This is a genomic window from Citrobacter sp. KH_055_1 (genome assembly GCF_057838705.1).
Map to the genome: position 1 here is coordinate 3,849,165 of NZ_CM174473.1, position 115,343 is coordinate 3,964,507.

General features: G+C 53.2%; 100 protein-coding genes and 1 pseudogene (2 of these 101 cut by a window edge). 44 read left to right on the forward strand and 57 right to left on the reverse strand.

The features are described from left to right. From ispC to rpsB, 5 genes are all read right to left on the reverse strand, one after another. On the reverse strand, nucleotides 1–792 hold the 5' portion of the coding sequence (gene ispC, locus AC3ITF_RS18170; protein WP_489175904.1) for a 1-deoxy-D-xylulose-5-phosphate reductoisomerase. 405 nt of this gene lie to the left of the window's left edge; only the first 792 of its 1,197 coding nucleotides appear in the window; the start codon lies at nucleotides 790–792; its stop codon lies beyond the left edge, outside the window. Nucleotides 793–900: 108 nt separating this feature from the next. Then, nucleotides 901–1,458 carry a ribosome recycling factor gene (frr, locus tag AC3ITF_RS18175; RefSeq protein ID WP_115259405.1) on the reverse strand — a complete coding sequence of 186 codons (558 nt, stop codon included), beginning with the start codon at nucleotides 1,456–1,458 and terminating at the stop codon, nucleotides 901–903. A 139-nt stretch (nucleotides 1,459–1,597) separates the two neighbouring features. Continuing rightward, nucleotides 1,598–2,323 carry a UMP kinase gene (gene pyrH / locus AC3ITF_RS18180; protein ID WP_096758240.1) on the reverse strand — a complete coding sequence of 242 codons (726 nt, stop codon included), beginning with the start codon at nucleotides 2,321–2,323 and terminating at the stop codon, nucleotides 1,598–1,600. Nucleotides 2,324–2,469: 146 nt separating this feature from the next. Beyond that, nucleotides 2,470–3,321, reverse strand: a complete 852-nt coding sequence (tsf, locus tag AC3ITF_RS18185; protein WP_096758241.1) for a translation elongation factor Ts — start codon at nucleotides 3,319–3,321, stop codon at nucleotides 2,470–2,472. Between the two features lie 134 nt (nucleotides 3,322–3,455). Next, the gene (rpsB, locus tag AC3ITF_RS18190) at nucleotides 3,456–4,181 is read right to left on the reverse strand and encodes a 30S ribosomal protein S2 (protein ID WP_016151758.1); all 726 of its coding nucleotides are present in this window, start codon (nucleotides 4,179–4,181) and stop codon (nucleotides 3,456–3,458) included. A gap of 324 nt (nucleotides 4,182–4,505) precedes the next feature. Here rpsB and map point away from each other — a divergent pair, with 324 nt between their 5' ends. The 4 genes from map (at nucleotide 4,506) to AC3ITF_RS18210 (ending at nucleotide 9,428) form a co-directional block, all read left to right on the forward strand. Continuing rightward, on the forward strand, nucleotides 4,506–5,300 hold the full coding sequence (gene map, locus AC3ITF_RS18195; RefSeq protein ID WP_096758242.1) for a type I methionyl aminopeptidase: 795 nt from the start codon (nucleotides 4,506–4,508) through the stop codon (nucleotides 5,298–5,300). A 103-nt stretch (nucleotides 5,301–5,403) separates the two neighbouring features. After that, nucleotides 5,404–8,076 (forward strand): bifunctional uridylyltransferase/uridylyl-removing protein GlnD, encoded by a 2,673-nt coding sequence (gene glnD, locus AC3ITF_RS18200; RefSeq protein WP_117342285.1) that lies wholly within the window; start codon nucleotides 5,404–5,406, stop codon nucleotides 8,074–8,076. A 31-nt stretch (nucleotides 8,077–8,107) separates the two neighbouring features. Then, complete coding sequence (gene dapD, locus AC3ITF_RS18205; protein WP_115259408.1) at nucleotides 8,108–8,932, forward strand: 2,3,4,5-tetrahydropyridine-2,6-dicarboxylate N-succinyltransferase; 825 nt, start codon at nucleotides 8,108–8,110, stop codon at nucleotides 8,930–8,932. A gap of 109 nt (nucleotides 8,933–9,041) precedes the next feature. Beyond that, nucleotides 9,042–9,428, forward strand: a complete 387-nt coding sequence (locus tag AC3ITF_RS18210; RefSeq protein WP_096758245.1) for a DUF3461 family protein — start codon at nucleotides 9,042–9,044, stop codon at nucleotides 9,426–9,428. A gap of 87 nt (nucleotides 9,429–9,515) precedes the next feature. Here AC3ITF_RS18210 and cdaR read toward each other — a convergent pair whose 3' ends face one another. From cdaR to dgt, 3 genes are all read right to left on the reverse strand, one after another. After that, a complete protein-coding gene (cdaR, locus tag AC3ITF_RS18215; RefSeq protein WP_115259409.1) occupies nucleotides 9,516–10,673 on the reverse strand; it encodes a DNA-binding transcriptional regulator CdaR in 1,158 nt (385 codons plus the stop codon). Nucleotides 10,674–10,823: 150 nt separating this feature from the next. After that, a complete protein-coding gene (gene degP / locus AC3ITF_RS18220) occupies nucleotides 10,824–12,257 on the reverse strand; it encodes a serine endoprotease DegP (RefSeq protein WP_115259410.1) in 1,434 nt (477 codons plus the stop codon). Nucleotides 12,258–12,386: 129 nt separating this feature from the next. After that, nucleotides 12,387–13,904: a dGTPase gene (dgt, locus tag AC3ITF_RS18225; protein WP_115259411.1), complete on the reverse strand. Its 1,518-nt coding sequence runs from the start codon at nucleotides 13,902–13,904 to the stop codon at nucleotides 12,387–12,389. A gap of 83 nt (nucleotides 13,905–13,987) precedes the next feature. Here dgt and mtnN point away from each other — a divergent pair, with 83 nt between their 5' ends. Genes mtnN through AC3ITF_RS18240 form a run of 3 tightly spaced genes read left to right on the forward strand, consistent with a single transcriptional unit; the run spans nucleotide 13,988 to nucleotide 16,141 of the window. Then, entirely contained in the window at nucleotides 13,988–14,686 is a 699-nt protein-coding gene (gene mtnN / locus AC3ITF_RS18230) for a 5'-methylthioadenosine/S-adenosylhomocysteine nucleosidase (RefSeq protein ID WP_115259412.1), read from the forward strand. Then, the gene (gene btuF / locus AC3ITF_RS18235) at nucleotides 14,679–15,479 is read left to right on the forward strand and encodes a vitamin B12 ABC transporter substrate-binding protein BtuF (protein WP_181490561.1); all 801 of its coding nucleotides are present in this window, start codon (nucleotides 14,679–14,681) and stop codon (nucleotides 15,477–15,479) included. Before mtnN ends, btuF begins: the two co-directional genes overlap by 8 nt. Nucleotides 15,480–15,517: 38 nt before the next feature. Further along, nucleotides 15,518–16,141, forward strand: coding sequence for a TRIC cation channel family protein (locus AC3ITF_RS18240; RefSeq protein WP_135912565.1), 624 nt, complete (start codon nucleotides 15,518–15,520; stop codon nucleotides 16,139–16,141). Between the two features lie 119 nt (nucleotides 16,142–16,260). Here AC3ITF_RS18240 and erpA read toward each other — a convergent pair whose 3' ends face one another. From erpA to clcA, 3 genes and pseudogenes are all read right to left on the reverse strand, one after another. After that, a complete protein-coding gene (erpA, locus tag AC3ITF_RS18245; protein WP_003018581.1) occupies nucleotides 16,261–16,605 on the reverse strand; it encodes an iron-sulfur cluster insertion protein ErpA in 345 nt (114 codons plus the stop codon). After that, nucleotides 16,598–16,663 (reverse strand): annotated as a pseudogene (yadW, locus tag AC3ITF_RS18250) (small protein YadW). Before yadW ends, erpA begins: the two are co-directional and overlap by 8 nt. A 23-nt stretch (nucleotides 16,664–16,686) precedes the next feature. After that, a complete protein-coding gene (clcA, locus tag AC3ITF_RS18255; protein ID WP_135912566.1) occupies nucleotides 16,687–18,108 on the reverse strand; it encodes a H(+)/Cl(-) exchange transporter ClcA in 1,422 nt (473 codons plus the stop codon). 168 nt (nucleotides 18,109–18,276) lie between these two features. Here clcA and hemL point away from each other — a divergent pair, with 168 nt between their 5' ends. Continuing rightward, entirely contained in the window at nucleotides 18,277–19,557 is a 1,281-nt protein-coding gene (gene hemL / locus AC3ITF_RS18260; protein ID WP_096758253.1) for a glutamate-1-semialdehyde 2,1-aminomutase, read from the forward strand. Nucleotides 19,558–19,693: 136 nt separating this feature from the next. Here the strand turns inward: hemL and fhuB are convergent, their stop codons facing one another. The 6 genes from fhuB to hrpB form a co-directional block, all read right to left on the reverse strand. Then, complete coding sequence (fhuB, locus tag AC3ITF_RS18265) at nucleotides 19,694–21,733, reverse strand: Fe(3+)-hydroxamate ABC transporter permease FhuB (protein ID WP_489176456.1); 2,040 nt, start codon at nucleotides 21,731–21,733, stop codon at nucleotides 19,694–19,696. A gap of 14 nt (nucleotides 21,734–21,747) precedes the next feature. Further along, nucleotides 21,748–22,638, reverse strand: coding sequence for a Fe(3+)-hydroxamate ABC transporter substrate-binding protein FhuD (fhuD, locus tag AC3ITF_RS18270; RefSeq protein ID WP_135912567.1), 891 nt, complete (start codon nucleotides 22,636–22,638; stop codon nucleotides 21,748–21,750). Beyond that, nucleotides 22,638–23,435, reverse strand: coding sequence for a Fe3+-hydroxamate ABC transporter ATP-binding protein FhuC (fhuC, locus tag AC3ITF_RS18275; RefSeq protein WP_096758256.1), 798 nt, complete (start codon nucleotides 23,433–23,435; stop codon nucleotides 22,638–22,640). Before fhuC ends, fhuD begins: the two co-directional genes overlap by 1 nt. Nucleotides 23,436–23,482: 47 nt before the next feature. Next, entirely contained in the window at nucleotides 23,483–25,672 is a 2,190-nt protein-coding gene (gene fhuA / locus AC3ITF_RS18280) for a ferrichrome porin FhuA (RefSeq protein ID WP_137361983.1), read from the reverse strand. A 232-nt stretch (nucleotides 25,673–25,904) separates the two neighbouring features. After that, nucleotides 25,905–28,442, reverse strand: coding sequence for a bifunctional glycosyl transferase/transpeptidase (gene mrcB, locus AC3ITF_RS18285; protein WP_115259419.1), 2,538 nt, complete (start codon nucleotides 28,440–28,442; stop codon nucleotides 25,905–25,907). 125 nt (nucleotides 28,443–28,567) lie between these two features. Then, nucleotides 28,568–30,997 (reverse strand): ATP-dependent helicase HrpB, encoded by a 2,430-nt coding sequence (hrpB, locus tag AC3ITF_RS18290; RefSeq protein ID WP_489175905.1) that lies wholly within the window; start codon nucleotides 30,995–30,997, stop codon nucleotides 28,568–28,570. A gap of 73 nt (nucleotides 30,998–31,070) precedes the next feature. On the opposite strand from hrpB, the gene thpR reads away from it, so the two are divergent. The 16 genes from thpR to AC3ITF_RS18370 all read left to right on the forward strand — a co-directional run bounded on the left by thpR (nucleotide 31,071) and on the right by AC3ITF_RS18370 (nucleotide 45,329). Next, on the forward strand, nucleotides 31,071–31,604 hold the full coding sequence (thpR, locus tag AC3ITF_RS18295) for an RNA 2',3'-cyclic phosphodiesterase (RefSeq protein ID WP_096758260.1): 534 nt from the start codon (nucleotides 31,071–31,073) through the stop codon (nucleotides 31,602–31,604). Between the two features lie 12 nt (nucleotides 31,605–31,616). Then, a complete protein-coding gene (gene sfsA, locus AC3ITF_RS18300; protein ID WP_115259421.1) occupies nucleotides 31,617–32,321 on the forward strand; it encodes a DNA/RNA nuclease SfsA in 705 nt (234 codons plus the stop codon). Between the two features lie 178 nt (nucleotides 32,322–32,499). Further along, complete coding sequence (dksA, locus tag AC3ITF_RS18305) at nucleotides 32,500–32,955, forward strand: RNA polymerase-binding protein DksA (RefSeq protein WP_003829221.1); 456 nt, start codon at nucleotides 32,500–32,502, stop codon at nucleotides 32,953–32,955. A gap of 72 nt (nucleotides 32,956–33,027) precedes the next feature. Continuing rightward, nucleotides 33,028–33,924, forward strand: a complete 897-nt coding sequence (gluQRS, locus tag AC3ITF_RS18310; RefSeq protein WP_489175906.1) for a tRNA glutamyl-Q(34) synthetase GluQRS — start codon at nucleotides 33,028–33,030, stop codon at nucleotides 33,922–33,924. A gap of 71 nt (nucleotides 33,925–33,995) precedes the next feature. After that, nucleotides 33,996–35,393: a polynucleotide adenylyltransferase PcnB gene (gene pcnB, locus AC3ITF_RS18315; RefSeq protein ID WP_207119307.1), complete on the forward strand. Its 1,398-nt coding sequence runs from the start codon at nucleotides 33,996–33,998 to the stop codon at nucleotides 35,391–35,393. 110 nt (nucleotides 35,394–35,503) lie between these two features. Further along, nucleotides 35,504–35,995 (forward strand): 2-amino-4-hydroxy-6-hydroxymethyldihydropteridine diphosphokinase, encoded by a 492-nt coding sequence (gene folK, locus AC3ITF_RS18320; RefSeq protein ID WP_137399721.1) that lies wholly within the window; start codon nucleotides 35,504–35,506, stop codon nucleotides 35,993–35,995. A gap of 120 nt (nucleotides 35,996–36,115) precedes the next feature. Continuing rightward, nucleotides 36,116–36,907: a 3-methyl-2-oxobutanoate hydroxymethyltransferase gene (panB, locus tag AC3ITF_RS18325; RefSeq protein WP_117342296.1), complete on the forward strand. Its 792-nt coding sequence runs from the start codon at nucleotides 36,116–36,118 to the stop codon at nucleotides 36,905–36,907. 11 nt (nucleotides 36,908–36,918) lie between these two features. After that, nucleotides 36,919–37,773 carry a pantoate--beta-alanine ligase gene (panC, locus tag AC3ITF_RS18330; RefSeq protein WP_115259425.1) on the forward strand — a complete coding sequence of 285 codons (855 nt, stop codon included), beginning with the start codon at nucleotides 36,919–36,921 and terminating at the stop codon, nucleotides 37,771–37,773. A gap of 95 nt (nucleotides 37,774–37,868) precedes the next feature. Beyond that, nucleotides 37,869–38,249, forward strand: coding sequence for an aspartate 1-decarboxylase (gene panD / locus AC3ITF_RS18335; RefSeq protein WP_023178331.1), 381 nt, complete (start codon nucleotides 37,869–37,871; stop codon nucleotides 38,247–38,249). A gap of 291 nt (nucleotides 38,250–38,540) precedes the next feature. Next, nucleotides 38,541–39,023: a fimbrial protein gene (locus tag AC3ITF_RS18340; protein WP_489175907.1), complete on the forward strand. Its 483-nt coding sequence runs from the start codon at nucleotides 38,541–38,543 to the stop codon at nucleotides 39,021–39,023. A 59-nt stretch (nucleotides 39,024–39,082) separates the two neighbouring features. Beyond that, on the forward strand, nucleotides 39,083–39,805 hold the full coding sequence (locus AC3ITF_RS18345) for a fimbrial chaperone (protein WP_135912571.1): 723 nt from the start codon (nucleotides 39,083–39,085) through the stop codon (nucleotides 39,803–39,805). 45 nt (nucleotides 39,806–39,850) lie between these two features. Then, nucleotides 39,851–42,406, forward strand: coding sequence for an outer membrane usher protein (locus AC3ITF_RS18350; protein WP_115259428.1), 2,556 nt, complete (start codon nucleotides 39,851–39,853; stop codon nucleotides 42,404–42,406). A gap of 22 nt (nucleotides 42,407–42,428) precedes the next feature. Further along, nucleotides 42,429–43,010: a fimbrial protein gene (locus AC3ITF_RS18355; protein WP_135912573.1), complete on the forward strand. Its 582-nt coding sequence runs from the start codon at nucleotides 42,429–42,431 to the stop codon at nucleotides 43,008–43,010. Between the two features lie 22 nt (nucleotides 43,011–43,032). Beyond that, on the forward strand, nucleotides 43,033–43,590 hold the full coding sequence (locus AC3ITF_RS18360) for a fimbrial protein (RefSeq protein WP_115259430.1): 558 nt from the start codon (nucleotides 43,033–43,035) through the stop codon (nucleotides 43,588–43,590). A gap of 72 nt (nucleotides 43,591–43,662) precedes the next feature. Continuing rightward, nucleotides 43,663–44,229, forward strand: a complete 567-nt coding sequence (locus AC3ITF_RS18365) for a fimbrial-like protein (RefSeq protein WP_115259431.1) — start codon at nucleotides 43,663–43,665, stop codon at nucleotides 44,227–44,229. A gap of 14 nt (nucleotides 44,230–44,243) precedes the next feature. After that, nucleotides 44,244–45,329 (forward strand): fimbrial protein, encoded by a 1,086-nt coding sequence (locus tag AC3ITF_RS18370; protein WP_137399700.1) that lies wholly within the window; start codon nucleotides 44,244–44,246, stop codon nucleotides 45,327–45,329. Nucleotides 45,330–45,331: 2 nt separating this feature from the next. Here the strand turns inward: AC3ITF_RS18370 and AC3ITF_RS18375 are convergent, their stop codons facing one another. The 4 genes from AC3ITF_RS18375 to AC3ITF_RS18390 form a co-directional block, all read right to left on the reverse strand. After that, nucleotides 45,332–46,561 carry a polysaccharide deacetylase family protein gene (locus AC3ITF_RS18375; protein ID WP_135912575.1) on the reverse strand — a complete coding sequence of 410 codons (1,230 nt, stop codon included), beginning with the start codon at nucleotides 46,559–46,561 and terminating at the stop codon, nucleotides 45,332–45,334. A gap of 61 nt (nucleotides 46,562–46,622) precedes the next feature. Further along, nucleotides 46,623–47,063, reverse strand: coding sequence for a PTS sugar transporter subunit IIA (locus tag AC3ITF_RS18380; RefSeq protein ID WP_117342304.1), 441 nt, complete (start codon nucleotides 47,061–47,063; stop codon nucleotides 46,623–46,625). A gap of 103 nt (nucleotides 47,064–47,166) precedes the next feature. Then, nucleotides 47,167–47,937, reverse strand: coding sequence for an ABC transporter permease (locus tag AC3ITF_RS18385; protein WP_096758268.1), 771 nt, complete (start codon nucleotides 47,935–47,937; stop codon nucleotides 47,167–47,169). Beyond that, nucleotides 47,934–48,860: an ABC transporter ATP-binding protein gene (locus AC3ITF_RS18390; protein WP_096758269.1), complete on the reverse strand. Its 927-nt coding sequence runs from the start codon at nucleotides 48,858–48,860 to the stop codon at nucleotides 47,934–47,936. The genes AC3ITF_RS18385 and AC3ITF_RS18390 overlap by 4 nt, the downstream gene beginning before the upstream one ends. 101 nt (nucleotides 48,861–48,961) lie before the next feature. On the opposite strand from AC3ITF_RS18390, the gene can reads away from it, so the two are divergent. Then, the gene (gene can / locus AC3ITF_RS18395; RefSeq protein WP_096758270.1) at nucleotides 48,962–49,624 is read left to right on the forward strand and encodes a carbonate dehydratase; all 663 of its coding nucleotides are present in this window, start codon (nucleotides 48,962–48,964) and stop codon (nucleotides 49,622–49,624) included. Between the two features lie 72 nt (nucleotides 49,625–49,696). Here the strand turns inward: can and hpt are convergent, their stop codons facing one another. From hpt to cueO, 3 genes are all read right to left on the reverse strand, one after another. Next, nucleotides 49,697–50,233: a hypoxanthine phosphoribosyltransferase gene (hpt, locus tag AC3ITF_RS18400; RefSeq protein ID WP_003018658.1), complete on the reverse strand. Its 537-nt coding sequence runs from the start codon at nucleotides 50,231–50,233 to the stop codon at nucleotides 49,697–49,699. 247 nt (nucleotides 50,234–50,480) lie between these two features. Continuing rightward, complete coding sequence (locus AC3ITF_RS18405) at nucleotides 50,481–51,005, reverse strand: hypothetical protein (RefSeq protein WP_096758271.1); 525 nt, start codon at nucleotides 51,003–51,005, stop codon at nucleotides 50,481–50,483. A 125-nt stretch (nucleotides 51,006–51,130) separates the two neighbouring features. Further along, complete coding sequence (gene cueO / locus AC3ITF_RS18410) at nucleotides 51,131–52,741, reverse strand: multicopper oxidase CueO (RefSeq protein WP_117342305.1); 1,611 nt, start codon at nucleotides 52,739–52,741, stop codon at nucleotides 51,131–51,133. A 153-nt stretch (nucleotides 52,742–52,894) separates the two neighbouring features. Between cueO and AC3ITF_RS18415 the strand changes: the two genes are divergently transcribed. Continuing rightward, nucleotides 52,895–53,242, forward strand: a complete 348-nt coding sequence (locus AC3ITF_RS18415) for a YacC family pilotin-like protein (protein WP_096758273.1) — start codon at nucleotides 52,895–52,897, stop codon at nucleotides 53,240–53,242. On the opposite strand, the gene AC3ITF_RS18420 is transcribed toward AC3ITF_RS18415, so the two are convergent. After that, a complete protein-coding gene (locus AC3ITF_RS18420; RefSeq protein WP_115259437.1) occupies nucleotides 53,235–54,248 on the reverse strand; it encodes a LacI family DNA-binding transcriptional regulator in 1,014 nt (337 codons plus the stop codon). The two genes, AC3ITF_RS18415 and AC3ITF_RS18420, sit on opposite strands and share 8 nt — an antisense overlap. A 233-nt stretch (nucleotides 54,249–54,481) precedes the next feature. Between AC3ITF_RS18420 and AC3ITF_RS18425 the strand changes: the two genes are divergently transcribed. Both AC3ITF_RS18425 and AC3ITF_RS18430 read left to right on the forward strand, forming a co-directional pair. Next, entirely contained in the window at nucleotides 54,482–55,885 is a 1,404-nt protein-coding gene (locus tag AC3ITF_RS18425) for a sugar porter family MFS transporter (RefSeq protein ID WP_115259438.1), read from the forward strand. A gap of 18 nt (nucleotides 55,886–55,903) precedes the next feature. Further along, nucleotides 55,904–57,955 (forward strand): glycoside hydrolase family 36 protein, encoded by a 2,052-nt coding sequence (locus tag AC3ITF_RS18430; protein WP_174360714.1) that lies wholly within the window; start codon nucleotides 55,904–55,906, stop codon nucleotides 57,953–57,955. 32 nt (nucleotides 57,956–57,987) lie between these two features. Here the strand turns inward: AC3ITF_RS18430 and yacL are convergent, their stop codons facing one another. Next, nucleotides 57,988–58,350: a protein YacL gene (yacL, locus tag AC3ITF_RS18435; protein WP_096758276.1), complete on the reverse strand. Its 363-nt coding sequence runs from the start codon at nucleotides 58,348–58,350 to the stop codon at nucleotides 57,988–57,990. Between the two features lie 174 nt (nucleotides 58,351–58,524). Continuing rightward, entirely contained in the window at nucleotides 58,525–61,122 is a 2,598-nt protein-coding gene (gene acnB, locus AC3ITF_RS18440) for a bifunctional aconitate hydratase 2/2-methylisocitrate dehydratase (RefSeq protein WP_096758277.1), read from the reverse strand. A 433-nt stretch (nucleotides 61,123–61,555) separates the two neighbouring features. On the opposite strand from acnB, the gene AC3ITF_RS18445 reads away from it, so the two are divergent. Both AC3ITF_RS18445 and AC3ITF_RS18450 read left to right on the forward strand, forming a co-directional pair. Next, entirely contained in the window at nucleotides 61,556–63,160 is a 1,605-nt protein-coding gene (locus AC3ITF_RS18445; RefSeq protein WP_174360716.1) for a DUF3300 domain-containing protein, read from the forward strand. 10 nt (nucleotides 63,161–63,170) lie between these two features. Beyond that, nucleotides 63,171–63,965 carry a DUF2950 family protein gene (locus tag AC3ITF_RS18450; RefSeq protein WP_096758279.1) on the forward strand — a complete coding sequence of 265 codons (795 nt, stop codon included), beginning with the start codon at nucleotides 63,171–63,173 and terminating at the stop codon, nucleotides 63,963–63,965. A 120-nt stretch (nucleotides 63,966–64,085) separates the two neighbouring features. Here AC3ITF_RS18450 and lpdA read toward each other — a convergent pair whose 3' ends face one another. The 4 genes from lpdA to pdhR all read right to left on the reverse strand — a co-directional run bounded on the left by lpdA (nucleotide 64,086) and on the right by pdhR (nucleotide 71,181). Further along, the gene (gene lpdA / locus AC3ITF_RS18455; RefSeq protein ID WP_096758280.1) at nucleotides 64,086–65,510 is read right to left on the reverse strand and encodes a dihydrolipoyl dehydrogenase; all 1,425 of its coding nucleotides are present in this window, start codon (nucleotides 65,508–65,510) and stop codon (nucleotides 64,086–64,088) included. Nucleotides 65,511–65,685: 175 nt separating this feature from the next. After that, entirely contained in the window at nucleotides 65,686–67,575 is a 1,890-nt protein-coding gene (aceF, locus tag AC3ITF_RS18460) for a pyruvate dehydrogenase complex dihydrolipoyllysine-residue acetyltransferase (protein WP_137361999.1), read from the reverse strand. A gap of 14 nt (nucleotides 67,576–67,589) precedes the next feature. Continuing rightward, the gene (gene aceE / locus AC3ITF_RS18465) at nucleotides 67,590–70,253 is read right to left on the reverse strand and encodes a pyruvate dehydrogenase (acetyl-transferring), homodimeric type (RefSeq protein ID WP_096758282.1); all 2,664 of its coding nucleotides are present in this window, start codon (nucleotides 70,251–70,253) and stop codon (nucleotides 67,590–67,592) included. A gap of 163 nt (nucleotides 70,254–70,416) precedes the next feature. Further along, nucleotides 70,417–71,181, reverse strand: coding sequence for a pyruvate dehydrogenase complex transcriptional repressor PdhR (gene pdhR, locus AC3ITF_RS18470; protein WP_096758283.1), 765 nt, complete (start codon nucleotides 71,179–71,181; stop codon nucleotides 70,417–70,419). A 564-nt stretch (nucleotides 71,182–71,745) separates the two neighbouring features. On the opposite strand from pdhR, the gene aroP reads away from it, so the two are divergent. The 3 genes from aroP (at nucleotide 71,746) to AC3ITF_RS18485 (ending at nucleotide 75,631) form a co-directional block, all read left to right on the forward strand. After that, nucleotides 71,746–73,119, forward strand: coding sequence for an aromatic amino acid transporter AroP (gene aroP, locus AC3ITF_RS18475; protein ID WP_115259442.1), 1,374 nt, complete (start codon nucleotides 71,746–71,748; stop codon nucleotides 73,117–73,119). A 155-nt stretch (nucleotides 73,120–73,274) separates the two neighbouring features. After that, entirely contained in the window at nucleotides 73,275–74,681 is a 1,407-nt protein-coding gene (locus AC3ITF_RS18480; RefSeq protein ID WP_115259443.1) for a glycoside-pentoside-hexuronide (GPH):cation symporter, read from the forward strand. Beyond that, nucleotides 74,681–75,631 (forward strand): glycoside hydrolase family 43 protein, encoded by a 951-nt coding sequence (locus AC3ITF_RS18485; protein ID WP_115259444.1) that lies wholly within the window; start codon nucleotides 74,681–74,683, stop codon nucleotides 75,629–75,631. Before AC3ITF_RS18480 ends, AC3ITF_RS18485 begins: the two co-directional genes overlap by 1 nt. Nucleotides 75,632–75,712: 81 nt before the next feature. Here the strand turns inward: AC3ITF_RS18485 and ampE are convergent, their stop codons facing one another. Together ampE and ampD are read right to left on the reverse strand one after the other, a co-directional pair. Next, on the reverse strand, nucleotides 75,713–76,567 hold the full coding sequence (ampE, locus tag AC3ITF_RS18490) for a beta-lactamase regulator AmpE (protein WP_096758287.1): 855 nt from the start codon (nucleotides 76,565–76,567) through the stop codon (nucleotides 75,713–75,715). Next, complete coding sequence (ampD, locus tag AC3ITF_RS18495) at nucleotides 76,564–77,127, reverse strand: 1,6-anhydro-N-acetylmuramyl-L-alanine amidase AmpD (RefSeq protein ID WP_096758288.1); 564 nt, start codon at nucleotides 77,125–77,127, stop codon at nucleotides 76,564–76,566. Before ampD ends, ampE begins: the two co-directional genes overlap by 4 nt. An 87-nt stretch (nucleotides 77,128–77,214) precedes the next feature. Between ampD and nadC the strand changes: the two genes are divergently transcribed. The 4 genes from nadC (at nucleotide 77,215) to hofC (ending at nucleotide 81,364) form a co-directional block, all read left to right on the forward strand. Continuing rightward, nucleotides 77,215–78,108 carry a carboxylating nicotinate-nucleotide diphosphorylase gene (nadC, locus tag AC3ITF_RS18500; RefSeq protein ID WP_489175908.1) on the forward strand — a complete coding sequence of 298 codons (894 nt, stop codon included), beginning with the start codon at nucleotides 77,215–77,217 and terminating at the stop codon, nucleotides 78,106–78,108. Between the two features lie 231 nt (nucleotides 78,109–78,339). Then, on the forward strand, nucleotides 78,340–78,777 hold the full coding sequence (ppdD, locus tag AC3ITF_RS18505; protein WP_115259446.1) for a prepilin peptidase-dependent pilin: 438 nt from the start codon (nucleotides 78,340–78,342) through the stop codon (nucleotides 78,775–78,777). Nucleotides 78,778–78,786: 9 nt separating this feature from the next. After that, complete coding sequence (gene gspE / locus AC3ITF_RS18510) at nucleotides 78,787–80,172, forward strand: type II secretion system protein GspE (protein WP_117342308.1); 1,386 nt, start codon at nucleotides 78,787–78,789, stop codon at nucleotides 80,170–80,172. Beyond that, the gene (hofC, locus tag AC3ITF_RS18515; RefSeq protein ID WP_115259448.1) at nucleotides 80,162–81,364 is read left to right on the forward strand and encodes a protein transport protein HofC; all 1,203 of its coding nucleotides are present in this window, start codon (nucleotides 80,162–80,164) and stop codon (nucleotides 81,362–81,364) included. The genes gspE and hofC overlap by 11 nt, the downstream gene beginning before the upstream one ends. Nucleotides 81,365–81,473: 109 nt before the next feature. Here the strand turns inward: hofC and AC3ITF_RS18520 are convergent, their stop codons facing one another. Continuing rightward, nucleotides 81,474–82,517 carry a GMP reductase gene (locus AC3ITF_RS18520; RefSeq protein WP_115259449.1) on the reverse strand — a complete coding sequence of 348 codons (1,044 nt, stop codon included), beginning with the start codon at nucleotides 82,515–82,517 and terminating at the stop codon, nucleotides 81,474–81,476. A gap of 225 nt (nucleotides 82,518–82,742) precedes the next feature. Between AC3ITF_RS18520 and coaE the strand changes: the two genes are divergently transcribed. Genes coaE through yacG form a run of 3 tightly spaced genes read left to right on the forward strand, consistent with a single transcriptional unit; the run spans nucleotide 82,743 to nucleotide 84,310 of the window. Beyond that, nucleotides 82,743–83,363, forward strand: coding sequence for a dephospho-CoA kinase (coaE, locus tag AC3ITF_RS18525; protein WP_153880555.1), 621 nt, complete (start codon nucleotides 82,743–82,745; stop codon nucleotides 83,361–83,363). Continuing rightward, on the forward strand, nucleotides 83,363–84,106 hold the full coding sequence (gene zapD / locus AC3ITF_RS18530; protein ID WP_115259451.1) for a cell division protein ZapD: 744 nt from the start codon (nucleotides 83,363–83,365) through the stop codon (nucleotides 84,104–84,106). The genes coaE and zapD overlap by 1 nt, the downstream gene beginning before the upstream one ends. A 9-nt stretch (nucleotides 84,107–84,115) precedes the next feature. Further along, nucleotides 84,116–84,310, forward strand: a complete 195-nt coding sequence (gene yacG / locus AC3ITF_RS18535) for a DNA gyrase inhibitor YacG (protein WP_137362004.1) — start codon at nucleotides 84,116–84,118, stop codon at nucleotides 84,308–84,310. Nucleotides 84,311–84,411: 101 nt separating this feature from the next. Here the strand turns inward: yacG and mutT are convergent, their stop codons facing one another. The 23 genes from mutT to leuO form a co-directional block, all read right to left on the reverse strand. Beyond that, nucleotides 84,412–84,801, reverse strand: a complete 390-nt coding sequence (mutT, locus tag AC3ITF_RS18540; RefSeq protein WP_115259453.1) for an 8-oxo-dGTP diphosphatase MutT — start codon at nucleotides 84,799–84,801, stop codon at nucleotides 84,412–84,414. Between the two features lie 56 nt (nucleotides 84,802–84,857). Continuing rightward, on the reverse strand, nucleotides 84,858–87,563 hold the full coding sequence (secA, locus tag AC3ITF_RS18545; RefSeq protein ID WP_489175909.1) for a preprotein translocase subunit SecA: 2,706 nt from the start codon (nucleotides 87,561–87,563) through the stop codon (nucleotides 84,858–84,860). A 60-nt stretch (nucleotides 87,564–87,623) separates the two neighbouring features. Further along, a complete protein-coding gene (gene secM / locus AC3ITF_RS18550) occupies nucleotides 87,624–88,130 on the reverse strand; it encodes a secA translation cis-regulator SecM (RefSeq protein WP_115259455.1) in 507 nt (168 codons plus the stop codon). Nucleotides 88,131–88,411: 281 nt separating this feature from the next. After that, nucleotides 88,412–89,329 (reverse strand): UDP-3-O-acyl-N-acetylglucosamine deacetylase, encoded by a 918-nt coding sequence (gene lpxC, locus AC3ITF_RS18555; RefSeq protein ID WP_045439825.1) that lies wholly within the window; start codon nucleotides 89,327–89,329, stop codon nucleotides 88,412–88,414. Between the two features lie 100 nt (nucleotides 89,330–89,429). Then, nucleotides 89,430–90,581: a cell division protein FtsZ gene (gene ftsZ, locus AC3ITF_RS18560; RefSeq protein ID WP_003018753.1), complete on the reverse strand. Its 1,152-nt coding sequence runs from the start codon at nucleotides 90,579–90,581 to the stop codon at nucleotides 89,430–89,432. 185 nt (nucleotides 90,582–90,766) lie between these two features. Beyond that, on the reverse strand, nucleotides 90,767–92,029 hold the full coding sequence (ftsA, locus tag AC3ITF_RS18565) for a cell division protein FtsA (RefSeq protein WP_003018755.1): 1,263 nt from the start codon (nucleotides 92,027–92,029) through the stop codon (nucleotides 90,767–90,769). Then, nucleotides 92,026–92,862, reverse strand: coding sequence for a cell division protein FtsQ (gene ftsQ, locus AC3ITF_RS18570; protein WP_096758299.1), 837 nt, complete (start codon nucleotides 92,860–92,862; stop codon nucleotides 92,026–92,028). Before ftsQ ends, ftsA begins: the two co-directional genes overlap by 4 nt. A 1-nt stretch (nucleotide 92,863) precedes the next feature. Continuing rightward, on the reverse strand, nucleotides 92,864–93,784 hold the full coding sequence (locus tag AC3ITF_RS18575; protein WP_117342314.1) for a D-alanine--D-alanine ligase: 921 nt from the start codon (nucleotides 93,782–93,784) through the stop codon (nucleotides 92,864–92,866). Further along, complete coding sequence (murC, locus tag AC3ITF_RS18580; protein WP_115259457.1) at nucleotides 93,777–95,252, reverse strand: UDP-N-acetylmuramate--L-alanine ligase; 1,476 nt, start codon at nucleotides 95,250–95,252, stop codon at nucleotides 93,777–93,779. The genes AC3ITF_RS18575 and murC overlap by 8 nt, the downstream gene beginning before the upstream one ends. Nucleotides 95,253–95,303: 51 nt before the next feature. Continuing rightward, the gene (gene murG, locus AC3ITF_RS18585) at nucleotides 95,304–96,371 is read right to left on the reverse strand and encodes an undecaprenyldiphospho-muramoylpentapeptide beta-N-acetylglucosaminyltransferase (RefSeq protein WP_489175910.1); all 1,068 of its coding nucleotides are present in this window, start codon (nucleotides 96,369–96,371) and stop codon (nucleotides 95,304–95,306) included. Beyond that, nucleotides 96,368–97,612 (reverse strand): cell division protein FtsW, encoded by a 1,245-nt coding sequence (gene ftsW, locus AC3ITF_RS18590; protein ID WP_489175911.1) that lies wholly within the window; start codon nucleotides 97,610–97,612, stop codon nucleotides 96,368–96,370. The genes murG and ftsW overlap by 4 nt, the downstream gene beginning before the upstream one ends. After that, nucleotides 97,612–98,928, reverse strand: a complete 1,317-nt coding sequence (gene murD / locus AC3ITF_RS18595) for a UDP-N-acetylmuramoyl-L-alanine--D-glutamate ligase (RefSeq protein WP_115259459.1) — start codon at nucleotides 98,926–98,928, stop codon at nucleotides 97,612–97,614. The genes ftsW and murD overlap by 1 nt, the downstream gene beginning before the upstream one ends. A gap of 2 nt (nucleotides 98,929–98,930) precedes the next feature. Next, nucleotides 98,931–100,013 (reverse strand): phospho-N-acetylmuramoyl-pentapeptide-transferase, encoded by a 1,083-nt coding sequence (mraY, locus tag AC3ITF_RS18600; RefSeq protein ID WP_096758305.1) that lies wholly within the window; start codon nucleotides 100,011–100,013, stop codon nucleotides 98,931–98,933. Beyond that, nucleotides 100,007–101,365: a UDP-N-acetylmuramoyl-tripeptide--D-alanyl-D-alanine ligase gene (murF, locus tag AC3ITF_RS18605; protein WP_115259460.1), complete on the reverse strand. Its 1,359-nt coding sequence runs from the start codon at nucleotides 101,363–101,365 to the stop codon at nucleotides 100,007–100,009. The genes mraY and murF overlap by 7 nt, the downstream gene beginning before the upstream one ends. After that, a complete protein-coding gene (gene murE, locus AC3ITF_RS18610; protein WP_117342316.1) occupies nucleotides 101,362–102,849 on the reverse strand; it encodes a UDP-N-acetylmuramoyl-L-alanyl-D-glutamate--2,6-diaminopimelate ligase in 1,488 nt (495 codons plus the stop codon). Before murE ends, murF begins: the two co-directional genes overlap by 4 nt. After that, entirely contained in the window at nucleotides 102,836–104,602 is a 1,767-nt protein-coding gene (gene ftsI / locus AC3ITF_RS18615; protein ID WP_096758308.1) for a peptidoglycan glycosyltransferase FtsI, read from the reverse strand. Before ftsI ends, murE begins: the two co-directional genes overlap by 14 nt. 15 nt (nucleotides 104,603–104,617) lie before the next feature. Next, nucleotides 104,618–104,983 (reverse strand): cell division protein FtsL, encoded by a 366-nt coding sequence (gene ftsL, locus AC3ITF_RS18620; protein WP_115259462.1) that lies wholly within the window; start codon nucleotides 104,981–104,983, stop codon nucleotides 104,618–104,620. Further along, on the reverse strand, nucleotides 104,980–105,921 hold the full coding sequence (gene rsmH, locus AC3ITF_RS18625) for a 16S rRNA (cytosine(1402)-N(4))-methyltransferase RsmH (protein ID WP_115259463.1): 942 nt from the start codon (nucleotides 105,919–105,921) through the stop codon (nucleotides 104,980–104,982). Before rsmH ends, ftsL begins: the two co-directional genes overlap by 4 nt. Before the next feature lies 1 nt (nucleotide 105,922). Beyond that, the gene (mraZ, locus tag AC3ITF_RS18630; protein ID WP_005124560.1) at nucleotides 105,923–106,381 is read right to left on the reverse strand and encodes a division/cell wall cluster transcriptional repressor MraZ; all 459 of its coding nucleotides are present in this window, start codon (nucleotides 106,379–106,381) and stop codon (nucleotides 105,923–105,925) included. 614 nt (nucleotides 106,382–106,995) lie between these two features. Then, nucleotides 106,996–108,000, reverse strand: coding sequence for a catabolite repressor/activator (gene cra / locus AC3ITF_RS18635; protein ID WP_096758311.1), 1,005 nt, complete (start codon nucleotides 107,998–108,000; stop codon nucleotides 106,996–106,998). 179 nt (nucleotides 108,001–108,179) lie between these two features. Further along, nucleotides 108,180–108,671, reverse strand: coding sequence for an acetolactate synthase small subunit (gene ilvN / locus AC3ITF_RS18640; RefSeq protein ID WP_096758312.1), 492 nt, complete (start codon nucleotides 108,669–108,671; stop codon nucleotides 108,180–108,182). Between the two features lie 2 nt (nucleotides 108,672–108,673). After that, the gene (gene ilvI / locus AC3ITF_RS18645) at nucleotides 108,674–110,398 is read right to left on the reverse strand and encodes an acetolactate synthase 3 large subunit (protein WP_153880552.1); all 1,725 of its coding nucleotides are present in this window, start codon (nucleotides 110,396–110,398) and stop codon (nucleotides 108,674–108,676) included. 319 nt (nucleotides 110,399–110,717) lie between these two features. After that, complete coding sequence (gene leuO, locus AC3ITF_RS18650) at nucleotides 110,718–111,665, reverse strand: transcriptional regulator LeuO (RefSeq protein WP_135912591.1); 948 nt, start codon at nucleotides 111,663–111,665, stop codon at nucleotides 110,718–110,720. 654 nt (nucleotides 111,666–112,319) lie between these two features. Here leuO and leuL point away from each other — a divergent pair. The 4 genes from leuL to leuC all read left to right on the forward strand — a co-directional run. Further along, on the forward strand, nucleotides 112,320–112,400 hold the full coding sequence (leuL, locus tag AC3ITF_RS18655) for a leu operon leader peptide (RefSeq protein WP_115259466.1): 81 nt from the start codon (nucleotides 112,320–112,322) through the stop codon (nucleotides 112,398–112,400). Nucleotides 112,401–112,496: 96 nt separating this feature from the next. Then, nucleotides 112,497–114,068: a 2-isopropylmalate synthase gene (leuA, locus tag AC3ITF_RS18660; RefSeq protein WP_117342317.1), complete on the forward strand. Its 1,572-nt coding sequence runs from the start codon at nucleotides 112,497–112,499 to the stop codon at nucleotides 114,066–114,068. Beyond that, a complete protein-coding gene (gene leuB, locus AC3ITF_RS18665) occupies nucleotides 114,068–115,159 on the forward strand; it encodes a 3-isopropylmalate dehydrogenase (RefSeq protein WP_115259468.1) in 1,092 nt (363 codons plus the stop codon). Before leuA ends, leuB begins: the two co-directional genes overlap by 1 nt. Nucleotides 115,160–115,161: 2 nt before the next feature. Next, nucleotides 115,162–115,343, forward strand: partial view of a 3-isopropylmalate dehydratase large subunit gene (leuC, locus tag AC3ITF_RS18670; RefSeq protein WP_489175912.1) — the 5' end (the start) only. Its footprint extends 1,219 nt past the window's final position; 182 of the gene's 1,401 nt are visible here — the first part of the coding sequence; it begins with the start codon at nucleotides 115,162–115,164; its stop codon lies off the right edge, out of view.

Consider the following 115,343-nt stretch of genomic DNA (forward strand, 5'->3'; position numbering starts at 1 on the left):
ATCCTGATACCGAACCATCGAATGAATCACCGACTGTGGATGAATCAGCACTTCCATCTGGCTTGCACTGGCATTAAACAACCAGCGCGCTTCAATGTATTCCAGACCTTTATTCATCATAGTGGCAGAGTCGACGGAGATTTTTCGTCCCATCGACCAGTTCGGGTGACGGCATGCTTGATCGGGGGTCATTGACACCAGATCGTGCAATGGCGTTTCACGGAAAGGGCCACCAGACCCGGTAAGCAGAATGGACATGACGCCATTTTGCTCAAGGTCAGCGTATCCCAGATTGTGCTGAATAGGTTGGGGTAAACTCTGAAAAATCGCGTTATGTTCGCTATCTACCGGCAAAAGCTGCGCTTTGTGGCGCTTCACGTCATCCATAAACAAACGACCGCAGGTCACCAGCGACTCTTTATTCGCCAGTAAAATGCTTTTGCCTGCACGGATTGCCGCCAGCGTAGGCAGCAGCCCCGCCGCGCCGACAATCGCGGCCATCACCTGATCGACATCATCCAGCGCAGCCATATCACAGGCCGCCTGTTGTCCGCTCATCACCTCGGTACGACTTCCCTGCTCCAGCAGAGCCGCTTTCACCTGCGCAGCGCTTGTTTCATCATCCATTACTGCATAGCGGGGAGAGAACTCCAGGCACTGCTCGACCATACGGGCAACATTTTTACCCGCGACCAGCGCAGTAACACGAAACGTTTCCGGGTTATGGCGTAAGACATCCAGCGTACTGCAACCAATAGAGCCGGTTGAGCCGAGAATGGTTAATTGCTTCATCAGACATCCTGAAGAATTTTACCCTTTAGGGGATAGACAGAAAAAAGCAAAACGCCGCCATCCAGCCTTTGCAGACCTTCTGAGCGGCGTTTTAAGCGTACAGGCGAATCAGAACTGCATCAGTTCCGCTTCTTTCTCTGCCAGCGCCGCATCCACTTTCTTGATAGCGGCGTCAGTCATTTTCTGCACGTCGTCCTGAGAACGGCGATCGTCATCTTCGCTGATCTCTTTATCTTTCAACAGCGCTTTCACTTTGTCGTTAGCATCACGACGAACGTTACGCACGGCAACACGCGCGCCTTCTGCTTCGCCACGCACGATCTTGGTCAGATCTTTACGACGTTCTTCGGTCAGCGGCGGCAGCGGAACGCGGATGTCAGAACCCGCAGAGCTTGGGTTCAAACCGAGGTCAGAAGCCATAATCGCTTTCTCAACGGCCGGGCCCATAGAACGGTCAAACACGTTGATTTTCAGAGTACGGGAATCTTCAACCGTTACGCTTGCCAGCTGACGCAGCGGAGTTGGCGTGCCGTAATATTCCACGATAATGCCATCCAGCAGGCTGGGAGAAGCACGACCCGTGCGAATTTTGCTGATTTGATTTTTGAATGCTTCGACGCATTTGTCCATGCGTACTTCAGCATCTTTTCTGATTTCGTTGATCACGTTACGAATCCTTGAAAGCTTGTTTCAGTCAGACCATATCCACCACGCAAGATGCGACAAGTATAGTCTTGATTAATTTTGAGGGACGTATCCCGCGACATTAAAGCAGAATATTACCTGCATTTAGCCGCAACGGGAATTATTCCGTGATTAACGTCCCTTCTTTTTCACCCATCACCACACGGCGCAGCGCACCCGGTTTGTTCATGTTGAAGACACGAATAGGCAATTTGTGGTCACGAGCCAGCGTGAACGCCGCCAGATCCATCACTTTCAGTTCTTTATCCAGAACTTCAGTATAGGTCAGTTGTTCGTACATGGTCGCGGTTGGATCTTGCGCCGGATCTGCGGTAAATACGCCGTCAACTTTGGTGGCTTTCAGCACTACATCAGCTTCAATTTCAATACCGCGCAGGCAGGCTGCAGAGTCTGTCGTGAAGAACGGGTTGCCGGTACCGGCCGCCAGGATAACAACACGGTTGTTGCGCAGCAGGCTGATAGCCTCCGCCCAGCTGTAGTTATCGCACACACCGTTCAAAGGAATTGCGGACATCAGGCGAGCGTTCACATAGGCGCGGTGAAGCGCATCGCGCATTGCCAGACCGTTCATTACGGTGGCCAACATGCCCATGTGGTCGCCCACAACGCGGTTCATTCCCGCTTTCGCCAGACCAGCACCACGGAACAGGTTACCGCCACCAATCACTACGCCAACCTGAATACCCAGCTCAACCAGTTCTTTGATTTCCTGAGCCATACGGTCAAGTATGCTTGCATCAATACCGAAGCCTTCTGAACCTTGCAGCGCTTCGCCACTTAACTTAAGCAGAATACGTTTGTAGACGGGTTTTGCATTGGTAGCCATGTTTCTTTCCTGAGACTGTCAACGAATGAGATGAGTTAATACCAGCGACATTGTATGTCGCTTTTCAACGTAGCCACTATAGCGGTTCGCTGAATTTACAAGCCAGACACAAAAAGAAGCCGCCCTCAGGCGGCTCCTTTAAAAAATTAAGACTGCTTGGACATCGCAGCAACTTCTGCTGCAAAGTCAGTCTCAACTTTCTCGATGCCTTCACCCACTTCAAAGCGGATGAAGCCTGTTACGTCAGCGTTGTGCTCTTTCAGCAGCTGAGCAACAGATTTGCTCGGATCCATAACGAAAGGCTGACCCGTCAGAGAAACTTCGCCGGTGAATTTCTTCATGCGGCCTTCAACCATTTTCTCTGCGATTTCTTTCGGCTTACCAGACTGCATCGCGATATCCAGCTGAACCTGGTATTCTTTCTCTACCACTTCAGCAGATACGTCTTCTGGCTTAACGAATTCAGGCTTGCTTGCAGCAATGTGCATTGCCAGTTGTTTAACCAGCTCTTCGTCTGCGCCTTTAGCCGCAACCAGAACACCGATACGCGCACCGTGCTGGTATGAACCCAGTACGTCGCCTTCGATGGAAGCAACACGACGGATGTTGATGTTCTCACCGATTTTAGCAACCAGCGCAACACGTTCTTCTTCGAACTGTGCTTTCAGAACGTCAACGTCAGTGATTTTGCCCGCGATTGCAGCATCCAGAACTTTGTCTGCAAATGCCTGGAAACCACCATCTTTAGCAACGAAGTCAGTCTGGCAGTTAACTTCCAGAATGATGCCGTAGTTGCCGTCGATTTTGGTTTTGATCACGCCGTCAGCAGCAACGTTGCCTGCTTTTTTCGCCGCTTTGATCGCACCAGATTTACGCATGTTTTCGATTGCCAGCTCGATGTCGCCATTAGCTTCAGTCAGTGCTTTTTTGCAATCCATCATGCCTGCGCCGGTACGCTCACGCAGCTCTTTTACCAGGGATGCGGTAATTTCAGCCATTCTAAAATCCTCGGAAGATTTGATCTGCCCGGCGTCAAACCGCACAGATTTAAAAGTGAAAAAGGGGCCTAAAGGGCCCCTAACCAAACGTGATACAACCTGGTTTATAAGGGGGCTCTAACGAGCGTGCCTTATTATTCAGCTTCTACGAAGCTTTCTTCCGCCTGGGAAGCCAGATCCTGAGAACGGCCTTCACGAACGGTAGTAGCTACAGCGCCCAGGTACAGGGTCACAGCACGGATTGCGTCGTCGTTACCCGGGATAACGAAGTCAACACCGTCCGGATCAGAGTTGGTATCAACGATTGCAAATACCGGGATACCCAGGTTGTTTGCTTCTTTGATAGCAATGTGCTCGTGGTCAGCATCGATTACGAACAGAGCGTCCGGCAGACCGCCCATGTCTTTGATACCGCCCAGGCTGTTTTCCAGTTTCTCAAGCTCACGGGTGCGCATCAGCGCTTCTTTCTTGGTCAGCTTTTCGAAAGTACCGTCCTGAGACTGAGTTTCCAGATCTTTCAGACGTTTGATGGACTGACGAACGGTTTTCCAGTTAGTCAGCATGCCGCCCAACCAGCGATGGTTCACGAAGAACTGGTCGCAGTTGTTAGCAGCTTCTTTCACCGCTTCGCTTGCAGCGCGTTTAGTACCAACGAAAAGGATTTTACCTTTACGAGCAGAGATCTTGTTCAGTTCAGCCAGAGCTTCGTTGAACATCGGTACAGTTTTCTCAAGGTTGATGATGTGAACTTTGTTACGCGCACCGAAGATGAAAGGCTTCATTTTCGGGTTCCAGTAACGGGTCTGGTGACCGAAGTGAACACCAGCCTTGAGCATGTCGCGCATGGAAACAGTTGCCATGATTAAAACCTCTATATATAAAAGTTGGGGTTAAGCCTCCACGCATCCCATATTACCGACCCAAAAGGGCACCCCGGAATATGTGTCGATACGTGTGTGTTGTTACACAAAGTGAGATTTGTCGCTCCCGTCCATCGTGTGTAGTCTTCGAATGGATCGGAAGTCCGGCGCGCTTTATACCACAAATACGCCATAGACACCAATAATAGTTGGCGGTCTGTGCTGTTAATGATTCTCAATTTGGCAGGGTACACCCCTGACTGATACCATTAGCAGCACTTACACAATTATTGTCGAAATCATCGACACTGATGGACAGAATTTATGGCTATCTCAATCAAGACCCCTGAAGAAATCGAAAAAATGCGCGTCGCTGGTCGTCTGGCCGCCGAAGTGCTGGAAATGATCGAACCGTTTATCAAACCGGGCGTCAGCACCGGCGAATTGGATCGTATCTGCAATGACTACATCGTGAACGAGCAGCAGGCGATCTCCGCGTGCCTGGGTTATCACGGTTATCCGAAATCCGTCTGCATCTCCATTAATGAAGTGGTATGCCACGGGATCCCGGACGACGCCAAGCACCTGAAAGACGGCGATATCGTCAACATCGACGTTACCGTGATTAAAGACGAGTTCCACGGTGACACCTCCAAAATGTTTATCGTCGGCAAGCCGACGATTCTGGGCGAGCGTCTGTGCCGCGTCACGCAGGAAAGCCTGTATCTGGCGCTGCGGATGATAAAACCGGGTATTCGTCTGCGCACACTAGGCGCAGCCATTCAGAAATACGCGGAAGGCGAAGGCTTCTCTGTGGTACGCGAATACTGCGGCCACGGCATCGGTCGCGGCTTCCATGAAGAACCTCAGGTTCTGCACTACGATGCAGACGATGGCGGCGTAGTGCTGCAACCGGGCATGACCTTCACCGTTGAACCGATGCTCAACGCCGGTGATTATCGTATCCGCACCATGAAAGACGGCTGGACGGTAAAAACCAAAGACCGTAGCTTGTCTGCACAGTACGAGCATACTATTGTGGTGACGGAAAACGGTTGTGAAATTCTGACGTTACGCAAGGATGACACTATCCCGGCGGTCATCACACACGGCGAATAATGTTTTGCCTGATGGCGCTGTCGCTTATCAGGCCTACAAATGGCACTCTCCCGTAGGCCGGATAAGCGTAAGCGTCATCCGGCTTTTTTATGGGTGGCGCACAATGAATACTCTTCCTGAACAACACGCAAATACTGCCCTCCCCACCCTGCCGGGCCAACCGCAAAACCCGGGAACCTGGCCTCAGCACGATCTCAACTGTAGCGGCATTAAAACGCATATCGATTCGTTTCAGAACTGGTTAGGTGAAGCCTTTGACAGTGGTATTTCCGCAGAGCAGTTGATCGAAGCGCGCACCGAGTTTATTGACCAACTGCTGCAACGCCTGTGGATTGAAGCCGGTTTCGGTCAAATTGCCGATCTGGCGCTGGTCGCCGTCGGCGGCTATGGCCGTGGCGAACTGCACCCGCTTTCCGATATCGACCTGCTGATTCTGAGTCGTAAAAAACTGCCTGATGCGCAGGCCGAGAAGGTCGGCGAACTGCTAACCCTGTTGTGGGATGTGAGACTGGAGGTGGGGCACAGCGTGCGTACGCTGGAAGAGTGTCTGCTGGAAGGCCTGTCCGATTTAACCGTCGCCACTAACCTGATTGAAACACGCCTGCTGATTGGCGACGTGGCGCTGTTTCTTGAGCTACAAAAACATATTTTTAGCGAAGGCTTCTGGCCCTCCGATAAATTTTACGCCGCCAAAGTGGAAGAGCAGAACCTGCGCCACCAGCGCTATCACGGCACCAGCTACAATCTGGAACCGGATATCAAAAGTAGCCCCGGCGGCCTGCGCGATATCCACACCCTCCAGTGGGTAGCCCGCCGCCACTTTGGCGCCACGTCGCTGGATGAGATGGTTGGATTCGGCTTCTTGACGCTGGCAGAACGTGCTGAACTGAATGAGTGTCTGCACATCCTCTGGCGCATTCGCTTCGCACTGCATCTGGAAGTCACGCGTTACGATAACCGTCTACTGTTTGACCGTCAGCTTAGCGTCGCGCAACGGCTACACTACGGCGGTGAAGGCAACGAGCCTATCGAACGGATGATGAAAGACTATTTTCGCGTCACGCGCAGGGTCAGTGAGCTGAACCACATGCTACTTCAGCTGTTTGATGAGGCCATCCTCGCTCTATCCGCAGATGAAAAGCCGCGCCCGATCGATGACGACTTTCAGCTACGCGGCACGTTGATTGATTTGCGTAACGACGATCTGTTTATCCGCGAACCGGAAGCCATTCTGCGGATGTTTTACACCATGGTGCGCAATAGCGCGATCACCGGGATTTACTCCACTACGCTGCGCCATTTGCGCCATGCCCGCCGCCATCTGACACAACCGCTGTGCTACATCCCGGAGGCGCGTTCGCTGTTTCTCAGCATGTTACGCCATCCGGGGGCGGTGAGCCGTGGCCTGCTGCCGATGCATCGTCACAGTGTGCTGTGGGCCTATATGCCGCAGTGGTCGCACATTGTCGGCCAAATGCAGTTTGACCTGTTTCATGCCTATACGGTGGATGAACACACGATTCGCGTGATGCTAAAGCTGGAAAGCTTTGCCAAAGAAGAGACCCGTCAGCGTCACCCGCTGTGTGTCGATCTCTGGCCGCGTCTGCGCCAGCCGGAGCTGATTCTGATTGCCGCGCTGTTCCACGATATCGCCAAAGGTCGCGGCGGCGACCACTCGGTTCTCGGTGCTCAGGATGTCCTCAAGTTTGCCGAACTGCACGGGCTGAATTCCCGCGAAACACAGCTGGTCGCCTGGCTGGTCCGCCAGCATCTGCTGATGTCGGTTACCGCCCAGCGCCGCGATATTCAGGACCCCGAAGTCATCAAGCAGTTCGCCGAAGAAGTGCAAACGGAACACCGCCTGCGCTTCCTGGTGTGCCTGACGGTGGCGGACATTTGCGCCACCAACGAAACGCTGTGGAACAGCTGGAAACAAAGCCTGTTGCGCGAGCTGTACTTCGCTACCGAAAAACAGCTACGTCGCGGCATGCAAAACACGCCGGATATGCGCGAACGCGTGCGTCATCACCAGCTGCAGGCGCTGGCGCTGCTGCGCATGGACAACATTGATGAAGAAGCGCTGCACCATATCTGGTCGCGCTGCCGCGCCAACTATTTCGTGCGCCACAGCCCAAACCAGCTGGCCTGGCATGCGCGCCATCTACTGCAGCACGACATGAGCAAGCCGCTGATCTTACTCAGCCCACAGGCCACACGCGGCGGAACGGAGATTTTCATCTGGAGTCCGGACCGTCCCTATCTGTTTGCCGCGGTTTGTGCTGAACTGGATCGGCGAAACCTTAGCGTCCACGATGCGCAAATTTTCACCACTCGCGATAACATGGCGATGGATACATTTATCGTGCTGGAGCCGGACGGCAGTCCGCTGTCGTCAGACCGCCACGACGCCATCCGTTCAGGGCTGGAGCAGGCGATCACCCAACGCAGTTGGCAGCCACCACAACCGCGCCGCCAACCAGCAAAACTACGTCACTTTACCGTCGAGACCGAGGTGACTTTTCTACCGACTCATACCGACCGAAAATCATTCCTCGAGCTTATCGCGCTCGACCAGCCCGGCCTGCTGGCGCGGGTCGGACAGATTTTTGCCGATCTGGGAATTTCGCTGCATGGCGCCCGAATTACAACCATTGGCGAGCGAGTAGAAGATTTATTCATAATCGCAACGGCCGACCGGCGCGCCCTTAATAATGCGCTGCAGCAGGAAGTACATCAACGGTTGACAGAGGCCCTCAATCCAAACGATAAAGGGTGATGTGTTTATTTATTATGGAAAGAGTTTAACAATGCAGCAGTTACAGAACGTTATTGAGTCCGCTTTCGAGCGCCGCGCCGAAATTACTCCGGCAAATGTAGATACCGTAACCCGTGAAGCGGTAAATCAGGTTATTTCTCTGCTGGATTCCGGTGCGCTGCGTGTTGCAGAAAAGATTGAGGGTCAGTGGGTCACACATCAGTGGCTGAAGAAAGCGGTACTGCTCTCTTTTCGTATTAACGACAACCAGGTTATCGATGGCGCAGAAAGCCGCTATTTCGATAAAGTCCCGATGAAATTCGCCAACTACGACGAAGCGCGCTTCCAGAAAGAAGGCTTCCGCGTAGTCCCCCCTGCTGCCGTGCGCCAGGGTGCCTATATCGCACGTAACACCGTCCTGATGCCGTCTTACGTCAACATCGGTGCTTACGTTGATGAAGGCTCCATGGTGGATACCTGGGCAACCGTCGGCTCATGTGCGCAAATCGGTAAAAACGTTCACCTGTCCGGTGGCGTTGGCATCGGTGGCGTGCTGGAACCGTTACAGGCGAACCCAACCATCATCGAAGACAACTGCTTCATTGGTGCGCGTTCTGAAGTGGTAGAAGGCGTGATCGTCGAAGAAGGCTCCGTTATCTCCATGGGCGTATACCTGGGCCAGAGCACCAAAATCTACGACCGCGAAACCGGCGAAGTTTTCTATGGCCGCGTTCCGGCGGGTTCGGTTGTGGTATCGGGAAATCTGCCGTCGAAAGACGGTAAGTACAGCCTGTACTGCGCGGTAATCGTCAAGAAAGTCGACGCCAAAACGCGTGGCAAAGTCGGAATTAACGAGCTATTGCGTACCATCGACTAACGGCAATTTGAAAAAGCGGGCTTAGCCCGCTTTTTTTACATCTGCGAGTGGCATAAACAAGGCTTTTCGTTAATTATTCAATGGTTATAGTGAGCTTAAGGGTACCGCTATGTATGACAATCTGAAAAGTCTGGGCATTACCAATCCTGAAGAGATCGATCGTTACAGCCTGCGGCAAGAAGCCAACAACGATATCCTGAAAATCTATTTCCAGAAGGATAAAGGCGAGTTTTTTGCCAAGAGCGTTAAGTTTAAGTATCCCCGTCAGCGTAAAACCGTGGTTGCCGATGGTATCGGCCAGGGTTACAAAGAGGTGCAGGAAATCAGCCCGAACCTGCGCTATGTGATTGATGAACTGGATCAGATCTGCCAGCGCGATCGCAGTGAAGTCGATCTCAAACGCAAGATCCTCGATGACTTACGACATCTGGAAAGCGTCGTCACCAACAAGATCAGCGAAATTGAATCCGATCTGGAAAAACTGACGCGTAAATAACCGTGGGTGGATGTATTCGTAGGCCGGGTAAGGCGAAGCCGCCACCCGGCATTTTGCCTGATAAGCGTAGCGCCATCAGGCAATCAATCAATGCTGTTCATCCAGCTGTAACGCCACATACAGCAATAACCTGTCGTCGAAATTTCCCAAATCCAACCCGGTAAGCTCAGAGATACGATTCAGACGATATTCCAGCGTATTGCGGTGGATAAACAACGCTTTTGACGTCGCCAGCGGCTGCACGTTATGGCGAAACCATGCCGCTAACGTCCGACGCAGTAACCCATTATTATCCATTGCTTTTAGCCGTACCAGCGGACGCGCCAGCTCGTTGGCCTGCCAGCCGCCGCGCAGGCTGTCCAGTAACACCGGCAGCATCAAATCCTGATAGAAATAGCTGCGGTTTTCCGGCATACGCTGCTTACCGACCATCATCGTCGTCCGCGCCGTGCGGTAAGAACGGGCAATGCTGCCTGGTCCAGTAAAGAAGTTACCCAGCGACACGCGAAAACGCAGCTGTCCGTTCTCTTTCATGCGAGCGATAAGCTGCTCTACGCGCTTGCGGTGATCTTCCGCGTCCCAACGGCCAAACTGATTAAGAGCGGGTTTCAGCACCACCATCTCGGTCAGTGACACAATCGCAATCAGGTTGTTACGCTCTGGCGTGGTCAATGCATTCTGTAGCTGCTGCAGTTCTGCCATCGCGCTGTCAACGCCCAGTTGGCCGCTATCGACTTCCAGCACCGCTACCACGCGCGGCTGGTTCAAATCAATGCCTAAACGCTGTGCCCATTCCATCAGCGCGGGCGTATTTTCCTCCGCCTGAATCAGGTTCATGACCAGCTCTTCACGCAGACGGCTGTCCTGCGCCAGCAGGTGCATCAGACGCGACTGCTCCAGCATCATTTCGGCGGTCATACACACCAGCTCGCCGTATTTGCGCAGATGCTCCGGCTCGCCGGTTAAGCCAATGACGCCAACAATTTCACCTTCTAGTCGTAGCGGCAGGTTTATCCCCTGTCGTACGCCGTGCAAATGCTTCGCGACCGCATCGTCAATGTCTACCACCCGGCCCTGTGAAAGCACCAGCAGTGCACCTTCGTGCAATTCACCAATACGCTCGCGATCGCCGCTACCAATGATCCGCCCACGGGCATCCATTACGTTGATATTGGTATCGATGATGCGCATCGTGCGCGCCACAATATCCTGCGCCATTTTGGTATCAAGATGCCAGCCAGCCATAAACCCCTCCTGTGAGCAATGCTCAGCATAAGGAAGATAATAATCGGCGGCATTGTGCAGATGCACAAACTGAAGGAGAGAAGTATGGAGTTGTGGGAGGGTTCACAAAAAGAAACCCCTCCCCGCTGCCGGGAAGGGGTTTAGAGAGGCTTACTGCATCAACAGATAGATGGAGCTGTCACCACGCTGAATATTCAGCGCCAGAACAGCCGGTTTGCTGTCGAGGATTTTGCGCAGTTCGGCAATGTTTTTCACCGGCTGCTGGTTAGCTCCGATAATTACATCCCCTTTCTTCAGGCCAATCATCGCTGCCGGCGTTTTTGGTTTTACATCGCTGACCACGACACCTTTGTCCTGGCCTTTGTTGCTCATATCCGCCCCTTCAATACCTTTGAAGATGGAGCTGGAATCAACCTGAGTCTGGCTGCTCTGCTGCAGTTCCAGATTCACCGTCACAGGTTTACCGTCACGCAGCAGGCCAAGGCTGATTTTGCTGCCTACCGGCATCGTACCCACCTGCGCACGCAGCGCGGCGAAGCTGCTGATCGGCTTACCGTTCAGCGAGGTAATCACGTCACCGGCTTTAATACCCGCCTTCGCTGCGGAAGAGTTCGGCATCACCTGGCTGACGAATGCCCCACGCTGGGCATCCACTTTCATCGCTTTCGCCAGCTCAGAGCTCAGCTCAGTCCCCATAATTCCCAGCTCACCGCGTTTCACCTGACCGAACTCAACCATCTGCGAGGTCAGGTTTTTCACCATGTTGCTTGGGATAGCAAAACCGATACCGATATTGCCACCGTCCGGCGCGAGGATCGCGGTGTTAATACCGATCAGTTCACCGTTCAGGTTGACCAGTGCGCCACCGGAGTTACCACGGTTGATCGCCGCATCGGTCTGGATAAAGTTTTCATAGTTTTCTGCGTTCAGGCCGCTACGACCCAGTGCAGAAACAATACCGGAGGTCACCGTTTCACCGAGTCCAAACGGGTTACCAATCGCCACGGTATAATCACCCACGCGCAGCGCATCGGAGTCTGCCAACTTGATTGCAGTCAGGTTCTTCGGATCCTGAATCTGAATCAGCGCAATGTCAGAACGCGGGTCTTTGCCGACCATTTTCGCGTCAAATTTACGCCCGTCGCTCAATTGGACTTTAATCACTGTGGCGTTATCCACCACGTGGTTGTTAGTCACAACATAACCTTTTGCAGCATCGATAATCACGCCGGAACCCAGCGCCATAAATTTCTGCTGCTGACCGCCGCCATTACCCGCGCCCGGTGCGCCTTCCTGACAGAATGGGGAACTCTGGAACGGAGAACCGTCCTGGCAGAACGGGGAGTTATCCCCAAAGAACTGCTGGAAATTACGCGGCATACGCGGCGTATTCACCGTCGTGCTCCCCTCGACATTAATACTCACCACCGATGGCATCACTTTTTCGAGCATCGGGGCCAGACTTGGCATCTGTTGAGCCGTGGTTGCTGAAGACGCAGTCTCAGCCGCCGTTGCAGACAGAGGGGACAACGCCAAACCTAAACTCAGAGCCAGTGCACTCATTGCTAATGTGGTTTTTTTCATGTGTTTCATTCTCGATTAACTGATAACGCAAAATTGCTGTATACGTCAGAGTCGTTTTATCGCGCTAAGTTCCAGAATAAACTTTAAGGAAAAAGTAAAATTTTATTGTCCGTCTTTACAAATGGATGTTTATTGTTCTACCGCCATCAACCGTCGATATTCATCCCAGGCATACAAATCGGTCATCCCGCTGATATAATCCTGGATCAGGCGGCAGCGATAATAATATTCCAGTACCGGGTACTCGGCAGACGTCGGAGATATTTTACTGACCACTTCGACATAAGCAAGTCGATGGCGCGTAGAGAGCTTTTGAAATAATCGTGACTCAATGGGGAACTGTTTTAATCTTTCGTTTTGAACAAGTGTAGAAAAATCGGCAAGTGCCATCTTTAATAACGGCTGATAGATCTCCAGCAGGCCACTGATCACCCGATACCCCTGTAATTCCAGTTGCTCTACATCAGGATGGCTAAATACATGTTTCATCGCCACATTTTTATAGACTCCCAGCAATTGGCTGAAGCTGCTGGCGTCTTCTAACAGGGCGTGATTAAAGCTACCCTCAAAAATCTGCGGCAAATTATCAATAAAACGCTGCGCGGCGTAGGGCACAAGTTTATTTAGCGTGTTGACCCGCAAATACATAAAGAACTGATCTTCTGTACTACGACTTAATGTATTTGAACGCGATTTTTCCCACGCGTTCTCCACGACCTGACTAAACAGGGAGCCTTTTTCATGTTGTCCCCAGGCCTCATACAGATGATGATACAGTTGCTCGACACTGAAGATTCTTTTCTCCACGGCATCTTCAAGATCGGCCACGCAATAAGAGATATCGTCAGCGGCTTCCATAATCCAGGTTAATGGAAAACGACTGTAAGGTGCTAATGATAACTCTTTACGTAACCGCTCAATATACGGTTCCTCGGAAAGGTAATAGCCCGGTTTCTTCATTAAATAGTTATGCGTTGCTGGCGTCTCTCCACGCCACCACGCCGGACGAGTATATTTTAAAATACCGCCGACCTGCGCCCACGTCAGATTCATTCGCATCAAAGTGTGCACAAGACGAATACCCTGCGCATTTCCTTCAAAATGGCACAGATCCTGACGCACCTTGCGGCGAATGTCATTAAGCGACTCTTCACCTTCACGCAAACGTAGCGCCGCGATCAGGCAGCGATCGTCGCTGAGAGGCTGGCTTTCCGCATCGGCGGGGAAAAGGCGCTGGCGAAACCAGTCGTTAATCGCCGCTTCACCAAAGTGACCAAACGGTGGATTACCGATGTCATGCATCAGGCAGGACATTTCGACCACGCTTTCAAAAGGACCAGTTAATTCATCCAGGCCGTACTGCTCTAACAGTTTTAGCTCTTTCAGTCGGCTGAGGATCTCTTTGGCGATGTAGCGCCCTACCTGCTGAACTTCCATCGAGTGCGTCAGACGTGTCCGCACTGCGGCGTTGCGCTCCAGCGGAAAGACCTGGGTTTTTTGCTGCAGTCGGCGGATAGCCGGAGAATTGATAATACGTCCACGATCGCTTTCGAAAATTCGCAGGATCTCATGCTCAGATTTTGCGCCCTGCGGCGAACGGTAACGACGATGCCAGTTTATTTTTTTTCGAAAATCGATCTGTGCCATGTCCTCTCCCGCCTGAGAAATGCGCTACCCCTTAAGCGCATGATAGACTATGCCCTCAAATCTGGCTTATCGCGAGTAAATCTATGAAAATCGGCATCATTGGTGCAATGGAAGAAGAAGTTACGCTGCTGCGTGACAAAATCGAAAACCGTCAGACTATCACCCTTGGCGGTTGTGAAATTTACACCGGCCAACTGAACGGGACTGAGGTTGCGCTACTGAAATCGGGCATCGGTAAAGTGGCTGCGGCGCTGGGCGCCACGCTGCTGCTGGAACGCTGCAAACCGGATGCCATCATTAATACGGGTTCTGCGGGCGGCCTGGCTTCTACGCTGAAAGTCGGCGATATCGTGGTCTCTGACGAAGCGCGTTATCACGACGCTGACGTCACTGCATTTGGCTATGAATTCGGTCAGTTACCGGGCTGCCCGGCAGGTTTTAAAGCCGACCCTGCGCTTATCGCCGCGGCGGAATCCTGCATTGCAGAACTGAACCTTAACGCCGTTCGTGGTCTTATCGTTAGCGGCGACGCCTTCATTAACGGCTCTGTTGGCCTGGCAAAAATTCAGCATAACTTCCCGCAGGCGATTGCCGTAGAAATGGAAGCCACCGCGATTGCACATGTTTGCCATAACTTTAACGTTCCGTTCGTGGTGGTTCGTGCCATCTCCGACGTTGCCGATCAGCAGTCCCACCTGAGCTTTGACGAATTCCTGGTGGTTGCCGCGAAGCAGTCAAGCCTGATGGTCGAAGCGCTGGTACAGAAACTGGCGCATGGCTAAATTCATCTCCAGGGCGCTGGTCGCCCTGCTTTTTACGCTTCCGGCGTGGCTTTATGCCGCTCCGCGTGTGGTTTCCCTCTCCCCTGCTAACACCGAACTTGCCTTTGCCGCCGGCATTACGCCCGTTGGCGTCAGCAGCTACTCAAATTATCCGCCCGAGGCCGAAAATATTGAAGAGGTCTCCACCTGGCAAGGCATGAATCTGGAACGCATCGTGGCGCTCAAACCGGATCTGGTCATCGCCTGGCGCGGAGGCAATGCCGAGCGGCAGGTGAATCAGCTAACCGCATTGGGGATTAAGGTTATCTGGGTGGATGCCGTCACCATCGAGCAGGTTGCCGACGCACTGCGCCAATTGGCACCGTGGAGCCCCAAGCCTGAGCAAGCAAAACAGGCCGCGCAAACATTGCTTGATGAGTATGCTTTACTAAAATCTCAGTATGCCAAAAAACCGAAAAAACGGGTGTTTCTCCAGTTTGGTGCAAATCCTCTGTTTACCAGTGGAAAAGGCTCCCTTCAACACCAGGTTCTTGAGGTATGCGGGGGAGAAAACATCTTTGCTGGCAGCCGGGTTCCCTGGCCACAGGTCAGCCGTGAACAAGTACTGGCAAGAGCCCCCCAGGCAATCGTCGCTACAGGTGGTTCGGGCGAAAATCTTAAAATTGAGCAATACTGGGGAGAACAGTTAAAAATCCCGGTTATTATCCTTAATAGTGACTGGTTTGAACGCGCGAGCCCGCGTATTATCCTCGCCGCAAAACAACTCTGTAATGCGCTTTCACAGATAAATTAGCGTCGGCCCCCCACCAGGTGTGTTGTGAGGATTTAAGCATGCTCGTCTATTGGCTGGATATTGTCGGTACCGCGGTATTTGCTATCTCTGGCGTATTACTGGCCGGGAAATTACGTATGGATCCGTTCGGCGTTCTGGTCCTCGGGGTGGTTACCGCAGTCGGCGGCGGCACGATCCGCGATATGGCCCTGGATCATGGGCCGGTATTCTGGGTTAAAGATCCTACCGATCTGGTGGTTGCCATGATCACCAGTATGCTAACGATCGTATTGGTACGCCAGCCCAGACGTTTGCCTAAATGGATCCTTCCGGTGCTGGACGCCGTGGGTCTGGCGGTGTTCGTCGGCATTGGCGTCAATAAGGCGTTTCTCGCCGGAACCGGCCCGCTAGTGGCGATTTGTATGGGGGTCATTACCGGCGTCGGCGGTGGGATCATACGCGACGTGTTGGCCCGTGAAGTGCCGATGATATTACGTACAGAAATTTATGCCACGGCCTGCATTATCGGCGGCATTGTTCACGCAACCGCGTTTTATACTTTCGCAATACCGCTGGAAAACGCCAGTATGATGGGGATGGTTGTCACGCTGGTTATTCGACTGGCCGCTATTCGCTGGCACTTAAAGCTACCGACATTTGCGCTGGATGATAACGGACGTTGATGTAACGATGCAGAACATGTAGGCCGGATAAGGCGTTTACGCCGCCATCCGGCACATTGCCCGGTGGCGCTACGCTTACCGGGCCTACACCATCAGACCATCGGTATTGCAGACAGCAATCAGATGCTGAAAGAGGAACCACACCCGCAGGTGCTTTTGGCGTTAGGGTTAGTCACCACGAAGCGGGAACCTTCCAGACCTTCGGTATAGTCAACCGCGCCGCCCACCAGATACTGCAGGCTCATCGGGTCAACCACCAGGCCAACGCCCTGTTTCTCAATAGTCATATCGCCATCATTCACCTGATCATCAAAGGTGAAACCATACTGGAAACCGCTGCAACCACCGCCGGTGATATATACGCGCAGTTTCAGATTCGGGTTATCTTCGTCAGCGATCAGGCTTTTTACTTTATTGGCTGCTGCTTCAGTAAATTGCAGTGGCAGCGCTACATCATCACTCATATTTTGCTCCAAACGACATTGGCAATTGGGCAAATTATAACCCAATAGTTAAGGCCATTATCTAATACCCTGGTATTTCGTTCAAGTATTCTCGCCAGCGGCTGTACTCTGGCTTTTCGCCGCCTGCTCCGCTTCCTGTTTTGCCAGCGTACGGGCAAGGATAGTCGAGTATAGCGGCTTTCCGCCCATAAATTGGGCTAATAGTGTTGCGCCAAGACAGGTAATAATCATTGGCAAAATGAGCTGATAGTTATCGGTCATCTCCAGCACCAGCACGATGCCGGTGAGTGGCGCACGTACCGACGCCGCCAACAACGCCCCCATTCCGGCAATGGCAAACGTCCCAGCCTCCAGATGATACTGCGGAAATGAGGCCGCGGCCGCCATGCCGAACGCGGTACCGAGCAGTGTCCCCAGCGCCAGCATCGGGGCGAAAATCCCGCCCGGCGCACCGGATGAGAAGCACAGCAGCGTGGTGATAACCCGGGCAATAAAAATAAACAGCAGGATACCGACGCTGAAATTGCCCGCGGCGGCGATAGGAATCAGGTTGAACCCACCGCCTGCGGCTTCCGGTTTAATTAAGCCCAGGATCCCACACAGGCCGCCAATCGCCCCGCCCATCAGCACCCATTTTTTAATGTCACCACCGTGAAACCGCTGAAACATATCCTGGGTGCGTAACACCAGGGTATTGAACAACGGTCCGACACAGCCAAAAATAATCCCAAGGATCAGATACAGCCACAGGGTATTCACCGGCGCATTGGAGAGCTTCCCAACTTCAATAATCGGGGCCTCGCCGTTGAAAATACGAAATACAATGCTCGACATGATCACACCGGTAAACACGGCTTTGATCGATACAAGGTTATAGCGAAACTGCGGACGCATCTCTTCCAGAATGAACAGGATGCCGGCCAGCGGCGCATTAAACGCCGCCGAAAGACCGGCAGCCGCACCGGTTGCCAGCAGGGTATGCCGCGCTTCGGCGCTGCGCATACGAAAGACATCCAGCACCATGCGCCCGATGTTACCGCCAATTTGCACCGTCGGCCCTTCACGACCGAGCACCATACCGGCCCCCAACGTCCCCATGCCGCCGATAAATTTTACCGGCAATACGCGCCACCAGCGCACCGGGCGCAGCTCTTCCAGCGCACCTTCAATTTCAGGGATCCCCGAACCACCGGCCTCGGGTGCAAATTTACGCACCAGAAAATAGCCCACCATGGCCAGCAGCGCCGAGAGAATAAAGGCCAGCGGCCATACCAGAATGGCATGATCGGCAACCTGTACCAGTGCGCCAATGCGCAGGTTCTGTACCCAGGTGACAGATTTCTCAAACGCCACGCCCACCAGCCCGGTCACGGTGCCGACCACCGCAGCCATAAAGAGGATCGCGAGCGGTGTCTTGTCCCGATCAAGGAGTCGACGGATCTGATCCCTGCGCCGTAACCGCACAATTTGCTGTGCTTCAAAAGAGGGAGAGTCTGTTTTCATCAGATGATCATTAATTGGTAATACAAATACGGAGTCGGCATTCTACTCGCTCATTTTGTGAAAATCCCCTGCAAATCGTATTGTTTCCAATGCACAAAACTTTCATAACCTTCACTGAATAACTAGAATAGCCCGCATTCACTTTTTCTACGAACCAGGACCCCATCCATGAGTAAGTCTGAGAACCTCTACAGCGCAGCACGCGAACTGATCCCCGGCGGCGTTAACTCCCCTGTTCGCGCCTTTACCGGCGTGGGTGGTACTCCGCTGTTTATCGAAAAAGCAGATGGCGCGTATCTGTATGACGTCGATGGTAAAGCCTACATCGATTACGTCGGATCCTGGGGCCCGATGGTGCTGGGTCATAACCACCCGGCGATCCGCAATGCAGTGATCGAAGCCGCCGAGCGCGGTCTGAGCTTTGGTGCACCGACCGAGATGGAAGTCAAAATGGCGGCGCTGGTTACCGAGCTTGTGCCCACCATGGACATGGTGCGTATGGTCAACTCCGGTACCGAAGCGACGATGAGCGCCATCCGTCTGGCGCGTGGCTTCACCGGGCGCGATAAAATCATCAAATTTGAAGGCTGCTATCACGGTCATGCCGACTGCTTGCTGGTAAAAGCAGGTTCCGGTGCGCTGACGCTGGGCCAGCCGAACTCACCGGGCGTTCCGGCAGATTTTGCCAAGCACACCCTGACCTGTACCTATAACGATCTCTCCTCGGTACGGGCAGCATTCGAGCAGTATCCGCAGGACATTGCCTGCATCATCGTCGAGCCGGTCGCGGGCAACATGAACTGCATCCCGCCGCTGCCGGAATTCCTGCCTGGCCTGCGCGCACTGTGCGACGAGTTCGGTGCGCTGTTTATCATCGACGAAGTGATGACCGGTTTCCGCGTCGCGCTGGCTGGCGCGCAGGATTACTACGGCGTAGTGCCGGACCTGACCTGTCTGGGCAAAATCATCGGTGGTGGCATGCCTGTTGGCGCATTCGGCGGTCGTCGTGATGTGATGGACGCACTGGCACCTACCGGCCCGGTTTACCAGGCGGGAACGCTGTCCGGTAACCCGATAGCCATGGCAGCAGGATTCGCCTGTCTGAACGAAGTTGCTCAGCCGGGAATTCATGAGACCTTAGATGACCTCACCACGCGTCTGGCAGAAGGTCTGCTGGAAGCCGCTCAGGAAGCCAATATTCCGCTGGTGGTGAACCATGTGGGCGGGATGTTCGGGATTTTCTTCACCGATGCCGAAACCGTGACCTGCTATCAGGACGTGATGGCATGTGACGTTGAGCGCTTCAAGCGCTTCTTCCACATGATGCTGGATGAAGGTGTTTATCTGGCACCGTCCGCGTTTGAAGCGGGCTTTATGTCCGTGGCGCACAGCATGGAAGATATCAATAACACTGTCGACGCCGCGCGCCGGGTGTTTGCGAAGCTGTAAAAGATAACGTCCAGAAACAACGTAGGCCGGGTAAGGCGAAGCCGTCACCCGGCTTTTTTATTGCCGGATAGCGACGCAAAGCGTCTTATCCGGCCTACATGAAAGGGGTCCGTCCATAGGCCGCCATCCGGCAAACTCAGCGACTCTGCTTTCTCAACAAATAGATAAAATACGGCGCACCAATAAACGTCGACAGTAATCCCGCCGGGATCTGATACGGAAACAGCACCATTCGCCCGCACCAGTCGGCAAACACCAGCAACACGCCTCCCGCCAGCGCCGAGATGACCATATGCGGCATCGTGCGCCGGAAACCTAACATCCGCGCAATATGCGGCGCCATAAGCCCAACAAAGCTCAGCGGCCCGATGGTCATGGTGGCTGTCGCCGTCAGACCCGCAACCAACATCAGTAACGCCACGCGCGACGGCGTCAATGCGATACCCACCGCCCGCGCAGTTTCTCCGCCCAGCGGTAAAATCGTTAACCAGCGACGGCACAGCGGCGTAACCGCCAGCAGAATCACCATCACGATCCCGGTCCGTAGCACCTGTTCGCCAGTGGCGTTGTAGGTCGAGCCGGAGATCCAGGTCAGCACGCTTGCCATCCGCGGATCGCCGCTGGCCTGCAACATCATCAGCAGCATCGTGAACGCGGTGCTGAGCGCCATCCCCGCCAGCAGCATGCGTTGCGGCGAGAAGCCGCCGCGCCCGGCGGCAATCATAATAATCAGCAGCGTTACCGCCGCCCCGAGACTTCCGGCGGGCAGCAGCCAGCCAAACGCATCACCCGGTACGAGGAACAGCATCAACACCACGCCAAACGCGGCACCGGAGCTAATCCCAAGGACTTCCGGACTGGCCATCGGGTTACCGGTCAGGCGCTGAATAATACAGCCCGCCACCGCCAGCATCACCCCGGCAATCATCGCCGCCAGAATACGCGGCCAGCGCCAGGGCATCAGTTCATCCAGCATTGCGCCGCTGGCCCAGGTCCAACCGTGGGCATCACGACCAAACGAGAGCGCCACGACGGCAGTCAGTAGCAATATCGCTCCACCCGCCAGCGCGAACATCAGCACGTTCTGACGTTCTGCTGCGACGTGGTTATTGGCATTCATATCCGGCGCGCTCATGCTGCGCAGGCGCGGCAGCAGCCACAGCAGCAGCGGCGCACCAATCAACGCGGTCACCGAACCGGTGGAGACTTCCATCCACACGCGGGTCAACCACAGAATAATTTGATCGGAAAGCCAGAGGATCAGGGCCCCAATCAGCGGGGCCAGCATCAGGCGCGCCAGCAAACGCCGTGCGCCGAGCATTTTCGCCAGCAGCGGGGCAAACAGGCCGATAAAGCCGATAATCCCCACCGCGTTAACCAGCAAGGCACTGAGCACAATCGCCAGCGTTAACGCCGCCAAACGCGCCAGCGACAGCGCCAGCCCGAGATTACGCGCTACCCCGTCATCCAGTCCCATCAGCGTCATTGGACGCAGTAACAGCAGGGTCAGCATCACGCCACCCAGCAGCTGTGGCCACAGACGCTGCACGCCGTTCCAGTCGGTTTGGGTGAGCGTCCCGCTGCTCCACATAAACATGCTTTGCAGCTGATCGTGATGGAAGAGGACCATCAGCTGGTTAATCGCACCGCAGTACAGGCTGACCACCAGACCAGCAAGGATCAGCGTCACAGGTGACAAACGCTTGCCCCAGGCAACGCCAAACACCAGCGCCCCGACGATACACGCTCCGGCCAGCGCCGCGAATTGCGTGGTCAACGCGCCGGGAATGGCCCACAGCGTGGTGACCGTAATGCCCAGTTGCGCACCGGTTGCCACACCCAGCGTGGTCGGCTCCGCCAGCGGGTTACGTAACACCTGCTGAAACAGCACGCCAACCAGGCCCAATCCGGCACCGACCAGTAACGCAATCGCCAGTCGTGGCAGCAGGCTGTAATGGAAAACCATCTGTTCGATGGCGTCGATATTCGGTGACCAGATAGCCTGCTGCCACTGGTCACGCGGCAGGGCAATGGAGAAATTAATCCAGGTCAGCCAGATCGCAACAATAAACAGCGCCACCAGCAGCAACGCCGGATGGCGGCTTCGTCTTATCCAGCCAACAACGCGCCCGAACCGTAGGCCGGATAAGGCGCTTTTAGCGTCGCCATCCGGCATTTCAAGTTTCCTGCTCACGCTTTGCCTCCCAGCGCAGTGTCCAGAATGCGGGCAAAATGCATCGCCGACAGCGTGGCGCCATAAAACCAGACCGCGGGTACCCGCTGAAAGCGACCGGCGCGAACAAACGGCATCGCCTGCCACAGCGGCGTGGACATCAGCGCGTCCATTTCTTTATCGTTACCATGATCGAAGCACAGCACATCAACATCTTTATACGCGGCAAGCCGGTCAATCCCCACGGCAGTGCTGCCCCAGAAGTTGGTTTCTCCCTGCCAGGCGTTAGGGATCCCGTATTCGTCCAGCACGTCCTGGAACAAACTGTTCGGGCCAAATACCAGCATATGCCGCGAGTCAAGCAGGGATGTCAGGAGCACGGGACGCGCGCCGCGGTGAATAAAGCGCGGTTTCAGGCTGGCAATCACGGTATCGTATTGCGCCAGATGACGTTCAGCAGCCGTTTGCAGATTCAGCAGTTGCGCCATCTCCTGCAACGACTGGCGAGCGACCGCCAGCGGTTTTTTGCCGTCGCTGAAGCTAAATCCGCGACCCGGCGCAATGCGCGCCAGTTTTTCTGGCGCGGGGCCATAGCCTGCCGACCAGACCATAAACGAGGGTTTCATTTCGGTCAGCAGTTCGAGATTGGGTTCTGTGCGTAACCCGACGTCAATCACCGAGTCCGGCAACGGGGGTTGATTGACCCACAGCCTGTAGTTAGGAACATCGGCGACGCCATAGGGGGTGATTCCCAGCGCCAGCAACAGTTCTACCGGCAACCATTCCAGTGCCACAATACGTTTTGGATCAACCGCTGCAGCCTGCGCCGAATTCATCTGCCAGAGCAGCGGTGACAGCGCCATCGCCGTTAATAAACGTCGACGGGTGATATGATGTAATCCGACCATTAATAGACAAAACTCACGGGTGCGGCACCGCCCGGATGCGGCAAAATGCCCATCGGGATGCCATAAATCAGTTCCAGGGTTTCACTGCGCATCAGCTCCGCGGGCGTTCCCTGAGCAATCATTTCGCCACCGCGTAGCGCCACCAGATAATCGCAGTAACGGGCCGCCATATTGATATCATGCAGTACGGCGATCACCGTCAGTCCGCGCTGCTGGCTTAAGCGGTGCACCAGCGCCAGTACATCAACCTGATGCGCGATATCCAGCGCCGAAGTCGGTTCGTCAAGCAGCAGGCAGCGACTGTCCTGCGCCACCAGCATGGCGATCCACGCGCGCTGACGCTCGCCGCCTGACAGGCTATCAACCAGTCGATGCGCCAGCGGCTTTAACCCCACAAGCGTGATCGCCTCTTCCACTTTTTCTCTGTCAGCCACGCCAAAGCGTCCCAACGCGCCGTGCCACGGATAGCGACCAATCGCCACCAGTTCACGCACCGTCATCCCTTCCGCCTGCGGCAACTGTTGCGGTAAATAGGCGACCTTACGGGCAAATGCTTTACTGTTCCAGCTCTCCAGCGGCTGCTCGTCGAGCAGGATTTCGCCGTCTGACGGCGGCTGATGACGTCCGAGCATTTTCAATAAGGTTGATTTACCGGAGCCGTTATGACCGATAAGACCGGTCACTTTTCCCACGGGAAACGTTAACGAGAGGGGATGTAAAAGCGTGCGGCCAGGCACACGAAAGGAGACGTTACTTAACGCAAAAGTGGTGTCGGGATGGGATCTGTTTTCCTGCATAGCGGCCAACTTGTAAAACGGGCACGCAAAGCGTGCCCAAAGAGAAATTAGAAACGGAAGGTTGCAGTTGCAACGACCTGACGTTCCGCGCCCCAGAAGCAGCCATAGGTCTGGAAGCAACTGGCGACATATTCACGGTCAAGCAAGTTGTTAACGTTAACCGCAATGCTAGAGCCAGCCATACCGAAACGTGCTAAATCGTATTTTACAACAGCATCCATAACTGCTGCGCTACCCACTTTAAAGGTGTTTGCTGGATCACCGTAGCTGGAGCCAATAAAGCGGCCGCCGGTGCCCAGGGTCAAGCCAGATAACGGACCTTCATAGAAGGTGTAATCTCCCCACAGAGAAGCCATTTGTTCTGGCACCTGCTCAGGCGTATTCCCCTTAAGCTTGGTATCTTTCGTGTATTCCGCATCAGTATAGGTGTAAGAAGCCGTCATATTGATATTTGCGGTAAGTGCCGCTTTGGCTTCCAGTTCAACACCACGCGCGCGAATTTCACCTGCAGGAACCTGAGCCAGCGGATTATTAGGATCAGCAGTCAGGTTATTGGTTTTCGTCAGCTGATAAACCGCCCCGGTTACGACAATCGGCAGATCTTTCGGTACATACTTAATCCCGGCTTCATACTGCTCGCCTTTCGAAGGCTCGTAAGAAACGCGTGGAACGCTCCACAGGTCAAATGAACTCGGTTCAAACGACTGGCTGTAGCTGATATACGGCGTAATACCATTATCAAACAGATAGTTTACACCGCCGCGCCAGGTGAACTGATGATCATTACGCTCAATGTATCCTTCTGTTGGCGTATAAGAGTTCTGACGTATCGTTGTGGCTTGCTGAGACCAGTCGTAGCGACCACCGAGGGTAAACACCCACTTATTCCACTCAGCCTGATCCTGAACGTAGATACCGGTCTGTTTGGTTTCATTCATCTGATACGGTTCGGTATCACCGAATGCAAAATACTCAGGGTCGTAGTTGCCGTTAAGATCAATCGGTGGCGCACTACCAAAAGCAGCATTGATATCATTACGCATGCGCATGAAATCAACACCGGTTAACAACGTGTGTTCAACAGCACCAGTTGCGAATTTGCTTTCCAGTTGTGTATCGACACTGAAGTTTTGCAGGCGCTCATCATCCACGACCGTCCCACGGTTCAATGTATGTCCATCGGAAGCAATCCCGGTACCGTACACACTCTGCTGCGACGTCTTCATTTCAGTAAAGCGCAGGTTCTGGCGAACGGTGAAGGTATCGTTAAAGCCATGCTCGAAGCTGTATCCCACCATTTTCTGATTGCGGGAATAGGTGTTGTTTGAAGCACCTTCATTGAAATCGGTCGGCAAACGCTTGCCATTTGGCAGAGGCTCAACGGTACCTTCTTTCGGTAACCAACCGTAGTAACCCGTTTCTGGTTCGTTCTGGAAATAGGACAGGAACGTAAAGTTGGTTTTGTCATCCGGACGCCAGGAGAAGGACGGAGCGATCGTGTAACGCTGCGATTCGGACCCTTTCTGCTGCTCGTTTGTTGAGCGCGCCAGCCCGGTTAAACGGTAGGAAAACTCACCGTTGTCATCCAGCGCATCGCTAAAGTCAAAACCGGTCTGGAACAAATTGTCCGACCCCATTTTGAACTGAATTTCTTTTAGTGGCTCGGTGGTCGGGCGCTTGCTGACCATAGAGATAATGCCACCAGGGTTGCTCTTACCGTAGAGTACAGACGTTGGGCCACGCATCAACTCAACACGCTCAAGCATGTAAGGATCAATAACCGCATCGTTGTAGAAGTTACCCTGCAATTTCAGTCCATCCAGATAGTTATTCTGGCTCAGACCGACGGAAGAGAACCCACGGATAATAACAAAATCATAGGTGTTAGATGCACCACGACTGTTAACAGTAACACCTGGCGTATAGCCCAGTGCTTCTTTCACTGACTGGAATTGATGCATTTGCATCTCTTCGTTGGTCACGACCGAAACAGACTGTGGGGTCTTTTCGATAGGCGTATCAGTCTTGGTTGCCGTGGCGGAACGCTTGGCAGCGATGGTTGGAGCAGGTCCCCATGCGCTTTCTTGTGCGGCGGGTGCTGCGGTGACAGTGATGGTTTCTTCTTTTGGTTCAACCGCCGCCTGTGCATAGACAGACATGCCGCTAACCGCTGTGGCTACCAGCACTGCCATTTTACGCAGCGAGGAATTTGGCTGAGCAGTTTTATAACGCGCCATTGGTATATCTCTGATGAAAGTGAATGATAACGTAAACGAGAATTATTATTATAACGGCAGCATAATATTCGAAACGCTGGCGAGATAGCAAGCGATACACATCCCTACTAAAACTGAGGGGTCAAGAAATAACCAGATGAAAAGAAAGGGTTAATGAATTACGCTGAAATGTTGTTTGGTCGGAGTCTGGGATGAGAAAAGAAAAACCCGCCGAAGCGGGTTTTGGGAGAGATTAGTTACTGCCAAACATATCTTTGATCCAGCCTGCGACACCGTCGCCGTCTTTCTTCTCTTGCTGCGGCGGTTGTTGCTGTTGCTGCTGTTGAGGCTGCTGCGGCGGCGTTGACTGATCAAACGGATTGCCAGACTGTTGCAGCATCTCACCTTGCTGACACAGCGAATCCGGATCGCTGGTCCACACCGGGAGGGTACGCATCCCGCCGCTGCACACGAAGTTGCCGTCGTAATCCACGCCCATGTCGACAATATCTTCCGGCGGCGTCAGCGTTAGTGGCGTTGGCGTCTGGTTTGCCAGATAGCGCTGGTAAATCGACATCGCCCCGCTCGCACCGTACAACTTGGTAGGCTGGTTGTTATCGCGACCCACCCAGGTAATGGTCACCTGACTGCCGTCAATACCGGCGAACCAGGTATCAACGTTGTTGTTGGTGGTCCCGGTTTTCCCCGCCAGATGCAGCCCCGGATACTTCGCGCCAAGCTGACGGCCGGTACCGCGTTGCACCACCTGCTGCATGGTCCACAGCGTCATGTACGCCGCCTGTGCTGGCACAGCGCGTTCGGCCTGCGGGAAGCTTTGATACAACACCGTACCGTCTTCGGCAATTACCGAGCGCAACGCTGATAACGGCGCGCGGTTACCGCCGCTGGCGATGGTCTGGAACGCCTGCGCCACTTCAATTGGCGTCAGGTTCAATGCCCCCAGCAGCATAGCTGGCACCGGGTGCAGCTGATCTTTCGGCGCGCCCAGTTTTTCCCAGGTCTCGGTGACCGCTGGTAGCCCCAGCGCCATGCCCAGATTGACGGTCGGCACGTTCATGGAACGGGTTAACGCATCCACCAGCATCACTTTACCGCTTTCGCTGTAGCGACGGTCATCGTTCTGCGGGGACCACACCTGACCGTTTGGCTGACGCAGCGCAATCGGCGCATCGGCAATCCAGGTATTGAGGCGGTACAGCTTCGGCTGGCTCAGGGCGGTCAGATAGGTCGCGGGCTTCGCCAGAGAACCAATTGAACGACGCGCCTGCATAGCACGGTTGTAGCCTGCGAACTGCGGCTCCGACCCACCGACCATGGCGCGAACCTCACCACTAAAGCGGTCCACTACCACAATCGCCGTTTCCAGATCGCTCAGCTTACGCTGTTTCTTCAGCACCGGAATGCCTTCCACCGCCGCTTTTTCTGCGGCGTCCTGCGCCACGGAATCAAAGGTGGTGAAAATCTTCACGCCGGAAAGATCTTTAACTTTGTCGCCCAGCTTAGCCTGTAGCTCCTGACGCACCATCTGCATAAACGCGGGCTGTGGAGAGATCACCCCACCGCGCGGCTGCACGCCTAGCGGACGCGCGCTCAGCATTTCATACAGTTCCTGGTCGATAATCTGCTGCTGTTGCAGAAGACGCAGCACCAGGTTACGTCGCTCCAGCGCCAGTTTCGGGTTACGCCACGGGTTGTAGATCGACGCCCCTTTCACCATCCCCACCAACAGCGCCTGCTGATCGAGGCTCAACTCTTCAACCGGACGGCCAAAGTAATACAGGCTCGCCAGCGGGAAGCCGCGGATCTCGTTGTCGCCGCTCTGGCCGAGATAGACTTCGTTCATGTACAGCTCAAGGATCCTGTCCTTGCTGTAACGGGCATCCATCAACACGGCCATGTACGCTTCGTTGGCTTTACGCCAGTAAGAACGTTCGCTGGAGAGGAACAGGTTTTTCACCAGCTGCTGGGTCAGCGTACTGGCGCCCTGCACCGTGCGACCTGCCGTCAGGTTCGCCAGCACCGCACGACCAATGGAATACAAGCTAATGCCGTCATGCTCGTAGAAATGACGATCTTCGGTTGCCAGCAGCGTGTCCACCAGCAGATCCGGGAAACCGCTACGCGCCACGAACAGACGCTGCTCGCCATTTGCCGAAGAGAGCATGGTGATCAGGCGTGGATCGAGACGGAAGAAACCGAACTGACGGTTGTTATCCAGATTCTCGATGGTGTCCAGATGATCGCCGTCAAAGGTCAGACGCGCACGCACCTGCCCTTCTTTACTATCCGGGAAGTCAAACGGACGACGGATCATCTCAATGCTGTTCGCCTGCACGGTAAACTCACCGGGCCGCGTCATCTTCGAGACCTGACGATACTGCGTAGCCTCCAGCAGCTTCACCATCTCTTTTTTGCCGATGGGCATTTCTGGCTCGAGGTTAACCATCCGGCCATACACGGCCGCAGGCAGCTGCCAGACTTTGCCATCAATACGGCTACGGATTTTTTGATCCAGATAGACGCCGTAAATGGCAATCAGCACCAAAAAGACAATCGACAGTTTTACCAGCAGCCAGAACCAGCCGCGTTTACCACGAGGCTTACGCCCTTTGCCTTTACCTTTACGCGGCATCGGTTCTTCATCCTCATAGTCATCATCATAATCGTCGTCATACTCATCATCTCTGAGCTGACGACGGCTCACCTTTTGTTTCGCCGGACGCGTCGGTTTCCCTTTACGTCCAATTGGCTCGCGGTCATTCCCCGCCATGCTTTTTCTCCGCAACATTCAGGCGCAAAGACCTGATTCTCTGTTCTTCCGTCAAGCGACAGAAGAAGAAATCTCTCAATTTTTTTGCCTGATGGCGCTTCGCTTATCAGGCCTACCACTACAACTCATGAATACTTTTTGGTGCGCCGCGTCGGCGCGGTATTCGCCGGGTCGTCCGGCCAGACATGTTTGGGATAACGCCCTTTCATCTCTTTTTGCACCTCACGGTACGCCCCCTGCCAGAACGCGCTCAAATCACGGGTGATTTGCAGCGGTCGCTGCGCCGGGGAGAGCAGTTCCAGCACCAGCGGGACGCGCCCCTGTGCGAGGGTCGGCGTATTGGCCTCGCCAAACATTTCCTGCATCCTGACCGCCAGCGCCGGTGGGTTATCCTCGTGATAGCGAATGGCTATCCGGCTTCCCGTCGGCACAGTGTAATGTGTGGGCAATTCACTATCCAGACGTTGCAGCATTGACCAGTCCAGTAATCCGCGCAATGCCTGGCCCACATTTACTGCTTTAAGCGCGCGTAAAGCGTGCACACCGCTCATATGCGGCAGCAGCCAACTCTCCAGCGTCGCCAGCAACGACGCGTCGTCCATGGCAGGCCAGTCGTATTCCGGTAGCCATTTTGCCGCACATTGCAGACGCAGTCGGAACTGCTCTGCTTCCGGCGTCCAGTTGAGCACACTTAGCCCTTTATCGCGAATACCATTCAGCATCGCCTGATGCAGTTCCTCTTCCGAGGGTTTGGCCAGCGGCTGCACTTTTAGCGTCAACTGACCTACCTGCGTGCGGCGCAATGCCTTTAGTGTCCCCTGATTTTCATCCCATTCGATAGTGTCGGACTGCTGCAGCAACTCAGGAGATGATTGTATCAGCGCATCGATATCCAGCGGCAGGGCCAGCAAAATACGCGCATCCGGCGAGGCGCTGCCTTGCAGCAATAGAGGCGCAATAATCCATTCATGACGCCCTGATGCGTCGTCGGCATCCAGCATCGCCCCCATCCCGTTAGCCAGCTGATACCGCCCCTCCTGACCACGACGTCGGGCAATGCGATCGGCGAAAGCCGAAGCCAGTAACGGGGCGATCAGCGCGCTATCAGGCTGCCCACCTCGAATGTTCAGGCGCTTCAGCAATTGCTGGCTACGCTGCTGCCAATTCGGCTGATTGCGTGAAAACGCCACCGTCAGATCGGTACTGCCACCGCGCGGGGGCTCTTCGAGAATCGCCGCCAGTTTTGCTGCCGTTGCCGCTTCGTTGTCATCTGTGGCACGGACCAGCATCGCCGCCAGACGCGGATCGTTGCCGAGCGCCGCCATTTTCTGCCCCGCCGCACTGAGCCTGTCGCCCTCAAGTGCGCCCAGCATGTGTAGCAGCCGTTTTGCCGCCTGCAAATTGACCGTCGGCGGCCTATCCAGCCAGCTTAACTGCGCTGGGTCAGTGCATCCCCATTGCAGCAACTCCATTAGCAAGCCGGACAAGTCGCTTTGCAGCATCTCCGGCTCGCCCTGCGCCGCCGCTCTTTCGGCCTGCTCTTTCGCCAGCAGATGCAGGCAAATACCGGGTTCCAGACGGCCTGCTCGCCCGGCTCGCTGGGTCATCGACGCCTGGCTAATACGCTGGGTAATCAGGCGCGTCAAACCGGTGCGCGGGTCGTAACGCGCCACGCGCTCCTGCGCACAGTCCACCACCAGCCGGATACCTTCGATAGTTAAACTGGTCTCGGCAATATTGGTGGACAGCACCACTTTGCGCGAGCCTGGCGGCGCGGGCAAAATCGCCTGACGCTGTTCGGTAAGCGATAACGCACCGTATAGCGGGCAAAGCAGAACATCATTGCCTACGCGCGAGGTCAGCTGTTCCTGCACTCGCTGAATCTCCCCCACGCCCGGTAAAAAAAGCAGCAACGAGCCGCTTTCCTGGCGCAATAGCTCCGCCGTTGCCACCGCCACAGCTTCATCAAAGCGCTGATGCGCCGCCAGCGGCTGATAGCGTCGTTCTACGGGAAAGGCGCGGCCTTCAGAGACAATCGTCGGCGCATCGGGCAACAGCTGCTGTAAACGCCCGTTATCCAGCGTTGCCGACATGATCAGCAGTTTTAAATCATCCCGCAGCCCTTGCTGTACATCCAGCAATAGCGCCAGCGCCAGGTCAGCCTGCAAGCTGCGCTCATGAAATTCGTCGAGGATCACAAGGCTAACGCCGTTTAGCTCGGGATCGCGTTGGATCATGCGCGTGAGCACACCTTCTGTTACCACTTCGAGCCGGGTATGCGGTCCAACGCAGTGTTGAGCACGCATGCGGTAGCCCACTGTCTCACCGGGCTTTTCGTTCAGCAACTCGGCCAGACGCTGCGCCACGTTGCGGGCCGCCAGACGACGCGGCTCCAGCAGAATAATCCGCCCCTGAATGCCATTGTGCGCAAGAAGCTGCAACGGCAGCCAGGTCGATTTCCCGGCGCCGGTCGGTGCGGTCAGCAGAACCTGCGGTGAGGTATCAAGGGCGGTAAGCAGTTCAGGCACTACGGCGGCAACGGGCAACGTCGTCACAAATGGCTCCAGAGGGTTAACATTCTTCGCGCTGCATTGTAGCATCGCGTTAATTCATAACCGAGTATCCATCATGTCTGAGCCAAAAAGGCTGTTCTTTGCCATTGAATTGCCAGCCGAGGTTCGGGAGCAGCTTATCCACTGGCGAGCCGCACAGTTCCCGCCTGAAGCGGGTCGCCCCGTCGCGGCTGACAATCTGCACCTGACACTGGCCTTTTTAGGCGAGGTCAGCGCTGAGAAGCAGCAGGCGCTGTCACAACTTGCCGGGCGTATTCGCCAGCCGGGTTTTACGCTAACACTGGATGACGCCGGACAATGGCTGCGCTCACGCGTGGTCTGGCTAGGAATGCGCCAGCCGCCACGCGGGCTGTTGCAATTGGCGAGTATGCTGCGGGCGCAGGCCGCGCGCAGCGGGTGTTACCAAAGCCCACAGCCGTTTCATCCGCATATCACGCTGTTACGCGATGCCGGCCATGCGGTCACGATCCCGCCGCCGGGTTTTTGCTGGTCATTTCCGGTCACCGAGTTTGCGCTTTACGCCTCTTCATTTGCACGCGGTCGCACACGCTACACGCCACTACAGCGCTGGACGCTTGGCGAAAAATAAAAGGACATTTCCATGGAATTTTCTCCGCCACTTCAGCGCGCGACTTTAATTCAGCGCTACAAGCGTTTTTTAGCGGATGTGATCACACCCGACGGTACAACCTTAACGCTACACTGCCCGAATACCGGCGCGATGACCGGATGCGCTACACCGGGTGACACCGTCTGGTATTCAACATCAGAAAATACTAAACGGAAATACCCGCATACCTGGGAATTAACGCAAACCCAATCCGGTGCGTTTATTTGTGTTAACACCCTGTGGGCTAACAGATTAACGAAAGAAGCTATTCAGAATGCGTTAATTTCAGAACTTTCGAACTACAGCATATTGAAAAGTGAAGTAAAATACGGCGCCGAAGGCAGCCGCATTGATTTTTTGTTACAGGCGGATTCCCGCCCTGACTGCTATATTGAAGTGAAATCAGTCACGTTGGCGGAAAAAAATCAGGGTTATTTTCCCGATGCCATCACTGAACGAGGTCAGAAACACCTTCGGGAATTGATGAACGTAGCGGCCGAAGGCAAGCGAGCGGTGATATTTTTCGCAGTGCTGCATTCAGCCATTACACATTTTTCACCCGCGCGCCATATCGATGCAAAATATGCGCAATTATTAGTCGAAGCACGGCTTAAGGGGGTAGAAATTCTGGTATATAAAGCGGAACTTTCTGCCCACGGAATGACTCTTAAAGAGCCATTAGCCATTACGTTGTAATGGCATATACAAACGGGTTAATTAGTATTCTGGCCGCGTGCGCAAATACGCTTTTCCTCACAGGGTTGTCAAGTGTAACGTTTAGATAATTGCTATCCGGAAAAGCATCTGCTATTTATAGCGACCTGATTTTTCCCCCGAACATGGGGATCGATAGTGCGTGTTAAGGAGAAGCAACATGCAAGAAGGGCAAAACCGTAAAACATCGTCCCTGAGTATTCTCGCCATCGCTGGGGTGGAGCCGTACCAGGAGAAACCGGGCGAAGAGTATATGAACGAAGCCCAGCTGTCGCACTTCAGGCGTATTCTTGAAGCATGGCGTAATCAACTCAGGGATGAAGTCGATCGCACTGTGACTCATATGCAGGATGAAGCAGCTAACTTCCCCGATCCGGTTGACCGTGCCGCACAGGAAGAAGAGTTCAGCCTTGAGCTGCGTAACCGTGACCGTGAGCGCAAACTGATCAAAAAGATCGAGAAGACGCTGAAGAAAGTAGAAGACGAAGATTTCGGCTACTGCGAATCATGCGGCGTAGAAATTGGTATTCGCCGTCTGGAAGCGCGTCCGACAGCCGATCTGTGCATCGACTGCAAAACGCTGGCTGAGATTCGCGAAAAACAGATGGCAGGTTAATACTGTCATTTGTACCACGTTGACTACAGGCGGGAGTTTCTCCCGCCTTCTTCTTTTATGCTATCCACCGACATGACTGACAAACGCTATATTGGCCGTTTCGCCCCATCCCCTTCCGGCGAACTGCATTTTGGTTCATTGATTGCCGCTCTCGGCAGCTACCTACAGGCTCGCGCACAGCACGGGATCTGGTGGGTGCGCATTGAAGATATCGATCCCCCTCGTGAAGTTCCCGGTGCTGCAGATACAATTCTGCGTCAGCTGGAACATTACGGACTGCACTGGGATGGCGAAGTGCTGTGGCAATCTCAGCGCCATGACGCGTACCGTGAAGCGCTGGCCTGGTTACAAAAGCAGGATCTGAGCTATTACTGCACCTGCACCCGTGCCCGCATTCAGAGTATTGGCGGCATTTATGACGGCCACTGTCGCACATTACGCCACGGACCGGACCACGCGGCGGTGCGTATCAAGCAACGCCACCCGGTCATGCAGTTTAACGACCGACTGCGCGGCGAGATTCAGGCCAACCCTCAGCTTGCTCGGGAAGATTTTGTCATCCACCGACGCGATGGGCTGTTTGCCTATAACCTGGCGGTGGTGGTTGATGACCATTTTCAGGGCGTGACGGAAATCGTGCGTGGCGCGGATCTTATCGAGCCCACAGTGCGCCAAATTTCGCTGTATCAGCAGTTTGGCTGGCCGGTACCGGACTATATTCATCTCCCGCTGGCGCTCAATGAACACGGGGCTAAACTTTCTAAGCAGAATCATGCGCCTGCCCTGCCGCAAGGCGATCCGCGCCCTGTTCTCATCGACGCGTTGCGCTTCCTCGGACAAGACATAGCAATACCGTGGCAAGCGCTAAGCGTGGAAGAATTACTGCAAACTGCGGTGCAAAATTGGGTGCTTACGACGGTGCCGGGTTCAGTGAATGTAAATCCGGCATTCTCAAATGCCTCTTGCTGAGCTATGATTAGCCGCTATTTTTACACAGCAACACTTGTTCTGACTGAAGTTTGACACTACCGAGGTGTACTATTTTTACCCGAGTCGCTAATTTTTGCCGCAAGGTGCTAAGCCGCGAGGAGCGCGAGGCCGAGCTTGCCGTCGCCCGTCCACATATGACGGTAATCCCGCGTGAGCAGCACTCTATCTCCCGCAAAGATATCAGTGAAAATGCCCTGAAGGTAATGTACAGGCTTAATAAGGCTGGATACGAGGCATGGCTGGTCGGCGGGGGCGTACGCGATCTTTTGCTGGGCAAAAAGCCGAAAGACTTTGATGTCACGACCAACGCGACTCCCGATCAGGTTCGGAAACTGTTCCGTAACTGCCGTCTGGTAGGACGTCGTTTCCGTCTGGCCCATGTGATGTTTGGCCCGGAAATTATCGAAGTGGCAACCTTTCGCGGACACCATGAAGGCAGCGAAGCCGACCGTGCAACCTCACAGCGCGGTCAAAATGGTATGCTGCTGCGTGACAACATCTTCGGTTCCATCGAAGAAGATGCGCAACGCCGCGATTTCACCATTAACAGCCTTTACTATAGCGTAGCGGATTTTACCGTTCGCGATTACGTCGGCGGGATGCAGGATCTGGAAGACGGCGTCATTCGCCTGATCGGTAATCCTGAAACTCGCTATCGTGAAGATCCCGTGCGTATGCTACGCGCCGTCCGCTTTGCAGCAAAACTCGACATGCGTATCAGCCCGGAAACCGCCGAGCCGATCCCGCGTCTGGCAACCTTGCTGAACGATATTCCGCCGGCACGCCTGTTTGAAGAAGCTCTCAAACTGTTACAGGCGGGCTACGGCTACGAAACTTATAAGAAACTGCGTGAGTACAGCCTGTTCCAGCCGCTGTTCCCGACCATTACCCGCTATTTCACCGAAGAAGGTGACAGCGCAATGGAACGCATTATTGCCCAGGTACTGAAGAACACCGATACCCGTATCCACAACGATATGCGTGTCAATCCGGCGTTCCTGTTTGCCGCCATGTTCTGGTACCCGCTGCTGGAAGCCGCGCAGAAAATTGCTCAGGAAAGCGGTCTGGCCTACTACGATGCTTTCGCTCTGGCGATGAACGACGTGCTGGACGAAGCGTGCCGCTCGCTGGCGATTCCTAAACGCCTGACATCGCTCACCCGCGATATCTGGCAGCTTCAGTTACGCATGTCCCGTCGTCAGGGAAAACGCGCCTGGAAGCTGATGGAGCATCCGAAATTCCGCGCAGCCTACGATTTACTGGCGCTGCGTGCCGAAGTGGAAAACAACGCCGAACTGCAGCGTCTGGCGCAGTGGTGGGGCGAATTCCAGGTTTCCGCGCCACCAGAGCAAAAAGGCATGCTGAACGAGCTGGATGAAGAGCCAGACGCACGCCGTCGCCATCGTCGTCCGCGTAAACGTGCGCCGCGCCGCGAGGGAAGTGCGTGACCCATCGCGTATACCCAACGGATTTCGGGTTGCATCAAGACGGCGACACAGCGAATGCCCAGGAGCGTACATCAGTACGTGACAAGGATGAGCGAGGAAAGCCAACACAGATGCAGCCAGAAAGACGACGGGTATATATCGCACTCGGCAGCAATTTAGCCTCTCCGCTGGAACAGGTTAATGCTGCCGTACAGGCACTGGGAGAAATCCCGGACAGCCGGATCGTCGCCGTATCCTCCTTCTACCGCACGCCACCATTGGGTCCTCAGGATCAACCTGATTACCTGAACGCTGCCGTTGCGCTGGAAACCACGCTCGCGCCTGAAGAGTTGCTCAACCACACGCAGCGTATCGAGTTGCAGCAAGGGCGAGTACGGAAAGCCGAACGCTGGGGTCCGCGCACGTTGGATCTCGACATCATGTTGTTTGGCAACGACGTGATTAATACCGACCGTCTGACCGTTCCGCATTACGATATGAAAAACCGGGGCTTTATGCTGTGGCCGCTGTTTGAAATCGCGCCGGAACTGACTTTCCCGGACGGTACCCACCTGCATCAGCACCTCACCCTCCTTGGCGCAGAAAAACCTGCCCACTGGTAAATTTTCCCCTCCCCTTTAGCGTTTACTGCTTTCGCGCCAAACGGTTGCTTAAAACCATTGCCCCCCTGAATGTGACTGCTAGAATGCCGGTAAATATGACTTTCACACTCAGGAAATGTTATGAAACCGACGACCATTTCCTTGCTGCAAAAATGCAAGCAAGAGAAAAAGCGCTTCGCGACGATTACGGCCTACGACTACAGCTTCGCTAAACTCTTTGCCGACGAAGGCATCAATGTGATGCTGGTCGGCGACTCACTGGGAATGACAATACAAGGGCACGATTCCACCCTACCGGTCACCGTTGAAGACATCGCCTATCATACCCGGGCAGTACGTCACGGTGCGCCAAACTGCCTGCTGCTTGCCGATCTACCGTTCATGGCCTACGCCACGCCGGAGCAAGCCTTTGCTAACGCGGCGGTGGTGATGCGCGCTGGCGCAAACATGGTCAAGATTGAAGGCGGCGCGTGGCTGGTTGATACGGTGAAAATGCTGACCGAACGTGCGGTCCCGGTGTGCGGTCATCTGGGCTTAACACCCCAGTCGGTGAATATCTTTGGCGGTTATAAAGTGCAGGGCCGTGGCGATGCTGGCCAAACGCTGCTCGACGATGCCCTGGCATTAGAAGCCGCAGGTGCGCAGCTGCTGGTGCTGGAGTGTGTTCCGGTTGAGCTGGCAAAACGCGTGACCGAAGCGCTGTCCATCCCGGTCATCGGCATCGGCGCAGGCAATGTCACCGACGGTCAGATCCTGGTGATGCATGATGCGTTTGGTATTACCGGCGGTCATATTCCGAAATTTGCCAAAAATTTCCTCAATGAAGCGGGCGACATGCGCGCCGCGGTGCGGCAGTATATTACCGAGGTTGAATCCGGCGTTTACCCGGGTGAAGAACACAGTTTCCATTAAGGAGTCAAGGTGTGCTAATTATTGAAACCCTACCGCTGCTGCGCCAGCACGTTCGTCGTCTGCGTCAGGAAGGTAAGCGCGTCGCGTTAGTTCCCACCATGGGCAACCTGCACGATGGTCATATGAAGCTGGTCGATGAAGCTCGGGCTCGAGCGGATGTAGTGATCGCCAGCATTTTCGTTAACCCGATGCAGTTTGACCGCCCGGACGATCTGGTGCGCTACCCGCGTACGTTGCAAGAAGATTGCGAAAAGCTGAACAAACGTAAAGTCGATTACGTCTTTGCTCCAGCCGTAGAAGAAATCTACCCTCAGGGTCTGGAAGGCCACACTTTCGTTGATGTTCCCGGCCTCTCCACCATGCTGGAAGGTGCAAGTCGTCCAGGTCACTTCCGCGGTGTTGCCACCATCGTTAGCAAGCTGTTCAACCTGATCCAGCCTGATATCGCCTGCTTTGGCGAGAAAGACTTTCAGCAGCTGGCGCTAATTCGCAAAATGGTGGCCGATCTGGGTTACGACATTGAGATCGTCGGTGTGCCGATTATTCGCGCCAAAGACGGTTTAGCCCTCAGCTCACGCAACGGCTACCTGACGGCTGAGCAGCGTAAAATCGCCCCAGGCTTGTACAAAGTGATGAGCCGCATTGGGGAAAAATTACAGGCCGGTGAGCGCGATCAGGAAGAGATCATTGCCATTGCAGAGCAGGAGCTGAACGAAAAAGGATTCCGTGCCGATGACATTCAGATTCGCGATGCCGATACTTTGCTGGCGCTAAGCGAAACCAGTAAACGTGCAGTAATTCTGGTCGCTGCATGGCTGGGCCAGGCGCGTCTCATCGACAATCAAAGCGTTACATTAGCCCAGTAGACAGGGGCTAAAAATCGGGCAATACTGCCTAAAAATTTCTCAAAGCAGGTCGTTTTTGCCTGCTTTGCCAAGGTAAACGACAGGGTATAGACGTTATGATTCGCACCATGCTGCAAGGCAAGCTTCACCGCGTGAAGGTCACTCAGGCGGACCTGCATTACGAAGGCTCCTGCGCTATTGACCAGGACTTCCTCGATGCTTCCGGTATTCTGGAAAACGAAGCGATTGATATCTGGAACGTGACCAACGGTAAACGTTTCTCTACGTATGCCATTGCGGCTGAACGCGGCTCGAAGATCATCTCCGTGAACGGTGCTGCGGCGCATTGCGCTGAAGTTGGCGACATCGTGATTATCGCCAGCTTCGTGACGATGTCTGATGAAGAAGCGCGAACCTGGCGCCCGAAAGTTGCCTACTTCGAAGGCGATAACGAAATGAAACGTACTGCGAAAGCGATTCCGGTACAGGTTGCCTGATAATATAATAGCCTTGAAATATTTTTTAGGGCTATTATTCATAAAATATATAAAAAGCGCAGAATAATAAATATCACAAAATATATTATATTTTATTAATTAATCCTGTAAAACTTATTTTCGATTTTAACATATTCACCTAAGTCATTCAAACGCTCAATTCTACATTCATTATCAACAATTCTTAATTCCCCCTACAGTCCTTTCAAGAATAAAATGCCCAGACCTAAAATTCTTTAGGCTCCCTCCATTTATTGCCGGGAATATTTAATTTTATATGGATGTTAACAAATGAATAAGTTGAGCATTGCTGCGGCAGCAATTGTTTTCGCACTGGGTTCAGCATCTGCATTCGCAGATGATGTAGGTCTGATCACTTTTGATGGTGCCGTTACTGACACTGGCGGCGTTGGTTCCAAAGAATTCGAACTGCATCTGAGCGGTTGCCCGACAACGCTGACCAAAGCGTCAGCCACCTTCACCTCTCAGCAGTTCGCTGAACTGTCTAACGGTACCCTGAAAACCGATCCGAGCGTTGCTGGACATGCCGATAACGTAAGCCTGGCGCTGTATAACAACGGTTCCAGCAACACTGACCGCATCGAGGTTGGCCTGCCGGCGAACAACACTCAGACAGCAACGCTGGACGAAGGTGTTGGCGTACTGGCTTACCGCGTGGCTTACGTTCCAAGCGCAGACTGGGTGAAAGGGACGACTGATATCACCGCCGGTAAAGTCAGCAGCAACGCTACCTTTACTATGTCCTACGAGTAATCACGCCGTAGTTGGATTATGCGCCTGCCTTTTCCGCAGGCGCATCGCAGGGAGCATATATGCATCGTTACACCCAATTGACCCTCGCTGCTCTGGTATGCGCCAGCGCTGCGTTAAGCACATTTAGCGCCAGTGCGGACATCGTTATCTCCGGCACTCGCGTTGTGTATCCACAGTCATCCAAAGACGTTACCGTCAAGATGGAAAACCGTGGCAACAAACCGCTGCTGGTGCAGTCCTGGCTGGACGACGGTCGTGATACGGTTAATCCACAAGAGCTGAAATTACCGTTTATCGTCACGCCACCGGTCTCGCGCGTTGATCCGTCAAAAGGCCAGACCGTCCGTATTACGTGGACCGGGCAGGCCCTGCCTCAGGATCGGGAATCTCTGTTCTGGTTTAACGTGCTGGAAGTTCCACCAAAGGCAAAAGACGCCAATGCCCAAAACGTCCTGCAGCTCGCGTTCCGCACTCGTATTAAGATGTTTTTTCGCCCGGACGGTTTACAGGGCGATCCGGCCACCGCGGCGGGAAATCTGAAATGGTCACAGCAGGGCGGAACACTGGTTGCCAATAATAGCAGTCCTTATTACGTATCGATGGCAAGCGCCACTATTACGGCAAGCGGTAAGAAAATAAATGTCGATTCCCATACGATCTCACCGCTATCAAGTGAAGTTATTCCGCTAAAAAACACGCCTAATATATCAGGTGGAAAAATAGAATATGCCGCAATTAATGATTTCGGTGGGATAGAGAAGCACCAGGCCAGCATTAATTAATTACCGCGCTGAAGGATATCAGCATCCAGAAGAGATAAGGGAACTATGCTTTTTCGTCGATCATTATTGTGTACAGCTATTTATATTGCACTCCAGTCTCCAGTAATGGCAGAAGAAGCATCTCCAGTTTTAGCGGATGATGTTGAATTTAACGATCAATTTCTCTTCAATACTGGCTCAAACATCGACGTAAGTCGTTATTCAAAAGGCAACCCAGTCCCACCGGGTACCTATAAAACGCAGATCCTGCTGAATGGTCAGCGTAAATTGCTGGGCGATTTTACCTTCAACGATAATGGCACGCCACGCGCTACGCCCTGCTTCACTAGCAAGTTATTGACGCAAATTGGCGTCAAAACAGCAGGGATGGATCTCGAGTCTGCTGAATGTGTCGATCTTGCCAAACAGTTCCCGCAGTCCTCATGGAATTATGATATCGGCACTCAGGAACTGTCACTCTCCATGCCGCAGATTTACGTCCTCAAAAACCCTAACGGATACGTCGATCCTTCGTTATGGCAGGATGGTATTCCGGTGGCAATGTTTTCTTATGATCTCAACAGCTGGCATTCGGAAAACAGCGGTAGCAGCTCTGACTCGGCCTATGCCGGATTAAAATACGGTGCCAATTTTGGCGCATGGCATCTGCGTGCCAGAGGTAACGCGAACTGGGACAAAGACAACGGCAGCGAATACTCTAGCCAGGATATTTATCTACAGCGTGATATCACGGCATTGCGCTCGCAGTTTCTGGTTGGCGACTCCTTTACCCGCGGTGATGCCTTTGATTCCTTCAGCCTGCGCGGCGTTCGTTTTTATAACGATGACCGTATGCTCCCCGGCGGGGCGTCAACCTTCGCCCCGGAAATTCGCGGCGTGGCAAAAAGCAACGCCAAGGTCACGATTAAGCAAAGCGGCAGTAAAATTTATGAAACCACGGTGCCGCCCGGCCCCTTCGCTATCAATGATCTCAGTACCACCGGCTATGGCAGCAATCTGGATGTTTCTATTGAAGAAGCCGACGGCAGCGTGCGCACCTTCTCGGTGCCCTACTCCTCCGTCACACAGATGCTGCGTCCTGGCTATGGTCGCTGGGACGTTGGCGCAGGCGAACTGCACGACAATGGCTTAAAAGAGAAGCCTCGACTGGGCTACGCCAGCGGCTACTACGGCCTGAATAATACCTTCACTGTTTACACCGGTGCTCAGTACATGGACGTCGGCTATTACGCTGGCTTGCTGGGTATCGCCACCAATACGCCAGTGGGTGCCTTCGCTTTTGACGTTACGCACTCAAATACATCGGTCGACGATCTGGACACCCTCACCGGGCAGAGCTATCGCATCACCTGGAGTAAGCTGATTGAAGATTCGCAAACGTCTTTCAACATTGCCGCCTACCGTTTCTCGACTGAAAACTACATGTCGCTGCGCGATGCCGCCACGCTAAACGATAACGTGAAGCACAACGGATCGGATGCAAACAATGAGTTCAGCAATTTCCAGCGCATGAAAAACCAGTTCCAAATCAATATCAGCCAGCCGGTCTCTCTGTGGGATTCCAGCAGCGGGAACCTGTATGTGAACGGGAGTTGGGAGGACTACTGGAACAAGTCGTCATCGACCTCGCAATACAGCATCGGCTACAGCGATTCCTTCTCGTGGGCCAGCTACAGCCTTTCCGTTCAGCGCACCTATAACGAATACGGTGATAAAGACGACAGCGTTTACTTAAGTCTGAGTATTCCGCTGGAAAACCTGTTCGGTCGTAACAAAAGGCCGCTCGGTTTTTCCACCGTCAACATGAGCGTCAACAGTGATCTGAAGTCGAACAATAACTTCGCCACCAGCGCCAACGGTAACACTGACGACTATCGCTTTAACTATAGCGTTAACACCAGCGCCAGCCGTAGTGACAGCGGCTCAATTAACCAAGTTGGCGGCTACGGTAGCTACAACAGCTCACTGGGGCCACTCAGCGTGTCGGCTTCCGCATCCGACGATAATAGCCGTCAATATTCATTAAGTTACAGCGGCGGCATGTTGCTGCACTCCGGCGGCCTGACGCTGGCGCCGAACAGCATCGGCGATACCGACACGCTGGCACTGGTTCACGCTTCGGGTGCCAAAGGCGCGCGCTTAACCAATGGCGACGGCGAAATTAATCGCTTTGGCTATGCCATCCAGCCTTATCTGTCCGCTTACCGGGAAAATAATGTAGGCATCAATATCGACAAAATGGAACACGACGTCGAGGTGAAAAACACCAGCTCCGTGGTGATTCCGCGCAGCGGCGCCGTGGTACGGGTGGATTTCGAAACCGATGAAGGACGTTCACTGCTGCTGGAGTTGCAACGTACCGATAACGGCTTTATCCCGCTCGGCGCGGATGTGCAAAACGAAAAAGGTGAATCTATCGGGACCGTCGGGCAGGCCGGTATGGCGTACGTTCGCGGTGTCGTTGATAGCGGAAAACTGCTTGTCATCTGGGGCAGCGGCAGCGACGGACGCTGCACCGTCAACTATCAGCTCGATAGCGAGAAAGCTGAACAGAAAGTTGGCCTTACCCGTCTACTGAGTAACCAACGTTGCCAGATGTAATGGCATTATTTTTACAGGGATTATGAAGATAATGAGACTGAAAAAACTCTACCTACTGGGCTGTAGCGGACTGCTGTTCGCAACCGCATACCCAACCCAGGCGACATCACTGGATGTCACCTTTACCGCAACGCTACGCGAAACCACCTGTGATATGGCTATCGAAGGCGGCAGTGGTACTGGTCTAGACAACACCATTCCCATTGGCTCGGGAGGAACCGTCAGCCTCGATAAAATCGTCAACGGCGACAGTGCAGCACAAGCAACTTTTAAGCTGAAAATCAACGAATGCCCGGACAGCTTACAAGGGCTAAAAACCACCATAACGGGCACCAAGTCTGGCTATTCCGACTACATCATTGTTAACGGAGCAGGAACGGCTGATGCCGCAAGCTACCTCGGTCTTACTATCGCCAGGGGTTCCGCAACCGATGCGCCTTTCATCATTAACGCCACTACTGATACGGGCCGGATAGTCTGGAGCAGCGCGGAAATCAGCGCTAAAGAAGTGTCGTTAGTCGCCGCATTAGCGGAAACCAGCAAAGGCAAAGGCACCACAGGTGACTTTAGCGCCGTGGCGACCTTCAACTTCACCTACGAATAATCATCAGAAAAGGGATCTCTTGATGAAAAAATTATCATTTCTGGGCGGCGTTGCCGGTGCAGTGCTTTTTTCTGCTCACTCTTTTGCCGCAATAACCGGTACCGCCAGCGTTTCGGCAACCTTTACCACGACCGTCTCGGCAGGCACCTGTACGGCACAAATTCAGAACACCGGTGGTCAGGCTATCAGTACGTTGGATTTCGGCGAGGTCTTTAAGTCAGATCTGGTCAATCAAAGCCGCAGCGAGCCGTTCAAAGTGGCCTTTACCGACTGCGCGGGCGTCAAAACCGCCAGCTATCAGGTCGTCTCCGGTACCGGGGGCGGGTGTTCAGGGCCAAGCACTAACGGAGATTCATTCTCTGCTGGTAACGCCACCGGTTTTGAAGTCTGGCAAGGCGTAGCCGGAACAGGAACGCTGCTAAGCTGCAATACCAAGCCCGCGCAAACGCTCACCATGAGCGGCAGTACGCTCGATGTTGCTTTTGCCTCCCGTATTGTTATCGCCAAGGATAGAACGATTTCCAACGTCACGGCAGGCAGCGTCAGCGCGCCGGTCACGTTTGTTGTCACCTATCAGTAAACCTAGAGGAGTAGAGCCGTCATGCCATTCAACATCCAAATACTCTCTTCACTAGGGAGAGCACTACTGATAATGGGAGTGACTGGCGGACTCTACACTGCCCCCTGCTTTGCGGATGAGGACGCGGGAGGTCTGGACGTCACTCTCACGGCTAACGTCGTGGAGAACACTTGCCAGATCTCCCTCTCAGATAACGGATTGGTTCATTTACCGATCGTTTCACGGGGTTGGTTTTACAACGGCGACGGCACAACACGTCTGCAGCCGGGCGATGCCGACAGCGGCACGCAGTTTAGTGTCAACGTTGAAAGCTGCACTAATGATACGGCAACGGTTAACGCAATGGTGTTCCGCTTTCAGCCGCAAAACGGCACCTGGCCTGCCGAGAGCCAGCAGGTATTTATCAACGACACACCCGCGGCCACTGGCGGGGCGGAAAACGTCGGCATCGTGATTTTCTCCAGCAGCGATAACCGTAACGTCGTCAATAGCGACGGCAGTTCATCCGTCGCCATTGATGTTTCAACATCAGCCAACTATCTGACCCGTTACGACTTTTACGCCCGCTACCAGAATACCGGCATCGTGAGCGCCGGAAAGATCACCAGCCATGTGCTGGTTGATGCTATTTATCAATAATCAAGGAAGATGACATGATTAAATATCTACTACTCCCGGTAGCGCTATTGGCCCTGAGTTTTAATGCCAGCGCAAGCACAGAATGCCGCCTCTCACAGAGTGGCAAAAGTGGCACTATGGCGCTGAATGGCGGAGGGACAAACCCGATTTCATTTCACTATGTGAGCGACGACGTCTCAGGCTCCATCTATGAACTCACCTATTTTGATCCCTCGCTTGACCGTGATCTCTGGACCTATTGCAATAACGGAAAGGACGGCGTGGCATTTTATATGAATACCACCGAAGCCTCGAGGGTCAATATGACCGATGGCAGAGCGCTTTATCCTACCAATGTCGACGGTATTTACTATGCGGTAAAAATGTATAGCACCGGCGGAGGCGGCGGTTATTTTCCGTCGTCTAGTGGAGGCTCGTGGGTCATGGTCGACAGCGGTAGCATAGACTACTGGGACAGCAAGCAAATGAAAGCTACCGTAACGCTATATCAGGGTAGCGGGTTTGCTGGAAATGTTAACAACGTCAGCGCGATTACACCAAAAGATTCACGCACGCTGGGGCAAATTCGCATCGGCACCGCAGATTCTGATGATAACAACCCGTGGACCATCAACGTTACGCCGACCAGCTTTAGCGTGCCGGTTTACGCAGCAACCTGCACCGCGGTATCGGCCAATAACGGCACCAATAACGTTGATTTTGGCGAGATCATGATGTCATCGCTCAGAGATGGCTACTGGCCATATCAGAATTTTACGTTGCAGATGAAGTACTGTACCAACACCGTGTGGATGCGTTTTAAACTGACTTCAACGGCCAGCACCACCAATGGCACTGGTTATATGCTCCTCAAAAACACGCTGAGTGGCAGCAATGCGGCGAAAGGGATTGGCGTTTACGTGCAAACCAATGTGATAACTCGCGAGGGAGACGGAGGCTTTAAACCCGGAGCTGAAATCTGGAGTCCAATGACGAGCGTCGCGAATAGCCTCTCCCTCGACCTGCCTTTTTATGCACGTATTTACGAGCTCGATGATGGTAGTACAGTGACCGCCGGTGAATTTAAGGCCATTGGCACCTTCACCATCGACTACTTTTGATTTTACCCCTGCGGCTGGTTACTGATCAGCCGCGACATCGTCTCTAGCGAATCCGTTCTTAAAATATACAGTCTTTTCAATAAGAACGGATTATCCCCCGGTTTCACCTTCCCTTTCACCGTCGTCACCGCTAAGTGAAACCCCGCCTCTCCTGCCGCTGTCACCGCCGTAGCGTTATAACTGCCAAAGGGGTATGAGAGGTACAGCACATGCGGATTAAACTGCGCCAGCGCGCGCCGCGAACGGGCAAAATCAAACAGGATATTATGGTGGCTACGACTCAGCAGGATCGGCCGACGGTAACCATCTACCCGATGTAAAAAATGGGTATGTGACTGAAAGTCAAACACATCCCTGATGCCATTCAATTCGGAGACGCTCATAAACTGCAGCGATTTTGGATCCCACTTTTGCGGATGCCGCTTAATACGCGATGAGATAATAAACGCCGTTGCTTTCATGCCGTATTGTTTCAACACCGGATACGCATAGCGGCTGACCGACTTCAGGCCATCGTCAAAGGTTACCACCACCGCGCGCGCGGGCAGATTAGCGCGGTTACGCACGTAGTCTTCTAACTGGTACATCGTCAGCGTGGTGTAGCCCATATCACGCAGCCAGGTCATCTGGTTGCTGAAAGCACGTACGGAAGTGGTCGTCGAGGTATGGCGAAAACGGGTGTTCTCTTCATCACGCAGAATGTGATGGTAAGTCAGCACCGGGATCCCATTATCGGTCTGAGCATCTAAGGCGCTGATATAAGCCAGCCGGTCGCCAATACGGATTTGAAACCACGTCTGGTTCAGCCTGTCTTTCAGCTTGTTTATTATGGGATAGCGCAGATTGTCCGCCAGCACGCCAAACGGCGCACTCCCGGCGTCGGGGGCGTTATAAACCGGCGTATCTTTCCAGGTGATCAGGTTCTGATTGCTCAGGGGCTTATTGAGATCGCCCAGTCCATCTTCGACCTTCTGCCGCCCCTGAACGCGCTCCAGATGGCCTTTATCGATAAATCCCTTACCGAAGCCAAAGGTAAACGCGTAATAGTCTTCGCCACCGGGAATGACCGAGAGGATCTGGCCCGCACGAATATTCCCTACCGTCACCATTTTATTGCCAACCTGTGCCCAGACAGCAGCATCTTCAGTGGTTTGCATATAGCGCGCAGGCAACGCCGCAACCGCAAAACCAGAAAACAGGAACATCAGAATAAGCAGAGCACGCATAACCATATGGGATAACCGAGGCGAAAAACCTCGGTTATTGTAGCAAAAGCATCATCAATACCAATGCTTAATACTCATACAAATCATGCTTCAACACAAAGGGGGGATTTTTCTGTTGCTGATGCCACAGGCTGGTGACATCAGGACCGCCGAGGGAAACAATTTGATTGCGAAACGCCGCGCTGCTCATCGATTCTCGCGACAAAAGCATTCGCTCAAGCAATGGATACGTCACGCCTGAGATCACTTCACACTGGGAATGTTTATGGCTCATCAATGCCGCCGCGCGATAAGGCGCAGCACCTGGAATATCCGTCAGGAATATCACACCCTCGCCAGAATCTGTGTCATGCAGGGCATCGCACATCATCCGACTTAACATATTTGAACTCAGTCCACGCCAAAACCCTACCGCCCGGCATTGCGCCTGCGGGCCGAACTTTTTTTCCAGACGATGCAGCATATCCTGTGCCGTATCGTCATGACAGGTAATCACCCAACCTAACATTGCCTACCTCCTTAGCAGACAAGTAGTTTATCAGGGTGATAAATACATAACGGTGATAAACATCAAAAGTCTTCCTCTCCCGGTCTGGGAGAGGAAGAAAGAATCAGCTACGTAACCCACGTCCGCGTTGAATCAGATACCAGCAGAGTAAATAAAAGGCGGCAATAAACACCACCAGCACGCCAAAGGTCGTGACCAGCGGTACATCATGAATGCCGAGGAAACCGTAGCGGAAACCACTGATCATGTAGACAATCGGGTTCAGGTGCGACAGTCCCTGCCAGAACGGCGGCAGCAGCGTTAGCGAGTAGAACACGCCGCCCAGATAGGTCAGCGGTGTCAGCACAAAGGTCGGGATCAGGCTGATATCGTCAAAGGTTTTGGCAAAAACCGCATTCAGCAATCCGGCCAGCGAGAACAGGACCGCCGTCAGCACCAGCGTAAGCGCCACAAAGACCCACGAATGTACCTGAAACGGCACAAAGAACAGGGAGATAGCGGTCACCAGAATACCTACGCACAGCCCGCGCGCCACGCCACCACCGACAAAACCGGTAATAATGACGTGCGTCGGTACCGGCGCGACCAGCAGTTCTTCAATGTTGCGTTGAAACTTGGCGCTGAAAAATGACGACGCTACGTTGGCGTACGAATTGGTAATGACCGCCATCATAATCAGCCCCGGTACGATGAACTGCATATAGCTAAAGCCGTGCATTTCGCCGATGCGTGAGCCAATCAAATTACCGAAGATAATAAAATACAGCGTCATGGTAATGACCGGTGGGACCAGCGTCTGGATCCAGATCCGCATAAAACGGTGGATCTCTTTCGCCCAGATGCTTTTCAGTGCGACCCAGTAAAGCTGCATCATGTGCGATCTCCTTGTTTGTCATGCACCAGAGAAACAAACAGCTCCTCCAGTCGGTTCGCCTTGTTACGCATACTCAATACCTGAACGCCCTGGGCGCTCAGCTGGGAAAACACGCTGTTTACCCCCTGCTCTCTCAGCACTTCGACTTCCAGCGTGGAAGTATCAACCAGACGGTATTGATAGCCCTCCAGTTTGGGCAACGGGCTTTTCGCTGCTAAATCGAGAATAAAGGTCTCGGATTTCAGTTTGGAAAGCAGGTTTTTCATCGACGTATTCTCCACCAGCTCACCATGCTGAATAATACCGATATTACGGCACAGCATTTCCGCCTCTTCGAGGTAGTGGGTGGTCAGAATAATCGTCGTGCCTTTGTCGTTTAAATCTTTTAAAAATCCCCACATTGAACGACGCAGTTCGATATCAACGCCCGCCGTCGGTTCATCGAGGATCAGTAGCTTCGGCTCATGCATCAAGGCACGGGCGATCATCAAACGTCGCTTCATACCGCCGGACAACATACGCGCCCGTTCGTTACGTTTTTCCCACAGATCGAGCTGTTTTAGATAAATTTCGCTGCGTTTTACCGCCTCTTTATACTCAACGCCGTAATAGCCCGCCTGGTTCACCACGATCTGCTGCACGGTTTCAAACGGGTTAAAGTTAAACTCCTGCGGCACGAGCCCAAGCTGGCGTTTAGCGTTAACCGTATCTTTTTCAAGATCGTAGCCAAAGACGCTCACCCGCCCTGAGGATTTATTCACCAGCGAGCTGATAATCCCGATGGTGGTGGACTTTCCTGCGCCGTTAGGACCTAAAAGCGCATAAAAATCACCCGCTTCGACTTGCAAATCTATGCCGCGTAGCGCCTGAACGCCACCGGGATAAGTCTTTTTAAGTTGTTGAAGTTCCAGAGCAATGGTCATGGTTTTTTACTTACCTTACATTCTAATACTTGATATTTGGTTTTAATAAATCAGGAGTTACCCTATATTAGCGCAACGCAATTTACTGGGTTACAGCCTCCATGAAAGACATAGATACACTTATCAGCAACAATGCACTATGGTCAAAGATGCTGATAGAAGAGGACCCCGGATTTTTTGAAACGCTGACGCATGCGCAGAATCCGCGCTTTCTATGGATTGGATGCTCCGATAGCCGCGTTCCCGCGGAACGTTTAACCGGTCTTGAACCAGGCGAATTATTTGTTCACCGTAATGTTGCCAATCTGGTAATTCATACCGATCTGAACTGCCTCTCAGTGGTTCAGTATGCGGTTGATGTGCTGGAAGTGGAACACATTATTATTTGTGGGCACTACGGTTGCGGTGGCGTACAGGCCGCCATTGAAAATACAGAATTGGGACTGATTGATAACTGGTTGCTGCATATCCGCGATATCTGGTTTAAACACAGCTCACTGCTCGGGGAAATGCCGCCGGAGCGTCGTATTGATACACTGTGCGAGCTGAATGTCATGGAGCAGGTCTACAACCTGGGCCACTCCACCATCATGCGTTCAGCCTGGAAGCGTGGTCAGAAGGTCACTATTCACGGATGGGCCTATGGTATTCATGATGGCCTACTTCGCGATCTGGACGTGACCGCCACCAGCCGTGAATCCCTGGAACAGCGCTACCGACAGGGGCTGTCAAACCTCAGCCAAAAGCACAGTAACCATAAGTAACGCAACATTGCCGGGGGGCGGCTACGCCTTACCCGGCCTACAAAACGCTCACCATCAGGTACGTTCGCAGTTTTACTCGTCCAGCAGTACCACTTTGCCAACATACGGCAGATGGCGATAACGCTGGGCGTAGTCAATGCCATAACCGACAACAAACTCATCCGGAATGGAAAAGCCGATAAATTCGACTGGAACATTCACTTCACGACGGGAGGGTTTGTCCAGCAGCGTACAAATAGCCAGAGATTTCGGCTCGCGCAGGCTGAGGATTTCACGCACTTTTGACAGCGTGTTACCGGAGTCGATGATATCTTCGACAATCAGTACATCTTTACCACGAATGTCTTCATCCAGGTCTTTGAGGATTTTAACATCACGGGTAGTCGACATGCCGCTGCCGTAGCTTGAGGCAGTCATGAAGTCGACTTCGTGGGAGACATGCACTTCACGGCACAGGTCTGCCATAAACATAAATGAGCCGCGTAACAGACCAACCAGCACCATGTCACTGCCGCTGTCCTTGTAACGTTCGTTAATCTGACGCCCGAGTTCAGCAATGCGCGCTTTGATCTCCGCTTCCGGGATCATGACTTCTACAGTATGTTTCATATCTCTAACCATATGATTTAAAAACAAATCACTCAATGCTCACTCTTAATAAGACAGCATCTAAGCGCAAGGTACGAAGTATACCAGTAAAAGCCTTTATTCGCGGCATCTGTTGTCCTATGACGGTATCTTTACCCCACATCAGAACAGAGAACATGGGTCTTCCCTGGCCGCCCTGGGCAAGACTCAATAAAAATACCCGCTATTTACTGCGGGTATTTTATTGCTCTCAGATTTTTGACAACAATCACTTATCAAATTTAAGCGACATTAACGATGCTTTCGCCACATCCTGATATTGTTCAACCAAATCTTTGGTCATATTAAAAGCGACCTGCACGGCTTTATCTTTTTCCGACGTTACCAGCATCATATTCAGGATTTCGGTATCCGGCGCCTGGGAGCGGAAGGTAATCAGCCAGGCTTTATGCCCATCCACGGTCACGGCTTCCGCCTGCGGTTTGAAGTTAGTCAGCATTTTTAGCATCGCATCTTTCGCTTGATCCAACTGTGATGCGGGCAACGCGCTGCGCCCGGCGGTCATCCCTAAAGAGGCCTTGCCACGCTCGTCGCCATAAATAACCTGCGGACGATTTTCCGAAGGGTATTTAATTTTCGCCATTTCGTCGGACATTGGCGTCAGCGTTTGCGGAATTTCGATACTCAAATTGAGCTGCGGGATATTCTGGCGTTGCATTTTCATTTCGGCATGCGCTGAAATCGCCACCATCATGACAAAAGATGCGGTGAGTACCTTGCGGAAAAGATCCATTCTAACCTCATGATTTATTATTAATCATATCAGTATATCCGCCGCGCTAATGAATGAAACGGTAAATGCCCATTTTAAGAACATCCTGTTTTACCGGATGGCAAAAATGCCATCCGGTCATTTTGTTACACGGTAAAGCCGAGCATCATGCCGGTGTCTTCATGCTCTAACAGATGGCAGTGCGCCATATAGGCATGCTCTTTCGGTGCATCGTGATCAAACTTCACTAATACTTCGCTGACGCCGCCTTCAACACGAACAGTATCCTTCCAGCCCGCACGATGCGCGGCCGGTGCTTTACCGTTCTCAGACAGAATGCGGAATTGGGTGCCGTGAATATGGAACGGATGCAGCATCATGTCGCCCTGCCCGGAAATCACCCAGCGTTCGTGCTGACCTTTCGTCGCGGCAAACATCGGTTTATTCATATCAAATGCCTGGCCATTAATGCGGTTGGCATTATGGAAATCGAACGTCCCGCCGTGGTCCATGCTGCCCATATTGCCGTGATTCATATTACCGTGATTCATGTTGCCATGATTCATTTTACCGTGGCCCATCTCGCCATTATTCATATGCCCCATCATCTGCCCATGCCCCATGCCTGCCATGGCCTGGTCGCCATATTTCTGCATCAGCATCTGCATGCCCATCATGTCGAGCATCGGGTCCATAGACAGCTGCAGCCTGCGCACCGTCAGTCCTTCCAGTGAAGGCAAGGCTGGCAGGGTGGTCAACGTGTCCGGCAGCGTACCGGAAGCGGTGATACGCAACGGCTGAATGCGCATCACCGGATGCGGCTTATCAAAGGGCGCAATCGCCATCCCCATCTGGCTCACCGGCAGCGTGACCAGATCAAAAGCTTTGCCATCGCTGATATCCACCAGCACTTCAAACCGTTCGCCCATCAGCATGGGCAGCTCGGAGACTTTCACCGGCTCTGCCAACAGTCCGCCGTCGCTGGCAATGACGTACAGTGGACGGTTGTCGCTGGCCGCCACGTTAAGTGAGCGGGCGTTACAGCCATTCAGCAAACGCAGACGCAGCCAACCGCGCGGCGCGGCATGCTGCGGATACATCGCCCCGTTAGTCAGCAGCGTATCGCCAAACCACCCGACGGCGGCGGTCATCATATCCAGCTGATAGTTAATTTGTCCGTCTGCGGAGAACTGTTTGTCCTGAATAATCACCGGAACATCATCAATGCCCCACTGTTTCGGCAACAGCAGTTTGTGGATGTCCTCATCTTCAATCAGCACCAGTCCGGCCAGCCCCATCGCCACCTGACGACCGGTTTTGCCGTGCTGATGTGGGTGGAACCAGCAGGTCGCTGCCCGTTGTTCGGGCGTGAAGGTCACAGAACGTTTCCCGCCCGCCTGAATAACCCCTTGCGGTCCGCCATCGACGTCGCCGGGAATTTCCAGGCCGTGCCAGTGCAGCGTCGTCTCTTCGGCCAGCTGATTATGGATATCAACGGTGACCGCTTTACCTTTCTGCAGTTTCAGCGCCGGTCCCAGTAAATTACCGTTATATCCCCAGGTGGTCGCGGTTTTACCTGCAAAGGTCGACTGCCCGGCTTGAACGATCAACTGTATACGATCGGCAGCATCTGTCGTTAACAGATCAGGGATAGGTAAAGCAGGACGCTCAGCAGCGAAAACCGAACGGCTCCAGAGAGGTAACGCTGACGCGACGCCCAGCGCCACGGAGTACTTTAAAAAGTCACGACGTTGCATAATCACTTCCTTATATTCAGCAGCTTAAGCAGGCTATCTTTTAAGCATAAGCCTTCCCCTTACGGGAAGGTCAAGTGAACCGCTGATAATAAAGGTCGTCGCTTCGCTCGCAGTGTGCTAACGTTTAAATTCCGTGATGCAGTGGTAGAAGCAATGAAGACGTTTTTCAGAACAATTTTGTTCGGCAGCCTGATGGCCGTATGCGCAAATAGCTACGCGCTCAGCGAGTCCGAAGCCGAAGATATGGCCGATTTAACGGCAGTGTTTGTCTTTCTGAAAAATGACTGTGGATACCAGAATTTGCCCAATGGGCAGATCCGTCGCGCACTGGTCTTTTTTGCCCAGCAGAACCAGTGGGACCTCAGTAATTACGACACCTTCGACATGAAATCACTCGGTGAAGACAGCTATCGCGATTTAAGCGGTATCGGGATCCCGGTTGCCAAAAAGTGCAAAGCGCTGGCGCGTGACTCCCTGAGCCTGTTGGCCTACGTTAAATAATGTGATGCCGGATGGCGTTGACCGGCAGCGTCAGCAAAACCGACTTCACCGCGTTATCCCCCTGTGTCACCCGTAGTACCGCTTCGCCCAACTGTCGCCCGACCTCTTCGTGATCGACGGTAAACAGGCAGGCGGACGACATCACCCGTGACGAAAAGTCGCTGCTCGCCGTGGCGCACAGCATCGACTTTTCATCCAGACCGCAATCAGGCAATCCAGCCAGATAATGGCAGGCGCCCATCAGCAGAAAGTCGTTAATAAAAATAATAAAGTCAGGCTTTGCATTTTGCTGCATAAACTTCTGCATGGCCTCCTCACCAGATGACTCAGCAACGGCACCAAAGAAAATCAGCCCGTCGTTCGGCGTTTGTCCACTTTCACGCATTTCCTCCAGACAGCCGTCAAGAAACTGCAGCCCATGCATGCTGTCAGCACCTAGCGTCGCAACAGCAATACGCTTTGCCCCCTGACGCAGCGCAAAACGCACGCACTGCCGCCCCATCTCTTCATGGTGGAAATCGACCCAGTTAAAATGCCCTTTCAGCACCCGACTTTGTCCCATCGTGACGAAAGGAAACCGTCGATCGTTCAGCAATAAAATCCGCTCATCATCAATACGCGTATCCGTCAGGATGACCGCATCCGCACGGTTTTGCTCAATGATTTTTTGCAACAGTTGCTGCTCCCCCTGCCGATCTGTGGTGATGTGGATGACAGGATCGATACCGCTGGCTTTCAAGCTGGACTGTAGCCCTCTGGCAATACGCATAAAAAATGATGCGGTATGAACGTTGCCGCCGTCTGCGGCAGGCAGCAGCAGCGCCACGGCCCCCACCTTACCGCTGCGCAGATGCCGGGCGGAAGCATTCGGCCGATAGCCCAGTTTTTCCGCCGCCTCCAGCACTTTTTTCCGCGTATGGTTACTGATATCGCTTTTGTTATTCAACGCCTTCGAGACCGTCGCCGTAGAAAGATTCAGAAACTCAGCAAGTTCTTTAATATTCATTTTTCCGCATGGACTAAATTGCTTCAGACAAGGATATTTCTGCAATCTAAACCATTAATTTCCCGATGACAATAAAAAATCATTTTAACACAACATGATTATGTTGAAGAGATCACAATTACGTAGGAAAAGCCATTGCTATCGTTATTTTTCAGATCTAGCATAAAATAATACGAAATCGATTAAGTATTTTTTAAAGACACCTACAAACAAAACTAACAAAGGTAATCCCTATGCAATTAGATAGCCCGCTTCCTGTTGCGGCATCCGTCAATAAAACACGGCCACAGGTGATTTGGATTTGTCTGTTAGCGGCTCTCGCCGGTTTGTTATTCGGCCTGGATATTGGCGTCATCTCCGGCGCACTCCCGCTTATCGCCAAAGAATATCATCTACTTGATAACCAACAAGAATGGATCGTCAGCTCAATGATGGTCGGTGCCGCAGCTGCAACCCTGTGCAGCGGCTTTCTGGCGTATCGATTAGGGCGTAAATATGCCCTGCTCATTGCCGCTGGCTCATTCTGTATCGGTGCCATTATCTGTACCTGTGCCGTCAGCGCGGATATGTTGATCGCCGGTCGCTTAATTCTCGGTGTTGGCCTCGGCGTCGCCTCTTACGCAACGCCGCTTTATCTTTCTGAAATCACGCCAAAAAATATCCGCGGTGCGATGATTTCCGCTTATCAGTTAATGATTGCTCTCGGAATTTTAATCGTCTTTCTGACCAATACCGCCTTCAGCTACAGCGGCAACTGGCGTGGAATGCTGCTGGTTGTGGCTATCCCATCACTGGTTTTCCTGTTTGGCGCTTTGTTCCTGCCTCGTAGCCCACGCTGGCTGATGATGCATGGCAGAGAAGAGGATGCCAGAGCCGTATTGCTGCGCCTGCGCAACAGCCGCGAAGAGGTTGAAAGCGAGCTGCAGGAAATTAAAGAACAGCTTAAAGTTAAACAACACGGCTGGCATTTATTTAAAGAAAATAAACACTTTCGCCGTAGTGTCGGATTAGGGATCGTCCTGCAAGTCATGCAACAGTTCTCCGGCGTCAATGTGATGATGTACTACGCGCCGCGTATCTTCCACGAAATTGGCTTTAGTTCTACAGCAGACCAAATGTGGGGAACGGTAATCGTTGGCCTGGTGATGACGGTGGCGACCTTTATCGCCGTCGGTTTTGTCGACCGTTGGGGACGTAAGCCTATGCTGTATGTTGGTTTTATCACCATGGGCATTGCGATGAGCGTGGTAGGCTCACTACTGGGTGGTGATGCGTTATCGGTGATGGAGAAAGGCGTCACCGTGGCGATGCTGCTACTGTTTATCGTCGGTTTTTCTATGTCAGCAGGCCCGCTAATCTGGTTATTATGCTCCGAAATTCAGCCATTAAAAGGGCGTGAATTTGGCATTACCTGTTCCACATTTACCTGCCATATCGCCGGGATGATTGTCAGTGCAACCTTCCTGTCGCTACTCAATACATTAGGTAGCGCCCACACGTTCTATCTATATGCCTTATTAAACCTTACTGCCATTATCATTATTTATTTCTTTGTTCCTGAAACAAAAAACATTTCACTAGAAAAAATTGAACAGAATCTAATGGCAGGAAAAAAATTACGCAACATTGGCCGATGATAAAATGGAGTATCGGACATGAGTTTTATAGAATTTACTGAAGATAATTTGTATATTTCTTTTTCGCTTAATGAAAAACAGCAAATTTATATTAGCCGGTTTTCAACAACCAGAGATTGCGCGGTGCACGGGGAGTTTCCGCTGGTACAGGTACATGCCAGCGGCTACAACCAAAACGATCACCATGCCCGCAAACATACCGGCAGCGAGCCGGGTTCATCGTTACGCTACCAGTCCCATTGTTTTAGCGAAAATGAGCGGGGAAAGAAGCTTGAAATCAGCCTTAACGGTGATGCGATAGCCGTAAGCTGGCACCTTCAGCATTTTCGCGACACGCGTACGGTGCGAGTCTGGTGCGAGGTACGCAATGATTCCCCTGAGCACCTCGGACTGGAATATGTCAGCTCCTTAACGCTGTTTGCCATCAATAGCCAGCAATGGGAAAAAACAGCACTTCTGCACTTGCCGCATAATAACTGGTACGGCGAGGCACAGTGGAAGAGTCGCTCACTGCCGGACCTCGGACTGGATAAAGTGAACCATTTTTCACTCGATCGTCTCTCGGTTGAGAGTACCGGAACCTGGTCCAGCATTGGCTATTTGCCCTGCGCCGCTTTTGAGGATACCGCAGCTGGCACCACGCTACTATGGCAGATTGAACACAGCGGCTCATGGCAGTGGGAAATTGGCGATTTCCGCGACCATCTCTATTTGCAAGTCAGCGGCCCCACCGAGAATGAAAGTCATTGGTGGAAAAATCTCGCTCCGGGAGAAACCTTTACTTCCGTACCGGTCGCCGTTGCGCTGGTTCAGGGAGGGTTGCAAGAAGCGCTACGGGAAATTACCCGTTATCGACGAAAAATACTACGCCCGTCGGCGGATAACCAGTGGCTCCCGGTGATATTCAATGACTATATGAACTGTCTTTCCGGCGATCCAACCACCGCGAAGCTGCTGCCACTCATTGACGCCGCCGCAAATGCGGGATGTGAGTACTTTTGTATCGACTGCGGCTGGTACTCTGATGGTGAATGGTGGGACGGGGTCGGCGAATGGCTTCCCGCACCAACACGCTTTCCCGGAGGGATCCGTGAACCGCTCGATTATATTACCGCCAAAGGCATGAAATCGGGGTTGTGGCTGGAACTGGAAGTGATGGGGATTGCCTGCCCGCTGGCGCAATCCTTACCTGATGCGTGTTTTTTCCTGCGCCACGGCAAACGGGTTATTGACCATCAGCGCTATCAGCTGGATTTTCGCCATCCTTTAGTGCTGGAGCATGCCGATCGGGTTATTTCCCGTCTGGTCGAGGAATATGGCATCAGCTATATCAAAATGGATTACAACATTAATGCGGGTATCGGGACAGAGTACGCAGCCGACAGCCCCGGCGACGGATTGCTACAGCACAATAGGGCTTATCTTAGCTGGCTGAAAAACATCATGGCTCGCTACCCGCAACTGGTGATTGAAAACTGCGGCAGTGGCGGCTTGCGCATGGACTATGCGCTTTTGCAGCAGCACAGCATTCAATCCGTTACCGATCAGACCGACTATCGCTTAATGGCCTCGATTGCCGCCGCTGCGGCCTCGGCGGTAACGCCTGAACAGGCCGCCATTTGGTCTTATCCCTTACGTGAAGGCGACCGTGAAGAAGTGGTGATGAACATGGTGAATAGCCTGCTGCTGCGGGTTCATCAAAGCGGGCATCTGGCGGAACTGAGCGAAGAGCGTTTCGAACTGGTTCAGGAAGGGATCGCACTGTATAAATCGTTTCGCCAGCAGATCCCTCACCTCGAGCCGTTCTGGCCTCTTGGCATTCCCTCTTTCGCGTCACCGTGGCTGGCATTTGGTCTGCGTAACGAAAATGAAGCCTGGCTGGCGGTCTGGCGTATGGAAAGTGAGCAGAGTTCAATCACGCTACCACTCGGTGGCGTCACGCAGGCAAGTTGCGTTTACCCGCACTTCGCCAAAGTGCTCTGTCAGCCAACGATCAACAAACATGAATTAATGATTTCACTACCGGAGAAACTGACCGCCAGATTGTTTCATCTCACTTTTGCCCACTAAATGAAAACCGCCTCCCGACAGGGAGGCAGTCATTATTTCTGCTGAACAAACTCGCGGTATGCCGCCACCACCTGCAGGAAATCTTCGACGCCGCACAGAGACAAACTCTCTTCGTCGTAGTAGTTCATCCCTTCTTCCATTTCGTCGCCCGTAAACTCCAGTTGATTGGCACGCACCATGACTTCTTCGCCATCCAGCCAGAGCGTGTACTCATGCCCTGCCCGCTGCCAGGAACGCTCACTGCCTTTTACCGCACGCGCTGCCTGTTCCACTTCATCCAGTAAGGCCAGGTTCTCTTTCACTTCTTCATTAAACCAGTGCCCTACCACTTCGTGGCCCATGGACATTCGCACTTTTACCACTCCGGTAATATCGCGCAGAAATTCGTAATCCATAATGTGTTCCTCTGCTCCCGGCAGTGCGCCAATACCGCACTGCACCTTGCTGTAATTATCGCAGCAGCGCGGCAGAAAAAAAGCGTAACGGGTATAAGGAATAGAAATAAAAATGCCCGAAGAAGCTGACCTCTCCGGGCATTGATGCGTTTTTGTGCAAAATCCGCTAGCGAATTATACCGCCGTCTGGAAAATCACGCTGTCCGCTTTCTCGGTGTACTGAGAGAGCTGGTCAAAGTTCAGATAACGGTAGGTATCCACGGCGGTTTTATCCACCTGGGCAACATAGGTCTGATACTCTTCCGCCGTTGGCAGCTTACCAATCAGCGCCGCCACGGCCGCCAGTTCCGCAGAAGCCAGATAAACGTTCGCGCCGGTACCTAAACGGTTCGGGAAGTTACGCGTTGACGTTGACACCACGGTCGCACCGTCGGCCACACGCGCCTGGTTACCCATGCACAGTGAACAGCCCGGGATCTCAATACGCGCCCCGCTCTTACCAAAGACGCTGTAATAGCCCTCTTCGGTCAGCTGTGCGGCATCCATACGGGTTGGCGGTGCCACCCACAGACGGGTCGGCAGCTGGCCTTTATGCGCATCCAGCAGCTTACCTGCGGCACGGAAGTGACCAATGTTGGTCATGCAGGAACCGATGAACACTTCGTCGATCTTCTCACCCTGCACGTCAGACAGCAGACGCGCGTCGTCAGGATCGTTCGGCGCACACAGGATTGGCTCTTTGATATCCGCCAGATCGATGTCGATCACTGCCGCATAGTCTGCGTCAGCGTCGGCTTCCAGCAGCTGTGGATCCGCCAGCCATTTTTCCATGCCCTGGATACGACGTTCCAGCGTACGGCGGTCACCGTAACCTTCTGCGATCATCCACTTCAGCAGGACGATGTTAGATGTCAGGTACTCAACGATCGGCTCTTTGTTCAGCTTAATGGTACAGCCAGCAGCAGAACGCTCAGCGGACGCATCGGTCAGTTCAAATGCCTGCTCGACTTTCAGATCCGGCAGGCCTTCGATTTCCAGGATGCGGCCGGAGAAGATGTTTTTCTTACCTTTCTTCTCAACGGTCAGCAGGCCCTGCTTGATCGCGTACAGCGGGATCGCGTGGACCAGATCGCGCAGGGTGATACCCGGCTGCATTTTGCCTTTGAAGCGCACCAGCACTGACTCCGGCATATCCAGTGGCATCACGCCAGTTGCAGCGGCAAACGCTACCAGACCAGAACCCGCCGGGAAGGAAATACCGATCGGGAAACGGGTATGCGAGTCACCACCGGTACCGACGGTATCCGGCAGCAGCATGCGGTTCAGCCACGAGTGAATAACACCATCGCCCGGACGCAGCGAGACGCCGCCACGGTTCATGATGAAGTCAGGCAGCGTGTGGTGCGTGGTCACGTCAACCGGCTTCGGATAGGCGGCGGTATGACAGAACGACTGCATCACCAGGTCTGCGGAGAAGCCCAGGCACGCCAGGTCTTTCAGTTCATCACGGGTCATTGGACCGGTGGTGTCCTGAGAACCTACAGAGGTCATTTTCGGTTCGCAGTAAGCACCCGGACGAATACCGGTAACACCGCAGGCACGCCCGACCATTTTCTGTGCCAGCGAGTAGCCGCGGTTGCTTTCCGCCACGTCTTTCGCCTGACGGAATACGTCGCTGTGCGGCAGACCCAGCGCTTCACGCGCTTTGGTGGTCAGGCCGCGACCGATGATCAGCGGAATACGGCCACCGGCGCGTACCTCGTCAATCAGCACATCGGTTTTCAGCTCAAAGGTCGCCAGCAGTTCATTGGTTTCATGGTTACGCACTTCACCTTTGAGTGGGTAAACGTCAATCACGTCGCCCATGTTCAGGTTGTTTACGTCCACTTCAATCGGCAGCGCGCCTGCATCTTCCATGGTGTTGAAGAAGATTGGCGCAATTTTACCACCGAGGCACAGACCACCGCCGCGCTTGTTCGGCACGTTCGGGATGTCATCGCCCATGAACCACAGTACGGAGTTGGTCGCAGATTTACGTGAAGAACCGGTGCCGACAACGTCGCCAACGTAGGCCAGTGGGTAGCCTTTCTTCTGCAGTTCTTCAATCTGTTTGATCGGACCAACGGCACCCGGTTGATCCGGCTCAATGCCTTCGCGGGCGTTTTTCAACATCGCCAGCGCGTGCAGCGGGATATCCGGACGCGACCATGCATCCGGAGCCGGAGACAGGTCGTCGGTATTGGTTTCGCCGGTCACTTTGAACACGGTAACGGTCATTTTCTCAGCGAGTGCTGGACGGTTCAGGAACCATTCGGCATCGGCCCAGGACTGCATTACCTGCTTCGCGTAGGCGTTGCCCGCTTTGGCTTTTTCTTCTACGTCATAGAAGTTATCGAACATCAGCAGCGTATGGGACAGTGCTTTAGCGGCAATCGGCGCCAGTTTCGCATCGTCCAGCGCGTCAATCAGCGGATGAATGTTGTATCCGCCTTGCATGGTGCCCAGCAGTTCAATGGCTTTCTCTGGTGTCACCAGCGGGGACATAGTGTCGCCTTTCGCGACGGCAGCAAGAAAACCCGCTTTAACATAAGCGGCTTCATCTACGCCAGGAGGAACGCGGTTGATCAACAGGTCTAACAGGAATTCTTCTTCGCCCACAGGCGGGGTCTTCAGCAGCTCGACAAGTGCGGCCATTTGGGTTGCGTCTAACGGTTTTGGCACAATCCCTAAGGCGGCACGCTCAGCTACGTGCTTACGGTATTCTTCTAGCACGACGGTATCTCCTCGCTCTCATTGTCATATGCGGTAGGCGATTCTCTTCACGCTCCTGTGAGACAGCAGTTTGTAGGGTAAATGCCCGGTACCGCATAAGGCACAATAACAGGATTTTCACTAAGTGTTAATCCGTTTACAAAAAAGCAACATAAAAAATTGGCTGAATCGTTAAGAATGGTATAGCAAGGAGGCGAGGCAAATTTGTGTCCCCTCCCACTCTCTTAAAGCGATTGATTTAAAACGGCCGCATCAGAATATTTCAACGCGTTTTCAGGCATCAGATATAATTGTGTAATAAATGTTCACACTCTTTTTCCGGACATACCGGGCGGTTACCCAATAAAAGTCAAAACTGTAAAACACGGGTGAATAATACTCGCGGCAACAGAAACGCCTTACGGCACAGCGCTTGTCTCGTTGGAGTCATTTTATGAAGTTGCCCTTTAAGCCACATCTGCTCGTCCTTCTGTGCAGTGCCGGGCTGTTTGCCGCCTCTGGCGTGATGTTCGTCAAAAGCCGCACAACGGAACCCGTTGCACCGGCCCCTGTCGCACAACAACCTTCAGCACCTGCTCCAGCGCCCGTAGCTGCACCTGCCGTGCAATCCGCGCCTGCTGTCGCACCAACATACACTGCCGCACAAATCGATCAGTGGGTTGCGCCAGTCGCGCTGTACCCGGATGCATTGCTGTCGCAAATTTTGATGGCGGCGACCTATCCGGCCAACGTTATCCAGGCCGCGCAGTGGTCTAAAGACAATCCTAAAATGCAGGGTGACGCCGCTATTCAGGCCGTTGCCGGGCAGCCCTGGGACCCTAGCGTAAAATCACTGGTCGCGTTTCCTCAGTTGATGTCACTGTTAGGTGAAAATCCTCCGTGGGTACAAAGCCTGGGGGATGCTTTCCTCGCGCAACCACAGGACGTGATGGATTCGGTTCAACGCCTGCGCGCACTGGCGCAGCAAACCGGGGCATTACAATCCACACCACAGCAGACGGTCACAACTAGTGTGAAAAATGTGCCCCCACCTCGTACCCAAACTCAAGAAGGTGTAACAGTTCAATCGACGGCCCCACCGGCTCCAACGGTTATTAAAATTGAATCTGCCGATCCACAGGTGGTTTACGTTCCGACCTATAACCCGAATACGGTGTACGGCACCTGGCCAAATACCGCCTATCCTCCCACCTATCTGCCGCCATCGCCCGGTGAGCAATTTGGCAGCAGCTTCGTTAACGGTTTAGGCTTCAGTCTGGGGGTAGCGACAACCTATGCCATCTTCAGCAACATCGACTGGGATGACGACGACGACTGGGACCACCACCATAATAATGATGACTGGGATAATCATGGCGGTTATAACCGCAACGGCGATAACAACATCAATATCAACGTTGATAACTTCAATAAAATCAGTGGTCAACGGCTGACTGACGCCAACCGTACCTGGCAGCATAACCCGGCCTATCGTGAGGGTGTGCCCTATGCAAATAACCAGCTCAATAACCGCTTCCACGCCACAAACACGGCAACCGGGCTCAGTGCGACCCAGCAAAACCCGCAAAGAGCGGTCAACCGCGATAGCCAGCGTCAGGCAGCCATGAGTCAGATGGAGAAATCGACGGGTAAAACGCTTTCTCAGACCGCGCGTCCGGGAACGAAAGATGCTCAGCGCCAGGCATCAAATCAACAGTTGAAGCAGATTTCTCAGCGCAACAACTACCGTGGCTATGACACAAAACCACAAACCGCGAAGCGGACAAGCACGCAACAACGAGAGACTCGCCAGACGACCGCGCAGAGACAGGAGAAACGGGTTTCGCAACCTGCACAGCAACGCAACGTGCAACAGCGAAATACTCAACAGCGCACCAGTCAGCCGCGCGCCAATGCGCTGAGCGGTAACGATAGTCGCTCAGGCAGCTGGCAAGCACAGCAGCAGCGAGGCGCTCAGAGCAGGGAAATATCCCGCAACCAACCATCGCGCCAGGCATCCGGCGGGCGCGCTGAACACCGTGAACTCCGTCATCGTTAAGGGAACCGACATGAAAATGAAATTACTCAGTGGAATGGTGTTGTTCATGGTTTCGGCCACCGCGATGGCACAGCAATCTTTCAGTACACCAGACCAGGCAACCGACGCACTGGCCAGCGCGATAGGTGAACAAAATGAAAGTGCGATGAACAACCTGCTTGGAGAAGACTGGCGCGATTTTCTGCCGCCAGAAGGTGTCGATCCTGATGCCGTTGATCGCTTCCTGCGTGACTGGAAGGTCCATCATAATACCGTCGTCGAGGGCAATACCGCGCACCTTGTTGTCGGGGACAGCGGCTGGCAGTTGCCAATCCCGGTGATCAAAACCACATCCGGCTGGCAATTTGATATGCAGCAAGCCGCCGAAGAGATCCAGACTCGCGAAATTGGCCGCAACGAACTCGCCGCCATCGAGGCATTACACGCCTATGTGGATGCTCAGCAGAGCTATTTTGCGATGAACCAGAAGTATGCGCAGAAGGTTGTCAGCACGGAAGGGAAAAAGGATGGCCTGTACTGGCCCGTTGCACCAGGCGAAGCGCCAAGCCCTCTGGGACCGGCCTTCAGCCCGCAGGAGCCTGGCACGGGTTATCACGGTTATCGTTTCCGCATCCTTCCCGACAAAACCAGCGGCTTTGCGATGGTGGCCTGGCCCGTCAGCTACGGTCATACGGGCGTGATGAGCTTTATGATTAACGGCGATGACACCGTCTACCAGGCAGATCTTGGTGAAGCATCACAAGAAAAAGCGCAGGCGTTGACCACCTACGCCCCGGATAAAAGCTGGCATCCCGTCGCGCAGTAAAACGGGGGAAAACCGAAGGCCGGGTCAGCGCGAGTGCTACCCGGCAGGTTATCTGAGATTACAGGTCGTTACAGGCAAAAAAAACGCCTCCGAAGAGGCGTTTCTTACAAAGTCAGAAAATTACTTCTTCTTCGCTTTCGGGTTCGGCAGGTCGGTAATGCTACCTTCAAAGATTTCTGCCGCCAGGCCCACGGACTCGTGCAGAGTCGGGTGTGCGTGGATGGTCAGCGCGATGTCTTCCGCATCACAACCCATTTCGATCGCCAGACCGATTTCGCCCAGCAGCTCGCCGCCGTTGGTACCGACAATCGCACCACCGATAACACGGTGAGATTCTTTGTCGAAAATCAGTTTAGTCATACCGTCTGCACAGTCAGAAGCGATAGCACGGCCAGAAGCAGCCCACGGGAAGGTGGCGGTTTCGTAGCTGATGCCTTTTTCTTTCGCTTCTTTCTCGGTCAGACCGACCCAGGCAACTTCTGGTTCAGTGTAGGCAATGGACGGAATCACTTTCGGATCGAAGTAGTGTTTCTTACCAGCGATAACTTCAGCGGCAACGTGGCCTTCATGAACACCTTTGTGCGCCAGCATCGGCTGACCGACGATATCGCCGATAGCAAAGATGTGCGGTACGTTGGTACGCAGCTGTTTGTCCACGCGGATAAAGCCACGGTCATCAACTTCAACGCCCGCTTTGCCTGCATCGAGGTTTTTACCGTTCGGTACACGACCAATAGCAACCAGTACGGCGTCGTAACGCTGTGCTTCAGCAGGTGCTTTTTTGCCTTCCATGGAAACGTAAATACCGTCTTCTTTCGCTTCAACGGCAGTCACTTTGGTTTCCAGCATCAGGTTGAATTTCTTGCTGATACGTTTGGTGAAGACTTTTACCACGTCTTTATCGGCAGCAGGGATAACCTGGTCGAACATTTCAACCACGTCAATCTCTGAACCCAGCGCATGGTAAACGGTCCCCATTTCCAGACCGATGATACCGCCACCCATAACCAGCAGGCGTTTTGGTACGGTTTTCAGTTCCAGTGCGTCGGTGGAATCCCACACACGCGGGTCTTCGTGCGGAATAAATGGCAGTTCAATCGGACGGGAACCCGCCGCGATGATAGCGTTGTCGAAGTTGATCACGGTTTTACCGTTTTCGCCTTCAACTTCCAGGGTGTTAGCCCCAGTAAATTTACCCAGACCGTTTACCACTTTCACTTTACGGCCTTTAGCCATACCAGCCAGACCGCCGGTCAGTTGAGTGATAACTTTTTCTTTCCAGGTACGAATCTTGTCGATATCGGTTTTCGGCTCACCGAAGACGATACCGTGATCGGCCAGTGCTTTCGCTTCTTCGATAACTTTTGCTACGTGCAACAGCGCTTTAGAAGGGATACAGCCGACGTTCAGACAAACACCACCAAGGGTGCTGTAACGTTCTACGATGACGGTCTCCAGACCTAAATCTGCGCAACGGAAGGCAGCAGAGTAACCTGCCGGGCCTGCCCCAAGTACCACGACTTGAGTTTTGATTTCAGTGCTCATCATGACCTCTTAATTTATACCCGTCGTCCACCGGGTCGTTCTATCCGCCGGTATTTTACAAAATTGTTAACAATTTTGAAACAACAAACGGCAACCGATTTGTCTTTCGCACAATAACCTCACTGACTTCATGAGATTACCAGAAAAAAGCCGGCCGTCGGGCCGGCTTTTTCGCTTACATCACCAGACGGCGAATGTCAGACAGCGTGTTGTTGATGATGGTAATGAAACGAGCACCATCAGCACCGTCAATCACGCGGTGGTCAAAGGAGAGAGAAATCGGCATCATCAGACGCGGAGTAAACTCTTTACCATTCCACACCGGTTCAATAGCCGACTTGGACACGCCAAGGATAGCCACTTCAGGCGCGTTCACAATCGGTGCGAAGTGGGTAGTCCCCAGGCCGCCGATGCTGGAGATAGTGAAGCAACCGCCCTGCATTTCGCCAGCCGTCAGCTTACCATCACGCGCTTTCTTAGAGATCACCGTCAGTTCACGAGACAGCTCGGTAATGCTCTTCTTGTTCACATCTTTAAAGACCGGAACAACCAGACCATTTGGCGTATCGACCGCAACACCGATGTTGATGTATTTCTTCAGCGTCAGCTTCTGACCATCTTCGGACAGGGAGCTGTTGAAGCGTGGCATCTGCTCGAGAGCCGCTGCGACCGCTTTCATGATGAAGACTACTGGGGTGAATTTCACATCCAGTTTACGCTTCTCAGCTTCGGCGTTCTGCTGTTTACGGAACGCTTCCAGATCGGTGATATCGGTTTTATCGAAGTGGGTAACGTGCGGGATCATCACCCAGTTACGGCTCAGGTTAGCGCCAGAGATTTTCTGGATGCGACCCAGTTCCACTTCTTCGATTTCACCAAACTTACTGAAGTCCACTTTCGGCCAAGGCAGCATGCCCGGGATACCGCCGCCAGCCGCAGCTGCCGGTGCAGATTCAGCGCGTTTAACCGCGTCTTTCACGTAAGCCTGAACGTCTTCGCGCAGGATACGGCCTTTACGGCCAGACCCTTTCACTTTCGCCAGATTCACACCGAATTCGCGCGCCAGGCGACGAATCAGCGGCGTTGCATGGACGTAAGCGTCGTTTTCTGCGAAGTCAGATTTGCCTTCAGCTTTTGCGGCCTGAGCCGGAGCTGCGGCAGGTGCAGGTGCTGCGGCCTGAGCCGGAGCAGCCGCTTGCGCAGGGGCAGCAGCCGGTGCCGCGCCTTCAACTTCGAAGACCATAATCAGAGAACCGGTTTTCACTTTATCGCCGGTGCTGATTTTGATTTCTTTCACGGTACCCGCGAACGGTGCCGGCACTTCCATCGACGCTTTGTCACCTTCAACGGTGATCAGTGACTGCTCAGCGGCAATTTTATCGCCCACTTTGACCATCACTTCAGTGACTTCAACTTCGTCACCACCGATGTCCGGCACGTTAACTTCTTTAGAGCCAGACGCTGCCGGAGCCGCTGCGGCTGCCGGTGCAGCAGCCTGAGCTGGTGCCGCGGCTGGCGCGCTACCAGCGACTTCGAAGACCATAATCAGGGAGCCAGTAGACACTTTGTCGCCGGTGTTGATTTTGATCTCTTTCACGGTACCCGCGAACGGTGCCGGGACTTCCATAGAGGCTTTGTCGCCTTCTACGGTGATCAGAGACTGCTCAGCCGCAACGGTGTCGCCGACTTTGACCATAATCTCGGTGACTTCAACTTCGTCGCCGCCGATGTCCGGTACGTGTACGTCTTTCGCTGCTGCCGCAGCAGGTGCAGCTGCCGGAGCGGCTGCTTGCTTCTCTTCTGCCGGAGCAGGTGCAGCAGCTGCTGCACCGTCGGCGGAATCGAAAATCATGATCAGTTTGCCGGTCTCAGTTTTGTCGCCAACAGAGACTTTGATCTCTTTAACGATACCCGCCTGAGGGGACGGAACTTCCATAGAGGCTTTATCGCCTTCTACGGTGATCAGCGACTGTTCAGCTTCAACTTTGTCGCCTACTTTGACCAGGATCTCGGTGATTTCAACTTCATCAGCCCCGATGTCCGGTACATTGATTTCGATAGCCATGTTTCTTTTACCTCTTACGCCAGACGCGGGTTAACTTTATCTGCATCGATATTGAATTTGGTGATAGCGTCAGCAACCACTTTCTTATCGATTTCGCCACGTTTAGCCAGTTCGCCCAGTGCCGCTACAACCACATAGGAAGCATCAACTTCGAAGTGGTGACGCAGGTTTTCACGGCTGTCAGAGCGACCGAAGCCGTCAGTACCCAGTACGCGATAATCATCAGCCGGTACATAAGTACGAACCTGTTCGGCAAACAGTTTCATATAGTCAGTAGATGCTACAGCCGGTGCGTCGTTCATCACCTGAGCGATGTACGGAACGCGCGGAGTTTCCAGCGGATGCAGCATGTTCCAGCGCTCACAATCCTGGCCATCACGCGCCAGTTCAGTGAAGGACGTGACGCTATACACGTCAGAACCTACGCCGTAGTCGTTCGCCAGGATCTGCGCTGCTTCACGGACGTGACGCAGGATAGAACCAGAGCCCAACAGCTGAACTTTACCTTTCTTACCTTCGAGGGTTTCGAGTTTGTAGATACCTTTACGGATACCTTCCTCAGCACCTTCCGGCATTGCCGGCATGTGGTAGTTTTCGTTCAGCGTGGTGATGTAGTAGTAAACGTTCTCTTGTTTCTCACCGTACATACGCTCCAGACCATCGTGCATGATGACCGCAACTTCGTACGCGTAAGACGGATCGTAAGAGATACAGTTCGGAATAGTCAGAGACTGAATATGGCTGTGACCATCTTCGTGCTGCAGACCTTCACCGTTCAGCGTCGTACGACCAGAAGTCCCGCCGATCAGGAAGCCGCGCGCCTGCTGGTCACCCGCCTGCCAGCACAGGTCACCGATGCGCTGGAACCCGAACATGGAGTAGTAGATGTAGAACGGGATCATCGGCAGATCGTTGGTGCTGTAAGAGGTCGCAGCCGCCAGCCAGGATGCACCAGCACCCAGTTCGTTGATACCTTCCTGCAGGATCTGACCTTTTTCGTCTTCTTTGTAGTAAGCAACCTGCTCACGGTCCTGCGGGGTGTACTGCTGGCCGTTCGGGCTGTAGATACCAATCTGACGGAACAGACCTTCCATACCGAAAGTACGTGCTTCATCGGCGATGATCGGCACCAGACGATCTTTGATCGACTTGTTCTTCAGCATCACGTTCAGGGCACGAACGAAAGCGATAGTGGTGGAGATTTCTTTGTTCTGCTCTTCCAGCAGTGCACCGAAGTCTTCCAGCGCCGGCAGCTCCAGCTTCTCAGTGAAGTTAGGCTGACGAGCCGGCAGGTAGCCGTGCAGTTTCTGACGCTGAGCGTGCAGATAGGTATGCTCTTCAGAACCTTCCGGGAAGGTAATGTAAGACAGGTTTTCAACCTGCTCATCGGTAACTGGAACGTTGAAACGGTCGCGGATGTAACGCACGCCGTCCATGTTCATTTTCTTAACCTGGTGAGCGATGTTTTTACCTTCGGCGGTGTCACCCATGCCGTAACCTTTGATGGTATGGGCGAGGATTACAGTTGCTTTGCCTTTGGTTTCCTGCGCTTTTTTCAGTGCAGCGTAAACTTTCTTCGGATCGTGACCGCCACGGTTCAGCGCCCAAATCTGCTCGTCAGTCCAGTCAGCAACCAGTGCTGCGGTTTCCGGGTATTTACCGAAGAAGTGCTCACGAACATACGCGCCGTCTTTGGATTTGAAGGTCTGGTAGTCGCCGTCAACGGTTTCGTTCATCAGCTGGATCAGTTTACCGCTGGTGTCTTTACGCAGCAGCTCATCCCAACGACCGCCCCACATGACTTTGATAACGTTCCAGCCAGCACCTGCGAAGATGCCTTCCAGTTCGTTAACAATCTTGCCGTTACCGGTGACCGGGCCGTCAAGACGCTGCAGGTTACAGTTGATAACAAAGACCAGGTTGTCCAGTTTTTCACGGGTCGCGATGGTGATAGCGCCTTTAGATTCTGGCTCATCCATCTCGCCATCGCCCAGGAAGGCATAAACGGTCTGCTTAGAGGTATCTTTCAGGCCACGGTGTTCCAGATACTTCAGGAATTTAGCCTGGTAGATAGCACCGATTGGACCCAGACCCATGGATACGGTCGGGAACTGCCAGAATTCCGGCATCAGTTTCGGGTGCGGATAGGAAGACAGGCCTTTGCCATGAACTTCCTGACGGAAGTTGTTCATCTGCTCTTCAGTCAGACGACCTTCCAGGAATGCACGTGCATAGATGCCCGGAGAGATGTGGCCCTGGAAGTAAATCAGGTCGCCGCCATCCTGCTCGTTGCGTGCACGGAAGAAATGGTTGAAGCACACATCATATACCGTTGCGGAGGACTGGAAGGATGCCATGTGGCCACCCAGCTCGAGGTCCTTTTTAGACGCACGCAGTACGGTCATGATGGCGTTCCAGCGGATAGCAGAACGAATACGACGTTCCAGCTCCAGATTGCCCGGGTATTCCGGCTCATCTTCAACGGCAATAGTGTTTACATAATTGCTGGCCCCTGTACCTGCCGCTACTTTCACGCCGCCTTTGCGGGCTTCTGAAAGCAGTTGGTCGATCAGATACTGAGCACGCTCAACACCTTCTTCACGGATGACCGATTCGATCGCCTGTAGCCAGTCGCGAGTTTCGATCGGATCCACGTCATTTGGGAAACGTTCTGACATGGGGGTATTCCTTATCTATCTAATACGTTGAGTTATCTGGAACCTGTCCCATTACGTTCTCGCCAGAGAGCGTAATAAGACAGGTTCTGCGTTTAGTTGCCGCGCACTTTAAATGGCGCTTGATTTACAACATCTTCTGGTTAACTTGCTGCCAGAAAAATCACTAATTCTTTCGTTGCTCCAGGCGGCGTAAGGCGCGTTCACGACGGCTTTCCTCACGGCTTCTGTCCAGGAGAATTTCTTCGATAAACGCCAGGTGACGGTGGGACGCTTCGCGTGCCTCTTCCGGCTTCCCGGCGATAATCGCTTCAAAAATACGCGTACGGTGACTGCTTACCAACGGCAGCATATCCCGACGCGAATACAGCAATTCAAAGTTTTGACGAACGTTCTGGGCCAGCATCGGCTCCATACAACGGAGCAAATGGAGCAGTACCACATTGTGCGCCGCTTCGGTGACAGCAATTTGATACTGGAGAACGGCATCAGATTCGCCGTCAAGATCGCCGGACTGTTGAGCAAGCTCGATCGCATGGTGGAGTTCACGGATACGCGTTTTATCTTCATCCGTGCTGCGTAGTGCGGCGTAATAAGCAGCAATACCTTCCAGCGCATGGCGCGTCTCAAGCAGGTCAAACTGGGATTCAGGATGGTCGGAGAGCAACTCTACCAGTGGGTCGCTAAAGCTCTGCCACAGGCTGCTCTGAACAAAAGTGCCACCGCCCTGACGACGAAGCAGCAAACCCTTCGCTTCGAGACGTTGGATCGCCTCGCGCAAGGAGGGACGGGAGACGTCGAACTGTTTTGCCAGTTCACGTTCCGGTGGGAGTTTTTCTCCGGGGCGAAGTGTCCCCTCAAGAATTAAAAACTCCAGCTGCTGCTCAATCACATCGGAGAGTTTTGGTTGGCGGATTTTGCTGTAGGCCATGATTTCCTGTCTTAAGCCATTTGCCCGGAGTCAATTGGTCTTACCAATTTCATGTTCTTGACGCTAAAGTAACAAAGTATTCACCTTCTGTCCATACAGGTTTTGATTGAAATCAGTAAAGGAGGCATATTTTAACAACATTACAGAAATAACGTTTCAAACATGTAACTATGCACAAATGTTAAATTTACCCACCACGAGGTAGTTTTAACGTAATTGAAACGAAAAATTATCCCATCTGAACCGATTCACCTGCTTAAATATCGATTTAAAAAGCAAAATTAACGAATAAAAATTCAAAATGGAAATTTTGTGGTAGATAAGCTCGCGCTTACAAATGGTTTCTTTTTATTCAACTCGTCATCCTCCCTTCATAAAGCAGGTGCATTCGCGCTCGCATAACATTATTCTGATCAAGACAAAAGTATTTAGGCAACATTTTACTAAGCATCACCGTAAACAAATTAATACAACAAACGGAATTGCAAACTTACACACGCGTCACTGCGTGGTTCAAAATATAAGTACTCGAAAGATGAAGAGTAAAACCACACACGAGGTTTCATGATGGAAAGTCAACAGCATGGCGATCAGCTAAAACGCGGTCTTAAAAACCGCCATATACAGCTTATCGCGCTGGGTGGCGCGATAGGCACCGGGTTATTCCTCGGTAGCGCGTCCGTTATCCAGTCTGCAGGGCCAGGGATTATCCTGGGTTACGCTATCGCCGGTTTTATCGCCTTTTTAATTATGCGCCAGCTAGGTGAAATGGTGGTTGAAGAGCCGGTAGCCGGTTCCTTCAGCCACTTTGCCTATAAGTACTGGGGCGGTTTCGCTGGATTCTCCTCCGGCTGGAACTACTGGGTGCTGTACGTTCTGGTTGCCATGGCTGAGCTGACTGCCGTCGGAAAATACATCCAGTTCTGGTACCCGGAGATCCCTACCTGGGCCTCTGCCGCCGTCTTTTTCGTGGCCATCAACGCTATCAACCTGACCAACGTAAAAGTATTCGGTGAGATGGAGTTCTGGTTTGCAATTATTAAGGTTATTGCGGTCGTGGCGATGATCCTGTTCGGTGGCTGGCTGCTATTTAGCGGCAACGGTGGCCCGCAGGCCAGCGTCAGCAACCTGTGGGATCAAGGTGGCTTCCTGCCACATGGCTTCACCGGTCTGGTGATGATGATGGCCATTATCATGTTCTCCTTCGGCGGGCTGGAGCTGGTCGGAATCACTGCGGCAGAAGCGGATAACCCGGAGCAAAGCATTCCGAAAGCGACCAACCAGGTTATTTACCGTATCCTGATTTTCTATGTAGGTTCACTGGCCGTCCTGCTCTCCCTGATGCCGTGGACGCGCGTAACGGCAGATACCAGCCCATTTGTCCTTATCTTCCACGAACTGGGCGACACGTTTGTGGCTAACGCACTGAACGTCGTGGTGCTGACCGCCGCCCTGTCTGTCTATAACAGCTGTGTGTATTGCAACAGTCGTATGCTGTTCGGTCTGGCTCAACAGGGCAACGCGCCAAAAGCGCTGATGAACGTGGATAAACGTGGCGTTCCGGTGAATACCATCCTCGTCTCCGCGCTGGTCACCGCCCTGTGCGTCCTGATCAACTACCTGGCACCGGAATCTGCCTTTGGCTTACTGATGGCACTGGTGGTCTCTGCGCTGGTGATCAACTGGGCGATGATCAGCCTTGCACACATCAAGTTCCGCAAAGCGAAACAACAGCAGGGCGTCGCCAGTCGTTTTCCGGCGCTATTCTATCCGCTGGGTAACTGGGTTTGCCTGATTTTCATGGCGGCAGTGCTGGTGATTATGCTGATGACGCCGGGCATGGCAATCTCCGTTTACCTGATCCCGGTGTGGATTGCTATTCTTGGCGTCGGTTATCTGTGTAAGCAGAAAACAGCCAGAGCGGTTAAAGCACATTAATTTTCACCCCCTGCCTGCAAAGGCAGGGGGTGTTACCTGCCTCACACTTTCCCACAGACGACTATTTCATCCATATCAGCGGCGCTATCCTGCAACGCAAAAACACGTTCACCAGACAATAATTCTCTCCATATCTTATTTATGGAGCGCAGTTGATGGAAACCAGTAAACTGTCGGTGAAAGAAAAAATCGGCTATGGTATGGGCGATGCCGGATGCAACATCATATTTGGCGCTATCATGCTGTTTGTTAACTATTTTTATACTGACATATTTGGCCTCGCCCCTGCATTGGTCGGCGTTTTATTACTCTCAGTTCGCGTTATTGATGCCGTAACTGACCCTATAATGGGCGCAATGGCCGATCGCACACGCAGTAAATATGGTCGGTTTCGTCCATGGCTTTTATGGATGGCTTTCCCCTACGCATTATTCAGCGTACTGATGTTTACCACCCCAGAGTGGACGTACAACAGCAAAGTTATCTATGCGTTTGTCACTTACTTCCTGCTGTCTATCACCTACACGGCGATCAATATTCCCTACTGCTCACTCGGCAGCGTCATCACCAACGACCCGAAAGAGCGTGTCGCCTGCCAATCTTATCGCTTTGTGCTGGTGGGCATTGCCACTCTGCTACTTTCTCTCACTTTGCTGCCGATGGCTGACTGGTTCGGTGGAGAAGACAAAGCGAAGGGCTATCAGATGGCGATGGCCGTGCTGGCCTTTATTGGCATGTGCATGTTCCTGTTTTGCTTTGCGACAGTACGCGAGCGCGTGCGTCCTGCCGTCCAGACCAACGACGATTTAAAAGCCGATCTGAAAGATGTCTGGAAGAACGATCAGTGGGTAAAAATCCTGTTGTTAACCCTGTGCAACGTCTGCCCGGGCTTTATTCGCATGGCTGCCACCATGTACTACGTCACCTGGGTTATGCAACAAAGCACGCACTTTGCCACCTTGTTTATTAGCCTCGGCGTTGTCGGCATGATGATCGGCAGTATCCTGGCGAAGGTGTTAACCGACCGCTGGTGCAAACTGAAAGTGTTCTTCTGGACCAATATCGTACTGGCGATTTTCTCTGGCGCGTTTTACTTCTTCGATCCAAAAGCTACCGTGATGATTATGGTGCTCTACTTCCTGCTCAACATCCTTCATCAGATCCCTTCTCCGCTGCACTGGTCGTTGATGGCCGATGTCGATGACTACGGCGAGTGGAAGACCGGAAAACGCATCACCGGTATCAGCTTCTCCGGCAACCTGTTCTTCCTGAAACTGGGTCTGGCGATTGCCGGGGCGATGGTCGGATTCCTGCTCTCCTGGTACGGTTACGACGCAGGTGCTAAAGCACAAAGCGAGTCCGCCATTAACGGTATCATGCTGCTGTTCACCCTTATTCCGGGCGTGGGCTATCTGATTACTGCTGGCGTAGTTCGTCTGCTGAAAGTTGACCGCGAGTTTATGCAGCAAATCCAGTCAGACCTGGAAAAGCGTCGCGCCAACTACCGTGAATTGAATGAGTATCACGACATTAAATCTCCTGAAAATGCAAGGAAAGCCTGATGAATCAGTGGCCTAACCCCTTTATCGAACAGCGTGCCGATCCGTTTATTCTCCGTGACGGCAGCCACTATTATTTCATTGCTTCTGTACCGGAATACGATCGTCTGGAGATCCGGCGGGCTGACTCCCTGGAAGGACTACGCACCGCCGCTGCGGTGGTTGTCTGGCGCAAACCAGACAGCGGCCCGATGAGCGAACTGATCTGGGCACCGGAGATCCATCATATTGCTGGCAAGTGGTACATCTATTTTGCCGCTACGCACACTCAGGCACTCGACAAGCTGGGAATGTTCCAGCACCGCATGTTCGCCCTCGAGTGTGCTGATGCCGACCCGCTAACCGGCACCTGGACAGAGAAAGGCCAGATTAAAACGCAGTTTGATACCTTCGCCCTGGACGCCACCACTTTTAACCACCAGGGAAAGCAGTGGTATCTGTGGGCGCAAAAATCCCCCGATATTGCCGGGAATTCCAATATTTATCTCGCGGAGCTGGAAAATCCGTGGACGATTAAAGGCGAGCCGGTAATGCTCAGTCATCCAGAGTACGACTGGGAGTGCCGTGGCTTTTGGGTCAACGAAGGCCCTGCCGTGATGGTGCACGGCGACAAACTGTTCATCAGCTATTCCGCCAGCGCCACCGACGAAAACTACTGCATGGGGTTACTGTGGATTGATCTCAGTGCCGATCCACTGAACCCGGATAACTGGCACAAATCTCCGCGTCCTGTCTTTACCACCAGCTACGAGAATCGTCAGTTCGGACCGGGACATAATAGCTTTACGCAAACGCCGGAAGGGGAAGATGTGCTGGTGTACCATGCGAGGAACTACACCGAGATTGAGGGCGACCCGCTATACGATCCCAACCGCCATACACGTTTGAAACTCGTACGCTGGGACGAAAACGGCATGCCGGATTTTGGCATCCCGCCTGCTGATACATTCTAAAACCATTGCCCGGTGGCGCTGCGCTTACCGGGCCTACATATGGTGTAGGCCGGATAAGCGTTAGCGCCATCCGGCATAACGCTATACTAATGTCCCATAAATGGTCAGTAACGCAATAATCACCACCACCACAAACGATGTCTTTTTCGCCAGCGCCACGGCGGCTTTTGGCGTTTCGACTTTATCGGTGTGCGGTTCGCGCGCCAACGAGAACTGCGCCAGACGTGTTAACACCTGATACTGCGAAGTATGCAAATCCGCCAGAGAAGCAAACCACGCAGGCAGCGCCTTCTCACCATGCCCCAACAGCGCATAAACCACACCCGCCAACCGCACGGGGATCCAGTCCAGCACATGCAGGATCGCATCAATTCCTGACTGCAAACGCTGATGCGGGGTCTGATAGCGTGCCAGCCAGGACTGCCATGCACGTAAAAAGGCATAACCGACCAGCGTCACCGGACCCCACGCGCCGCCGACAATCAGCCAGAACAGCGGTGCCAGATAAAAGCGAAAGTTATTCCACAACAGCGCATTTTGCAGCTCGCGTAAATACTCACGCTCATTGCACTCCGGCGGGACGCCATGGATCAGCGTTAACTCACTGGCCATCGCCTCACGGGCATGGGCATCATTGCGCAACGCCGCATTCAGGTACGCATGATAATGCAGACGCACCTTACCCGCGCCGATGCACAGCACGCCAATTAAGATCCACACCACCAGCAGCGGAACGTTAAACAGCAGCCCGTACAGCGCACGCAGCAGCAGGAATGTCACCCCCATCGCTATCATTGTCATGCCAAGGGTTCGGGCCATAGAAAAATGCTTAATCCGGCGAAAAAAGGCTTCCGTTCGGTGATCGAGCTGCCAGTGTTCACCCAGCTTAAACAAGCGCTCAACGATCAGCACCAGTAATGTTGTAAACAGCGTCATGTCATCTCCTTGTGTGACGAGGGGGTGACCAGAGCGCGAAACCTTTCCCAGTCAAAAGACGCGCCAGGATCGGTCTTACGCTCGGGCGCAATATTGCAATGCCCAGTTATGTTATTGGCAATCGCCGGATAACGCTGAATCAGGACATGCGTTACAGCCGCCAACTGCTGGTACTGCGCATCGGTATAGGCCAGCGTATCCGTCCCTTCCAGCTCAATACCGATCGAAAAATCATTACAACGCTCACGTCCCTGATAGTTCGACACGCCCGCATGCCAGGCACGTTTATCAAAAGGGACATACTGGACGATTTCACCATCGCGGCGAATCAGACAATGGGCCGAAACGCGCAAATGGGCGATTTCAGCAAAAAAAGGATGGGCGTTAGGATCAATTGTTCCCGTGAATAACGCGTCGATCCACGGACCACCAAATTCACCCGGCGGCAGGCTAATATTATGCACTACCAGCAAAGAAGGGTTTTCGTCATCCGGGCGGCAATCATAATGAGGAGAAGGAACGCGTCGCGCCTCCGCCAGCCAACCCTTATCTAACAACATGCAGAATCTCCTTATTGGTGGTGCTCATATCGGGTTCAGGGTAGCATGTTTCTCTCTTATGATTCGTTAGCTATTTGGAGTTTTATCATGCCGCCTCGCCGCTATAACCCTGACTCCCGACGTGACGCGCTGTTGGAACGCATCAACCTGGATATCCCTGCCGCTGTCGCTCAGGCGCTGCGTGAAGATTTAGGCGGCGACGTTGATGCCAGGAACGATATCACTGCACAACTTTTGCCAGAGGATATGCGCTCCCACGCCACCGTGATTACCCGCGAAGAGGGCGTTTTTTGTGGAAAACGTTGGGTGGAAGAGGTCTTTATTCAACTTGCTGGCGATGATGTAAAAATCAGCTGGCACGTTGAAGATGGCGACAGCCTTAAAGCGAGTCAGCCATTGTTTGAACTGGACGGCCCCTCCCGCGTATTGCTGACCGGCGAACGCACCGCCCTTAACTTTGTGCAAACGTTGTCCGGCGTCGCCAGTGAAGTACGCCGCTACGTCGACCTGCTCGCAGGGACAAAGACGCAGCTACTGGATACGCGTAAAACCCTGCCAGGGCTACGTACCGCGCTAAAATATGCCGTGCTGTGCGGCGGTGGCGCGAATCACCGTCTGGGACTTTCTGACGCTTTCCTGATTAAAGAAAATCACATTATTGCCTCTGGCTCGGTGCGTCAGGCCGTAGAGAAAGCCTTCTGGCTGCATCCGGACGTTCCTGTTGAAGTGGAAGTGGAAAGTCTGGATGAACTGGACGACGCGCTGAAAGCCGGGGCGGACATCATCATGCTCGACAATTTCGAGACCGACCAAATGCGCGAAGCGGTAAAACGGACCAACGGCCAGGCGCGTCTGGAGGTTTCAGGAAACGTCACCTATGAAACGCTGCGTGAGTTTGCCGAAACCGGCGTGGATTTCATCTCCGTCGGTGCTCTGACCAAGCATGTGCGCGCGCTCGATCTCTCCATGCGTTTTCGTTAATTGCTCATGGTAATGCCCGATGGCGCTTCGCTTATCGGGCCTACAACCCCAGCCGGATAAAGCATTTACGCTGCCATCCGGCAGTTTCTTCGCATTCCCTCGCAAATACGTTGTCTGCTTGTGTAATTTCGTAAAAACCCTCTGAACCTGCCTTCCCGTTCTATTTTTTGCCCCTCGCCTAAGTACCTTCCGGTTTGCCACAGTAGCGTCAGCTAACTCAAGGAGCGAACTATGGACAAGCAACGAGGCTTCACGCTTATCGAACTGATGGTGGTCATTGGCATCATTGCCATTCTCAGCGCCATCGGTATTCCGGCTTATCAGAACTATCTACGTAAGGCGGCACTGACCGACATGCTGCAAACCTTTGTCCCCTATCGCACTGCTGTCGAGCTCTGCGCGCTGGAGCATGGTGGTACGGATACCTGTGATGCCGGGGCCAATGGTATTCCCTCTCCTGCCACCACGCGCTATGTCTCCGGCATGAGCGTCGAAAAAGGCGTCGTCAGCCTCACCGGGCAGGAAAGCCTCAACGGTCTGAGCGTCACCCTGACGCCCAACTGGGACAATGCCAACGGTATTACCGGCTGGAGCCGTAATTGCAACATCCAAAATGACGGTGCTTTGCAGCAGGCCTGTGAAGACGTTTTCCGTTTTGATGCCAACTAAGGAACAACGATGAATACCACGCAACTGACGGCACTATGCCAACGCTATCAAGGAATATTACTGGATGCAGACAATGACGTGGTTCACATCGCCGTCGTGGATGCGCCTTCCCACGAACTGCTGGATGCACTGCATTTTGCCACGACCAGACGCATCGACATCGTGTGCTGGACGCGCCAGCAAATGGAAGGTCATGCGCACAAACCGCGGCAAATGCTGCCAGCGGTCATCCCTGAAAGCAGCGCGACAGCAGCAGAATTACTCACACAGACGCTACAATCCGCGCTGGTAAAACGGGCATCTGATATTCACATTGAGCCCGCACAACATCACTATCGGATACGGCTACGCGTAGATGGCGTGCTGCACACGTTACCGGAGGTGTTGACGGAGAGGGGTATTGCGCTCACCGCAAGGTTAAAAGTGCTGGCCAGTCTGGACATTGCCGAGCACCGACTACCGCAGGATGGGCAATTTACCGTTGAGATTTCAGGTGCCCCCATCTCATTTCGCATTGCGACACTCCCCTGTCGCTACGGAGAAAAAGTGGTGTTACGCCTGCTGCATCAGGTTGAGCAGGCGTTGGAAATTAACGCGCTGGGTATGCAGGACGCGCAGATGGTCGCCTTTGCGCAAGCCTTACAGCAGCCTCAAGGGTTGATTCTGGTCACCGGTCCGACCGGAAGTGGCAAAACGGTCACGCTTTACAGCGCGCTACAAACCCGAAATACCCCGGAGGTGAATCTGTGTAGTGTAGAAGATCCGGTAGAGATCCCGATTGACGGGGTAACTCAGACGCAAATTCACCCGCGCGCAGGCCTGACGTTTCAGGGTGTATTACGTGCACTGCTGCGCCAGGATCCCGACATTATTATGGTGGGTGAAATCCGCGACGGTGAAACAGCAGAGATCGCCCTTAAAGCCGCGCAAACCGGTCATCTGGTTCTTTCAACGCTGCATACTAACTCCACCAGTGAAACACTGGTACGCCTGCAGCAAATGGGCGTCGCCCGATGGATGATCGCCTCCGCGCTGACGCTGGTTATCGCCCAGCGATTAGTCAGAAAACTGTGCCCCCATTGTCGGCAGCGCCTTGATGTCCCGGTCACGCTGCCAGCATCGCTCTGGCCCACGCCGCTTCCGCGCTGGCAGGCTCCAGGCTGCGAACACTGCTATCAGGGATTTTATGGCCGCACGGCGCTGTTTGAAGTTCTGCCCATCACACCCACAGTACGCCAGCTCATCGCTAACGGTACCACTGCTGACATAGTGGAATCCGGCGCCCATCAGGCGGGAATGAATTCACTTTTCGAGAACGGATGTCAGGCGGTTGAAAGAGGGTTAACGACGTTTGAAGAGCTCATCCGTGTACTGGGCATGCCCCATGCCCGTTAAGCAACTCTGGCGATGGCAAGGCATAAACGCTCAGGGTCAGCCCGCAGAAGGTGCGCTATGGTCGGACGATCGCCCCTCGCTGGTCTATGCGCTGCAACAACTGCACATTACGCCAATTCGTATTAAGAGTATGCGTGTTAAAAGCTCGCACTGGCGTAGAGAACAAAGCACGGAAGTCATACACCAGTTAGCCACATTACTGAAAGCAGGGTTGACGCTTTGCGACGGATTAACACTGCTTGCCGACCAGCATCCCAGCAATCAGTGGCAGGCACTACTGCGCTCGCTGGCTTACGACATGGAACAAGGTATGTCACTGTCCGCCTCGCTGTCGCGTTGGCAACACGTTTTTCCGCCACTTTACCAGGCGATGATTCGCACCGGAGAGCTTACCGGCAAACTGGACGTCTGCTGTTTTGAACTGGCCCGCCAGCAGACACAACAGCAGCAGCTGACCGATAAAGTTAAAAAAGCACTGCGTTACCCAGTCATCATTCTCACCATGGCGGTAATGGTCGTCATCGCGATGCTGCACTTTGTACTACCTGAATTTGCCGCCATCTATCGTACGTTCAACACCCCGCTACCGGCGTTAACGCAGGGGATTATGACCCTTGCCCATTACAGCAGTCGATGGGGATGGATGATCGGATTACTCGGCCTGGTGCTGGGGGTGACATATAGCCTGATACAGCAAAAACCGTCCTGGCTTATTCTGCGTCAGCGTTTTTTGCTGCGCTGTCCGGTTATGGGACCGCTGGTCAGGGGCCAAAAACTCACGCAGATCTTCACCGTTCTGGCGTTGACGCAAAACGCGGGAATTCCCTTTCTACAAGGTCTGGAGAGCGTAGCGGAAACCCTCGCCTGCCCTTTCTGGTCACAACGATTAGCGCAGGTACACCGAGACATCAGTGCCGGAAAACCGGTCTGGCAAGGGCTGAAAAATGCTGGAGAATTTAGTCCACTGTGTTTACAGCTGGTGAGAACCGGTGAAGCTTCCGGCTCGCTGGATGCGATGCTGCATAATTTGGCCCGGCATCATAGCGAAAACACAATGTCTCAGGCCGAGAATCTGGCTGCACTGCTTGAGCCTGCATTGCTTGTGATTACGGGATTAATTATCGGCACGCTGGTAGTGGCGATGTATTTACCGATTTTTCATCTGGGAGATGCGATGAGCGGAATGGGGTAAATTCAGATGCCGGATGGCGGCGTAAACGCCTTATCCGGCCTACGAAAATCATGAACGTAGGCCTGATAAGCTGAGCGCCATCAGGCATTTTACAGCGTGCTATGTGTTCTTACAGGCTATTGAAAATACGGTTTTCTTGTTCCTGCACACGAATAAAGGTTGTACGTTTGGTCAACTCTTTCAGACGAGACGCACCGACGTAAGTGCAGGCAGAACGCAGACCGCCGAGGATATCACGGGCGGTATTCTCAACCGGACCTCGCAGTGGCAGCTTAACAGTTTTACCTTCAGCTGCACGGTACTGGGCAACACCACCCACGTGACGCGTCATGGCGGACTCAGAGCTCATACCGTAGAACAGCATAAATTTCTCACCGTTCTCTTCCACCACTTTACCGCCGCTTTCTTCGTGACCGGCCAGCATACCACCCAGCATGACGAAGTCTGCACCGCCGCCAAACGCTTTTGCCACGTCACCCGGCATCGTGCAACCGCCATCGCTGACAATCATACCGCCCAGACCGTGTGCAGCATCCGCACATTCGATAACCGCTGACAGCTGCGGATAGCCCACGCCGGTTTTTACTCGTGTGGTACAAACAGAACCTGGACCAATGCCGACTTTGACGATATCCGCGCCAGAAAGCACCAGCTCCTCACACATTTCACCGGTCACCACATTACCGGCACAGATTGTTTTCGTCGGCCATGCTTCGCGTGCTTTCGACACAAACTGAACGAAATGCTCTGAGTAGCCATTTGCCACATCAATGCAAATGAAGTTCAGCGCAGGATTCAGCGCCAGAATTTGTTTGGTTTTTTCGAAATCGGTGTCAGATGTCCCAGTCGAAACCATCACGTGTTTGATGACATCAGCAGATGCATTCGCAACGAAAGCAGACCAGTCTTCTACGGAATAGTGTTTATGTACAGCAGTCAGAATGTCGAAAGAGGCAAGCGCGGTTGCCATAGCAAACGTTCCGACAGTGTCCATATTTGCGGCGATGATTGGCACGCCGGACCATTTCTGACCTGAATGTTTAAAGGTAAATTGACGTTCCAGCTCAACATCGGAACGGCTTTTGAGAGTAGAACGCTTAGGGCGGATAAGAACGTCTTTGAAACCTAACTTCAGATCTTCTTCGATACGCATGTGCGGATTCCTGGGGTTAATGGCGAAAAATCGAAACTCACAACTCCAGTGACGCTATCATACGCACTAATCAATACCGCGCAAGACTGCGAAATTCTCTTTTTTTACGCTACAATCCCATAAATTTACCTGGCGCAGAGTAGGTCAATCCTGCAGCAGCCTCGCCTTCGCATGCTTAACTTTTAACTGTTTGATAATCAAACTTAAACTCCAGGATCCGGATCTATGAGGTATACGGTAGCCTTAACTGGCGGCATTGGCAGTGGTAAAAGTACCGTTGCCAATGCGTTCGCTGACCTCGGAATAAACGTGATTGACGCCGATATTATTGCGCGTCAAGTTGTTGAGCCTGGTACGCCTGCCCTTAACGCGATTGCTGAACATTTTGGCAGTGAACTCATCGCCGCAGATGGCTCGTTGCAACGGCGAATTTTACGCGAACGTATTTTTTCCGATCCTGATGAAAAATCCTGGCTGAACGCCCTGCTCCATCCACTGATTCAACAGGAAACTCAGCGCCAGTTTCAGCAAGCGACATCTCCTTATCTGTTATGGGTTGTCCCCCTGCTGGTTGAAAACTCACTGTACAAAAAGGCCAATCGCGTACTCGTGGTGGATGTTACTCCCGAGACCCAGCTCAGACGAACCATGCAGCGTGATGATGTGACACGCGAACATGTTGAACAAATTTTGGCAGCCCAGGCAACACGTGAAGCTCGTCTTGCCGTGGCTGACGATGTTATTGATAATAATGGCGCACCGGATGCCATCACCTCGGATGTCGCCCGCCTGCACGCGCGCTATTTGCACTGCGCGTCGCAGTTTGTCTCACAGGAAAAACCGTAATGCACACCCAGGTCCTTTTTGAACACCCTCTCAATGAGAAGATGCGTACATGGCTGCGCATTGAGTTTCTGACTCAGCAACTCTCCGTTAACTTACCCATTGCCGATTATGCAGGCGCACTGCATTTTTTTAGAAATATTGGGGATTTACTGGATGTATTTGAACGCGGCGAAGTCCGTACCGAACTCCTCAAGGAACTGGAACGACAACAGCGTAAACTTCAGGCCTGGGTTGAAGTTCCCGGCGTCGATCAAAGCAGAATAGATGCCCTGCGCCAGCAGTTAAAAAGCGCAGGCAGCGTTTTAATTTCAGCACCGCGTATTGGACAAACACTACGTGAAGATCGCCTGATTGGTCTTGTACGCCAGCGTTTAAGTATTCCTGGTGGATGCTGCAGTTTTGATTTGCCAACTCTGCATATCTGGCTGCATCTGCCTCAGTCGCAGCGAGATGTGCAGGTTGAAAACTGGCTTGCCAGCCTGAATCCACTGACTCAGGCGCTGACGCTGGTTCTGGATCTAATCCGTAATTCGGCACCGTTCCGTAAACAAACTAGCCTGAACGGTTTTTACCAGGATAACGGTGACGATGCGGATTTGCTACGTTTGCATCTGCCGCTTGATTCACAGCTCTACCCGCAGATATCCGGTCATAAAAGCCGTTTTGCCATTCGTTTTATGCCGCTGGATAGCGAAAATGGCCAGGTACCAGAACGCCTCGATTTTGACCTGGCGTGCTGTTAAGGAGTAAACATGTCTGAACAAACCATCGTCAACTGCCCAACCTGTGGTAAACCCGTCGTCTGGGGAGACGCGAGTCCGTTTCGCCCATTTTGCTGTAAACGCTGTCAGTTAATCGATTTGGGCGAATGGGCCGCAGAAGAGAAGCGTATTCCCAGCTCCGGCGACTTATCAGAAAGCGATGACTGGAGTGAAGAGCAGAAGTAATTCTGCTAAAGCGTAGGCCGGATAAGGCAACGCCGCATCCGGCATTTTTATGTCATTCTGCCGGATGACGCTGCGCTTATCAGGCCTACGAATACCGTTCATTATCCCGCAATCAGCTTGTTAATCACCGGTTCATTGGCCGGCGGAAAATCCTCTGCATTCAGTGCAGACTGCGCAACCCACTGCGCCGGTTGTCCCTCTTTACCCCATGGCTCACCTTCCCAGCTGTCGACCAGCCAGAACCACAGCGTGATGTGTCGGTCCGGGAACGCGTACTCCAGCTTTTCGAACAGCGTACTATGAACGGGTGTAATCCCGACTTCTTCCTGTAGCTCTCGAATCAGCGCCTGCTCAGGGGTTTCGCCTGCTTCAATTTTGCCACCGGGGAATTCCAGCTTATTCGCCATGTGGGCATCCGCGGCACGCTGAGTAATAAAAATCTCTTTTTGCTGATTACGAATAATCCCAACGGCAATTTGCAGTATTTTCATTTTGTTTATCCATAAAAAAGGCGCAGAATTCTGCGCCTTTTCAGTGAGTTATTTGCTTAGCTCAATCGACCATGGCACTGCTTGAATTTTTTACCGGAACCGCAAGGGCACGGATCGTTACGACCGACTTTACGATCGCCGGTCTGCGCAGCAAGTTCTTCTGCTACAGCAGATTCATCATCTTTGTGGCTCAGTTGCTGCATCTGCGCTAAACGCTCAGCATCTTCGCGACGCTGCTGCTCCATTGCTTCGACTTCTTCAGGCATACGCACCTGAACTTTGCTCAGAGTACTGATCACTTCATATTTCAGCGACTCCAGCATCGATGCAAACATAGAGAAGGATTCACGCTTGTATTCCTGCTTCGGATCTTTCTGCGCATAACCACGCAGGTGAATACCCTGACGCAGGTAGTCCATTGCTGCCAGGTGCTCTTTCCACAGGGAATCGAGGGTTTGCAGCATCACGCCTTTTTCGAAGTGGCGCATCATTTCTGCACCCACAACCTCTTCTTTACGCTGATACACTTCAATGGCGTTAGCCAGAATACGTTCACGCAGCGTCTCTTCATGCAGCTCAGGTTCTTTATCCAGCCACTCTGAAATCGGCATCTCAAGGTCGAAATCGTTTTTCAAACGTTCTTGCAGGCCCGGAATATCCCACATTTCTTCCAGCGACTGAGGCGGAATATAGGCATCAATAGTGACTTTGAAGACGTCTTCACGGATGCTATTAATCGTTTCGCTAACGTCAGTCACATCCAGCAGTTCGTTACGCTGGGTGTAGATGGCGCGACGCTGATCGTTGGCAACGTCATCGTATTCCAGCAGCTGTTTACGAATATCGAAGTTGCGGCTTTCTACTTTACGCTGCGCGTTGGCGATGGCTTTGGTTACCCACGGGTGCTCGATCGCTTCGCCCGGTTTCATACCCAGTTTACGCATCATTCCTGACACACGGTCAGAGGCAAAAATACGCATCAACGCATCTTCCATCGACAGGTAGAAACGAGAAGAACCCGCATCCCCCTGACGGCCAGAACGACCACGCAGCTGGTTATCGATACGACGAGATTCGTGACGTTCGGTACCAATGATGTGTAAACCACCGGAGGCTAATACCGCGTCGTGACGCATCTGCCAGTCGGCTTTAATCTGCGCGATTTGCTCTTCGGTCGGGTTCTCCAGCTCGGCAACTTCTGCCTGCCAGCTCCCGCCCAGCACGATATCCGTACCACGACCCGCCATGTTGGTGGCAATGGTCACGGCTGACGGATAACCCGCCTGTGCAACGATCGCCGCTTCGTTGGCGTGGAACTTGGCATTCAGCACGTTGTGCTTAATACCGGCTTTGGTTAGCTCGTTAGAAACCACTTCAGATTTTTCGATGGAGATAGTCCCCACCAGCACCGGCTGACCGTTAGCGGTACGCTCTTTAATATCTTCAATAATAGCCTGAATTTTTTCCGCTTCAGTCATGTATACCAGATCCGGTAAATCCTTACGGATCATCGGACGGTTGGTCGGCACGACAACGGTATCCAGTTTGTAGATAGAGCTGAACTCAAACGCTTCGGTATCCGCTGTACCGGTCATACCGGCCAGTTTTTCGTACAAACGGAAGTAGTTCTGGAAGGTGATGGATGCCAGCGTCTGGTTTTCATTCTGGATATCCACGCCTTCTTTCGCTTCAACGGCCTGGTGCAGACCATCGGACCAGCGACGGCCCTGCATGGTACGTCCGGTGTGTTCGTCGACAATGATAACTTCGCCGTCTTTCACAATGTAATCAACATCGCGAGTAAACAGGACGTGCGCGCGCAGCGCGGCGGTTACGTGATGCATCAGCATAATGTTGCCCGGAGAGTACAGTGACTCGCCTTCATCCATGATGCCTTCATTCACCAGCAGTTCTTCGATCAGTACCAGACCTCGTTCGGTCAGGTTCACCTGACGCGCCTTCTCATCGACAGAGAAGTGGCCTTCGCCCTGGAAGGTGTCAGAATCGTCTTTCTCCTGACGCACCAGATGCGGGATGATTTTGTTCACTTTTTTATACATTTCCGAGCTGTCTTCAGCCGGGCCGGAAATGATCAGCGGCGTACGCGCTTCATCGATCAGGATGGAGTCAACTTCATCCACCAGCGCATAGTGCAGTTTACGTTGAACGCGCTCTTCCGGGCTAAACGCCATGTTGTCGCGCAGGTAGTCAAAACCGTATTCGTTGTTGGTACCGTAGGTGATATCGGCGGCATAGGCTTCACGCTTAGCAGGCGCGGGCAGGCCAGACATGTTGATCCCTACGGTCATACCGAGGAATTCGAACAGTGGGCGGTTATTCTCGGCATCACGCTGTGCCAGATAGTCGTTGACGGTCACCACGTGTACGCCTTTACCGCTTAACGCGTTCAGGTATGCCGGCAGCGTCGCGGTCAGCGTTTTACCTTCACCGGTACGCATCTCAGCGATGCAGCGCTCGTTGAGTACCATGCCGCCCAGCAGCTGCACGTCGAAGTGGCGCATACCAAATACGCGTTTACTCGCTTCACGTACCACCGCGAATGCTTCAGGGATCAGGCTCTCAACGGTCGCGCCTTTTTCCAGACGCGCGCGGAACTCAGCGGTCTTCGCTTTCAGTTCATCATCGGAGAGTTTTTCCATCTCCGGTTCCATGGCATTGATGACGTTGACCACTTTGCGCATACGACGCAGTGTACGTTCGTTACGACTACCGAATACTTTCGTTAATAATTTGATTAGCATAATAAAATCTCAAACGCCCCGCAGCGCGGAGTCAAAAATTATAGTTGGAAGGTTCTTTTTTTAGCTGAGGCGTTGAGGACCGGCGCGGATCCCCTGCAGCTGGCTTATCCAGACAGGAACGCTAAACGCGGCTTGAGAAGTAAAATGGGCATACGTCACGCGACTTACGGTCGCCGGCGGGTTGCCTTCCTGCGTCAGCATCGCGCTGAGCGTATTCAGTAAAGCAAGATGATGCGCCTGATTCGGCAATGGATCTTCGGCAACGGGTAACGCCTGAGGAGCCATGGCAAAAGAAAGGTGACGGATAACCGTACGAATAGCATGCTGATGCCAGTAATCGACGGTAAAATTCGGGCGACGATTGCTCGCCTCCAGCAACGCCAATTGGCTAAAGTTGACCTTAGCTGATTGATCGTGATTACGGGTGGTCGCCTTGGCGGGGGTATTCGGTTCAGCGGCATTACCGATCGCGGGCAGGCCAAAACTCGCCGCGACCATCCCCAATAAGAGATGCGGCCAGAAGTACCGTCTGCCTAACTGTCGCCAGCGCGTCAGTATTCCACTCACGTTTTTGCCACCTGATATACCCTGCATTTGGGGTTATAAATTCAAAACGATTTTTGCGCACGGATCTTATCATTAAAGCGACCGCTCCACAGCAGTAATGACAACCCGCCATGGGAAAATATGCTCAACAAAGCAGCGATCGCACACTATTTTAACGTTACGGCAGGGAAAAGTTTGCGTTGAGAAAGGCTGCGTTAGTGAGTATATAAAAAAAACGACTGGCTTACCTGGCCGGAGAGAGTACCAGATTTACCAGTCGAATTTTGCGACAACGGGTGTCGTTACGCCAGTACGGTCGAAGGTGCTTTGAACGCCAGCGGCAGTTCTGCATCGTCCTGGAAGGTCACAAATTCCCAAGCTTCCTGTTTTGCCAGGACAGCCTGCAACAATTTATTATTCAATGCATGACCGGATTTATACGCGGTGAATGCACCAATAATGTTGTGACCACACATGAACAAGTCACCAATCGCGTCGAGCATTTTGTGACGAACGAATTCATCTTCAAAACGCAGGCCGTCTTCGTTCAATACGCGATAATCGTCAACAACGATGGCACAATCGAAGCTACCGCCCAGGCACAGGCCACGGGACTGCAGATATTCGATATCACGCATGAAGCCGAAAGTACGCGCACGGCTAATCTGGCGCATAAACGCATCCGCAGAGAAGTTCATCGCATAGCGCTGGGTGCTGGAATCAATCGCCGGATGGTTAAAGTCGATGGTAAAGTCCAACGAGAAACCATTGTACGGTTTGAATTCAGCCCACTTGTCGCCATCTTCGACACGAACGGTCTCTTTGATGCGTACAAATTTTTTGGCGCAGTTCAGTTCTTCAATACCTGCGTCAAGCAGCAGGTAAACGAACGGAGCAGCACTGCCATCCATGATCGGGATTTCCGGGGCATTAACCTCAATAACGATGTTATCGATGCCTAAGCCCGCCAGAGCAGCGTTGAGGTGCTCAACGGTTGAAATCCGTACATCATGCTCATTGACCAGACACGTACAGAGCATGGTATCACGCACAGATTTGGCATCGGCCGGGAAATCTACCGGAGGATTCAAGTCGGTGCGACGATAGATGACCCCGGTGTTGGCCGGCGCAGGGCGTAATGTCAGGGTGACTTTTTTGCCGGTATGCAAACCGACGCCAGTCGCCTGAACGATACGTTTAAGAGTCCTTTGTTTGATCATCGTATAATCTCGCCAAATTACCTATCCAACCGAAGTGTACTATACATTCGGTGGGCCAGTTTAGCACAAAGAGGCACAATTCCCAAATTCCAGCTAATTCTTAATCAGCTTGCTTACGCAGGAATGCGGGGATATCCAGATAATCCGGCTCTTTGGTGGTCTGCGGCGTATTGTCGTTGACCACTTTTGCTACCGGTTTCTGCTCTTGCGTCAACGGCGCCATACCGTGCTGCTGGTAACGATCCATTACCGGCTGCTGTACCTGCTTGTTGGTCACCAGGGTGATTTCCGGACGCTTGTCCATACCAATTCCAGTGGCAACCACGGTGACGCGCAGTTCGTCGTTCATATCCGGGTCCAGAGAGGTACCGATAACCACGGTCGCGTTATCCGAAGCAAATGCACGGATGGTGTTGCCCACGGTTTCGAACTCATCCAGACGCAGGTCGAAGCCCGCAGTGATGTTGACCAGCACGCCGCGTGCGCCAGACAGATCGATGTCTTCCAGCAGCGGAGAAGAGATCGCCATTTCAGCGGCTTCTTCTGCACGGTCTTCACCGCTCGCCACGCCAGATCCCATCATCGCGTAGCCCATTTCGGACATCACGGTGCGTACGTCTGCAAAGTCAACGTTCATCAGACCCGGACGGGTGATCAGCTCAGCGATACCCTGAACCGCGCCTTTCAGCACGTCGTTCGCTGCGCCAAACGCGTCCAGCAGTGAAATACCGCGACCCAATACTTTCAGCAGTTTGTCGTTCGGGATAGTGATCAGAGAGTCCACATGTTTGGACAGCTCGGTGATACCCTGCTCCGCGAATGCCATACGCTTCTTGCCTTCAAAGTTGAAAGGCTTAGTCACGACAGCAACGGTCAGAATACCTAAATCTTTTGCTACTTCAGCAACCACTGGCGCTGCACCGGTACCGGTACCGCCGCCCATGCCTGCTGCGATGAACACCATGTCTGCGCCGTCAAGCGCTGCACGCAGAGCCTCACGATCTTCATCAGCCGCATTGCGACCGACTTCCGGGTTTGCACCCGCGCCCAGACCTTTGGTAATACCGCTACCAATCTGAATGGTCTGTCCAACCGCAGTCTTACGCAACGCCTGAGCGTCGGTATTCACCGCGAAGAATTCAACACCTTCGATGCGCTCGCGCACCATGTGTTCAACGGCATTACCGCCGCCGCCACCGACGCCGATGACTTTAATCACCGCGTCGTTGGTTAGTTCCATAGGTTCAAACATAGTTTCTCTCTCCGTTTTACACTTCATCCTTCAAGCCGCCTCTTTGTTGGCTGCCTTCACTCACTCCCGTCACATAGTAAACTATGCTCCAGGTGATTCGCTCAGTTGCCGCCGCGATGCAACTTGAATGATGTTGTGTATGTGCCTGTCGCCTGAGACCGTAATTGTTGCCGGTCTCATAAAAATTAAAACTCTTTTCGCAGCCAACTGTTGAGTCGTTTGATCCACGATCCAACCGATGCTGTTACACGTTTTTCAACTTCAGCCTCACCACTCAAATGGGATTCTTTCCCGTAGTGAAGCAACCCCACTGCCGTTGAATAATACGGCTCTTGGGCATAATCTGTCAGACCGGTAATGTTCAGCGGTGCACCAATTCGCACCTGCGTGTGGAACACGCGTTGAGCGCAGGCCGCAAGACCTTCAATTTGTGCCGCACCACCGGTTAATACAATCCCCGCCGCCAGATGATGTTTCACACCCTGCTGGCGAAGCTGTTCCTGTAATTGCAAAATCTCTTCGTTGACCAGGTTGAGCAGCTCGGTATAACGCGGCTCAATCACCTCTGCCAGGGTCTGACGCTGCAGACTGCGCGGCGGACGACCGCCCACGCTTGGCACCTCAACGCTTTCATCTTTACCGACGATAGATCCCAGCGCGCAGCCATGGCGCACTTTGATGGCTTCGGCATCGCTCGGCGGCGTACCAAAGGCATACGCGATATCGCTGGTTACCACATTCCCTGCGTAAGGGATCACTTTGGTGTGGCGCAACGCGCCGCCAGTATAAACGGCGATATCCATTGTACCACCACCAATATCGACTACGCAGACACCCAGCTCACGTTCGTCTTCCGTCAAGACAGAATAACTGGCTGCCAACCCGGCAAATATGAGTTGGTCAACTTTCAGGCCACAACGTTCAACAGCTTTAACAATATTCTTCGCCATGTCGTTGTGGCAGGTAATCAGATGCACTTTAGCCTGCATGCGTACGCCGGAAAGCCCTACCGGATTTTTAATGCCTTCCTGGTAGTCAATGGCGTATTCCTGTGGAATGACATGCAGAACACGATGCTCATCGCGTACGCGTACGGATTTCGCCGTATGCACCACGTTCTCTACGTCTTCCTGTGTCACTTCCTCTTCGGAAATGGGCACCATACCAATTTCATTCTGACAGCTAATATGTTTACCAGAAAGCGCCAGATACACCGAGGAAATCTGGCAATCCGCCATCAGTTCAGCCTGGTCAATGGCGCGCTGTACGCATTTCACCACTGACTCAAGGTCATTCACCCCGCCTTTATCCATACCTCGCGATGGGCAACTGCCCACGCCAATGATATTGACCATACCGTCGGGCAGAACTTCCCCTACTAAAGCGGCTACCTTCGCGGTGCCTATCTCCAGTCCAACTACCAGTTTTCTGTCCGTCGCCTTGATCATTGTTGTTCTGCCTGTGCCTGATTCTGTTGCTGATTAGATTCCTCAGGAGGCAAGGGAACCCAGCCTACTGCCGCTCCTGAGTCATAACGCAAATCAACGTAGCTAATCCTTTTGCCATCGGTTTGCGCCTGCTGCTGTAAAACCGGGTAGAGTTCCACAAAGCGAGCCAAACGTTTTATCGTGTCGCCCCTGCCCAGATTCAGCTTAATATCGTTATTCAGCGTCAACTGCCAGGAACGACGCGCGGTCATTGCCGCTTCCTTCAGGGTGAATCTGTCCTTAGCCAGCACCTGCCCCATATCGCGGAACCCTTGCAGCACTTCACTTGCGCTACCTTCCGGGCCATACAACATCGGTAATACCTGCTTGTTGGAGCGACCCGTCGGTATGCTGAACGTATTTCCGTCTGCATCGACCATATGCTGATCATTCCAACGCGCTATTGGCACATATTCAACCAGATGAATCTTCAATTCATCAGGCCATTGCTTCCTGACGCTCGCCTGTTTAATCCATGGCAGGCGTTCAATCTGGCTCTGGATGATGTTGACATCCTGAGTCATAAAGGTTCCTGGTGCGCCCAGCGCCAGGATGGACTGACGAATATCATCGTTGCGCGTGTAGTGACGCTCGCCGGTCAAAACCAGTTTTGACAACGGCAAACGCTGCGCATCTTCCATCCATCCCAACACTACCCAGCCGCTGACAAACACGGTGCACAGCACTGTCAGCAGGAAAATAATTCCTGCAAGACGCGTTCCATTGTTGCGGCGTGAGGAGAGAGCTTCTTCTTCATCATCACCGTTTCGCGTGTTCAGCGCAGCCTGCGACATATCAGTCCGCCAACTCCAAAATTCGTACCACCAACTGCGAGAAGCTCAGGCCCGCCTGACGTGCCGCCATCGGCACCAGGCTGTGGCTGGTCATACCCGGAGAGGTATTCGCTTCCAGCAGATAAAACTGGTCATCACTGTCCAGCATGACGTCAATGCGACCCCACCCCTTACAGCCCAGCGCGGTCCATGCTTTCAGGACTAACGCCTGTAAAGCAGCCTCTTGTTCAACTTCCAGACCAGCAGGGCAGAAATATTGTGTCTCATCAGACAGATACTTCGCCTCATAATCATAGAAGGTTCCGGCCGGTTGGATACGTATTGACGGTAAAATTTCTTCGCCAAGTATTGCAACGGTAAATTCCGGGCCACTCAGCCATTTTTCAATCAGTACTTCTTCATCATGCTGAAAAGCCAATGCTAATGCAGCCTGCAAAGCATTTTCTTCTTCAACTTTTGACATCCCAACGCTGGAGCCTTCGCGGCTTGGCTTCACAATCAGCGGCAAGCCTAACGCAGAAATCTGCGTAACCACTTCATCGCTAAGCCCTTTTTCAAACTCAGCGCGGGTCAACGCCACCCATGGTGCAACAGGTAGCCCTGCCCCCTGCCACAGCAGCTTGCTGCGCAGTTTATCCATTGAGATAGCGGAAGCCATCACACCACTCCCGGTATAGGGCAAGCCTATCAACTCCAGCATGCCCTGCAAGGTACCATCTTCCCCACCACGGCCGTGCAGTGCAATAAACACCTTCTGAAAACCCATTGATTTCAGAAGCGTGACATCGACCTCTTTTGGGTCAACCGGGTGCGCATCCACGCCGCCTTCGCGTAAACCGGCTAGCACCGCTGCGCCTGAATTCAACGACACTTCTCGTTCTGCGGAGGTTCCGCCCAACAGGACCGCGATTTTATCAGCCATGTTGCTCTTCCTCCGGGTTTTGCGGCTTCAGTTTGATTTCAGCTAAGGAACGCGCGATTTTGCCGATATTTCCAGCGCCCTGCACCAAAATCAGATCGTTACCCGTTAACACCGATGCCAGCATTTCAGCCACCTGTGCCGGATCGGACACCAGGATCGGGTCAACCTTGCCGCGGCCACGAATGGTACGGCACAGCGAACGGCTGTCAGCCCCCGGGATCGGCGTTTCACCTGCGGCATACACGTCCAGCATCAACAGCGCGTCAACCTGTGTCAGGACGTTAGCAAAGTCATCGTACAGATCGCGGGTACGCGTATAGCGGTGCGGCTGGAACAGCATCACCAGATTTTTGTCCGGCCAGCCCGCACGTGCGGCTTTGATCGTGGCATCCACTTCCGTCGGGTGATGCCCGTAGTCATCCACCAACATTGCGCTACCGGCTTTACCGTTGACGGGCTCCAGCGGGAATTCACCAAGGAAGTCAAAACGACGCCCAGTACCCTGGAAACTTTCCAGCGCGCGCAGAATAGCGTCGTCCTCAATACCCTCTTCGGTCGCTACCGCAACCGCGGCTGCCGCGTTCAGCGCATTGTGACGGCCTGGCGCATTTAACGTAACGCGCAGATCGGCCATCCCCTGACGCAACAGCGTAAAGTGACCCTGCGGGCCAATCTGCTGGTAATCTTCTATGCGTACGTCAGCATCATCGCTGAAACCATAGGTTGTAGTCTGACGACCGACGCGCGGTAACAATTCACGGATCACCGGATCGTCAACGCACATCACTGCACGACCATAAAACGGCAGGTTATGCAGGAAATTAATAAACGTCTGCTTTAAATTTTCGAAGTCGCCCTGGTAGGTATCCATGTGGTCAGCTTCGATATTGGTGACAATCGCCACCATCGGCTGCAAATGCAGGAACGACGCATCGCTCTCATCCGCTTCCGCAATTAAATAACGGCTATGGCCTAAGCGCGCATGTACGCCCGCCGCCTTCACCAGCCCACCGTTGACAAACGTCGGATCCAGCCCTGCTTCTGCGTAAATGCTGGAGACCATCGCGGTGGTCGTGGTTTTACCGTGCGTCCCGGCAATGGCGATACCATGACGAAAACGCATTAACTCAGCCAGCATCTCTGCGCGACGAATCACCGGAATACGCGCTTCATGCGCCGCCACAATTTCCGGGTTATCCGCAGAAATGGCGCTGGACACCACCACCACGCTCGCATCACGCACGTTTTCCGGGCGATGGTTGAAGAAAATCGTCGCGCCCAGATTACTCAGCTGTTGCGTGACCGGATTCGGCGCTAAGTCAGAACCGCTGATCTGATACCCTTCATTGGCCAAAACTTCGGCAATACCACCCATACCAGCACCACCGATGCCGACAAAGTGAATGTGCCGAACGCGACGCATTTCGGGCACGATGGAACGCAGTTTTGCCAATTGTTGTGTATTCATTCTTTAGCCATTAACTTCTCAGTTCATGCGATGCAAAAGGCATCGCCACAATTACGCCCGGGCAGCCCGGCTCACTGCATTTGCAACCCATTCGGTGGAATTCGGTATGGATGCATTGCGAGCACGTTCTGCCATGGTTAATAAGGTTTCTCGCGACCACCCTTCAAGGGTGCTGGCGACGGCATCCACAGTAAACTGCGGCTGCTCTAAAATTTTGGCGGCGCCCGCTTTTTCCAGCGGCAACGCATTCCAGTACTGCTGTCGGTCTTTATGCTGGAACGGCACAAAAATCGCTGGCAGGCCCGCTGCTGCGATCTCGCTCACCGTTAGCGCGCCGGAGCGACAAACCACCACATCTGCCCACGCATAGGCTGCGGCCATATCATCAATAAATTCGGTGACCTTATGCTGCGGCTGTCCGGCATCAACATAGGCCTGTTCCACGGTCTGCTGTGCGCCTTTACCGCTCTGATGCCAGATAGTCACCGCGTCGCCAAGCTTTGCAGCAACCTGCGGCAGCGTTTGGTTCAGCACGCGCGCGCCCTGAGAGCCCCCGACCACCAGCACGCGAACCGGACCTTCACGTCCAGCCAGGCGTTCTTTAGGTAATGGCAGCGCCAGCACATCGGTACGTACCGGGTTGCCCACCACTTCCGCATCCGGGAAGGCGCCGGGAAACGCCTGCATCACCGTCGTGGCAATCTTTGACAGCCATTTATTGGTTAAGCCTGCGATGCCGTTCTGCTCGTGCAGCACGACCGGAATGCCTAACGACCAGGCCGCCAGACCACCGGGGCCCGAGACATAACCGCCCATCCCCAGCACCACGTCAGGCTTAAACTGCTTCATGATGGCGCGAGCCTGGCGCCAGGCGTTAAAAATACGCACGGGTGCGGCCAGCAGTGCGTTGAGGCCCTTGCCACGCAAACCGGAGATACGAATAAAATCAATGTCAATGCCATGCTTCGGCACTAAGTCCGCTTCCATACGATCGGCGGTGCCCAGCCAACGAACCTGCCAGCCCTGGGCCATTAAATGGTGCGCAACCGCCAGTCCCGGGAACACATGCCCACCGGTACCGCCTGCCATCACCATTAACCGCTTCGGTTGACCACTCATCGTGCACCTCGTGTAAACGCCTGTGCTTTTTCCAGACGCGTTTCATAATCAATACGTAACAAAAACATGATGGCCGTCGACATGATCAACAGACTTGAACCACCATAACTAATCAGCGGCAGCGTCAGACCTTTCGTGGGCAGCATACCTGCCGCAGCCCCAACGTTAACCAGCGCCTGAAAACTAAACCAAACCCCAATCGAGCAGGCTAAAAAGCCAGAAAAACGGTGGTCAATTTCCAGCGCTTTACGGCCAATCGACATCGCGCGAAAAGCGACGAAGAATACCATTAAAAGTGCCAGTACCACACCGATATAACCCAGTTCTTCCCCAATAATGGCGAAGATAAAGTCAGTGTGCGCTTCCGGCAAATACTCCAGTTTTTGTACCGAATTCCCCAGCCCCTGCCCCCAAATCTCACCACGACCAAAGGCCATCAGGGATTGCGTCAGCTGGTAGCCGCTACCAAACGGATCCTCCCAGGGGTTCCAGAAAGAGGTTACGCGACGGATACGATACGGTTCGGCGAGGATCAGCAGCACCACCGCCGAGATCCCCATGCCGATGATGGCGATGAACTGCCACAATTTTGCACCGGCCAGAAACAGCATCGCCAGCGTGGTAACAAACAGCACCACCACAGTACCGAGGTCAGGCTGCGCCAGCAGTAGCACCGCCAGCACCAGGATCACGCCCATCGGTTTTAAGAAGCCGCGCAGGTTGTTACGCACCTCATCCACCTTACGTACCAGGTAGTTGGCGAGATAACAGAACAGCGACAGCTTGGTAAATTCCGCCGGCTGAATACGCAGCGGGCCCAGTGCAATCCAACGCGATGCCCCGTTAACCGAGCTGCCTACCACCAGTACGATCAGCAACATGATGATCGAGGCGATCAACATGGTGGTGCTGTACTTTTTCCAGAATTCCATCGGCAGACGTAGCGTGACCATCGCCAGACAGAACGCCAGGAAGATATACAGCGCATCACGTTTGGCGAACAGGAAAGGATCGCCCGCCAGACGTTGCCCAACGGGCATTGACGCCGATGTCACCATCACAAAACCAATCGCTGCCAGACCAAACGTCAGCCACAGCAACATGCGGTCATACATGATCAGGCTGTCCGCGTCTTTATCACGCGACGCCATCACCCAGCCTTTAAGCGCCGCGAAGATCCACGCCAGGACACCCCATCCCGGTATGCGCGGCATTCTCAGACGAGGGAGAGATAAACGCATCAACCCAACTCCTTCGCCAGGCGGGTAAAGACATCGCCACGCTGCTCAAAGTTTTTAAACTGGTCGAGGCTGGCGCAGGCCGGCGACAGCAACACCATATCGCCCGGTTTAACGCGCGGCGCGAGCAGACGCATCGCCTGCTCCATGGTTTCAGTTTGCTCGGCAACGTCTGGTCGCAGAGCGGCAAGCTGCGCCCCATCGCGACCAAAACAGTAAAGACGAATACGATCGCCAACCAGATAACGACTGAGCGGAGAAAAATCAGCGGATTTCCCGTCCCCGCCCAGCAGCAGATGCAGCGTGCCGTCAACGTGCAGGCCATTCAGCGCCGCTTCAGTACTGCCGACGTTGGTGGCTTTAGAATCGTTAATCCAGCGTACGCCGTTATGTTCCAGCACAACCTGAAAACGATGCGCCAGTCCGGTAAAGGTGGTTAGCGCTTTCAGGCTGGATGCCCGCGGCAGGCCCGCAGCATCCGCCAGCGCCAGCGCTGCCAGAGCGTTGGTATAGTTATGCTGACCGGAAAGCGTCATCTCTTTCACGTTCAGCACTTTTTCGCCCTTCACGCGCAGCCAGGTTTCGCCCTGCTGACGATTCAGGTGATAGTCACCCATATTGATGCCAAAGCTCACGCAGCGTTCATCAGCTCCGCGAACCGGCATCGTCAGCGCATCGTCGGCGTTAACCACACACACTTTCGCGTTCTCATAGACGCGCAGTTTCGCTGCACGGTACTGCTGCAACCCAAACGGGTAGCGATCCATATGATCTTCAGTCACGTTCAGAATAGTGGCCGCCACAGCCTGCAGGCTGGAGGTGGTTTCCAGTTGGAAGCTGGATAGCTCCAGAACGTACAGCTCGCGTTCAGCATCCAGCAGCATCAACGCAGGCAAACCAATATTACCGCCGACGCCGACATTCACCCCGGCCGCTTTCGCCATTTCACCGACCAGCGTGGTGACGGTGCTTTTACCGTTAGAACCGGTAATCGCCACGATCGGTGCCTGCGCTTCGCGACAGAACAGCTCAATGTCACCCACAATTTCAATACCAGCATCAGCGGCCGCGCTCAGCGCTGGATGCGCCAGGGCAATACCTGGGCTGGCGACGATCAGATCGGCGGCCAGCAGCCAGTCATCATTCAGGCTGCCAACATGGCGCTCAACCGCTTCCGGTAATTTATCCAGCCCCGGTGGCGTCGTGCGGGTATCCATCACCCGCGGCGTAACGCCACGCGCGAGGAAAAAATCCACGCAGGACAGCCCAGTCAGCCCCAGACCGATAATGACGATTTTTTTACCCTGGTAATCAGCCATGATTAACGTACCTTCAGCGTTGCCAGGCCAATCAGCACCAGCATCAGCGAAATAATCCAGAAGCGCACGATCACGCGCGGCTCCGGCCAGCCTTTCAATTCATAGTGGTGGTGGATCGGCGCCATACGGAAGATGCGCTGTCCGCGCAGCTTGAAGGAGCCAACCTGCAGAATCACCGACAGGGTTTCCACCACAAACACACCGCCCATAATCACCAGCAGGAATTCCTGGCGCAACAGCACGGCAATAATGCCCAGTGCGCCACCCAGTGCCAGCGAACCGACGTCGCCCATAAAGACCTGCGCCGGATAAGTGTTAAACCACAGGAAGCCTAATCCTGCCCCGACAATCGCCGTGCAGACGATCACCAACTCCCCCGCATGGCGTAAATACGGAATATGCAGATAGTTGGCAAAGTTCATGTTCCCGGTCGCCCACGCCACCAGCGCAAAGCCAGCAGCAACAAACACGGTCGGCATAATAGCCAGGCCATCAAGGCCGTCGGTCAGGTTGACCGCATTGCCGGTACCGACAATCACGAAGTAGGCCAGCAGAACGTAGAACAGGCCCAACTGCGGCATGACGTCTTTAAAGAACGGCACGACCAGCTGCGTGGCGGGCGTATCTTTGCCCACCAGATACAGCGCGAAGGCCACGCCTAATGCAATCACCGACATCCAGAAGTACTTCCAGCGGGCGATCAGGCCTTTGGTGTCTTTACGCACCACTTTGCGGTAGTCATCGACAAAACCGATAATGCCGTAACCCACCAGCACCACCAGTACGCACCAGACGTAAGGGTTAGACGGGTAGGCCCACAGCAGAACGGAGATAACAATCGCGGTGAGGATCATAATGCCGCCCATGGTCGGCGTACCGCGCTTGCTGAAATGCGATTCTGGGCCGTCGTTACGCACAACCTGACCAAAAGACATTTTTTGCAGGCGGGCGATCATGCGCGGGCCCATCCACAACGAGATGAACAGCGCGGTCAGCAGGCTGACGATGGCGCGAAACGTCAGATAAGAGAAGACGTTAAAGCCGGAATAATATTTGACCAAATGTTCGGCCAGCCAAACTAACATGTTGCATTCTCCTGTAATGCGCGTACTACCTCTTCCATAGCGGCACTACGTGAACCTTTCACTAAAATCGTCATCACCTGATGCTCGGCAATCAATGTCTTAAGATGCGCGGCCAGCGCGGGTTTATCCGCAAAATGTTCGCCAACACCGCTGGCATCGCTGATTGCCTGACTCAGTTTCCCTGTACTCAATACGCGGTCGATACCCGCCGCCTTCGCAGCCTCTCCTACCTGTATGTGACAGGCTTCGCTTTCCGCGCCAAGTTCTGCCATATCGCCCACCACCAGCACGCGATAGCCCGGCATTTCAGACAACACCTGTACCGCGGCGGTCATCGAACCGACGTTGGCGTTATAGGAGTCATCCAGCAGCAGCTGATTTTCGGCGAGCGGGATAGGGAACAGGCGTCCCGGCACTGCGTGTAAATCTTTCAGGCCGGTTTTAACCGCCTCATGCGTCGCGCCAACCGCCATAGAGAGCGCGGTGGCAGCCAGGGCATTGGCAATGTTGTGACGCCCCGGTAACGGCAGCAAAACATCAATGCTGCCCGTCGGCGTGTGCAGCGTAAACTCGGTGCCGTGTGACGTAACATGAATGTTGGTAGCAGAAAAGTCGCTGTTGGCCGCATTCGGCGAGAAGCGCCAGACGGTGCGATCGCCAATAATGCTCTGCCAGTTCAGCCAGTCGTTGTTATCGGCATTCATAATGGCGATACCGTTTTCCGCCAGGCCGGTAAAGATTTCGCCTTTTGCTTTGGCGACACCCGCCAGAGAACCAAACCCTTCCAGGTGAGCCGCCGCCAGGTTATTCACCAGCGCCGCTTCCGGTCGAGTTAATCCGACGGTCCAGGCAATCTCGCCCTGGTGGTTGGCACCAAGCTCAATCACCGCATAGTCATAATCGTTGTTCAGTCGCAGCAGCGTCATTGGTACGCCGATGTCGTTGTTCAGATTGCCCGCAGTGTATAACGTGTTCCCACACTGGCTGAGAATCGCGGCTGTCATCTCTTTGACAGAGGTTTTACCGGATGAACCGGTCAGTGCCACCACACGGGCCGGAACCTGAGCGCGCACCCACGCCGCCAGCTCGCCAAACGCCAGGCGTGTGTCCTTCACAATCACCTGCGGCAGAGAAACATCCAGCGGACGACTGACCAGCAGCGCTCCCGCCCCGTTCTCCTTCGCCGTTTCGGCAAAATCATGGGCATCGAAGCGTTCGCCTTTCAGCGCCACAAACAGGCAACCCGGCGTGACTTTACGCGTATCGGTGGTCACCGCATCAAGGGTCAGATCGCCCCCTTTCAGTTCGCCACCGAGGATCTCCGCCAACTGGCTGAGCGTTACGCTAATCATGCGATCACCCCCAGCAAACGAGCGGCCGTCACGCGGTCAGAATAGTCGAGGCGATGCGCGCCGACGATCTGGTAATCTTCGTGGCCTTTACCGGCCACCAGCACAACGTCGTTTTCTTTCGCCTGCATAATGGCGTTGGTGACCGCTTCAGCACGACCTTCCATCACCTTCGCGTGCCCGGCATCCAGCATACCTGCCAGAATGTCGTTAATGATGGCGCGCGGCTCTTCAGTGCGCGGGTTGTCATCAGTGACCACCACAATATCCGCGAACTCTTCCGCGATGGCGCCCATCAGCGGACGCTTGCCTTTGTCACGATCGCCGCCGCAGCCAAAGACGCACCACAGCTTACCGGTGCAGTGCAGACGTGCCGCCTGCAGCGCTTTTTCCAGCGCATCCGGCGTGTGGGCATAATCCACCACCACCGTTGTTTTGCCCGGCGCACTGAACACTTCCATACGCCCGCAAACTGGCTGCAGACGTGCCGCCGTTTTCAGTAAATCCGCTAACGGGTACCCTAATGCCAGCAGCGTTGCCAGCGCCAGCAGCAGATTGCTGACGTTGAAGGCGCCCATCAGGCGGCTTTCAATTTCACCGTCGCCCCAGGATGAGGTAAAGCGGATCGTCGCGCCGCTGTCGTGATAATTCACCTCAACCGCTTTCAGCCAACGACCGTGGCAGTTCGGGTTAATATGGTCTTCCATCGAAACGGCGACCGCATCCGGCAATTTTGCCAGCCAGCGACGGCCGACTTCATCATCTGCATTGACGATGGCCTGACCGCAATGGTGCGTGGAGTACAGCAGCCACTTCGCGGCTTCGTAATGTTCCATATCACCGTGATAGTCGAGATGGTCACGGCTTAAGTTGGTAAATACCGACGCGGCAAACTTCAACGCTGCCACGCGATGCTGAACCAGACCGTGGGATGACACTTCCATCGCGCCTAACGTGGCCCCCTGCTCAACCAGCCCCGCCAGCACATGCTGGACGTCAACGGCTGAACCGGTGGTATTTTCGGTCGGGATCACTTTGCCCAGCAGGCCATTGCCAACGGTCCCCATTACGGCGCTGGTTTCGCCCAACAGCTGGCTCCACTGCGCCAGCAGTTGGGTGGTCGTGGTTTTCCCGTTGGTGCCGGTGACCCCCACCAGACGCATAGTGTCAGAAGGCTCGTGGTAAAAGCGGCCCGCCAGTGCTGATAAACGTTCGTTAAGCTGGCTCAGATAGATAACCGGTACGCCGTGCATTTCACGGATTTCACCGTCGGTTGCCTCATCTTTTGCCTCTGCAATAATGGCAGCCACACCTTGCGCTATCGCCTGCGGGATATATCGACGCCCGTCCGCCTGATGACCTACCACTGCCACAAAGAGATCGCCCGATGCAGCCACACGGCTGTCGAGCGTCATCTCCCGCAGTGCTCGCTCCGGTGCACCCGGCACCCATGGAGCAAGAAGGTCGCGCAAATTACGATCTGCCACCTGTCGCCTCGCCTTGATTATTCACAAAATCACTTTTATCGCTCGTTGTCAGCGCATCCGGCTCGATGTTCATGGTGCGCAGTACGCCGCCCATGATGGCACCGAAGACCGGCGCGGAAACGGCGCCACCGTAGTATTTACCCGCCTGCGGATCGTTGATAACAACCACCAGCGCGAAGCGCGGCTGACTCGCAGGCGCAACGCCTGCGGTATAAGCAATGTATTTGTTGATGTAGCGACCATCCGGCCCTACTTTTTTCGCCGTACCGGTTTTAATGGCGATGCGATAGCCTTTAATCGCCGCCTTCACGCCGCCGCCGCCGGGCAGCGCCACGCTTTCCATCATATGAACGACGGTACGTACGGTAGATTCCGGGAAGATACGCTCACCCGGAACAGGAGGATCAACTTTGGTAATCGACAGCGGGCGATAAACGCCATAGCTGCCGATCGTTGCGTAGACTCGCGCTAACTGTAACGGGGTTACCATCAGCCCATAGCCGAAAGAGAAGGTGGCCCTCTCTATGTCAGACCACCGTTGTTTTTGAGGATATAAGCCACTGCGTTCTCCGACCAACCCCAAATTGGTCGCTTTTCCCAGCCCAAAACGTGAGTAAGTATCTACTAACGCTGAGGACGGCATCGCTAACGCCAGTTTGGAAACACCGACGTTACTCGACTTCTGTAGTACCCCGGTCAGGGTCAATTCGCTATAACGCGCCACGTCTTTGATTTCGTGGCCATTAATTCGATAGGGAATGGTGTTCAGCACGGTGTTTTCACGCACCACGCCGCGCTGCAGTGCCGTCATCACCACCATCGGTTTAACCGTTGAGCCCGGTTCAAATACGTCAGTGATGGTACGGTTACGCATGACATCTTTTTGCGTACCGGAGAGATTGTTTGGGTTGTAGGATGGGCTATTCGCCATCGCCAGCACTTCGCCGGTGTTGACGTCTACCAACACGGCGCTACCTGATTCCGCTTTGTTAAACGCGACGGCGTTGTTCAGTTCGCGATAGACCAGTGCCTGCAAGCGCTCATCAATACTCAGCGCCAGGTTATGTGCCGCCTGACTGTCTGTTGAAGAAATATCTTCAATCACGCGGCCATAGCGGTCTTTACGCACCACGCGCTCGCCCGGCTGACCGGTGAGCCATTTATCAAAACTCTTCTCAACGCCTTCAATGCCCTGGCTGTCGACGTTGGTAAAACCGATGAGGTGAGCGGTCACTTCCCCGGAAGGATAGTAACGGCGGGATTCTTCGCGCAGATGAATCCCCGGCAGCTTGAGTTTTTTGATGTAGTCGGCCATGTCAGGGTTGACCTGGCGTGCGAGGTAGATAAAACGCCCTTTCGGGTTGGCATTGATGCGAGAAGCCAGTTGGTCGAGCGGGATGTTCAGCGCAGTCGATAGCGCTCGCCAGCGTTCGCCAACGCTTACGCCACCCGCATCATGCACTTCTTTCGGATCGGCCCAGATGGCCTTCACTGGCACGCTCACCGCCAGCGGACGGCCGGAACGGTCGGTAATCATGCCACGTGACGTGGAGACTTCCTGGACGCGCAAGGAGCGCATGTCGCCCTGACGCACCAGCATGTCAGGCGCAATAATTTGCAGCCACGCAACGCGTCCCAGCAGGAAGCACAGCGCCAGCAAAATACAGCCGCACAGTAACGCAAAACGCCAACTGATAAAGTTGGCTTGTTCTTCCTGGCGTTTTGGTTTGAGCGTCTTTGCCGCTGCTTTCATGCGTCGCGTTTATCCTTATTTTTGTACAACGATATTTTCTTGTGAGGGATCGACATGCTGCAACTGCAGCTTTTCCGTTGCGATCCGTTCAACACGGCTATGGTCACCGAGAGCGTTCTCTTCGAGGATCAGGTTACGCCATTCGATATCCAGTGCATCGCGTTCCAGAACTAACTGTTCACGCTGTGCGGTCAGTAACCGCGTATGGTGCGCGGTCGTCACGACGGTGACCGCCGTCAAAATAATGCAAATGAACAGGCAGAGTGGCAGCTTCCCGAACCGCAAAAGATCGTCACCGATCACGCCAGGCAAAGCATGGCGCTCGTTACTTCCTATCGATCCTTTAACTTTGCTGAGGGCTTCTGTCACTCTGCTGATCATGCGTTCGTCCTCTCTGCAATGCGCAGAACTGAACTACGGGCACGAGGATTTTCTGCGACCTCTTCTTCACCCGGCATCAACTTGCCTAATGCTCTCAACTCACGGCCGCCCAGCTTTTGGATCTGCGCTTCGGTCATCGGGATCCCCGCCGGAACCTGAGGACCGCGACTTTGTTCGCGCATAAAGCGCTTCACAATACGGTCTTCAAGCGAGTGGAAACTGATGACAGAAAGGCGACCACCTGGAGCCAGCACGCTGAGCGAGCTTTTTAGCGCCTGCTCTATCTCCTCCAGTTCACTGTTCACCCAAATGCGCACCGCCTGGAAGGTACGGGTCGCGGGATGTTTGAATTTGTCTTTTACCGGCATGGCCGCCGCAATGACTTCCGCCAGTTGTTTGGTGCGGGTCATCGGTTCAACGCGGTTACGCTCGACAATGGCGCGAGCAATGCGTTTGCCAAAGCGTTCTTCGCCAAAGGTTTTAATCACCCAGGCAATATCCGCTTCATCTGCCGTTTGCAGCCACTCGGCGGCTGACTGGCCGCGCGTTGGGTCCATACGCATGTCCAACGGACCGTCACGCATAAACGAAAAGCCGCGCTCCGCATCGTCTAATTGCGGAGAAGAGACGCCAAGATCGAGAAGGATGCCATCGATCTTACCGGTTAGCCCGCGCTCACTCACGTACTCAGCCAGCGCGGAGAAAGGTCCATGAATGATGGAGAAGCGGGGGTCGTTAATGCTCTGAGCCACCGCAATGGCCTGCGGATCGCGATCGATAGCCAGCAAACGCCCCTCTTCGCCAAGCTGCGAGAGGATCAGTCGTGAGTGACCGCCGCGACCAAATGTCCCGTCAATGTAGATGCCGTCCGGACGAATATTCAGACCGTTTACGGCCTCATCCAGCAACACCGTTGTATGTTTAAAATTTTCCATCATCTTATAGAGACAAATCCTGCAATCGTTCCGACAGCGCGCCGGTAACAGATTGCTCAGCGTCGATATCTTCCTTGACCTGTTGATACCAGGTCGTTTCATCCCACAGCTCAAATTTGTTGAACTGCCCAACCAGCATCACTTCTTTTGTTAACCCTGCATGTTGCCGCAAAATGGGTGCTATCAGTAATCGACCGGCGCTATCCATCTGACATTCACTGGCATGCCCCAACAGCAGGCGCTGTACGCGGCGCTCGACCGGATTCATGCTGGACAGACGAGATAGCTTCTGCTCGATAATTTCCCATTCAGGCAGGGGGTAAAGCAGCAGGCACGGGTGATGGATGTCAATGGTGCAAACCATTTGACCGGTAGCACTCTCGAGCAGTTGATCCCGATACCGGGTAGGCACTGATAAGCGCCCTTTACTGTCGAGATTAACTAACGTCGCTCCCCGGAACATGCCCGTCTCACCCCCGATTACCACTTTGTCCCACAAAATCCCACTTATAAGGAGTTTACGGAGCGGAGGAAAACCTTGTCAAGCAAGTCACGGCGCTTAGCGGAGCAAAAAACCCAATGTTTACGGCCAATATCAGCGTTGAACAAATTCCGTACAGCTAACGAAGCAAATTAACGTCATGAATATTTGTAAGAAAAAAATCCAACAACTCATCATTGTTTAAAACAACTCAATATCATCTCGAGAAAATATAAAGTGTCAGTTTGCGACGCGAGCGGCATTTTAGGACAATATGCAGCGAGATAACAGTACCAGTTAATCGGTCTGTATGCCTTGTACGACCAAGGCAGGCGAGAAAAATCTGCAATACAGAAGCAAAGTGTTTGTTAATTCGGCAATTCCCTACAACGATGTAACAAATTAATACAATCGTAACGCGTCGTTACGTATCAATAACGTAAAAATGGTGGGTTGCGTTTTTAATCAAGATATATAGAAATTGAATTTCAGACAATTCTAAAGAATATTCTTAAATATAATGAGGTTATTTCTGATAATTGAATAAATGACCGCGCCAGAAGGTTATCGCCTTCCAGCGCGTCCAGCAGAACACCTTAACTCCGACTGAGAATACCGCGGCGATACAGGTTACGCTTGATGCGCGTTAAGCCTGGTTTTGGCTTACGCGGCTCATCCAGACTGGCCAACACGATTTCCAGTACGCGCTCTGCAACGTCGCGATGACGTTGCGCCACCGCCAGTACCGGGCACTGTAGGAAGTCGAGCAATTCATGATCGCCAAAGGTAGCAATCGCTAAATCAGACGGTAGCTGCCCGTCACGACGTAATGTCACATCCATCACGCCCTGTAAAAGCGCAAAGGAAGTGGTAAACAACGCCTGTGGCATCGGGTGCGTTTCCAGCCATTTATCAAACAGCTGCGCGGCGGCTTCCCGCTCATAACTGTTGGCATACAGGAAATTCACTTCACGCGGATCGTCCTTCCACGCGGTACGAAAACCCTGCTCGCGCAGGAAACTCACAGATAATTCCGGCAACGCACCGAGATAAAGGACGGTATCAGCCGGGAACTTACGCAATTCTTCCGCCAGCATTTCTGCATCGTCCTGATCGGCCCCGACAACGCTGGTGAAATGTTCACGATCCAGCGCGCGGTCTAACGCCACAATCGGGAATGCGCTGTTAGCCCAGCGCTGGTAAAACGGATGCTCTGGCGGCAAAGAGGTCGACACAATAATGGCATCAACCTGGCGTTGTAATAGATGTTCAATACAACGCATTTCGTTATCTGGCTGATCTTCAGAGCAGGCAATCAGCAGCTGATAGCCACGCTGACGCGCCTGGCGCTCCAGATAGTTGGCTATCCGGGTATAACTTGTATTCTCCAGATCCGGGATCACCAGCCCGATAGAACGTGTGCGTCCAGCACGTAGCCCGGCTGCCACAGCATTTGGGTGGTAATTATGCTCGCGCACCACCGCCATGACTTTTTCAACCGTTTTGTCGCTTACGCGATATTGCTTTGCTTTGCCATTAATAACGTAGCTTGCAGTCGTTCGCGAAACGCCGGCCAGCCGAGCGATTTCATCCAGTTTCACAATTGCCCCTTGCGTAAAATGTACCAACCATAACCTTTGAGATGGCATGGGTTAAACTATTAACATCTAAGCGCAGAATAATGACCGCGGCAACCGCTTTTGTCTCTGGTTACCGCTGATTTCTCAAAAAAAAGCCCAACCGGTAGCATTGGGCTCACGAATTAATAACTGGGCCATGATTAGCGCATGATTTTATCACCGCGAGAAAGCCCCACCACGCCGGAGCGCGCAACCTCGACGATTTTCGCCACTTCACGCAATGTAGCCAGGAAAGCATCGAGCTTATCGCTGGTACCTGCCAGTTGTACGGTGTAGATGGACGGCGTGACGTCAATGATTTGCCCGCGGAATATTTCCGTATTGCGCACCACTTCTTCACGACCGTAACCGCTGGCCTGAATTTTCACCAGCATGATCTCTCGTTCAACATGAGCCCCCTGTCCCAACTCGCTTACGCGCAGGACATCCACCAGTTTGTGCAGCTGCTTTTCGATCTGCTCAAGGACCTTTTCATCACCCACCGTCTGGATCGTCATTCGCGATAACGTCGGATCGTCCGTCGGTGCGACGGTCAGGCTTTCAATGTTGTAACCGCGCTGAGCGAAGAGACCAATCACTCGTGACAATGCACCCGACTCGTTTTCCAGTAATACTGATAATATCCGGCGCATAATCAGGTCCTCTCCGTTTTGCTTAACCACATTTCATCCATACCGCCTCCGCGAATCTGCATCGGGTAGACATGTTCACTGCCATCAACGGTGACATCGACAAACACCAGACGATGGTTACGCACGTGTTCCAGCGCCTCAGCCAATTTGCTCTCGAGTTCATCCGGATGGTTTATCTGGATACCAATATGACCATATGCCTCGGCAAGACGTACAAAGTCGGGCAGCGACTGCATGTAAGACTGCGAGTGACGCCCGGAGTAAATCATGTCTTGCCACTGTTTAACCATGCCGAGGTAACGGTTGTTAAGATTGAGTACCAGCACCGGCAGCTCATATTGCAACGCCGTCGACAGCTCCTGGATATTCATCTGAATACTGCCATCGCCGGTGACGCACACCACCGTTTCATTCGGTAGCGCCATCTTTACGCCTAACGCTGCAGGTAAACCGAATCCCATGGTGCCGAGGCCACCGGAGTTAATCCAACGACGCGGCTTATCAAACGGGTAGTACAGCGCGGCAAACATCTGGTGCTGACCAACGTCCGAGGTTACATACGCATCCCCTTTCGTCAGACGCCAGAGGGTTTCAATGACAGCCTGCGGCTTAATGCTCTCACTTTGCGTGTCATATTTCAGACACTGGCGCGCACGCCACTGTTCTATCTGCTGCCACCAGTCGCGGTTATCATCAAGCGGTTGCTGCGATTTCTCCTGCGGTAGCAGTTCCAGCATCTGATCCAGCACCAGTCGGGCGTCGCCGACAATCGGAATATCCGCAGTGACGGTTTTCGAAATAGAGGTCGGATCGATGTCGATATGCAGTACGGTCGCATTTGGGCAATATTTTGCCAGGTTATTGGTTGTGCGATCGTCAAAGCGAACACCAACGGCAAAGATCACGTCGGAATGATGCATGGTCATATTGGCTTCGTAGGTGCCATGCATCCCCAGCATGCCCAGCGCCTGACGATGCGTGGCCGGAAACGCGCCCAATCCCATCAACGAAGAAACAACCGGCAGGTTAAGCGCTTGTGCAATCTGGCCAAGTTGTTCATGACAGGCCGCATTGACCGCACCGCCGCCAACATATACCACCGGTTTTTTAGCCGCGACCAGCGTTTGTAGCGCGCGCTTTATTTGCCCCTTATGTCCGGTTGTCGTCGGATTATACGAGCGCATACTGACCGACTCCGGCCAGCTATACGGCAGTTTCTTTGCCGGATTCAGAATATCCTTTGGCAAATCCACGACCACAGGGCCTGGGCGACCGCTTGCCGCCAGCCAGAAGGCCTTTTTCAGGACCTGAGGAATATCTTCCGTTTGCTTAACGAGGAAGCTGTGCTTCACCACCGGACGAGAGATACCGACCATGTCGCACTCCTGAAAGGCATCATAGCCAATCAGCGACGTCGCCACCTGCCCGGAGAGGATCACCAGCGGAATGGAATCCATATACGCCGTAGCAATACCGGTTATCGCATTGGTTGCGCCCGGCCCGGAGGTCACCAGAACTACGCCGACGTCACCCGTGGCACGCGCCAGACCATCGGCCATATGTACGGCGGCTTGTTCATGACGGACCAACACATGATCGATTCCCCCGACCGTATGCAGCGCATCATAAATATCGAGGACCGCGCCCCCAGGATAACCAAATACCTGCTTCACACCCTGATCGATGAGCGATCGCACGACCATCTCGGCTCCAGACAACATCTCCATGGCTTGCCTCCACTCTTATAATGAATAACGGTTTAACAACACATTAACCGCTGAGGATGACGCATGGCAATTGACACCTAAGAGGGGGAATTCGCATGAATAAGAATAAAAAGGAGGTAAGCGCAGAATAAATGGAGATTTAAACCAGCATCCGTTAATGAAATGAGAAATAATCGCTTAAAAATGGAGACTTACAGCGATTAGTCTATTTTTTTACACTTTTGGACAGATGCAGAAAGACAAGTTCAGCACAAAATCTTAGATAAAAAGCCAAAAGCAGAATAAACCAGACGTCTTGCCCGATTTATTCTGCCGAATACTACTGCTTACAGACGGAGACTAACAACTCTTCCATCCATTGGTGGCCTTTATCCCTGCCCGCAGCTTCATGCCAGGAAAGATAGCATGTACGGCTATTCAATTTTAACGGTAAAGGCAATATCTGCAGATCTAACTGCTCAGAGAATTCTTCCGCTAACCAACGTGGTGCAATAGACACCAGATGCGTTTGCGAAACAATATTCAACACGCTGATTAACGCCATACCTTGATAAGCGACACAAGATTGTTTATCCGCAGTGTCATACCAGGGTTGGCTAAATGATGCAAAGCGATCGAGAGATACCACCGCATGCTGTTCATTATAAACATCGTTTTCCAATAATGGACCACTAATACGGGGGTGTTTTCTGCTCGCGACTAACACCATCTCGTCATTGAACAAGGGAATACTGGTGAATTCAGGGCGACGGAACTCTTCATAACTAATAACGAACTCCGTTTCCTGATAGCGTAATTGATGTTCGGTATTTTGATTGAGTGAAGATTTAAATGCGACATTAATGTTTGGCGCAACTTGCTCAACCCGATTATAAATCAAGGAGGTCAGAATATTATCCAATGGGCTGCATACGCAGAGGTTGAATACGCGCTCGCTACTGGCAGGCTCAAACCCCGAACCCGGCAGTTCATTCTGTACCAGTTGCAATGCCTGACGGACGGAGCCAAAGAGTTGGAAGGCCCGCGCTGTCGGCTGGATCCCACGGCCATAACGAACAAAAAGTTCATCATTGAACATAATTTTCAAACGCGCCACAGCATTACTGACTGCAGGTTGCGACATCCCCAGAGTATGCGCAGCGCGGGTAATATTTTGTTCCTGCATTACCGCGTCAAAGACGGTTAATAAATTAAGATCAACCATGCGAAGCTGCGGCTTTCCCATTGTTATAGGATTTGGTTTATCTATTATTTTCACTTCTGGCATATTTAACTCCACTGTCACTCTAAACTCCCTTTTCCCAGACGGAGTGAAGAAATAACCTCCGTTAATATGATTTACCATGCATATAAAATAAGAAAAAGGAAAAACATTAAAATTAGGAAAACATAAAGGTACGAACCTAAATGAACAGAAACCCAATGCGAGCGCAGTGTGGCGGATGTCACTGCACGATGATTCATATGTTTAAATTTCACGAACAATATAACCATAAGCACGACGAATACACAATCATACGTACGGTGAATATATATTTAAGATTTGATTAAATGTTTATATTATTAATACATTAAAAGTTAACATTAATTTATCAATCATTGAGAAGCGTGCCCCCTGTACTCATTCATGGTCACTATAAAAACTGATAAATCATAAAGATAAAAAGTGTATCTACACCCCATCTCATCAGCATGCTGTCACAATAGTTGCAAACAAATATGCTCAAATATGTCAAAGCATGAAAAGTATGTACGAACGCACACTAATTTATTTTATGCTTCTCTAAAAATTCAGCACAATTCGCTTAGATTGCAGAGGTGTTTTTCTTCTGAATACGGACGTTTACGGGGAGCGGGGTTGACATCAGCTTTCATATCCAGTACCACTAAAAGCATATCGCATTCGCCTGGAGCCTGATTGATGACTTACATTGTTCGTTTTAACGGTCTACTACTACTAAACGCATCTTCGTTGCGCGGTAGACTGGTGAACGACATTTAGCATTACGTCAGCTCCAGTTAAGACAAAAACCCGCGCCGCTGCGCGGGTTTTTTTATGCTCGAAGCAAGGCGCCAAAAAAGACAAAGGACCTAAACCATGAGCCAGCAAGTCATTATTTTCGATACCACCTTACGCGATGGTGAACAGGCGTTACAGGCAAGCCTGAGTGTGAAAGAAAAACTGCAGATTGCTCTGGCTCTCGAGCGTATGGGCGTTGACGTGATGGAAGTCGGTTTCCCTGTGTCTTCGCCAGGTGATTTTGAGTCGGTACAGACCATTGCCCGACAGGTTAAAAACAGCCGCGTCTGCGCCTTAGCCCGCTGTGTGGAAAAAGATATCGATGTGGCCGCTGAATCCCTGAAGGTGGCTGAGGCTTTCCGCATTCATACGTTTATCGCCACCTCGCCGATGCATATCGCCACCAAATTACGTAGTACGCTGGATGAGGTTATCGAGCGGGCTGTCTATATGGTTAAGCGTGCGCGTAATTACACGGATGACGTGGAATTCTCATGCGAAGACGCCGGCCGTACCCCTATTGCCGATCTGGCTCGCGTGGTAGAAGCGGCGATTAATGCCGGTGCCAAAACCATTAATATCCCCGATACCGTCGGGTACACCATGCCCTTCGAATTTGGCGCAATCATTTCCGGCCTGTATGAACGAGTGCCGAATATCGACAAAGCGATCATTTCCGTGCACACCCACGACGATTTAGGTCTGGGCGTCGGTAACGCGCTGGCCGCTGTTCATGCCGGTGCGCGTCAGGTCGAAGGGGCGATGAACGGGATCGGTGAACGCGCCGGTAACTGCTCGCTGGAAGAAGTGATCATGGCGATCAAAGTCCGCAAAGATATTCTGAACGTACAGACCCGCATTAATCATCAGGAAATCTGGCGTACCAGCCAGTTAGTCAGCCAAATCTGCAATATGCCGATTCCGGCCAACAAAGCGATTGTCGGTAGCGGCGCCTTTGCCCACTCCTCCGGTATTCATCAGGACGGCGTACTGAAAAACCGTGAAAACTACGAAATTATGACCCCGGAGTCCATCGGTCTGAACCAGGTGCAACTGAACCTGACGTCCCGTTCCGGACGTGCTGCGGTCAAACACCGTATGGATGAGATGGGCTATAAAGAGAGTGAATACAGTCTGGACAACCTGTACGACGCCTTCCTGAAGCTGGCGGATAAAAAAGGTCAGGTATTTGATTACGACCTGGAAGCGCTGGCCTTTATTAACAAACAGCAAGAAGAACCCGAACATTTCCGCCTGGATTACTTCAGCGTGCAGTCTGGCTCCAATGATATTGCCACCGCCTCCGTCAAGCTGGCCTGTGGCGAGAATGTGAAAGCCGAAGCCGCCAACGGTAACGGCCCGGTCGATGCTATTTATCAGGCCATCAACCGTATTACCGACTACGACATCGAACTGGTGAAATACAGCCTGACCGCAAAAGGCCACGGTAAAGATGCGCTGGGTCAGGTAGATATCGTCGCCAACTTTAACGGCCGTCGCTTCCACGGCGTAGGCCTGGCAACGGATATTGTCGAGTCCTCCGCGAAAGCCATGGTGCATGTACTGAATAACATCTGGCGCGCCGAAGAAGTCGAAAAAGAATTGCAACGCAAAGCTCAAAACAACGAGAACAACAAGGAAACCGTGTGATGTCGAAGAATTATCATATTGCTGTTTTGCCGGGTGACGGTATTGGCCCGGAAGTGATGGCGCAGGCTCTGAAAGTACTGGACGCGATTCGCACCCGTTTCGCTATGCGCATTACCACCAGCCACTATGACGTGGGCGGCGTTGCCATCGACAATCACGGTCAGCCGCTGCCACCCGCAACGGTTGACGGCTGTGAGCAGGCCGATGCCATTCTGTTTGGCTCCGTGGGCGGCCCGAAATGGGAAAATCTGCCGCCAAACCAGCAGCCGGAGCGTGGTGCCCTGTTGCCGTTGCGTAAACACTTCAAATTATTCAGCAACCTGCGCCCGGCTAAGCTGTACCAGGGGCTGGAAGATTTTTGCCCGCTGCGCGCCGATATTGCCGCCAACGGTTTCGACATCCTGTGCGTACGCGAACTGACGGGTGGGATCTACTTCGGTCAGCCAAAAGGCCGTGAAGGTAGCGGTCAACATGAAAAAGCCTTTGATACCGAGGTCTATCACCGTTTCGAGATCGAACGTATTGCGCGCATTGCATTTGAATCTGCCCGCAAGCGTCGCTGTAAAGTGACGTCGATTGATAAAGCCAACGTGCTGCAAACCTCGATTCTGTGGCGTGAAGTGGTCAATGAAATAGCCAATGAATACCCGGACGTTGTCCTGACGCATATGTATATCGACAACGCCACCATGCAGTTGATTAAAGATCCGTCTCAGTTTGACGTGCTGCTGTGCTCCAACCTGTTTGGTGACATCCTGTCCGATGAATGCGCGATGATCACCGGCTCCATGGGCATGCTGCCGTCTGCCAGCCTGAATGAGCAGGACTTTGGCCTGTACGAGCCCGCCGGCGGCTCAGCACCGGATATCGCCGGTAAAAACATTGCCAACCCGATTGCCCAGATTTTGTCACTGGCGCTGTTGCTGCGCTACAGCCTGGACGCCAATGATGCAGCAGCAGCCATTGAAAGCGCCGTTAACCGCGCATTAGCAGAAGGTATTCGCACCGGTGATTTAGCCCGTGGCACAGCAGCAGTCAGTACCGATGAGATGGGCGATATCATTGCTCGCTACGTCGCAGAAGGGGTGTAATCATGGCTAAAACGTTGTATGAAAAGTTGTTCGATGCGCACGTCGTGTATGAAGCGCAGGACGAAACGCCGCTGCTGTATATCGACCGCCATCTGGTGCACGAAGTGACCTCACCGCAGGCATTCGACGGCCTGCGGGCGCATAACCGTCCGGTTCGCCAGCCGGGTAAAACCTTCGCCACCAT

Bases quoted from the DNA above. Each gene is read 5' to 3' on its own strand.
- AC3ITF_RS18485 (WP_115259444.1), top strand. From the start codon at position 74,681: ATGAATCAGTGGCCTAACCCCTTTATCGAACAGCGTGCCGATCCGTTT.
- hpt (WP_003018658.1), bottom strand. From the start codon at position 50,233: ATGAAACATACTGTAGAAGTCATGATCCCGGAAGCGGAGATCAAAGCG.
- AC3ITF_RS18385 (WP_096758268.1), bottom strand. From the start codon at position 47,937: ATGATGCAGCTTTACTGGGTCGCACTGAAAAGCATCTGGGCGAAAGAG.
- ilvN (WP_096758312.1), bottom strand. From the start codon at position 108,671: ATGCGCCGGATATTATCAGTATTACTGGAAAACGAGTCGGGTGCATTG.
- mrcB (WP_115259419.1), bottom strand. From the start codon at position 28,442: ATGGCGGGGAATGACCGCGAGCCAATTGGACGTAAAGGGAAACCGACG.
- dksA (WP_003829221.1), top strand. From the start codon at position 32,500: ATGCAAGAAGGGCAAAACCGTAAAACATCGTCCCTGAGTATTCTCGCC.
- aroP (WP_115259442.1), top strand. From the start codon at position 71,746: ATGATGGAAAGTCAACAGCATGGCGATCAGCTAAAACGCGGTCTTAAA.
- dgt (WP_115259411.1), bottom strand. From the start codon at position 13,904: ATGGCACAGATCGATTTTCGAAAAAAAATAAACTGGCATCGTCGTTAC.
- can (WP_096758270.1), top strand. From the start codon at position 48,962: ATGAAAGACATAGATACACTTATCAGCAACAATGCACTATGGTCAAAG.
- murG (WP_489175910.1), bottom strand. From the start codon at position 96,371: ATGAGTGGTCAACCGAAGCGGTTAATGGTGATGGCAGGCGGTACCGGT.
- fhuB (WP_489176456.1), bottom strand. From the start codon at position 21,733: ATGCCGGATGGCGACGCTAAAAGCGCCTTATCCGGCCTACGGTTCGGG.
- rsmH (WP_115259463.1), bottom strand. From the start codon at position 105,921: ATGATGGAAAATTTTAAACATACAACGGTGTTGCTGGATGAGGCCGTA.
- glnD (WP_117342285.1), top strand. From the start codon at position 5,404: ATGAATACTCTTCCTGAACAACACGCAAATACTGCCCTCCCCACCCTG.
- AC3ITF_RS18430 (WP_174360714.1), top strand. From the start codon at position 55,904: ATGAGTTTTATAGAATTTACTGAAGATAATTTGTATATTTCTTTTTCG.
- AC3ITF_RS18380 (WP_117342304.1), bottom strand. From the start codon at position 47,063: ATGTTAGGTTGGGTGATTACCTGTCATGACGATACGGCACAGGATATG.
- cueO (WP_117342305.1), bottom strand. From the start codon at position 52,741: ATGCAACGTCGTGACTTTTTAAAGTACTCCGTGGCGCTGGGCGTCGCG.
- tsf (WP_096758241.1), bottom strand. From the start codon at position 3,321: ATGGCTGAAATTACCGCATCCCTGGTAAAAGAGCTGCGTGAGCGTACC.
- AC3ITF_RS18240 (WP_135912565.1), top strand. From the start codon at position 15,518: ATGCTCGTCTATTGGCTGGATATTGTCGGTACCGCGGTATTTGCTATC.
- panD (WP_023178331.1), top strand. From the start codon at position 37,869: ATGATTCGCACCATGCTGCAAGGCAAGCTTCACCGCGTGAAGGTCACT.
- AC3ITF_RS18365 (WP_115259431.1), top strand. From the start codon at position 43,663: ATGGGAGTGACTGGCGGACTCTACACTGCCCCCTGCTTTGCGGATGAG.
- ilvI (WP_153880552.1), bottom strand. From the start codon at position 110,398: ATGGAGATGTTGTCTGGAGCCGAGATGGTCGTGCGATCGCTCATCGAT.
- cdaR (WP_115259409.1), bottom strand. From the start codon at position 10,673: ATGGCTGGCTGGCATCTTGATACCAAAATGGCGCAGGATATTGTGGCG.
- mtnN (WP_115259412.1), top strand. From the start codon at position 13,988: ATGAAAATCGGCATCATTGGTGCAATGGAAGAAGAAGTTACGCTGCTG.
- mraZ (WP_005124560.1), bottom strand. From the start codon at position 106,381: ATGTTCCGGGGAGCGACGTTAGTTAATCTCGACAGTAAAGGGCGCTTA.
- gluQRS (WP_489175906.1), top strand. From the start codon at position 33,028: ATGACTGACAAACGCTATATTGGCCGTTTCGCCCCATCCCCTTCCGGC.
- AC3ITF_RS18340 (WP_489175907.1), top strand. From the start codon at position 38,541: ATGAATAAGTTGAGCATTGCTGCGGCAGCAATTGTTTTCGCACTGGGT.
- ampE (WP_096758287.1), bottom strand. From the start codon at position 76,567: ATGACGCTGTTTACAACATTACTGGTGCTGATCGTTGAGCGCTTGTTT.
- murF (WP_115259460.1), bottom strand. From the start codon at position 101,365: ATGATTAGCGTAACGCTCAGCCAGTTGGCGGAGATCCTCGGTGGCGAA.
- murD (WP_115259459.1), bottom strand. From the start codon at position 98,928: ATGGCTGATTACCAGGGTAAAAAAATCGTCATTATCGGTCTGGGGCTG.
- panB (WP_117342296.1), top strand. From the start codon at position 36,116: ATGAAACCGACGACCATTTCCTTGCTGCAAAAATGCAAGCAAGAGAAA.
- ftsQ (WP_096758299.1), bottom strand. From the start codon at position 92,862: ATGTCGCAGGCTGCGCTGAACACGCGAAACGGTGATGATGAAGAAGAA.
- thpR (WP_096758260.1), top strand. From the start codon at position 31,071: ATGTCTGAGCCAAAAAGGCTGTTCTTTGCCATTGAATTGCCAGCCGAG.
- AC3ITF_RS18405 (WP_096758271.1), bottom strand. From the start codon at position 51,005: ATGGATCTTTTCCGCAAGGTACTCACCGCATCTTTTGTCATGATGGTG.
- AC3ITF_RS18425 (WP_115259438.1), top strand. From the start codon at position 54,482: ATGCAATTAGATAGCCCGCTTCCTGTTGCGGCATCCGTCAATAAAACA.
- AC3ITF_RS18375 (WP_135912575.1), bottom strand. From the start codon at position 46,561: ATGGTTATGCGTGCTCTGCTTATTCTGATGTTCCTGTTTTCTGGTTTT.
- pdhR (WP_096758283.1), bottom strand. From the start codon at position 71,181: ATGGCCTACAGCAAAATCCGCCAACCAAAACTCTCCGATGTGATTGAG.
- ftsZ (WP_003018753.1), bottom strand. From the start codon at position 90,581: ATGTTTGAACCTATGGAACTAACCAACGACGCGGTGATTAAAGTCATC.
- ftsI (WP_096758308.1), bottom strand. From the start codon at position 104,602: ATGAAAGCAGCGGCAAAGACGCTCAAACCAAAACGCCAGGAAGAACAA.
- fhuD (WP_135912567.1), bottom strand. From the start codon at position 22,638: ATGGTCGGATTACATCATATCACCCGTCGACGTTTATTAACGGCGATG.
- clcA (WP_135912566.1), bottom strand. From the start codon at position 18,108: ATGAAAACAGACTCTCCCTCTTTTGAAGCACAGCAAATTGTGCGGTTA.
- AC3ITF_RS18520 (WP_115259449.1), bottom strand. From the start codon at position 82,517: ATGCGTATCGAAGAAGATCTGAAGTTAGGTTTCAAAGACGTTCTTATC.
- sfsA (WP_115259421.1), top strand. From the start codon at position 31,617: ATGGAATTTTCTCCGCCACTTCAGCGCGCGACTTTAATTCAGCGCTAC.
- AC3ITF_RS18390 (WP_096758269.1), bottom strand. From the start codon at position 48,860: ATGACCATTGCTCTGGAACTTCAACAACTTAAAAAGACTTATCCCGGT.
- pyrH (WP_096758240.1), bottom strand. From the start codon at position 2,323: ATGGCTACCAATGCAAAACCCGTCTACAAACGTATTCTGCTTAAGTTA.
- AC3ITF_RS18350 (WP_115259428.1), top strand. From the start codon at position 39,851: ATGCTTTTTCGTCGATCATTATTGTGTACAGCTATTTATATTGCACTC.
- ampD (WP_096758288.1), bottom strand. From the start codon at position 77,127: ATGTTGTTAGATAAGGGTTGGCTGGCGGAGGCGCGACGCGTTCCTTCT.
- mraY (WP_096758305.1), bottom strand. From the start codon at position 100,013: ATGTTAGTTTGGCTGGCCGAACATTTGGTCAAATATTATTCCGGCTTT.
- zapD (WP_115259451.1), top strand. From the start codon at position 83,363: ATGCACACCCAGGTCCTTTTTGAACACCCTCTCAATGAGAAGATGCGT.
- AC3ITF_RS18415 (WP_096758273.1), top strand. From the start codon at position 52,895: ATGAAGACGTTTTTCAGAACAATTTTGTTCGGCAGCCTGATGGCCGTA.
- aceF (WP_137361999.1), bottom strand. From the start codon at position 67,575: ATGGCTATCGAAATCAATGTACCGGACATCGGGGCTGATGAAGTTGAA.
- AC3ITF_RS18445 (WP_174360716.1), top strand. From the start codon at position 61,556: ATGAAGTTGCCCTTTAAGCCACATCTGCTCGTCCTTCTGTGCAGTGCC.
- hofC (WP_115259448.1), top strand. From the start codon at position 80,162: ATGCCCGTTAAGCAACTCTGGCGATGGCAAGGCATAAACGCTCAGGGT.
- yacG (WP_137362004.1), top strand. From the start codon at position 84,116: ATGTCTGAACAAACCATCGTCAACTGCCCAACCTGTGGTAAACCCGTC.
- AC3ITF_RS18480 (WP_115259443.1), top strand. From the start codon at position 73,275: ATGGAAACCAGTAAACTGTCGGTGAAAGAAAAAATCGGCTATGGTATG.
- lpdA (WP_096758280.1), bottom strand. From the start codon at position 65,510: ATGAGCACTGAAATCAAAACTCAAGTCGTGGTACTTGGGGCAGGCCCG.
- AC3ITF_RS18355 (WP_135912573.1), top strand. From the start codon at position 42,429: ATGAAGATAATGAGACTGAAAAAACTCTACCTACTGGGCTGTAGCGGA.
- gspE (WP_117342308.1), top strand. From the start codon at position 78,787: ATGAATACCACGCAACTGACGGCACTATGCCAACGCTATCAAGGAATA.
- AC3ITF_RS18450 (WP_096758279.1), top strand. From the start codon at position 63,171: ATGAAAATGAAATTACTCAGTGGAATGGTGTTGTTCATGGTTTCGGCC.
- ftsA (WP_003018755.1), bottom strand. From the start codon at position 92,029: ATGATCAAGGCGACGGACAGAAAACTGGTAGTTGGACTGGAGATAGGC.
- degP (WP_115259410.1), bottom strand. From the start codon at position 12,257: ATGAAAAAAACCACATTAGCAATGAGTGCACTGGCTCTGAGTTTAGGT.
- AC3ITF_RS18420 (WP_115259437.1), bottom strand. From the start codon at position 54,248: ATGAATATTAAAGAACTTGCTGAGTTTCTGAATCTTTCTACGGCGACG.
- fhuC (WP_096758256.1), bottom strand. From the start codon at position 23,435: ATGCAGGAAAACAGATCCCATCCCGACACCACTTTTGCGTTAAGTAAC.
- secA (WP_489175909.1), bottom strand. From the start codon at position 87,563: ATGCTAATCAAATTATTAACGAAAGTATTCGGTAGTCGTAACGAACGT.
- yacL (WP_096758276.1), bottom strand. From the start codon at position 58,350: ATGGATTACGAATTTCTGCGCGATATTACCGGAGTGGTAAAAGTGCGA.
- leuO (WP_135912591.1), bottom strand. From the start codon at position 111,665: ATGCCAGAAGTGAAAATAATAGATAAACCAAATCCTATAACAATGGGA.
- leuA (WP_117342317.1), top strand. From the start codon at position 112,497: ATGAGCCAGCAAGTCATTATTTTCGATACCACCTTACGCGATGGTGAA.
- aceE (WP_096758282.1), bottom strand. From the start codon at position 70,253: ATGTCAGAACGTTTCCCAAATGACGTGGATCCGATCGAAACTCGCGAC.
- AC3ITF_RS18575 (WP_117342314.1), bottom strand. From the start codon at position 93,784: ATGGCTGATAAAATCGCGGTCCTGTTGGGCGGAACCTCCGCAGAACGA.
- AC3ITF_RS18370 (WP_137399700.1), top strand. From the start codon at position 44,244: ATGATTAAATATCTACTACTCCCGGTAGCGCTATTGGCCCTGAGTTTT.
- ppdD (WP_115259446.1), top strand. From the start codon at position 78,340: ATGGACAAGCAACGAGGCTTCACGCTTATCGAACTGATGGTGGTCATT.
- nadC (WP_489175908.1), top strand. From the start codon at position 77,215: ATGCCGCCTCGCCGCTATAACCCTGACTCCCGACGTGACGCGCTGTTG.
- leuL (WP_115259466.1), top strand. From the start codon at position 112,320: ATGACTTACATTGTTCGTTTTAACGGTCTACTACTACTAAACGCATCT.
- hemL (WP_096758253.1), top strand. From the start codon at position 18,277: ATGAGTAAGTCTGAGAACCTCTACAGCGCAGCACGCGAACTGATCCCC.
- murC (WP_115259457.1), bottom strand. From the start codon at position 95,252: ATGAATACACAACAATTGGCAAAACTGCGTTCCATCGTGCCCGAAATG.
- rpsB (WP_016151758.1), bottom strand. From the start codon at position 4,181: ATGGCAACTGTTTCCATGCGCGACATGCTCAAGGCTGGTGTTCACTTC.
- AC3ITF_RS18345 (WP_135912571.1), top strand. From the start codon at position 39,083: ATGCATCGTTACACCCAATTGACCCTCGCTGCTCTGGTATGCGCCAGC.
- dapD (WP_115259408.1), top strand. From the start codon at position 8,108: ATGCAGCAGTTACAGAACGTTATTGAGTCCGCTTTCGAGCGCCGCGCC.
- lpxC (WP_045439825.1), bottom strand. From the start codon at position 89,329: ATGATCAAACAAAGGACTCTTAAACGTATCGTTCAGGCGACTGGCGTC.
- AC3ITF_RS18210 (WP_096758245.1), top strand. From the start codon at position 9,042: ATGTATGACAATCTGAAAAGTCTGGGCATTACCAATCCTGAAGAGATC.
- erpA (WP_003018581.1), bottom strand. From the start codon at position 16,605: ATGAGTGATGATGTAGCGCTGCCACTGCAATTTACTGAAGCAGCAGCC.
- folK (WP_137399721.1), top strand. From the start codon at position 35,504: ATGCAGCCAGAAAGACGACGGGTATATATCGCACTCGGCAGCAATTTA.
- AC3ITF_RS18360 (WP_115259430.1), top strand. From the start codon at position 43,033: ATGAAAAAATTATCATTTCTGGGCGGCGTTGCCGGTGCAGTGCTTTTT.
- map (WP_096758242.1), top strand. From the start codon at position 4,506: ATGGCTATCTCAATCAAGACCCCTGAAGAAATCGAAAAAATGCGCGTC.
- mutT (WP_115259453.1), bottom strand. From the start codon at position 84,801: ATGAAAATACTGCAAATTGCCGTTGGGATTATTCGTAATCAGCAAAAA.
- btuF (WP_181490561.1), top strand. From the start codon at position 14,679: ATGGCTAAATTCATCTCCAGGGCGCTGGTCGCCCTGCTTTTTACGCTT.
- ftsL (WP_115259462.1), bottom strand. From the start codon at position 104,983: ATGATCAGCAGAGTGACAGAAGCCCTCAGCAAAGTTAAAGGATCGATA.
- fhuA (WP_137361983.1), bottom strand. From the start codon at position 25,672: ATGGCGCGTTATAAAACTGCTCAGCCAAATTCCTCGCTGCGTAAAATG.
- coaE (WP_153880555.1), top strand. From the start codon at position 82,743: ATGAGGTATACGGTAGCCTTAACTGGCGGCATTGGCAGTGGTAAAAGT.
- leuB (WP_115259468.1), top strand. From the start codon at position 114,068: ATGTCGAAGAATTATCATATTGCTGTTTTGCCGGGTGACGGTATTGGC.
- ftsW (WP_489175911.1), bottom strand. From the start codon at position 97,612: ATGCGTTTATCTCTCCCTCGTCTGAGAATGCCGCGCATACCGGGATGG.